This window comes from Mesorhizobium sp. BR1-1-4, assembly GCF_020165375.1.
GTDB lineage: Bacteria > Pseudomonadota > Alphaproteobacteria > Rhizobiales > Rhizobiaceae > Mesorhizobium > Mesorhizobium australicum.
In genome coordinates this window covers 398,525-491,122 of record NZ_JAIUIB010000005.1, presented here as the reverse complement: position 1 = coordinate 491,122, position 92,598 = coordinate 398,525, and the positions used below count along the sequence as shown (strand labels likewise).

The window sequence follows — 92,598 nt, the reverse complement described above, 5'->3', positions numbered from 1 at the left end:
GCCTTCGGCCGCCCCGACTTTGAGAGATTGGATCGACGTCTAGAGCATGATGCCGAAAAGTGTGAAACGGTTTTCGGACGACATGCTCTATCTCTTGATTTAGAGACGGATTCAGATTTCAGGTCGACTCGACCTGAAATCATCCGGCTCTAGCGCGATACGAAGCAGTTGCCGCCCGCGGTCTTGTAGCTGGTGCACAAATTGATCGCATCGTTGCGCGACTGAGCCGGAACGCGCACGCGGTAGAACGTGCCCTTGCCGGCGATCTCGGCCTTGACGATGTTGGCCGTGCGGCCGGAGAGCACGCTGCCGTAGCGGCGCTGCAGGTCCTGGTAGGTCGACTGGGCACTCTCTACCGTCGGCTGAGAAGCGATCTGCATCGACCACGAACCGCTGCCGGTCGCGGTCGAGGCGGGATCGATGGAAGCGACCTGATCTGGCTTGACCTCGCCGACCACGTCGACCGGCTGGTCGGACGGACGCTGCGGCGCGATCGCAACCTTGGCCGGCGTGTTGGCCGACTGCGCCTTGGCTTCAGCCTTGGCAGGCTTGGCCGCGGGCTTCAGAGCCGGCTCATCGTCGGCCTGCGCGGCGGCGGGCGCCACGGTGCCAGTCTGGTCGGTGCCAGTCTGGCCGGCACCGGTCTGGGCGGTACCGGTCTGGTCGGCGCCAGTCTGGTCGGCGCCAGTCTGGTCGGCCCCGGTCTGGTCGGTATTGGCCTGCGCGGCAGGCGCCACATGCTGTGGTGCCGGATCGGTCGGCTCCGCCGCGGCGACCTGGGGTGCGGCCGGTGCCGGATCCTCACGCGCCACCAGCGAGCCGTCGGACTTGACCACCATGGTCCTGACCTTGCGCGGCGCAACGGCAACGACATCGTTGCTGGTGCCCTTGTCGGCTTCCTGCAGGACCTGCGCGATGCGATCCTCCGACTTCGGCGTGGGCGCCGCTATGTTGGCGGGGGCCGCACCAGCGGTCGAGACGTCGCCTGCGCCATCCGTGCCGGCGGCGGCGTTCTGGTCGGGAGAAAGATCGACGGCGCGGGCCGGGTCCTTCGCCTGCACGTCCACCGGCTCCTCGGCGTTGGTGACGAGCTTCTGCTGGACCGGCTCGGCCGGCTTCGCGCCCTTGACCACCGCGTCATAGACCTTGTTGTCCTGGTTCGGCACCACGGTGCCGCCCGGATTTTCCGGCTTGATCTTGATCGGTGAATTATCGGCCTTGACGATCACCGGAGCCTCACTGCCGCCCTTGCCGCCGAAAGACAGCGCAAAGGCGCCAAGGCCGCCCGCGACCGCCACGGCACCGACAATCGCCGCGATGAAGAGGCCGCGCCGGCCGGACGACCGGGCGGCTTCCCGCTCGCCGAGACCCGGAACCGACATCGCTTCGTCCAGTTCGGGATCGTAGTCGAGTTCATCGACGGTGAAATCGTCCGCCTGCGAGATCGGCTGGCTGCCGGGCAGATCATCGAAGCCTTCAGCAGCATCGGCATAGGTCGAGGCCGCCGCCGCGCGGGCAGGCATTTCCGCCGGCCGTGCCGCATAGGTCCGCGCTTCCGGCTGATAGGCCGGCCTGGATTCTTCGTATCCCGGATTGACCGCCTCATATTCCGGAGTGACCGCGTCATATCCCGGATTGGCCGCGCCGTATCCCGGATTGAACCCGGCATTGTAGGATTCATCCGCATAGGCGGCGCTGCTGGCAGAAGCAGGCGCGACCTCCACCGAATTCATTTCAGTCAGAAGGCTGGCGAATTCGGCGTCGAGATCGTCATAACCGGATGCTACCGGCTCATCGTCCTCGAAATGCAACTCTGGAATGTCGAGATCGTCGGCCAGCGCCACGACGCGCTCCGGCACATCGACCGTCTCGACATCGGGCATCTCTTCATAACGCGAGGACTGCTGCGCCTGCGGTGCCGATGGAGCCACGTAGGGAGCGGCTGCAACCGGCTCGGCCGGCCGGTAGGACGGCACGGCGGCCGTTTCCGGTGCTGCCGTCCAGGCCGCCATCGAGGCGGCAGGCTGCGCGGCAAATGCCGGCTGTTGGGGAACCGGTGTCACGCGGCTCCACGAACGGGCCGGCTCCGACGGCGCGGAGCGTTCCGCCAGCCAATCGAGCGAATCGGCTTGATCCTGCGGGGAAGCTGTTTCCTCACGCGGGTCGATACCCTCGGCCCGGGTGGCGTCGATGGCGCCATTGTCGAAATTGACCTCGCCCTGTTCAGCGGTCTCCGAGCCGAAATCATGGTCCTGAAGCTCGTCGAGCAGCAGGTCGTCGAGGTCGACGTCGGCGGCCTGGTCGGAACCGGACTGATGCACATCCTGGGACGCTGCTTCATCGAGATCCCAGTCGAGATCACCAACAAGATCGACAGGTTCCTCCGCGGCCTTTGCAGTCGAGACGAGTGGCGGCTGAACAGGCGCGGCGGCCGGCTGGGGCACGACCGGCTGAGCCATGGCCGGCTCCCTGGCCGACGGCAGCGTGCGCGCGGTCATGGCGCCAAGAAGCGCGTTCAACTCGTCTTCGAGGCTTCGTTCGTCCGTGATGGGCGCCTGCACTGGGGGCGCGATGGCTGCCGCCATCGGCTGCGCGGGAGCCGCGGCAATTTCGGCGGCTGGCTCTTCGGCGGGCTCGGCAAACGCCTCGTCCAAATCCAGGTCGAAAGCGTCATCCGAAATGGCTTCAGCGCCTGGAACCTCGTCCTTCGTGCCGATGACATCGGCAAGCAACTCATGTGCTCGCGGCTCCTCAAAAGCTTCTGGCTCATCGGCCTGAACGTCAAAATCCACGTCGACATCGGCCATGGCATCGTCGAACTGACCAACGAAATCCTCGCCGGAGATCGACTGGGTCTCATCCGCGGTGGCAGGCGCCGGCTCTGGATATTCGGCAGCAGCCACTTGGCGCTGATCCGCCGAATGGTCGTCGAGCATCAGCTCGTCCTCGAGCGAGATCGCAACGGCATCGTCGAATTCTTGATCGGAAGCCGGCTCGGCCGCTGCCGCCACTTCTGCAACCGGCGATTCAACGGCATACGGGGGCTCGGCGGCCTCGTCCCCGATATGGAAATCCCGGTCGAGGGAAGCTGCAAGCTCGTCTTCCATCGGCAGATCGTCGTCGAAGGCCGAAACGTCTTCGAGCGAGCTGGCCACGGTCTTGTCGAAATCGATGTCGACGGCAGGCTCGACGGACGGCACAGCTTCCGCGGCGCCGGCATGGCTGGCGGCCACCGTCCGGTCATCGAGCTCAGCCATGTCCAGGTGAAAATCGTCATCAAGCGACAGCGCGAGATCGTCATCCGACACATCGATTGCCACCGGCTCGAATGCCGGCTCATGAGCCTCGACAAGCGGGGCGGCGACGCTATCGGCAGCGTCGAATTCGCCCATCAGTTCCTTCTCGAGATCGATGTCGAAATCGCCCTCTCCCGCAGCCTGATCGGCGACCTTGGCTTTCGGCTCGGCCGGCGCCTGCGGCTTGACCGGCTGGCGGGGGTCGAATCCCATGATCCTGGTCAGCTCCGCGAACGGATCATCGGCGGCGATGTCGTTGTTGTCGGCTACTCTCAGCTGGGTTCTGTCTGCCATTATTGTTCCCGAACTCGCACTCATTCGGACGCCATGGACGTCGCGCAGGGTTGGCCCTTACCAGCGCAATGTGGGCAAAAGGTGACAGGTTTTTTAGTCAAACCTAACGCATTTCGGTGGGCGCGGCGGCCCCGATCAACGTCAGGCCGGACGTCAGAACATCCGAAACAGCCTGCACCAGCCCTAGTCTGGCATGCGTCAATTGTCGGTCGTTAACCTTAACAAAACGTAAGTCCGGATTATCCGTACCCCGGTTCCAGTGTCCATGGAAACTGGAAGCCAGATCATAAAGATAAAATGCCAGCCGATGCGGCTCGAGCGCAAGAGCGGCGGACTCGATCAGGCGCGGATATTCCGCAAGCTTCCTGATCAAGCCGATTTCCCCTTCGTCGGTCAACGACGTTGACGCTGCCGCCAGGCTGTTGCGGTCGAAATTCGCCTCGCCCAATTGTTCGCTCGCCTGCCGGAACACCGAATGGCAGCGCGCCGAGGCATACTGCACGTAAAACACCGGATTGTCCTTGGACTGTTCGGTCACCTTGGCGAAGTCGAAATCGAGCGGCGCATCGTTCTTGCGATAAAGCATCATGAAGCGGATCGGATCGCGTCCGACTTCTTCCACCACCTCGCGCAGCGTCACGAAGTCACCGGACCGCTTCGACATCCGCACCGGCTCGCCATCGCGAAACAGCTTCACGAGATTGCACAGCAGAACGGTGAGCTTGACGTCGTCGCCGGCAATGGCCCGCGCCAGGGCTTCCAGGCGCTTGACGTAGCCGCCATGGTCGGCGCCGAGAACATAGATCAGGTCGACGAAGCCGCGGTCGACCTTGTCCTTGAGATAAGCTACGTCGGCCGCGAAATAGGTGAACGAGCCGTCGGACTTGACCAGCGCCCGATCCATGTCGTCGCCGACGGCGGTCGACCGGAACAGCGTCTGTTCGCGGTCTTCCCAGTCGTCCGGCTTCTCGCCCTTGGGCGGCGGCAGCTTGCCCTTGTAGATATGGCCCTTCAGCGTCAGGTCGTTGATCGCCGAGCGGATCTTCCTGGCATTGTCGGCATGCAGCGTGCGTTCGGAGAAGAACACGTCGTGATGCACGTTGAGCAGTGCAAGGTCCTCGCGGATCATCACCATCATCGCATCTATGGTGCGATCCTTGACGATGGCCAATGCCTCGTCATCAGGCATCTGCAGCAAGGAACGGCCAAACTCCCTGACCAGAGCCTCGCCGACGGAGACCAGATAGTCGCCGGGATAAAGTCCTGCCGGAATCTCACCAATATCGTCGCCAAGCGCCTCGCGATAGCGCAACATCGCCGAGCGCCCGAGCACGTCGATCTGCGACCCGGCGTCGTTGATTACATATTCCTTGGTCACGTCGTAACCGGCGAACGCCATCAGGTTGGCGAGCGCATCCCCGACGACGGCGCCCCGGCAATGGCCGACATGCATCGGCCCGGTCGGATTGGCCGAGACATATTCGACATTGGTTTTGCGGCCGGCGCCGATCGTCGAGCGGCCGTAGTTGGGACCCTCGCCCAAAAGCGCCGACAGATGCGCCTGCCAGAAACCGTCCTGGAGCCTGAGATTGACGAAGCCGGGACCGGCGACCTCGGCGGCGGCGACATCCTGGTCGGCCCGCAGGGCGTCCGCCAATCTCTCGGCCAGCGCGCGCGGGTTCTGTCCGGTTGGCTTGGCCAGCACCATCGCCGCATTGGTCGCGAGATCGCCATGGCTGGCGTCGCGCGGCGGCTCGACGGCGATGCGCGACAGATCAGGCGAAACGCCGTCCTGGTCCTTCAGGTCTAGCGCTTCGACAGCCTTTGTGACTCGCGCGGTGAAATCGGCGAAGATGTTCATGGTGTATGCTCGGTGGCTTTATGACGAATCCGGCCCTTTGGCCGGCAAATCGAGCCCGCCCTAGCTCAAATCCGGGGTGCGGTCAAACAAACGCCTGTGTTCCTTGAGCGCGTAGGTGTCGGTCATGCCGGCCAGGAAATCGGCGACGCTGCGCGCTTTAATGCGATCCTCGGCGCGGTCCAGCCCTTCGCGCCAGCCGTCCGGCATGGCGCGCGGGTCGGCAAAATAGACGTCGAACAGGTCCCGGACGATCTGCTCGGCGTCCGCACGCACCCGCATGACCTCCTCGTGCCGGTAGAGGTGCTTGTAGAGGAAGGCCTTCAGTTCCTTCTCGGCTTCCGCCATCTCGATCGAAAATGTTACCATCGTTTCGCCCGCCGCCCTGACCGCGTCAGCGCTCAGCGGCCTGATCCGCTCCAGATTGGCGGTGGTCGACTTGATCACATCCTCGACCATGGCCGTGATCTGGCGCCGCATCAATTCGTGGCCGGTGCGCACGTCATCAAGCCTGGGATAGCGCTCGCGCACAGCTTTCAGGATCGTTCCAGGCAGCGAAACGGCCTTCAGCATGTCAAGCGCCAGCAGCCCTGACCTCAGCCCATCATCGATATCATGCGTGTTGTAGGCAATGTCGTCGGCAATCGCCGCGCACTGCGCTTCGATGCCGGCGAACCGGTCGAGCTCGAGATCCTGTAGTTGCGAGTAGTCGCGGATCGCCTGCGGTACCGGCCCTTTCAGGCCCTGGCCGCTACTGTCGGTGAGCGGACCATTGTGCTTGACCAGGCCTTCCAGCGTCTCCCAGCTCAAATTGAGCCCGTCGAATTCAGCGTAGCGCGCCTCCAGCCTGGTCACGATGCGCAGCGATTGTGCGTTGTGGTCGAAGCCGCCCCACGCCGCCATCTTTTCATTCAGCGCGTCCTCGCCCGTGTGGCCAAAAGGCGTGTGGCCGAAATCATGCACCAGCGCCACCGCTTCGGCGAGATCCTCGTCGCCGCGCAGCGCCCGCGCCAAGGCACGTGCGATCTGCGCCACCTCGATCGAATGGGTCAGCCTTGTGCGGTAGTGGTCGCCTTCGTGCGCGATGAAGACCTGCGTCTTGTGCTTAAGCCGCCGAAACGCCGTCGAATGGATGATCCGGTCGCGGTCACGCTGGAACGGCGTGCGGGTCGGACTTTCCACCTCGTCGAACAGCCGGCCGCGCGAACGTGCGGGATCCGTGGCGTAGGCCGCGCGCGGCCGATAGCCAAAACCGATGTCGCCAAGCTCATTTGTCATGGCTGATGCTGCCGCAGTTGACTTGCCCCGTCGCGCTTCATACCTATCATGTGAAACCGAAAGCAAGGTGACGCCCATGGGCGCGGATGCCAAGACTGCCATGAAAGTCGATATGACCGAGGCCGCGGCCAAGCGGATCGCCAGGATTGTTTCGGCCGAAGCCGGCAAGACGGCGCTGCGTGTGTCCGTCGAAGGTGGCGGCTGCTCCGGCTTTTCCTACAAATTCGATCTGGTCGACACACGCAATGACGACGACGTCGCCATCGAGAAGGATGGCGCCACGGTGCTGATCGACGATCTGTCGCTGGTCTATATGGGTGGCTCGGTGATCGATTTCGTCGACGATCTGATGGGACAGTCGTTCCAGATCAGGAACCCGAATGCGGTCGCCTCCTGCGGCTGCGGCACCAGCTTCTCCATCTAGGACCGAGATGCCCGCTACTGGCGCGGTTCGTCAGGTTGCGCTCTCCGCCGGTCGCGACCTCGACGCGACGCTGGTCTTTTGGCGCGACGTCCTCGGCATGAGCATTCATGCCCGCTACGATCCGCCCGGCATCGCCTTCATCATGGCAGGCGATGTCAGGCTGCTGTTCACCGACGGCATCCCGGCCGGCACCCTCTATCTCGACATGTCAGGCCTCGAAGCCTTCCACGCCGAGGCCAAGGCAGCCGGCATTCCCTTCACCGCGCCGCCGGCGCTCGTCCATCGCGACACCGAGGGCCAGTTCGGCCCGGCGGGGGAAAGCGAATGGATGGCCTTTATAAAGGACCCGGCAGGCAATACGATCGGACTCGTTGAACGCCGTCCACCGCAGCAACAATGAGACCGTCATGAAAATCGTCACCTGGAACATCAACGGCGTGCGCGCCCGCATCGGCAACCTGACCCATTGGCTGACCGAGAGCGCGCCCGACATCGTCTGCCTGCAGGAGATCAAGACGGTCGACGAGCAGTTCCCGCGCGCCGAGATCGAGGCGCTTGGCTATAATGTCGAAACCCATGGCCAGAAGGGCTTCAACGGTGTCGCCCTGCTGTCGAAGCTTCCTTTCGACGAGGTCATCAGGGGCCTGCCGGGCGACGACATCGACGAGCAGGCCCGTTTCATCGAGGGTGTTTTTTCCACCGACAAGGGCGCGCTTCGTGTCGCCTCGCTCTATCTGCCCAACGGCAACCCGATCGATGACGAGAAGAAGTTCCCCTACAAGCTGTCGTGGATGGCGCGGCTGGAGCGGTGGGCGCAGGAGCGCCTGAGGCTGGAAGAGGCGCTGGTGCTGGCCGGCGACTACAATGTCATCCCCGAGCCCATCGACGCGCGGTTTCCGGAGAACTGGCTGGGCGACGCGCTGTTCCAGCCGCGGACGCGGCAGGCCTTCCGCCGGCTGCTGAACCTCGGCTTCACCGAAGCGGTGCGCGCGGTCACCGATGCGCCTGATACCTACACGTTCTGGGATTATCAGGCCGGCGCCTGGCAGAAGAACAACGGCATCCGCATCGACCATCTGCTGTTGTCGCCGGAAGCCGCAAACCGGTTCTCATCGGCTTCGATCGAAAAACATGTGCGCGCCTGGGAAAAACCGTCCGATCACGTCCCGGTAGCGATCAACCTCGCGCTGCAGCCGGCCGGATCATATCGCCACATTCCGACGCATGATGGGAGATCATCATGGCGGCCGGGGTTCCCATGACCATTCGATTTGCTCTTTGTCCGATCGGCTTGGCACTCGCCACGGCCGCGATCGTGCCGGCCTTCGCCGCGCAGGAATGTCTTGCCAATGGAAAATCCTATCCGGTCGGCCAGGTCGCCTGCCTGACGGTCGCCGATCAGAGTCATTTGGCTCGCTGCGACATGGTGCTCAACAACACATCGTGGACAAAGGTCGGCGATAGCTGCCCCGCAAACACGATGGCGCCGCACCTGCACGTCACGCCGATCTCCACACCCGCGCCAAGCATGGTGCCGACCGAACCAACCGAAAACTGATTTTCTGGTTCCTCGAAAGAACCTTACTGATCGACGTTGCTGCCCTTGGTCAGGATATCGTCGGCCAGTGAGATCGCGGTGCGACGGTCGGCTTCGCCGGCAGCGGCGAAGGCCTCTTCCTGCATGCCGCGAATCCAGGGCTGATCGGCCGGGGAAGCACGCTCGAGGGCCGCTGTCATCATCGCCAGACCGCGCACGACCTTGCCGCTCTGGAACAACAGATGGCCAAGCGTCGCCTGCGCGCCGGCATGGCCCTTCTCGGCGGCGAGTTGGAACCAGCGCCCGGCCTGCTTGACGCTGGCTTTCACGCCGCCTTCGCCCTTCAGGAACATCTGCCCCATCTCGAACTGGGCGTTCGGATTGCGGTAATTGGCGGCGGCGCGCATGTAATATTCCTGCGCCGCCACCTCGTTCTCGCTGACCGGGCTGCCGGGAATGCCCTTGCGCAGATAGTCGCCCAGCGCCACCAGCGCGTCGGAGACGTAGCTTTCTTCCGGAGAGCCGGGCTCGACGTCCTGATCGACGATCTCCGAGAAGAACTTGAATGCCTCATAATCGTCGCGGGCCACGCCGTCGCCTTCGGCATACATGCGCGCAAGTTTCCAGGTGGCGCCGATCTGGCCGTTTTCGGCGGCGTATTTATAGGCCTCGGCCGCCTGTTCCTTGTGGCCGTTCTTGTAGGCGGAGAAGCCGAACTGGAACACCGCCCAGGGACTCGACTGCGGCTTCACGCCGGTCTTGTCGTCGAACACCTTGTCGTCGAAAGCCATGGCCTGGCCCACGGCGCCAAAGATCGCAACCGCGACCAGTGCCGGAAGGACAGATGACCTCAGCAACTCTGGTGTTGACTTCAACAACTCAGATATCCGCATAGCAGTGTGTTTCTTTCGCACCGCCCGGATGGGTGACCGCGCCATCCCTGGCGGACCCTACCGTCTGTGCGTATTTCCATATCGCGCCCGACTGATAGTCGGTCGTACGTGCCTTCCATGTCTTCGCCCGAGCCGCCAGCTCGCTATCGGACAGCGCCACCTCGATCGTGCCCTTCACCGCGTCGATCGTGATCACGTCGCCATCCCTGACGAGACCGATCGGACCACCAACCGCAGCTTCCGGCCCGACATGGCCGATGCAGAAGCCGCGTGTCGCGCCCGAGAAGCGACCGTCCGTGATCAGTGCCACCTTGCCGCCCATGCCCTGGCCGTAGAGTGCCGCCGTCGTCGACAGCATCTCGCGCATGCCAGGACCGCCGCGCGGTCCCTCATAGCGGATGACCAGAACCTCGCCTTCCCGGTAGTTGCGATGCGTCACCGCTTCGAAACATTCCTCTTCCGAATCGAAGCAGCGCGCCGGGCCGGAGAATTTCAACTCCGCCATGCCCGCGACCTTCACGATCGCGCCTTCGGGGGCAAGGTTTCCCTTCAAGCCCACGACACCGCCGGTTTGGGTAATAGGTCTGTCGGCCGGGCGGACCACATCCTGGTGTTCATTCCAGGCAACGTGCTCCATATTTTCGGCCAAAGTGCGGCCAGTGACCGTCAGGCAATCGCCATGCAGATAGCCATGGTCGAGCAGCGTCTTCATCAGCAGCGGAATGCCGCCAGCCTCGAACATGTCCTTGGCGACATATTTGCCGCCCGGCTTGAGATCGGCGATGTAAGGCGTCTTCTCGAAGATGCGCGCCACGTCGAACAGGTCGAATTTCAGTCCGGCCTCATGCGCGATCGCCGGCAGGTGCAGTGCCGCATTGGTCGAGCCACCGGTGGCCGAGACCACGGTCGCCGCGTTTTCCAGCGCCTTCAGCGTGACGATGTCGCGCGGGCGGATGTTTTTGGCGATGAGCTCCATGATTTTTTCGCCGGAAGCGAAATTGAAGCGGTCGCGCATTTCGTAGGGCGCGGGCGCGCCGCAGGAATAGGGTAGCGCGAGGCCGATCGCCTCCGCGACGGTGGCCATCGTGTTGGCGGTGAACTGGGCGCCGCAGGAGCCGGCCGAGGGACAGGCGGCCTGCTCGATTTCGAGCAGCTCGGCATCGCCGATCGTGCCGACCGAGTGCTGCCCGACAGCCTCGAACACATCCTGCACGGTGATTTGGCGGCCGCGATAGCTGCCGGGCAGGATCGAGCCGCCATAGATGAAAATCGACGGCACATTGAGCCGCACCATGGCCATCATCATGCCGGGCAGCGACTTGTCGCAGCCGGCGAGACCGACCAGCGCGTCGTAGCAATGGCCGCGCATGGTGAGCTCGACCGAATCGGCGATGACCTCGCGCGACACCAGCGACGACTTCATGCCCTGGTGGCCCATGGCGATGCCGTCGGTGACGGTGATGGTGCAGAATTCGCGCGGCGTGCCGTTGGCGGCGGCCACGCCCTTCTTGACCACCTGCGCCTGGCGCATCAGCGAAATGTTGCAGGGTGCCGCTTCGTTCCAGCAGGAGGCGACGCCGACCAGCGGCTGCGCGATCTCGGCCGCCGAGAGGCCCATAGCATAGAGATAGGACCGGTGCGGCGCACGCGCCGGACCGACAGTCACATGGCGGCTAGGGAGCTTAGCCTTTGAGATGACCTTGGCGTCCATTCTCTTCCTTGCCGCGGGCGGTGCGGCCCGCCCCATCGCCGAGCCTTTTGGCGCGTGTCCCGAGACAAGATCGAGGTGCGCCGGGTTTATGGCGGGAAATGGGCAATTTCCTCGACCTGACTTCCAGCGCAGGGGTTGTTCAGGAAGTGTTGCCAAAACGTCACAATTGGACGAGGCGGCCCCAGTGGGGATTATATGCAACGAAGCTTGAATGATGGGCGTATCGGCGATGCCGGTGCCAACAAAAAAGGCCGGGCAATGCCCCGGCCTTCCATTGTAATTTCAAAAGCTTAGAACTTGATCTTGAGGCCGCCAGAAAGCGCCGTGACCAGATCGTTACCGAAGTCGTAGCTGGCATCGGTACCGGCCACGTACCCGTTTTCATCGGTAAGCGTACCGGAGTGGCCGCTGGTCAGCACGCCAATCGCGCCAGCCAGACGAAGTTCGATATTGGGGCGGGGCGTGTAAGCGACGCCGCCACCCAATGTCCAGGTGTCAGTCTGTGAGCCGTAGCCATGTGAGGTACCGCGATCCCAGGTAAGCTGGCCGGCGGCGCTCCATTGATCGTTGAATTTGTGACCGATGCCGCCCGAAACGGTCCAGCCGTCACGATACATCAGATCGAGAGAAGTCCACCTGACCGGCTGCGGAGAGGTCGTTGTACAAGCAGCAATCCCTCTCGTGGCCTGCGAGCAGATCGGAATGCTCTGTAAAACACTCCAGTTGACCCACTTGATCGAGCCGAAGGCAAGCCAGTCAGGAGCGATGCCCGACTGTAGCTTAAATTCCACGGAATCCGGCATCGAAGCTTCACCGTAGATCGGAATAATCGGACCACCGACATGAGTCAGATCAAGGGTGCCCGCAATGTTATCCAGCCTCACCTGGGAATTATAGACGAGGCTAGCCCGCAACGCGATCTCAGGAATTTCGTAGGCCAGCCCCGCTCGCCAGCCCCAACCGCTGCTCGTCAGGTCGACGCGACCGGTACCGGAGAAATTCGGCAGAAACGGCGTCACAAGGTCTTCCTTGAAACCATAGACTTCCTGGTAAAACACACCGCCAATGAAGCGGACTTGGCCCTTGCCAGCATCCATTTTATAGGAGCAGGTGCCCGCGTAATTGTTGCTTTTGATTTCAGTTTCCATGTTGGACTGCGCGCCAACCCATTGGCCAGGGGCCGTGTGCGCCCCCCAAGGCTGCGAGTAGTCGAACATGCAGTCGACCCCCGGCACGACCTGGGCCTTAACGCCGATGCGCGGCACCCAGTAATTCTCGCTATCGTTGGCAGTGGTCGAGCCTACGACGGTACCGTTGAGCGGATCCGTATCCTTTGCGTTCTTGAGCTTGCGATCCGGCATCACATAGGTCGTTTCCGCTTCCGTTGCGAACGGCGCCGGATCGAACAGAAGATCGATATCATATCCGCCACGCTCAATGCCGCCGGCATGCGCCGAACTCATCGCCGCACCCACCAAAGCCAGCGAAAAGCATCCTGCTCCCAGCAGTGCTTTCAGACGCGAATTGTTCATGGATGTCCTCCCCGAATAACTAGTGCATCAAGCTAGAACCAATTCAGGTTAACGGTGCAACAACGAATTGATGGGCGTACATGTACATGTTCCCGCAACGTATTTTGGACAAAATGCGAGCGGATGCCGCGGCGCCAAAAAAGGGCCTTTGGCGAGGTTTGCCTTTCCCAAAAAAGGAAAAAAACGGCCAGAAAGGCCCAAAAAAAGCCGATTTAAGGGGTCTTCGGCCCCATTGTTACATTATGGCAACAATGGGGCAAAAACTTCCGTTTACGTCAACATTAACGCAACGGAATGCCGATTTTCGAGGCAAAAGACTACCCATTTTAGAGGGTGCTAAAGTCTCGCGAATCTGCCTTTCAGCCGGCGTCACGAACCCTGGTCAACGCCACCGAAAGCTTGTCCTGCGCGGCGCGATATTCGACGAGCTTTTCCCGCTCGCCTTCGACGATCTCGGCCGGCGCGCTGGCGACGAACTTCTCGTTCGACAGTTTCTTGTGCAGGCGCGCGATTTCCTCGGTGACCTTGGCCAGTTCCTTCTGCAGCCGCGCGGCCTCCGCGGCGAGGTCGATCAGGCTGCCCAGCGGCAGGCAGATCGTCGCCTCGTTGAGCACGATCTGTGCCGACCCCTTGGGTGCCGCATCGGCGAGCGAGATGTCGCCGACACGCGCCAGCCGTTTGATCGCTGACTCCTCGCGAACCAGCCGCTCGCGCGTCACATCGTTGGCGCCGACGACCACCAGTGGTGCAATGGCTGCCGGCGGCACGTTCATCTCCGAGCGCACCGAGCGGATGCCGGAGACGAGATCGACCAGCCAGTTGATGTCGCCAGCCGCTTCATGGTCCTCGAAATCCGGCGACGGCCATGCGGCATGGCACAGCAGCGAGCCCCGCTCCCTGCCCTCGCCCGCCGTCTGCGCCCAGAGCTCCTCGGTCATGAACGGCATCATCGGATGCAGGAGCTTGTAGATCTCGTCGAGCACGAAGGCGACGCAGGCGCGGCTTTCGGCCTTGGCGGCCTCGTCCGAGCCCATGAACACCGGCTTCAACAGTTCCAGATACCAGTCGCAGAACAGGTTCCAGACGAAGCGGTAGGCGGCTCCAGCCGCCTCGTTGAAGCGATACGAGGTGATGCCGTCGGTGACCTCGCGCGCGGCGCGTGTCAGTTCGGTCAGGATCCAGCGGTTGACCGCCAGCTTGGCGTCGTTCAGCCAGAAATCGTCATTGCGCGCGACTTCGTTCATCTCGGCGAAACGCGTCGCGTTCCACAGCTTGGTGCCGAAATTGCGGTAGCCGGCGATACGCGCCGGATCGAGCTTAACATCGCGCCCTTGGGCAGCCATCACCGTTAGGGTGAAACGCAGCGCATCGGCGCCATATTCGTCGATCAGGTCGAGCGGATCGATGACGTTGCCTTTCGACTTCGACATCTTGGCGCCGTTCTTGTCGCGCACCAGCGCATGCATATAAACGGTGTGGAACGGCTCCTCGCCCATGAAGTGGAGGCCCATCATCATCATGCGGGCGACCCAGAAGAAGATAAGATCGAAGCCGGTCACCAGCACGTCGGTCTGATAATAAGTCTTCAGCTCCGGCGTCTGCTCCGGCCAGCCCAGCGTCGAGAAAGGCCACAGCGCCGACGAGAACCAGGTGTCGAGCACATCCTCGTCGCGGGTCAGGATCTCGCCCGGCTTGAAGTTCTCGAGCTTGTCCTCGACCCAGGCCTTCCATGGCCCTTCCAGCGCCAGATAATATTCGATGGCGGCGCTCAGCGCCTCTTCCTCGGTCTTCTCGACGAAGACACGCCCATCTGGCCCGTACCAGGCCGGAATCTGGTGACCCCACCAGAGCTGGCGCGAAATACACCAGGGTTCGATATTCTCCATCCACTGGAAGTAGGTCTTGTCCCAGCTGTTGGGGATTATTTTGGTGCGCCCCTCGCGCACCGAGGCGATCGCCGGCTTGGCGAGTTCCGCCGCGTTGGCGTACCACTGCTCGGTCAGGAACGGTTCGATCGGCACGCCGCCGCGGTCGCCATGCGGCACCGCATGGCGGTGCGGCTCGACCTTGTCGAGGAAGCCGCCGGCCTCCATCAGCTCGACGATCTTCTTGCGCGCAACGAAACGGTCGAGGCCGTCGAGCTCGTCCCAGACGGCCTGGCGCTCCGGCGTCACCTCGACGCCGGCGAGGAAGTCCTCATTATCCCTGAGCTTGATGGCCGCTTCGACGGTCAGGATGTTGATCGCCGGCAGCTTGTGGCGCTTGCCGACCTCGAAGTCGTTGAAATCATGCGCCGGCGTGATCTTGACCGCTCCGGACCCCTTTTCCGGATCGGAATACTCGTCGGCCACGACAGGGATCTTGCGCCCGACGATCGGCAGGACGACATTCTTGCCGACGAGATGCCGGAACCGGTCGTCCTCTGGATTCACCGCGACAGCCGTGTCGCCCAGCATTGTCTCGGGACGAGTCGTCGCCACGATAACGAAGGTTTTTGGATTCTCGGGATCGAACGTCACGCCTTCGACCGGATAGCGGAAATGCCAGAGGTTGCCGTTGACCTCCTGCTGCTCGACCTCGAGATCGGAGATCGCGGTCAACAGTTTCGGGTCCCAGTTCACAAGGCGCTTGTCCTTGTAGATCAGCCCTTCCTTGTAGAGCGTGACGAAGACTTCGAGCACGGCCTTGGAGAGGCCCTCGTCCATGGTGAAGCGTTCGCGCGACCAGTCGGCGGAAGCGCCGAGACGTTTCAGCTGGTTGAAGATCGCGCCGCCCGATTCGGCCTTCCACTCCCACACTTTCTCGATGAATTCCTCGCGGGTGAGATCGCGGCGGTGGATCTGCTTTTCCATCAGCTGCCGCTCGACCACCATCTGCGTGGCGATGCCGGCATGGTCCATGCCGGGCTGCCACAAGACGTTCTTGCCACGCATGCGCTCGAAGCGGACCAGAATGTCCTGCAGCGTGTTGTTGAGCGCATGGCCCATATGCAGCGAGCCGGTGACGTTGGGCGGCGGAATGACGATGATGAAGGCCTCGGCCCCCTCCTCCGCCCCAGCGCCGGCGCGAAACGCGTCGGCTTCCTCCCACACCTTGGCGATCTTCGGCTCGACGGTTTTTGCGTCGTAGGTCTTTTCAAGCATGGGAAAACGGTCCGCGCTGTCGGGAATTTTGCTGGTTCGGTGTAAATCGGAAGGTCTTGGCCAAGTCAACCGCGAGGGATGTCCTGAGGCTTCACAAGCAGATAGGCGTCGGCCTATTCATTTCAACGGACGGGCCGTGGGCGTCTTGACGCCAATGGATCGCTGGACCCAGACCCCGGGGCTCGCGCACCTTCATTGTCAGCGACTCCGACGGCAACCTGCTCGCCTTCGCCAGTTCGGCAACCAGTGACTGATCCAACCACAACGAGAAACGCCGCCTCGGCGGCGGCGTTTCTCGGGATGCTAGCCTGGACGTTATTGCGCTCCGCGTGCCACGCGCTCGATCTCTTCGCGCACCAGCCTTTCGACCAGCGTCGGCAGATTGTTGTCCAGCCAATCCTGCAGCATCGGACGCAGCATTTCTTCGGCCATCTCGTCGAATGTCTTCTTGCTGCGGCTGGCAAAGGCGTCGGACAGTTCGCCGAAGGCGGCCGCGACCTGGCGGCCGGTATGTTCGGAAAGAATCGCGGGACGCACCGCCGGCGTTTCGTTCGCCGCCGCGTGCGCCTCAGCCGTACCCGTTGGAGCATCGCTTGAAGGAGCCCGGTCGATCGCAGGTTCCGCCACCACTGGTTTGCTTGCCGAAACCTCCGGCTCTGCCGCTGGCTTGCGGACGCTCCGGTCCGGCATCGCCTTGGCTTGCTCGCCAACCGCCGCGATCTCGCGCCGCCAATCGGCGACGATGGCTTCACTTGTCGCAACCTCCGCGGGAGCCGCTGGCGCGTCGGCGGCAGGCTCGGCGGCAACCCGGGCGCTGACCTCGGCCAGGGTCATCGGCGTCCTGCCCGGAGCCGGATCGGCACGCGGCGGCGCATCCATGCGCGCAATCGCCGGCTGCGCCTGGATTGTTTCGGTCACAGCGACCGGCTTCCTGACCTCGGGAGCGGCATGCAATTCGGCGCGAAACGCATCGATGTCGGCGGCTGCCACAGCGCTCGGTGGCGGCTCCAGGTCCTGCTGCAATTCGTCGGCCTCGCCGGGCTGCTTGCGGCCATTGTCGCTGTCTTCGATGATCCTCCTGATGGAAGCCAGTATCTCTTCCATGGAAGGTTCGCGCTGTGCGCTGCTTGCCGTTGCCATCGTCACATCCGCCGCCCTTGTGACCCGTTGCAGATTTTCCGCTCCGGCAAAAGCCGGATTCGAATCATGGCGACAGCGTAACCGACGGATCGCCGCACGAGAATCCCCAATCTGGGGACATGTGGGATTTCAACAGATTAGAGCAAATCCGCCAAAGCCGTGTGACGGTCCCGTCAGCTACCGACCAAGGGAGAACGATGGTCCAACGGTGTCGATCGAATCCTAGCCAGAAAACGCCGATCGAGCGAACGGCCTAGCGGCCGTCCGGCGTGCGCAGGCCGATCCACTTGTCCTTGACGGCATTATAGTGCTCTTCGGGCCTGTACTTCGTCACCTGCAGCGCAAGCCGGTCGACAGACAGGCGGCCAATCGCCTGAAGGATGGCATAGCTCGCCACGACAACGTCGTGTTCGGAATTGGCCTGGTTAATCTTGGCGGTAATCACGGTGGCCTGCGCATTGAGTACGTCAAGCGTGGTGCGCTGGCCGACATTGCGTTCCTCAATGACGCCGTTCAGCGCCAATTGTGCGGCGTCGATAACCTGCCTGTTGGCGGATACGCTTTGCTGCGCGGCGGTGTATTGCGACCATGCGGTGGCGATGGCCTGGCGCACCTGGTCGCGGGTAACGTCGACCTGGATGCGTGCTTGCCCCAGCGATTCCTTGTTCTGCCGCACGACCGCCGACGTCCGGCCGCCGGAGTAGATTGGAATGGTCAGCGTCGCGCCGATATTGGCCGAGGTCGAATTGCCGTTGGAACCGGTGATGTCGGGAATGGACTTGCGGTAATCTTCCGAAACGCCGGCCGAAGCCGACAGCTGCGGCAACAGCGCGCCTTCAGCCGATTTGACTGAAAACGCTGCGGCGTCGACCAGATGCTGAGTGGCAAGGATGGCCGGGTGTTCGGCCGAGCCGACGGCGATCGCCGCGTCGAGGCTCGACGGCAGCAACCGGCCCAATGGCGAAGCGGGCCTGAGCTTGCCAGGCTCGTCGCCGACGACCTGGTGATAGGTCGCAGCGCTGGCCAGCGCCTGTGCGCGGGCCGCGCTCAGCGATGCCACCGCGGACGCTCGTGAGGCATCGGCCTGCGCGACATCGGTGCGCGTGCCTTCGCCGACTTCGAAGCGCGAGCGCGCGGCGCGCGCCTGCTCGCTCAGGAACTGCAGGTTCTGCTCGGTCAGCACCGCGATCTGCCGGTCGCGAATCACGTCCATATAGGCCATGGCCGCGTTGAACAGCGTGTTTTCCTCGGTATTGCGCAGGCTTTCCACCGACGCCTTGACCTGGGATTCGGCGGCCGCGACATTATTCCTCGTCTGAAACCCGTCGAACAGCGATTGATTGATCTGAATGCCGTAGCTGCCGCTTGTCAGTTTCGAACTGCCGCCGCCATTTGCCCGGCGCGTGTTCGTATAGTCGATGTTGGCTGAACCTGTAACCGTCGGCCGCCAGCCCGACTTGGCGATGGCCACACTCTCGTCGGTGACACGCACGCCGGCGCGCGATGCATTCAGCGTGGAATTGTACTGATAGGCTTTTGAAAGCGCGCCGGTGATGGTTTCAGCCGAAGCAGCCAGTGGGGATAGCGCGGTCGCCGAAACAAGGACGGCGGTGAAAAGTGACTTGCGTACTGACGGCACGGTGTATCCCTCATTCGTTTTCCATGGGAACCGCGCCGCGCCGGCTTCTCCTTCCAGAGCAGGCGGCGTGGCGTGTTTATGTTCCCTGTCGCTCAGCCCAAAGTGCCCCCAGTCTGGGATCAGCAACGATCGTTCAAATGCAAGCGACCATGACAAGGTCTTTGCTGCAAGGCAAATCATTCAGAATTCGAAAGCATGCTCACGTTCGAACCCGGGTAGTGGCTTAATTGCCGCATTAAACGCCCTTCTCCCGCTTACAACCCCCCCGGCTTTGACAAAAAGTCGCGCCACGCCTGAATTGCCCTGGCCTTCGACCGCCACCAGGCGGCCGCCTTCGGCGAGCTGGTCGAGCAGCGCCGACGGCACTTTACTGACACTGCCGCCGATGAAGATGACCTCGTAAGGCGCCTTCGCGGCATGGCCTTGCGCCAGGGCGCCCTGAACCACGGTCACATTGCCGCAGCCAAGCCCGGACAGGGTCGACGCGGCGGTTTGCGCCAGTGCCGAATCGCTTTCGAGCGCCACGACGGATCTCGCCAGGCGCGACAGGATGGCCGAGGCATAACCGGTGCCGCAACCGACATCGAGCGCCGAGTCGGTCGGGTTGATCTCGGCCAGTTGCATCAGCTTGGCCAGTGGCGAAGCTTCCATCAGGTAACGCGGGCCATCGGCGCTGTCGGCGATGCGGATGTCCTCGTCGATATAGGCCAGATCGCGCTGGCGATCGCCGACGAAGACCTCGCGCGGCACCGAAAGCATCGCGTCGAGCAGCGGCGCGCTGGTCACGTCGGTGGTGCGAACCTGACCATCGACCATCTTGACGCGAAGTTCGGAAAAATCAGCGCTCATGCTCCAACCAATCTGCTTGCCGCGCCAGAATCGCGGTTCATTTCGACCGGAACTTCAGGCTCCGGCGCTGACGCGCTGGAGCCCGGGTATTGGAGGCCTCGCCCGGAATCGAACCGGGGTGCAAGGATTTGCAGTCCTCTGCGTAACCACTCCGCCACGAGGCCTCATTGCTCCCGGCGTTCCACCCGGTTCCAATAGGTTGCGGCGAAAATGCCGTCAAGCGGCCACACGCATTCCAAAACGGTTTCCTTGCGCCGGCTCCGCGCCCTGTTAGATCGCCGTCGGAGCCGCCCACTCACATTGGCAATCCGTTAAGCATGGCAAATGATCGAGCGAAACTCCGCGCACCGGCTTGCGTTGAGAAACAGGGAGGACTGCATCATGGCCCTGGCCAAACCGAAGGACGAAACGCACGAAACCGAAAGCGTGCCGCTGCTGGGATGCGAGGAATTGGTGCGCTATGCCATCGACTGCCTGAGAATAGAAGGCACCGGCAGGCTTTCACCCCGCGACCGGGCGCGCCTGGCCTCGGCTTCAGCCGTCCTGAAGGAGATCAGCGAAGATCTGAAAGCAGGCCAGCAACCGGCTTCAGAGGAATCCGGCACCGACACGGAGAGACGGCGCGACGATTGATTCTCGTTGAAGGCGACCGCCGTGCGACATGCATCGGTACCGGCCGCTCAATTCGGCCGGCGTCGCCGCTCCCACCAGACGACCAGGCGGCGCCGGTGGCGGCGCACCATGGCAATTTCGTAGGAGAGCACCAGCAATCCGAGCGGCACCATCCAGAAGCCGAGGATCGGCAAGAACCCGAGAATGCCGCCAAGGGTCAATAGCACGCCGATCGTGATTCTGAGGCCGCGCGACCGCGGCATGGTGAATTCACGCCCGAACACCGAGATCTTTCTTGCGGGTATCGGGTTTTCGTCCGCTGCCGTCATCGTGAAGAACCGCCTGTGTTAGGGCTCGGCAATCTCATTTTACGAAAGCCGCGACCGCCCTTTCGGTTCCGCGCTCGTCGCCAAGACGGCTAATATGAGGGTGGGCAAGGCCGATTGCGAGAAACGCCTGAGCGAAAAAGTCTCGGAAAAATGCGAAATGCTTCTTTGCAAAGCCGAAACGGGTTTGCTATAGGCTGCGCCACTTGCTCAAAGAGCCTCCGTTCCCCGGTAGCTCAGTGGTAGAGCAACCGGCTGTTAACCGGTTGGTCGCTGGTTCGAATCCGGCCCGGGGAGCCAATTTCTCAAAAGACCTCTCTGCCTGCCATCGTCGGCACCACGCGACATAGTGGGTTCGCCGTGGCTGTGACCCGTCCTGCTAACCCGTATGGGACTGCGGGCAGCGACACCTCTAGGCAGTGCCGCTGCCGTTGTCGCAGCTAGGCGGCCACCCCACCGCGGCCAGATTTGGTGCCGCTCATCCAAGGCACCGGAGCAAGCGGCTCCTGCAGCATCTTGACGGATCTCGCGAACCCAGCGACGGCATCGCGCGCGACCGAGAGTGGTATCTGGCCATCGTAAGCACGCTGGCAAGCCCGGAAGGCCGTTTCGAAAATCGGGCCTCGACGCTCCCGCGGCCACTCATCCAGGAAATCGAATGCATCCTCAAGGCTTCCTATTTCTTGGATGAACTGGCCATCCTTGACCAGCACCGGTCGATCGAACGTCCTGTCGCCCATATAGTCCTCCATTCGGTTGAGGGTGTTCGTTTGCTTCAGCTTTTCACGCGACGGCATGCTCAGGCTCCGCGAACATGCCGCCATCCCCACACCTGGGTGGGACACCGGCATATGCCGGAACCGGCGGCGGATCATCGTCGTCGTCATCTCGCCAGGGGTACCGCAGCCAGTTGCGCCTGGTTTTGTTGCGACGCTGGTCTGAGGACGGACTGCGATCAAACGGTGCCCTGGCCGTCGGCTTGCGCGCAATCTCGTCCAGGGTGTGGAGCGCACGAAGAATCTCGCTGACCTGCGCCATCGCACCGTTGTCCAATTGACGCAGGGTTGGATTGTCAGGAACCGCATGGGCGTCCGAGGCCCAGAAGGCGAGCAAAGCCCTCTTCTCGCCGATCGTCATGTTCTCGTTCAGGACGTCCTCGGGCGTACGCAGCGCAGCGAATTCCGCTGCGTAATCCGTCGGTTTGGATTCATGAAAACTGTAAGCTTGGGATCTCATCTCCGTTCTCCGCGATCTGTGCCTCCCGGCCGAGCCGGGAGGCGGACCACAGACTGAGGTTTCCTGTATCAGGCCACCTTGCGTTGCGGCTCGGCATCCACATCTATGGACTGCTTGTTGCCGCCATCCTGAAGCGGAACCGCTGCGGCGTTGGAACCGATCTCGATGCGCCGGGGCTTGAGTTCCTCGGGCACTTCGCGGACCAGGTCCACCGACAGCAGGCCATTATGAATATTGGCCGCCTTGACCTTGACGTGGTCTGCAAGTTTGAACACCTGCTTGAAGTTACCTATCGCCAGGCCCCGGTGGAGGATCTCCCGATGTTGCTGATCGGGCTTTCTCTGTCCGATGACGGACAATTCAGGGCCGTTCTGCACAAGTTCCACTTCGTCGAGACCGAAGCCGGCGACGGCCATCGTGATACGATAGTCGTTGTCGCCATTCTTCTCGATGTTGTAGGGCGGCCAGTCGGAGCGCACGCTGTTTTCGAGCATGTCGAAGAGCCGGTCGAAGCCGACCGTGGTGCGGTAAAGAGGCGAATAATCAAAGCTTCTCATAGCCATATCCTCCGTGAAGCAACATGGTTTACGGGTCGCCGCAGCGTCGCCGCGACGCAGTATGTCGAGCCGAAGCCTCGACGGAAAACGATCTGGGAATCATGATTTTTTTGTTCAAGAGGTCGCCCGAAATTTTTTTGAAGCAGCACCATGGCCGTTCATGACCGGGCATGCATCAGACCTTGCAGGACAGCCTTCCGGTTGGAAGCGGGTGAGGAACATGGCCCGGGTGGTGGATCAACCGCCCGTGCAAATGCACGCCAGGTTCGGCCTCTGGTCACGAGCGGCCTTGCACGCTGCCGCCGCCGCGCGATAGATGCGTCGGTCAAGGGAGGACATCATGCGGAAAATCCTGGCATCGGTATTGCTGCTCACGGCAGCATCGTTCGCGACCGGCGCTCATGCGCTGGACAGCAGCGGAACCCCAGTCGTCGTGACGCCACTCGCATCACGTACCACCACTGCATCCGGGCAGCCGATCACGCTGCCGCGGAAGAACGTGCAGGTGCTGGTCTCGACCTATGACATCGCGCCCGGCGCGACCTTGCCGGTCCATCGCCATCCCTTCCCGCGCTACGCCTATGTCCAGGCCGGAACGCTGAAGGTCACGAATGTCGAAACCGGCAACAGCAACACCTACAAGACTGGCGATTTCATCATCGAAATGATCGGGCAGTGGCACCAGGCCACCAACATTGGCGACGGGCCGGTCAAGCTCCTGGTGATCGATCAGGTCGAGGAAGGCGCCAAGAATACCGAATTGCGACAGTAGCCACCAGGTTGCATAGGTGCTCCCGGCGGGGCGGGAAGGCAATGCGCCGCCCGCCCCTCGCCTCGTGGACCCAGCCCCCCATGTGAACCCGGCGCTCAGCCCCAGGCGCCAACCGGCTGCCGGGTCGTCGCGTTCAGCCTATTGAAGGCGTTGATCAGGGCGATCTGGATGACCAGTGCGGCAAGGGCCTTCTCGTCATAATGCCGGGCCGCCTCCTCCCAGATATCGTCCGGCACCGCGTCCGGTCGGTCGGCGAGCCTTGTGCCGGCTTCTGCCAGCGCCAATGCCGCGCGTTCGGCGTCGGTGAAATAAGGCGTTTCCCTCCAGGCAGCGAGGGCAAAGATGCGCTCTTCCTTCTCGCCGGCTTTCTTGAGCTCGCGCGCGTGCATGTCGACGCAGACGCTGCAGCTGTTGATCTGACTGGCGCGCAGATGCACGAGCTTGCGTGTCACATAGGGCAGGTCCGCTGCCTCGGTCGACTTGTCCAGCGCCAGAAACGCCTGCAGGGCGCCTGGGATGAGCATCACCGGGCTCTTGATTCTCGCTTGCATGTGTCTTCTCCTTTTGAACTGTTCTCCGGGCGTGCTTTCCCGGCCCGGACGCCTCGCATCCAGGGTTTCGACTTGATGGAACTGTTAGCTGCCTGCCGGGTGTCAGGCCTGTTTTGAGGTAACCTGTTCGAGCCGTTCGAGAATGCGCGGCCAGCCGCTTCCCATGCCGATATAGCCACGCTCGTCGGCGGGCCGAAATCCCGACTGCTCCATTCGCACCCGGGTCGCCATCCCCTCGGGTGTCAGTAACCACGTCACCACGGTTTTCAACCCGCTGTCCGATTCCGTCCCATCGCCCCAGCTATAAGCCAGCAGCCGCGGCGCCTCGACTTTCAGCACCATGCAGTTCGTCACCCCGGACCACCCGGGAACTGGTGTCGCACGGAATGTGAAGCGATGCCCCTCTTGGGCAGCGAAATCATTCTGCATGAGCCATTCGCCGACGAGTGCCGGCACGGTCAGTGCTCGCCATATCTTTTCCGCCGAATATGGAATCAGCCTTTCGACGACGATCGATTTGGTTTCCGTGCCTTGCTCCTCTCGTTGCTGTCGTGGTGCCACGCGCAAAATCATAACCCATCAGCTATGTATAACCCATAACCCTGCAGTTATGTGACTGTCAAGAATGGAATCTGCCGTCTGGTCCAAGTGGCGGCGTAGCGTTCACGCTTCCGCGCCAGGCGCCCGGGTGCTAGGGCTTGCGCAACACCATGGATTGGATCGCCCCTTGACCCCAAAAATTCGCCCGCCGCTTATAGAAATCTGTGTCGAAGGCATTGATGGCCTGCTCGCCGCGCAGGCCGCCGGCGCCGACCGGATCGAACTCTGCGCCAGCCTTGTCGAAGGCGGCACCACGCCGAGCCTCGGCACCGTGCGCGCCGCTCTCGACCAGGCGACCGTGCCCTTTCATGTCATGGTGCGGCCGCGCGGCGGGGATTTTCTCTACAGCGAGACCGAATACCGCTCGATGCTTGCCGACGTCGCCGCGCTTCGCGAACTCGGCGTGCCCGGCGTGGTGTTCGGCTGCCTGAACGCCGACGGCGCCATCGACGAGCAGCGCATGCGCGAATTGACAGAGGCGGCGGGCCCCTTGAACGTCACCTGCCACCGCGCCTTCGATATGACTCGCGATCCGGCCGAAGCCCTGGAAGCGCTGATCCGCTGCAGGGTTGGCCGCGTGCTGACCAGCGGCCAGCGCGACACGGCGATCGAAGGCCTGGCATTGCTGCAAGAGCTGGTCCGGCTGGCCGGCGAGCGCATCATCATCCTCGGTTGCGGCGGGCTCGATCTCGGCAATATCGCCGAGGTGCGCGCAAGGACTGGCCTGGCCGAAATGCACTTCGCCGCCCTCAAGGACGTGTCGAGCGCCATGCGCTACCGCAATCCGAAGGTCGGCATGGGCGGCTCCGATCTCGACCGCGAATATCGCAACACGCTGACCGATACAGCGCTGGTGGCGGCGACAATCGCGGCGGCCAAGGCATGACCTCGCCCATTGACCGCATTGCGCAGGCCGACGAAGCGGCAATACTGGCGCTCAACAACGAGCACGCCGCCGAATTGTCGTGGCTTGAAGCCGAACGGCTGTCGTTCCTGCTCGCCGAGGCCTTTTACGCGCGCCGCATCGGCGATCTCGAAGCCTTCATCATGACCTTCGACCAGGATGCCAACTACGACAGCCCGAACTTCGTCTGGTTTCGCGAGCGTTACATCAGCTTCATCTATGTCGACCGCGTCGTCGTGGCGGCGCACGCAAGAGGCCGCGGCCATGCTCGCCGGCTCTATCGGGACCTGTTCGACCATGCGCGGAGCGCCGGTCACGCGCTGGTCACCTGCGAGGTCAACACCGACCCGCCCAACCCCGCCTCGGATGCCTTCCACGCCGCACTCGGCTTCGCCGAAGTCGGCGACGCGGTGATCCACGGCGGCAAGAAAGCGGTGCGCTATTACGTCAGGCAGATCGCCACCTGATCGGTGGCACCCGCCGACTCACCTGGACGTTGCCCCAACCCGGAGACAGCTAAGCGCTATTTGGCGAAAAGGACCTCGCCGTCGTGCGGCTATCGTCTGGCGACTATCAAACCATCGGGCAGCTCACCAATTGCGGTTGAGCCATTCGCGTGCTGGGCGCTCGATCAGGTAGTAGCTGCAGAGCGCGCAGGCAAAAACCCCGGCCAGCATCGGCCATGGATTGCTGCCCTGCTCGTAGACGAATTTGTAGAAGGGCTGCTGCCACAGATAGAGCGAATATGACCATACACCCAGCATCGTCATCGGCAGGGACGACAGCCATCCGGACAAGAACCGCGTGCTGAAATCCAGCGCGTTGACGGCGATCGCCAGCAATGGCACCGCGGCCAGGTAGTGGATCGGTGTCGGCACCGAGTCCATGAACAGGCAAACCGCGCCGACGGCCGCCGCAACGGCGACATAAGGCCCCTTCAGCAAGGTCGGCAGCTTGCCGTCCGCTTTGAGCAGGCAGATCGCGGCCGACAGCAGGATCGAGGCGATGTGCACGTCGGTGCGCCAGTACGTGGTCTCATAATCCATGTGCAGGAACCAGTAGGAAACCGCGCCATTGACCATGGCCACCAGAGCCAGGACCAGCAGCAGCGGGATGACACGGCTGCGGCTGGCAACGACCGCGCTGATCGCCGCCAGGATGATATAGGCATGTTCTTCGATGCAGAGCGACCAGATGTGGTCGAGCGCGCCGGCCCGATTCAGGAGAATTCCGGCATAGTTGTAGGTGAAGGTCAGCGCCGTCAGGGCCGCCTTCCATTTGAAGGCGATGAACGTGCCTGAGAGCGCGATCATGGCGACGATGACAAAGACCAGAAGCGCCGGATAGATGCGCGAGAACCGGCGTTTGAAAAATTTCTTCAGCGGATAGCGTTCGATGAACAGGATTTCGGCCATCAGCCGGCCGCTCAGCACGAAGAAGAATTCGACGCCCAGCACGCCCAGATTGATCCCGGGAACGGGAAAAAAATGCCCAATCAGCACGAGCGCGATCGACAGACCGCGCCAGCCATCGAGATAGGCCAGTCTTGTCCTGGCCGGTCGCTCGACGATCGCTCGGGGCGGAGCCAGATGGGTCGCGGAAATTTCGGACATGCCGATCCCTTCGCATTGTAATGCGAAAGGCACGGCTATTCCCGAACCCGGCTCGCATTCCCGCCCTGATCTATACTGCAGCGCAATATAAGTTTGTGCAAGTGCGAGATTGCCGCCGATGCATGTCCCCCGCAGCATGGGCCGGAATTGCTTCAAGCAAGGATGGGGACGTGGCCGACGGGAACTAGGCCTACGGTCGCCGGGAATGAAAACGGGCCGTGACAGCCCGTTCCCCCGTCCGTAATCGATCTTGCGTCAGGCGTTGGCTGCCGCCACCGCGCGCTTGGCCATGACTGTGATCAGGTTGGCACGGTAGTCTGATGAAGCGTGAATGTCGCTCATCAGGTTCTTCGCCGGAACTTTCACACCATTGAGCGAAGCGACATCGAAGCTCTTGGCAAGTGCTGCCTCGATCTCCTTCGAGCGGAAGACGCCGTCGTCGCCGGCGCCGGTGACGGCAACACTGACGCCGTCCTTGCCCTTGGCCACGAACACGCCGACGATCGCGTAGCGCGAGGCCGGATTGCGGAATTTTTCGTACGCAGCCTTCGCCGGTGCCGTAAAGGAGACCGCCGTGACGATCTCGCCGTCCTTCAAGGAGGTTTCGAACAACCCCTTGAAGAACTTGTCGGCTGACATCTCGCGCCTGTTGGTGATGATGGTGGCGCCGAGCGCCAGAAGTGCTGCCGGATAGTCCGCCGCCGGATCGTTATTGGCGATCGAACCGCCGATCGTGCCCTTGTGGCGTACCGCCGGATCGCCGATCAGCGACGCCAGATGGCCAAGTGCCGGGCAGGCCTTGCGCAGCTTCTCGTCATTGGCGACGTCGAAATGCGTGGTGGCAGCGCCGATCGTGACCGTCTTGCCCGACACCTTGACCCCCTGCAGTTCCTTGATGCGGGACAGGTCGACCAGATCGGATGGCGCCGCCAGCCGCGTCTTCATGGCGGGGATCAAGGTCATGCCGCCGGAAAGCAGCTTGGCGTCGCCGCTCTTCACGAGCTTGGCGGCTTCAGTGACCGAGGCGGCACGGTGATAGTTGACTGCGTACATGGGATCCTCCCCCTAAGTGGTTAGTCAGCAGTGAGTAGTCAGTAGGGAGTAGGGAATGGCCGCTGCCGGAGGTGGCCCGCTGCCCTATCCGCAACTCACTACTTCCCTAGTCACTCATTTCGCCGCGCGGATCGCGGCCCACACGGTGGACGGTGTGGCCGGCATGGCGATATCGACGATGCCGATGGCGTCGGTGATGGCATTGATCACTGCCGGCGGTGAGCCGATGGCACCGGCCTCGCCGCAGCCCTTGATCCCGAGCGGGTTGCTCGGACATGGCGTGTTCGACGTCGAGACCTTGAACGACGGCAGGTCGCCGGCACGTGGCATGGTGTAGTCCATGTAGCTTGCCGTCAGCAGTTGCCCGCTGGCGTCGTAGTGAGCGCCTTCCAGCAGCGCCTGGCCGATGCCCTGGGCGATGCCGCCATGCACCTGGCCTTCGACGATCATCGGATTGATGATGTTGCCGAAATCGTCCGCAGCCACGAACTGGACGATCTCGGTCGTTCCGGTTTCCGGATCGATCTCGACCTCGCAGATATAGCAGCCCGCCGGGAAGGTGAAGTTCGCGGGATCGTAGAACGCCGTTTCCTTCAGGCCTGGCTCCATGCCGGCCGGCAAATTGTGCGCGGTATAGGCGGCCAAAGCCACCTGGAACCACGGCAGGCTCTTGTCGGTGCCGGCGACCTTGACCTCGCCGTTCTCGATGACGATGTCGCCCTCGTCGGCTTCGAGCAGGTGGGCGGCGATCTTCTTGGCCTTGGCCTCGACCTTGTCGAGCGCCTTGGCAATCGCCGACATTCCGACCGCGCCCGAGCGCGAGCCGTAGGTGCCCATGCCCATCTGCACCTTGTCGGTGTCACCGTGGACGATCGACACCGAATCGATTGGCACCCCGAAACGCTGGTTGACCAGTTGCGCAAAGGTCGTCTCGTGCCCCTGCCCATGGCTGTGCGAGCCGGTCAGCACCTCGATCGTGCCGACGGCGTTGACCCTTACCTCAGCGGATTCCCACAGGCCGACGCCGGCGCCGAGCGAGCCGACCGCCGCCGACGGCGCGATGCCGCAGGCCTCGATGTAGCAGCTCATGCCGATGCCGCGCAGCTTGCCATTCCTGACCGAATCCGCCTTGCGCCTGGCAAAGCCGGTATAGTCGGCGGTCTTCATCGCCGCATCGAGCGAAGCGCCATAGTCCCCGGCGTCATAGTTCATGATCACCGGTGTCTGGTGCGGAAACGTGGTGATGAAATTCTTGCGCCTAAGGTCTGCCGGCGAGACGCCGAGCTCGCGTGCCGCCGCTTCCATGGTGCGTTCCAGAAGATAGGTGGCTTCCGGCCGCCCTGCCCCGCGATAGGCATCGACGGGTGCCGTGTTAGTATAGACAGTGCGCACATTGGCGTGGATGGCCGGGATGTCATATTGGCCCGACAGCAGCGTTGCATAGAGATAGGTTGGCACGCAGGACGAGAACAGCGACATATAGGCGCCGAGATTGGCGATCGTATCGACCTTGAAGCCGGTAATCCTGTTGTTCTTGTCGAATGCCATTTCCACCGTCGAGACGTGGTCGCGGCCATGCGCGTCGGTGAGGAAGCTCTCGGTGCGATCGGCGACCCATTTCACCGGCACGCCGGTCTTCTTGGAGGCCCACAGGCAGACGATCTCTTCCGGGTAGATATAGATCTTGGAACCAAAGCCGCCGCCGACATCCGGCGCGATCACGCGCAGCTTGTTTTCGGGCGCGACATTGTAGAAGGCGCTCATCACCAGCCGCGCGACATGCGGGTTTTGCGATGTCGTCCAGCAGGTGTAATGATCCTCGGCCTTGTCGTAATGGCCAAGTGCGGCGCGCGGCTCCATGGCGTTCGGCACCAACCGGTTGTTGACGATCTTCATGCGGGTGACATGCGCCGCCGCCCCGATGGCGGCGTCCGTGGCCTTGGCATCGCCGATCTCCCAGTCGAAGATCAGGTTGTTCTCGGCCTCGGCATGGACCTGCGGCGCACCCTTTTCGAGTGCCTTTGTTGCGTCGACGACCGCCTTCAATTCCTTGTAGGTGATCTCGACCGCCTCGGCCGCATCGCGTGCCTGGCCCTTGGTTTCCGCCACCACCACCACGACCGCATCGCCGACATAACGGACCTTGTCGACTGCCAGCGGCGACCATGCGCCCATCTTCATGGGCGTGCCGTCCTTGGAATGGATCATCCAGCCGCAGATGAGGTTGCCGATGCCGTCGGCCTTGAGTTCCTTGCCGGTCAAGACGCCGATGACGCCCGGCATGCCTTGAGCCGCTTTCACGTCGATCTTCTTGATCTGCGCATGGGCGTGCGGGCTGCGCACGAAGGCCGCATGCTTCATGCCGGGCACCACCATGTCGTCGACATAGCGGCCGGCGCCGGTGATAAACCTTTTGTCTTCCTTGCGCGCGACCCGAGCGCCGACACCTTCGATACCCATGCAGAGATTTCCTCCCAAAAAATGAATAGGAAGTAGTGAGCAGTGAGGACAGCCGCCGGTTCAGACCGATTACTGACTACCGACTACTCCACTCCTCTTTTCCCTCACGCCGCCTGCTTCGCCTTGCCCCTGGCCCCCTTCGACATCGTCGTCGATGCGGCGAGGATGGCTTTCACGATGTTGTGGTAACCTGTGCAGCGGCAGATATTGCCTTCGAGTTCTGCCCGCACCGTGGCCTCGTCGAGGCCTTCGGGGTGGCGGTTGATCATGTCGGTCGCGGCCATGATCATGCCCGGCGTGCAAAAGCCGCATTGCAGACCATGATGTTCCTTGAAGGCTGCCTGGACGGGATGCAGGTCGGCGCCGTTGGCCAGGCCTTCGATCGTAATCACGCTCGACCCCGAGGCCTGGACCGCGAGCATGGTGCAGGACTTCACCGCCTTGCCATCGACATGGACGACGCAGGCGCCGCATTGCGAAGTGTCGCAACCGACATGAGTGCCGGTCAGGCCGAGGTTCTCCCGCAGGAAATGGACGAGCAGCGTTCGATCCTCGACGGCACCGCCGACCCGCTTGCCGTTCACCATCAACGAAACGTCCGACATAGCCCCTCCCTGGGTGTCAACCTTGGTCTTACGCTGCCGACGCGCCGCTGGCACTTCGGCCACGTGCTAGTCGTACACCGCACAACGCACAAAAAACAGCACGACGGAAAAGGCGGATCATTGTACTTTCGGTCATGGCCAGGGCACCAAAGTGCATTCCTCCGGCCCCATTGCCAAAACGCCTTCTGGCGGCAACAATGCCCTCGTCGCCCGCGCGCCAGAAGCACTTGAAAAGCCGCGCACAAGAAGGCGTCGGAGGAAATGCGGGAGGACCGCCGCTGACAAGTTCACGGACGCGCTACGCATGCGGCTTGTCGGCGCTGACCACGGACCAGCCCGACCCGGATGTCTTCGCACGAGCGGTAGCCGCCGAGGCCGCCGCCATCAATGCCGGCTTTGCCCTCGTGTTCTTTTCCCAGAGCCTGATCGAGGCCGGCGCCCTGTCACGGGCACTCTCGGCCCACGCGCCGTGTCTCCACCATGCTGGCTGTTCCACCGCCGGCGAGATCACGCCGCAGGGGCTCGAGGAAGGCCATATGCTGGCGATGCTGCTGCCCTCGGCGTCCTTCACGGCGGTCAGCACGATGATCGACAATCTGTCGACATCGGGCATGGACAGGATCACCGAAGAGGTCGAGGCCCTGCGGCGCACGCTGCGCGCCCGGCTCGGCGGCGAGCAGACCAGCAACACCTTCGCGCTCTGCTTCATCGACGGGCTGTCCTATGCCGAGGAAGCGGTGAGTTCGGCCATCCACTGGGGTCTCGACGACATACCGCTCCTCGGCGGCTCGGCTGGCGACGATTTGAAATTCGAGACGACGCGTCTGATCTCGAACGGCAGGGTCACCTCCGACAGCGCCATCATCGTGCTGGTCGCCACGGAAATTCCGTTCCACGTCTTCAAGACCGACAATTTCGTTCCCACCGACGAAAAGCTGGTGGTGACCGCGTCCGACCCGGATCACCGCGTCGTGCGGGAATTCAACGCCACCAATGCGGCGGAGGAATATGCCGCTTCGGTCGGGATCCTCCCACAGACCTTGACACCGTTGAGCTTCGCCTCGCATCCAGTGGTGGTGAAGGTGGGCGGAGAATATTACTGCCGCTCGATCCAGAAGATGCACGCGGATGGCTCGCTGTCGTTCTTCTGCGCCATCGACGACGGTGTCGTGCTGTCGATCGCCCAGCCCAAGGACATGGTGGACGCGACACGAGCGGCATTGCGCGAGGTCGAGGAAAGGCTGGGCGGCATCGATATGATCCTTGGCTTCGACTGCGTGCTGCGCCGGCTGGATGCGCGCAACCGCCAGGTCTTTCGTGACATTTCGGAACTCTACCGGATCAACAATGTCATCGGCTTCGGCACCTATGGCGAACAATACCGGTCGATGCACCTCAACCAGACTTTCACCGGCATCGCTTTCGGCGACCGCCAGGCGGCTGAATAGGGCGGCGCAACAGCATGCCGCTCAGGAACATAAACGATCTCGACAGGCTGAAGAAGATCAACGCCGCCCTGGTCAGCCGCGTCGAGCGCTCGATGGACCAGCAAGGCAATGCCTTTTCGCTGTTCCAGACGGCGATCTCGTTGGAAAGCCGGGTGCGTACGCGCACCGAGGAACTGCATTCGACGTTGCGGCGGCTGGAGCAGTCGAACATCGATCTCAGCGCCGCCAAGGAAAACGCCGAACAGGCGAACCTGTCCAAGACACGGTTTCTGGCTGCGGCCAGCCACGACGTGCTGCAGCCGCTGAACGCCGCCCATCTCTCCGTCTCAGCCCTTGCCGAGGTGCAGACCAGCGAAGAGGGAAAGAAGCTCGTGCGGCAGGTCGAGCGCTCGCTGGAAACGATGGAAGACCTGCTGCGCACCTTGCTCGACATCTCCAAGCTCGACGCCGGCGTGGTTCAGCCCGACATTGGCGACGTCAGCCTGGAGGCGCTGTTCTCGTCGCTGCGCTCGGATTTCCAGCCTGTGGCGGAATTGAAGGCGCTGTCGCTGAAATTCCGGCCGGTCAATGCCGTGGTCCGCTCGGACAGGACGCTGCTGCGCCGCATCCTGCAGAACATCCTTTCCAACGCGCTGGGCTATACGCGCTCGGGCGGCGTCCTTGTCGGCACACGCCATCGCGGCGACACCATCCGCATCGATGTCGCCGACACGGGCTGCGGCATCCCCGAGGATCAGCGCGAAGCGGTGTTCGAGGAGTTCCATCGCGGCACCTTGCCGGCTACCGCCGAACTCGACGGCGGCGGTCTTGGGCTGGGGCTCGCCATCGTGCGCCGCATGGCCGGCGCGCTCGGCCATCCCGTCACGTTTTCATCCAGGGTCGGCCGCGGTACCATCTTCCACATCGATGTCCCCGTCGGCCTCGGCGCGCCGGCCGACGCCATCGCCAGCGCCGCCAGCATGGAGCGGCCGCGCGGCTACGGCCTGTTCGGCACCAAGGTGCTGCTGGTCGAAAACGACGCCGAAGTGCTGGAAGCCATGACCTTCCTGCTCGAACGCTGGCAGTGCCTGGTACGCGCGGCGACCTCCACCGCCGATGCGCTGGACATGCTTGGCGACACCGACTGGCTGCCCGACATCGTCATTGCCGACCAGCATCTCGACGGCGGCGATCTAGGCACCGCCACCATATCGGAGGTCCGCGACTATCTCGGCCGCGCCGTGCCGGCGCTGATCGTCACCGCCGACAGCTCCGAAGCCGTGGCCAAGGCAGCACGGGCCGGCGGCATCGAACTGATGCGCAAGCCGGTGAAGCCGGCGCAGCTAAGGGCACTGCTGGCGCATCTGCTGGCATAGCGGGAGGGTTGGTTCAAAACCCTACCTGATCCCGGAACAGCTCGGCGCTGTCCAGCTTCGACACCTCGATCACCGCTTGCGTGCGGCTATACACATTGAGCTTGCGCAGGATCTCCGACACATGCGCCTTCACCGTGGTCTCGCCGACCTGCAGCTCGTAGGCGATCTGCTTGTTGAGCAGGCCCTGGCGCAGCATCTGCAGCACGCGCAATTGCTGCGGCGTCAGCTTGGAAAGCCGCTGCACCATATCGGCGCGATCGGTGCTGTCCGCGCCCGGCGGCAGGCCCTCATAGGTTTCAGGCACATAGATCGCGCCGTCCATCACCGAGCGAATGGCGGCGGCGAGATCGCTCTTGCGCGCCGATTTCGGAATGAAGCCGGCAGCGCCGTAGGACAAGGCCTCGGAAATGATGCGAGGCTCCTCATAACCCGACACGATCACCACTGGCAGGCGCGGATAGCGGGTCCTGAGCTGCAACAACCCCTCGAAGCCGTGCACGTCGGGCATGCTGAGGTCCAGAAGCGCAAGGTCGAAAGGCTTTGCGTCGGCCAGCAAGTCCAGCGCCTCGGCGATCGAGCGCGCTTCGACTGTGTCGACCTCGGGATAAGCCATTTGAACGGCGCTGTGCAGCGCCTCGCGAAACAGCGGATGATCGTCGATGATAAGGAACCGGACGCGATCGGTAGGGGCTGTCATAGGGCTCGTTCCGGTTTACCGGGCACACCATAGTCTCCTGACCATGGCCGGATTATTGGCAAATAGTCTATCGCCGTCGAACAGGTTTCATCGCTGCAAAAAAATGATCGGAAGCCTGAATTCCTTATACAGCCTAGGCGAAGCCCATGCTTTATCAAAAGCGACGCCTTGCCCGCCCCTGGAAATCGGCCGAATGTGCCGCCGACTCCCCGCCAAACGCAGAGACCGCCATGACCGCCTTTGTCCTTCCCGCCCCGCCAACGCCTTCCGTCGCCATTGCGGGTTCCGGCGAACGCTTTGCCGTGCGGCGCATTTTCTGCGTCGGCCGCAACTATGCGGCACATGCGCGCGAGTTCGGCAATGACGATCGCGATCCGCCTTTCTTCTTCACCAAGCCGGCCGACGCGGTGGTCGATTCCGGTACTGATATCCCCTACCCGCCGCTGACGGAAAACCTCCACTTCGAGATCGAACTGGTGGTGGCGATCGGCACCTCAGGCTTTCGCATTTCCCGCGACAAAGCGCTGGACCATGTCTGGGGCTATGGCGTCGGCATCGATCTCACCCGCCGAGATCTCCAGGATGTCGCCAAGAAGGCGGCGCGGCCCTGGGACTGGTCGAAGGCCTTCGACCGTTCCGCGCCCTGCGGCCCGCTGGTCGCCGCACGGAAATCCGGGCACCCGGCCAAGGGACGCATCTGGCTCGCCGTCGACGGCGCGGTGAAACAGGATGCCGACCTCGCCGAACTGATCTGGCCGGTATCGGACATCGTCTCGATCTGCAGCGAAGGCGTGGAATTGCAGGCTGGCGACCTGATCTTCACCGGCACGCCCGCCGGTGTCGGCGCGATCAAGCCGGGTGAAACGATATCAGGCGGTGTCGACGGCATCGGCACGATCGAACTGACCATCGGCCAGCGGAAGTGACGCATGAGCGACATTGTCCTGCACAACTACTTCCGCTCCTCCACCTCGCACCGGGTGCGGATTGCCCTGGAGATGAAAGGGGTGGGCTATGACTACATCCCGCATCACCTGCGCCATGGCGAGCATCTGGAGGCGGCCTATCTCGCGGTCAATCCGCAGGGGCTGGTGCCGGCACTGATCTGGAGCGACGGCATGCTCCTGACGCAATCGCTGGCGATCATCGAGTTTCTCGACGAGACCATACCTGAACCCCCGCTATTGCCGAAGGATCCGCCGAGCCGGGCACGAGTGAGAATGCTGGCGCAGATGATCGCCTGCGACATCCACCCGGTGAACAATCTGCGCGTGCTGACTTCGCTGCGCACCCTGTTCGGCGCCGGCGACCAGGATGTCGCCAACTGGTTCCGGCATTGGGTCAATGAAGGATTTGGACCGCTCGAAAAATTGCTCACCGCGTCGCCCGAAACCGGCACATTCTGCCATGGCGAGGCGGCGGGGCTGGCCGACATCTGCCTTGCCGCGCAAGTCACCAGCAACGCCCGCTTTGGCGTCGACATGACGCCCTACCCGACAATCGCGCGCATCAGCGCCGCCTGCATGACGCTACCCGCCTTCCAGAAAGCCGCGCCACAGAACCAGATTGACGCCGAGTAAGATCTCACCGGCCAACGCGCAGTGTCAGCGCCCAGAACAATAACGCCATCAAGCCGATGCTCGCCCCCAGCAACGAGACCCCGCTCCAGCCGGCCGCGGCATAGGCCATGGTCGAGGCGAGCGAGCCGAGCGCACTGCCGACCGAATAGAAGATCATGTAGCCGCCGACCAGCCGGCTGCGCGCATCCGGCCGGCGGGCGAAAATCAGGCTCTGGTTGGCAACGTGGACGGCCTGGATTGCCAGATCCAGCATGACGATGCCGGCGACAAGCAACCATAGCGACGTGCCCATGAAGGCGATCGGCAGCCAGGCCGCGGTCATCATAAGCAGGCTGAGGCCAGTGACCAGTTGACCATGCCCGCGATCGACAAGGCCGCCTGTCCATCGCGCCCCCAGCGCGCCGGCGACACCGGCAAGGCCGAACAGCCCGATCGCAGTGTGCGACAGTGAAAACGGCGGCGCGCTGAGCGGCAGCACCAGCGGTGCCCACAGCACGTTGAAGCTGGCGAAGATCAATAAGGCGAGCACCGCGCGCACGCGCAGCAGCGGTTCCCGCACGAACAGCAGCATCATCAAGCCCAACAGCCTAATGTAGGATGTGCGCGGCCGCTCTGCCTCGTGGCGCGGCAGGATGGTGTGGAGAACAACCGCCATGACAAGTGTAAGTCCTGCCGAGACAAGATACACCCAGCGCCAGCCGGCGAGATCGGCGACGACGCCGGCAACAAAGCGGGCAAGCAGAATGCCTGTTATGACGCCGCTGGTGACGGTGCCGACCGCCCGCCCCCGTTGCGACGGCGCGGCGAGGTCCGCCGCGTAGGCAACCAGCACCTGCACCATGACGGCAAGCAGCCCCACAGCCGCGAGGCTCGCCAGTAGCATCGCCGCGTTCGGCGCGAGTCCAACGGCTATCAGCGCCACGGCCGAAAGGATCGCCTGGCCGGCAATCAGCTTGCGGCGGTCGAACAGATCGCCCAGCGGCACGATGAAGAACAGGCCAAGAGCATAGCCAACCTGCGTGACCGTCACCACGATGCCGATCGAGGCCCGCGCGATGGCAAAATCATGCGCCATGGCGTCGAGCAGCGGATGGGCGAAATAGACATTGGCGACGCTCAGGCCACAGGCGATGGCGAAGACCAGCGCGGTCATTCCGGACAATCCCGGTGATGATTCTGGCGTAACCTGCCCCGGCTCTTCGCGCTGCTCCACCTTCGTTGGCGCGCCGTTCACCACCTGTATATTCATGCTGCTCTCCACAAAAGGTTTCAAATTGAAACCACTTGTGGAATAAACAGAACAGTTTTATCTTGCAACCGAAATGAAGAAGCTGGACCAACGAAAGCCATGGTGAAACGAACGAGCCACCAGAGTGCGGATTGCCTGATCGCGCGACCGTTGGATGCGATCGGCGACTGGTGGTCGCTTCTCATCGTGCGCGACGCGTTCGACGGGCTGCGACGCTTCGGCGAGTTCCAAAAGAGCCTCGGCGTTGCCAAGAACATCCTGTCGGCGCGGCTCCGAAATCTGGTTACGCACGGCATCCTCGAAACCGTCCCGGCCCCCGACGGCAGCGCGCATCATGAATATGTGCTGACGCAAAAAGGACGCGGCCTGTTCTACGTGCTGGTCGCCTTGCGGCAGTGGGGCGAGACCTATTTCTCCGGTCCGGGCGAGCCCTACACCTTCATGGTCGACACGGAGAGTGGCCGGCCGATAAGGCGTCTTGAAGTGCACGCAGAAGACGGCCGCCTGCTTGCCCCCGGTGACACCCGGCTTGCCGATTTCCGCAACCAGGAAAACGGCTGACCGCAGGGTCCGCAGGCTGGCCAGCCTGGCGGAATCGATTTCCGCTTGACCGAACAGGGAATCGGCTATCGTTTCCCGCAGTGAGTGTCGTCTCAAGGGTGGAATGAACGATGAAAGCCGTCGTCTTCGAGAAATTCGGCGAAGCGCCGACGATCCAGACCGTGCCAGACCCCAAGCCGGCGGCCGATGGCGTCGTCATCAAGGTCGAGGCGACCGGGCTTTGCCGCAGCGACTGGCACGGCTGGATGGGCCACGACGCCGATATCCGCCTGCCGCATGTGCCGGGCCACGAACTGGCCGGCGTCGTGGTTGCCGCCGGCAAGCACGTCACCCGCTGGAAGGCGGGCGAACGCGTCACCGTGCCGTTTGCCGTCGGCTGCGGCCACTGCTTCGAATGCACATCAGGCAATCACCAGGTCTGCGAACACCAGTCCCAGCCTGGCTTCAACACCTGGGGCTCATTCGCCGAATATGTCGCTATCGAACACGCCGATACCAATCTCGTGCGCCTGCCCGACGAAATGGAATTCGCCACCGCCGCCAGCCTCGGCTGCCGCTTCGTCACATCGTTCCGCGCCATTGTCGATCAGGGCCGGGTAAAGCCCGGCGAATGGGTGGCGGTGCATGGCTGCGGCGGCGTCGGCCTGTCGGCAATCATGATCGCCAGTTCGATGGGCGCCAACGTCATCGCCATCGACCTCACCGAGGAAAAGCTGGACTTCGCCAAACAGATCGGCGCCGTGGCGACCATCAACGCTTCGACGACGCCGAACGTCGTCAAGGCCGTCAAGCAGATCACCAATGGTGGCGCTCACATGTCGATGGACGCGCTCGGCCATCCGACGACGTCCTTCAACTCGATCGCCAACCTGCGCCGGCGCGGCCGTCACGTGCAGGTCGGCTTGATGCTGGGCGAACACGCCCGCCCGCAGGTGCCGATGGACAAGGTGATCGCCTTCGAACTCGAAATCCTCGGCAGTCACGGCATGCAGGCCTATCGCTACCCCGCGATGATGGAGATGATCCGCCACGGCAAGCTCAAACCCGAACTGCTGGTCGGCAAGAAAATCAGCCTCGACGAAGCGCCAGCAGCCTTGATGGCGATGGGCGGCTTCGAGGGTATCGGCATTGGGGTGGTGACGAAGTTCTCGTGAGGGTAGGCATCGCTATGCAGCCGCACGACGCGGCAAATCCTGCTTGGCAAACTTCTTCGCGCCGAAAACGCAAAGCACCACGCCAAGCGTGACGACGATCATCATCGGGCTGACCTGTTCATGCAGCAGCGTCGCCGCCAGTGCGAGCCCGAAGAACGGTTGCAGAAGCTGCAACTGCCCCACCGCCGCAATGCCGCCTTGCGCCAGGCCTCGATACCAGAACACGAAGCCGATCAGCATGCTGAACAGCGAGACATAGCCAAGGCCAATCCAGGCATTGGAGCCTACGCTGGCGAAGGATAGCGGCAGGGTCGCAAAGGTCAGCACCAGCATGACCGGCAGGGACAGCACCAGCGCCCAGCAGATCACTTGCCAGCCCCCGAGCTTGCGCGACAGCGCGGCACCCTCGGCGTAGCCAAGGCCGCAGGCGACGATGGCCGCAAGCATCAGTCCATCGCCGACCGGCGAAGCCGTCACGCCTTGCGCAAGCGCGAAGCCCGCCACCAGCGCACTGCCCAGGCATGAGAACAGCCAGAAGGCCGGCCGAGGCCGTTCGCCGCCGCGCAGCACGCCGAAGATCGCGGTCGCCAGCGGCAGCAGGCCGACGAAGATGATGGAGTGGGCCGAGGTGACATGCTTCAGCGCCAATGCCGTCAGCAAGGGAAAGCCGACGACCACGCCAAGCGCAACGATGACGAGCGACAGCAAGTCATGACGCCCGGGGCGCTTCTCGCGGAACACAAGCAGCAGCGCGAGACCGAGCAGGCCGGCAATGACCGCGCGGGCCGACGTCAGGAATATCGGGTCGAGATCCATCACCGCCACGCGCGTCGCCGGCAACGAACCGCTGAAAATCAGCACGCCGATAAATCCGCTCACCCAGCCGCTCGCCGTCTTGTCCATCGCAGGCTCCGTTTGTTTCGCTCCTCTATGGGGCCCGCGGCTATGGCGCCACCAGAGACAATGCAGTACAATTCGATAAAACTGTCATGGTTTTCTGGAAGGTACAGATGGACGAAGCAGTGAGGCTCGACAGCGGCGGAACTCTCGTCGAAGGGGTCATGGCCGCCATCCGGCAGCGGATTGCCGCGCGCAGCCTGACGCCTGGAGCAAGGTTGCCCTCGATCCGCGCTTTCGCCAAATCCATGCAGGTGTCGAAATCCACCGTGGTCGAGGCCTACGAACGGCTTGCCGCCGAAGGCGCGATCCGTTCGCGGCCCGGTTCCGGTTTCTATGCCGCCGGGTCGCTGGCACCGCTGTCGCTCGCCGAGATCGGTCCCCGGCTCGACCGTGCCGTCGATCCGCTCTGGGTCTCGCGCCAGTCCCTGGAGGCTGGCGACGAGGTCCTGAAACCCGGCTGCGGCTGGTTGCCGGCTTCATGGATGCCACAGGCCGGGCTGCGCCGGGCATTGCGCACTGTCGCGCGTGCCGACGATGTCGCGCTCGCAGATTACGGCACGCCGCTCGGGCTGCCGCCGCTGCGGCAATTGCTGGCGCGGCGCATGGCCGGGCACGGCATCGAAGCCTTCCCCGACCAGATCATGCTGACGGAATCGTGCACCCAGGCCATCGACCTGCTCTGCCGGTTCCTGATCGAGCCGGGCGACACCGTGTTGGTCGACGATCCCTGCTACTTCAATTTCCATGCTCTGCTGCGCGCCCACCGCGCCAAGGTCGTCAGCGTGCCCTACACGCCATCGGGGCCGGACATCGAGCTGTTCGCCCAGGCGCTGGCCGAACACCGGCCGCGCCTCTACATCACCAACTCGGCCATCCATAACCCGACCGGCGCGATCCTGTCTCCGGTGACGGCCCATCGTTTGCTCAAACTGGCCGACCAGTCGGATCTGACCATCGTCGAGGATGATATCTTCGCCGATTTCGAGCACATTCCCGCCCCAAGGCTAGCGGCGTTCGACGGCCTTAGTCGCGTCGTCCAGATCGGCAGTTTCTCCAAGACGCTGTCGGCGTCGGTCCGCTGCGGTTTCATCGCCGCGCCCCGTGACTGGATCGAGGGGCTGACCGACCTCAAGATCGCCACGACGTTCGGCGGCGGACGGCTGGCGGCCGAACTTGTGCTGACGCTGCTGAAAGACGGCAGCTACCGAAAGCACATGGATTTGCTGCGCGCCCGCCTTTCGCGGGCCATGGGCGAGACCAGCGCCCGGCTGAAGGCGATCGGCATTACGCCCTGGATCGAGCAGCCGGCTGGGCTGTTCCTGTGGTGCACCCTGCCGGAAGGCGTGGACGCGGCCGAAATCGCCCGCAGTGCGCTCGCCGACAACATCGTGCTGGCGCCCGGCAATGCGTTCAGCCTGTCGCAGTCCGCCAGCCGCTTCCTGCGCTTCAACGTCGCCCAGTGCGCGGACGAGCGGATTTTCAAGGCGCTCGAAACGGCGATGACTCGCTGATATGGGAACCACCAAGTCAGCAGACAAATAAGCCGCGACAACACCTCGTTGTTGCGGCCTTCTGCCCCATCAAATCAGACCATCCATGAAACGGCAGAACGCCGCCAAATCTCACCATTTGCGCGGATGCTCAATCATGCCTTTTCCGAAATGCCATACCCAGATCTGGGCCTATTCCTTGCCGCACAAGAACAGCTGAAGGAAATGACGCAAGGAGCCTGGCGGGCGCCGTTCAGGCCCCTGCCCGTTTGCGGCGCTCGTAGAGCATGACGAGTGTTTCAGCCATCAGCGCCGGCTTTTCCTCGCCTTCGATCTCGACCGTGTTGGCTGCCTTCATCAGATACTGGCCCGGGCCTTTGTCGTCCATGGAAAGCAGCGTCGTGCGCAGGCGAATGCGTGCGCCGACCTTGACCGGCGCCAGGAAACGCACCTTGTCGAAACCATAGTTGAAGGCGGCCTGCGTATTCTCGGGCACGATACCCATTTCAAGGGCCAGCGCGCCGATGATCGACAGTGTCAGATAGCCATGCGCGATCGTGGTGCGGAACGGGCTTTGCCGCCGCGCCCGTTCAGGATCGACGTGGATCCATTGATGGTCGCCCGTGCATTCGGCGAACTGGTTGATACGGTTCTGGTCGACCGTGGTCCATTCCGAGACGCCGAGCTCCTGTCCGGACATCGTTCTCAGCTGCTCGTAGGTTGGCGGCGTTTTAGGCCGTACTTCCGTCATGCCTGCTTTCCCGATCGCTTCCAAAGCTTCCGGACCACGAACCGGCGGCCTCTGTCAATTCGTCCCTCGCAAATCCGTTCCGGCGGATTCGCGCTCACTCGTGCCACGTCTTGCCATGCGATGGCAGGCGAATTGGGACTTTTTCGACCTTTCAGACTGCCGGGAGCTTATGGCGTGGCGCTAATGCAACTGTGCGAAAGGTTACGGAATCGGGAACGGGGTGTGCCCGGCCGAGAGCGGAACGACAGCCCATGAGAACCTACTTCTGCCCGTAACCGGCGCGGACCTCCTCCATCGCCTCCTTGATGCGTGCGCGCAGGATGTCGATCGATTCGGTGCCTGATTTCCTGGCTAGCTCAGCCACTTCACCGGCGTTCTTGAGCGCCGCCTCAAAGGATTTTCTGGCAAACTCGGTCTGCTTGGCCATCAACTCCTGCGGATTGCCCGGTGCGCGGTAGCTCTGCGCCATGTCGGCGATCTCGCGCAGCGTGTCCTGCAGCATTTCGCGTTGCCTAGACAACAGCGAGGACGTCCCAGCCGCCCCGGCACGCGCGGATTTCTCCAAAGCTTCGAGATTCTTGCGGTGATGCGCAAGAATCGCTTCGACATCCACATTCGGCACCTTCAGGTCACGGCCGAACCTGCCGAACATTTCCATGAAAGAATCGGATTCCGATTGTCTGGCCATGATTGTCATCTCCCCTTTGCCGCGATCGCGGACGCCCTCATCGAGGAGAATAGCACTCGAACGTCTCGTGTCCATTTCGAACACGGGCCTAGGCGATCGCTAGGGATCAATTGACCGGGAGCAGCAGCTCGATCGTGTAAAGCACGATGCCCGCCAGCCCACCGATGATCATGCCGTTGAAGCGGATATATTGCAGGTCCCTGCCAATGTTCATCTCGATCAGGCGTGTCAGTTGGGCAAGGTCCCAGCGCTTGACCTGGTCGGCGATGAATTTCGACACACCGCTCTTCTGGCTTTCGACGAAGGAGGCCAGCGCCACCACGAATCCTTGGTTCATGTCGGCCCGGATCTGCGCGTCTCCGGCAAGATGGCGGCCGACTTCGACAAACATGTTGGCCAGATGCTCCCTGATCAACGAATTCGGCGCCTTGGCGTCCTGCTCGATGAACAGGCTGAGGCTCTCCCACATGTCGCCGGCCAGCGCCCTGATTTCGGGTCTGGCGAGGAAGTCGCGCTTCATTTTCTCCGCTCGCCTGGCATATTGCTTGGACGTGCGCAGCCGCTCGACGAAACTTTGCGCGAAACGGTCGAATTCGGCGCGCATCGGGTGATCGGGATCGGCACGCACCTCGTCCAGCAAGGAGCCAGCCGAAGCGACGATCTTCTTCAGGAGATAGGCGTCGGCTCGGAACAGGTTGAACAGCGACGGGAGTTCCTCGCGGATCTTGTCGCGCATCGTCGCCAGCGCCTGTTCGTCGTTGAGAAACCGGCCGATGACCTTGATGAACTCGTCGAACAGCTTCTGGTGGCGGCGGTCGTCGGTGAGCGCCGACAGAAGTTCGGCCGCAAGTGGCGCCAGCGGCACCTTTTCGATCTGTTCGAGCATGCGGCTGGTGACGAAGCCGCGCAGACCGGATTGTTCGACGGCGGCAAGCGTCTGCGGCACCAGCCGCACGACGAAGCGCGACAGGCCGGCGGCGCGTTCGGCATCGGCCAGCCAGTCGGCCACGAGCGCCGAAAAATCGACCTCGGCGAGTTTTTCACGCACCGGTTCCGGCGCCAGGAAATTGGCCTCGATGAAACGGCCGAGATTGTCGGCGATACGGTCCTGGTTTTCCGGGATGATAGCGGTGTGCGGGATGGGCAACCCGAGCGGCCGTTTGAACAGCGCCACCACCGCGTACCAATCGGCAAGGCCGCCGATCGTTGCCGCCTCGGCGAAGGCGGCGACGAAGCCGAGCCATGGATAGTTGCTCTGGAAGGACTTGGCCAAGGCAAAGACCACCACGCAGAGTGCCAATGCCGCCGTGGCTACGAACTTTGTCCGCCGCAACGCGGAAAGCTTGGCGCCCGCGTCGGCATCGAACCGCACTGGCGCCAGGGATTGGTCCGATTGAGCCATGCCGCTCCTCGTCTATTAGGCCTATCTAGTGCCGCGGCCGCCGGAATGCCCGTGGCAGCCGGTTTGTCTGTCCCGGCTTTTGCCCGGCGGCGCACATAAAGTTGACGAGTTTATTCATCTATGATGCCCGGCTAGTCTGGAATTATTCCAAGCTATAGGCCATATTCCGCCGAGACCAGTGCAGCGATCCGGATTCCGGACGAGGGCCGCGCCAGCAAAGTTTAGAATCTGGCGTGGTTGCATCATATCAGCGCCGAGTGAGGACAAGATGCGGCTTACGCGCCAAACCAACTATGCCATGCGCATTCTGATGTATTGCGCCGCCAACAGTGACCGGTTGAGCCGCATCCCGGAGATCGCGGCCGCCTATTCGGTGTCGGAACTGTTCCTGTTCAAAATCCTGCAGCCTCTGGTCGAGAATGGCATGGTCGAGACTGTGCGCGGCCGGAACGGAGGGGTACGGCTCGGCCGTGCCGCCGAATCGATAAGCCTGTTCGACGTTGTGCGCGTGACCGAGGAAAGTTTTGCCATGGCGGAGTGCTTCGAGAACGATGCCGCCGAATGCCCGCTGGTCGACAGCTGCGCGCTGAACTCCGCATTGCGCGAAGCGCTCAACGCCTTCTTCGCCGTGCTTGCCCGCTACACGATCGCCGACCTCGTGGCGGCAAGGCCAAATGTACGCGCCCTGCTCGGCATCGACATGCTGATGGAGCGCCGCGCCCCAGCGGCCTGATCCCTGCCGCATCGTGCAGTGTCGGCTGAATATCAGCTGACCGACGATTGCGGGAGCACGAACGGCATGTTGCCGGCCGGCAGCACGCCGACCTTGAGCCGGCAATCGAACACCTTCTCGATCAGGTCGTCACTCAGCACGTCGCGGGGCAAGCCGCTGGCGGCCAGCCGGCCGCGATGCATCACGAAGATGCGGTCAGCGTACATGGCCGTCAGATTGAGGTCGTGCAGGATCGCTACCACGCCCCCGCCCCTTCTGGCGAAGTCGCGGGCGATGTTCATGATGATCAGCTGGTGCTTGATGTCGAGGCTGGACACCGGCTCGTCAAGGAACAGATAGCGCGGCTTGCCGTCGAGCACCGGCGCCCAGACCTGGCACAGCACGCGCGCAAGCTGGACACGCTGCTGCTCGCCACCGGAAAGCTCCTGATAGAAGCGGCCGGCAAAGCCGTCGAGATCGACCCGCGCCAGCGCCCGTTCCGGCAGGCGTCCGTCCTCGCCCGGCAGCGCGCCCGAACGGCCACCGACCAGGCCAAGCCTGACGACCTCCCGCACAGTGAAAGGAAACGACAGTGTCGTCGCCTGCGGCAACACAGCCCGCTGGACGGCGACCTCCACCGGCTTCATCGCTGCGAGGTCGCGGCCGTTGAGGACGACACTCCCGGTATAGCCGAGGTCCCCCGACAATGCCCTCAGGAAGGTCGTCTTGCCCGAACCATTGGGGCCGACGATTGCCGCCACCTCGCCCGGCCGCGCATCGAAATCGACACCGGCAACAATTCTCTTGCCGGCGATATCGACCGAAACATTCCTCGCCTCGATCATTCCAGCCTCACAAATCGATCACGCCGCGCCTGCGCAGCAATATCCACAGGAAGAACGGCGCGCCTGATATTGCGGTGACGATGCCGATCGGCAGCTCGGCCGGCGCCACGATGGTGCGGGCGACCGCATCGGCAAGCAGCAACGAGGAGGCGCCGAGCAGCCCCGAGGCCGGCAGCAGGTAACGATTGTCGGGTCCGATCAGCAGTCGCAGCAGATGCGGCACGACGATGCCGACGAAGCCGATGCCGCCGCTGACGGCGACGGAGGCGCCGACCGCCGCCGAAACGCCGATGATGGCAGTGTATTTCAGCCGCTGCACCGGAATGCCGAGATGGCCGGCGGTCGCTTCGCCCAGCGCCAGCGCGTTAAGGCCGCGGGCCAGGAACGGCATCGCCGCCAGTGCCAGGACGATTATGGGTCCTACGGAAGCGATCTTGGCCCATGTCGCACCGCCGAGCGATCCCAGTGACCAGAAGGTCAGGTCGCGCAGCTGGCGATCGTCGGCCATGAATATGAGGATTCCGGTCAGCGCCATGGCAAGTGCCGCCAGGGCTATGCCCGCGAGCAGCATGGTGGCGACCGAGGTTTGTCCACGTCGCGTGGCGACCTGATAGAGCGCCAATGTGGTGACGAGACCGCCGACGAACGCCGCAAGCGGCAGCGCCAGCGTTCCGAGCAAGGCGGTCACCGGCGCCAGCGCGGTCCCGCCAAGAACGATGATGATCACCGCGCCAAGGCTGGACCCTGCGGAAACGCCGATAAGTCCGGGGTCGGCGAGCGGATTGCGGAACAGTCCTTGCATGACGGCGCCACAAACCGCGAGCGCCGCACCCACCAACATGCCGAGGATGACGCGTGGCATGCGGATGTCATGGACGATCAAGCTGTCGCGGGCGTTGAGCGCCGCATCGCCGGGGACGGAGCCAAAGAGCCAATCCCTGAAGACGGTCACGGCGGATGCATCCGATGCGCCGGATGTGAGCGAAAGCAAGATGGCGATCGCCAAGCCCAGGCACAGCAGAAGGATGACGGCACGGGCGCGGCCGGAACGATCCCCGTCGGATGCCCTAATCGCCTTCGCCGGACCTGCGATCGACTGGTCGGCCATGATGCTCAGTCCGTGACCTGTGCGCCATAAAGCGAAACGGCGAGATCATGGATCGCGTCGGCCGTGCGCGGCCCGAAGCCGAGTAGATAGGCGCCATCGATGCGGATCAGCTTGCGCGCCGTTCCGGCCGGCGTTGAGGCGATGGATGGATTGCCGAACACTTCGTCGTCCGAGACCGGCGGCCCGGCATTGCTCATCATCAGGATCACGTCCGGCCTTGCGGTGATGATCGCTTCGTCCGCCATTTGCTTGTAGCCGGAAAAGCCTTCCACCGCATTGACCCCGCCCGCCAGCTTGACCATGCCGTCGGCCGCGGTTTCGCTGCCGGCCGCCAGGATCTTGCCACCCTGGGTCGAGAGAATGAACAGCACGCGCCTGCGCTCCTTGATCGAGGCTGTCCGTTTTTCGGCGGCTGTGAGTTTCGCATCGAGGTCCTTGGCCAGCACCTCGGCCTTTGCCTCGGCCCCGAGCGCCTTGCCGACAATGCGGACCTTCTGGAGGATGCCTTCGCGGTTGTACTGCTCGGGAACGTCGATGAACGGAATGCTCGTCTTCTTCAGCACGTCGACGGCTTCCCTGGGGCCGCTGCCGTGCAATGCCAGTATGCCCGTCGGATTGACCGACAAGACGCCTTCCGGCGACAGCTGGCGCATATAACCGACATCAGGCAGGTCGAGCGCGGCCTTTGGATAGAGGCTGGTGGAATCGCGCGCCACCAAATGTCTCTCCTCGCCCAGCGCATAGACGATCTCGGTGATGGAGCCGCCAATAGCGGCGATCTTCGAAGGATCGGCGAACACCGAAACGCCTTCGGTGGCGCCGGCTGGTTGCAGCGCGGCGAAAGCCATGGAAAGGCCGATTGCATAACCGACCATCGATCCGCGCAGGGCGGACGGTCTCGAAACAAAACGCATCACACTTTCCTCAGGCTGCCGTCGGGTTCGGAATGCGCGGCAGGTGCTCGGCCAGAAAACGCCAGTCGTCGCGCTCGCCTTCGCCTTCATGGCGCTTGCCGAAGAACTGGATGATCATGTCGCCATTGGCGGCATAGACCTCGAGCGATGTGACATGGCCGTCCTTGGTCGGCTTGCGCACCGCCCAGACTTCATGGATGTGGTCGGTGCGCAGGTGCAGGTGGAAGGTCTCGTCGAGCACGTTGATCCACGGCCCCATGGGCTTGATCGATTTGATCGGACCGGAGTGGATCTGGATGCAGCCGCGGTTGCCAACGAAGCACATAATCGGCATCTCGCTTTCGGCGGCGTGATGGAACATGGCGCGCACCGCGTCGTTGTCGAGCAGCCAGGCGTAGTCCTGGCCAACCATGCGCACCGCCTGGCGGCGGCTGAGCTTCAGCGTCTTCAGCATGCCGAAGAACTGGTGCACGTCCGTCAGCCGGCTCCAGCGGTCACGCAGGTCATCCGGGCTCGCCCTCGATGCCCCGGCCTCGCTTTCCTCATCGAGAACCGGCCCCGAAATGTCGATCGTCGGCTCCTGGTTCCGCGATTCCAGCGAGGCGACCAGTTTCTGGTAGGCATGGAGGCTGGAGGCCGGGCGCAGATGCACCTTGTGCACCGCGTCGCCGGCCGCATCGAAGAACTGCAGGCTGCGGCGGATATCGTCGCCGTCGCGCTTCTCCACGGCAAAGCCATGCGCCCAGATTTTCGGAAAAATGCGCAGGTCGATGTTCTCGCCGAGCACCATGGCATTGTGATTGCCGGTGACGACCTTGTCATAGACGCCGATCTTCTCGTGTACGGCGCTTTCGTTGCGGGTCAGCGCCATAACCTCGCCAACGGCCTCGATACCGGTCAGAAGGTCGTTGACGCGGGGTTCGACGCGGACGATGCCGTCGCCGCAATGGGCGGCCACCAGCTCGGCCTCCGAAATACCGAGCTGGGCGGCCAGGTCACGCTCGCGCGCTTTCGGATTGTCGGTCCGGGCCCGCCGGATTTCATGCGGAGCGGGTTTTACGCGCTGGTCCATGTCTTTACCCCTGATGCCTTGTCTTACTTGTTGAGAATGAGCTTGCCCTGGCGGGTGATCTTCAGCCGGTAAAGCGCGCCATGATGCTCGATTCCGATTTCGTGCTCGCCCTGGAACAGCGTGTTGCTGGACAGCGTCCGCACCGCCAGCGAGACCCGATCGAAACGGGTGGAGGTATCGTCGGAACGGCGGACGCGATAGCGAAACTCGTTGGGATTGTGCGTGTTCATCTGGGTCGATCCCTTTCCTGTGCCGGGCATCTGGCTAGGCGTTGCGAATTGCCGATTCATTTCTTGACTTGAATAATCATGTTTACTAGTCAGTGCAATACCGGACTAAATGAGTCAACATTTAAGATGCCGGATACGATCAAAATGCCAGCAAGCCCCGGGCCAGCCAGCATGGAACCTGGGATTTGGAGTTGGGGCATGGGGTTGATAAGTTGGGAACGGCGCGGCCGGTCGGCGGCGAACGGTGCGGCGGCTTTGCTCGCAAGCGTGGCGACGATCGCTCTATCCGCGCCATCGGCGCACGCGCAACCTGCGACGCAGGCGGCGAGCGAGCAGACAGATCAATCGAAGAAGACTGACCAGCAAAAGGCAGCCCCCGCGGTCGCTACGTTGCTCGACAGGATCCTGGTGCTCAGCCGCACCGGCGAAACGGCGATACAGTCGCTGGCCTCTGCCAGCCATGTCGACCAGGAACAGCTCGATCGCCGCATGGCGACAACGCCGAACGAGATGCTTTTCGGTGTGCCTGGCGTCGCTGCGCAGGCCGACGCCAGGCGCGTCAGCACCAGCATCAACATCCGCGGCCTGCAGGATTTCGGCCGCGTCGCGGTGATCGTCGATGGCGCGCGCCAGAATTTCCAGCGTTCCGACCACGGCACCCAGTCGACCTTCTACATCGATCCCGAGCTCGTCAAATCCGTCGACGTGATCCGTGGTCCCGTCGCCAACACCTATGGCTCGGGCGCTATTGGCGGCGTCGTCTTCTTCGATACCAAGGATGCGGTCGATTTCCTGAAGCCCGACGAGACCTGGGCCGGATCCGTCACCGGACGCTACGAGAGCAACGGCAAGGGCTGGACCACCAGCGCCACCGGTGCCTATCGCATCAATGAGAACTGGGACGTGTTGGGCAACATCGTTTACCGCGACTACGACAACTACAAGGACGGCGACGGCGACACCGTCAACGGCACCGGCTTCGACGTGCAGAGCGGCCTGTTCAAGACGACCATCCGGCCAACCGAGAACAGTGAGCTCAAGCTCGGCTGGGTCGGTTCGAGCGACGGCTGGGACGAGACCAGCGGCGGCGTGCCGGTCAACGATGTCGACCTGAAGTCGAACACCTTCACGGCCCGCTACAACATCACGGACGAAGACAAGAGCTGGCTCGATCTCCACATCAACACGTCCTACAACAAGACCAATCTCGACCTGACCAGTCTCGCGCCGCAGAATCGCTTCGATCCGGTGACCGGTCTTCCCGTGGTGCTGCCGGCAGGATCACTGTCGACATTCGATGTCGGCACGACCGGCATCGATATCTGGAACACGTCACGGTTCGAAACGAACGGCATCGCGCATGAACTGACCTATGGCGGCGATTGGGTCGGCGACAACGTCAAGACGGGTGGCGCGGCCGGGGGCGACAGTTTCTACACGCCGTCGGGCAAGCGCAACGTGTCCGGCGCCTATGTCCAGGACAAGCTCACCTGGGACTGGCTCGAAGTCATCGCTGGCCTGCGCTACGACAGCTACAGCCTGAAGGATGACACGCACGATATTTCCGGACACAGGCTATCCCCGCGCGTCACGGTCGGTGTCTCGCCGTTCGAGAGCGCCGGGCTTGCCGGCCTGCAATTCTACGGCACTTATGCGGAAGGCTACCGCTCGCCCTCGATCACGGAAACGCTGATCAGCGGCAATCATCCAGCCGGCGTCAGCTTCCCGTTCCTGCCCAATCCAAATCTGCGGCCTGAAACCGGCAAGACGACCGAGTTCGGCGTCAACTACAAGCAGAACGACATCTTCGAACCGGGCGACGCCTTGCGCCTGAAAGCAGCCTATTTCAACAACGATGTCGACGACTATATCGACGGCGTAACGCTGTCGCCGTTCGCTCCAGGCAGCGGCTGCCCCTTCGGCCCCGGAATCCCGATCTGCTTCCAGTACCAAAATTTCGCCAAGGCCAAGATCAACGGTTTCGAGCTGGAAGGCGTCTATGACGCGGCATGGGGCTATGCCGGCTTCTCGGCCTCGATCACGGATGGCCACACCGTTTCCTACAAGGGTGTGGAAGCCGACCTCGCCACTATTCCCTCCTCTCAGGTCACCGCTCAGCTTGGCCTGCGTTTCCTTGAGGACAAGCTGACCGTCGGCGGTGAGGTGCAGTATAACGGCAAGCCGAAGGGCAATGCCGTTGCGACGGACTACACACTGGTCAATGCCTTCGCCAGCTATCAGGCGACCGACAATCTGAAAGTCGATTTCCGCGCCGACAATCTGTTCGACGTCAAATACGCCAATCCGCTGAACGGCAGCACCACGGTTGCGGTCTACGAACCCGGTATCACGCTGAAGCTAGCGGCAACCATGCGCTTTGGAGGCTGACCATGACGCCCTTGACGGCATCCCTTCGTTTGCTGACCTCGACGCTGGCGATGTCGCTGACGACAATTCCGGCGTGGGCTGAGCAGTCCGCGCCGGTCCTGACCCTCGAACTCAATGCCGCGCAGCCTTCCGGCAAGGGCTGCCGGCTGACCTTCCTGGTCAGCAACAATCTCGGCGCCGACCTGACCAAGGCGGCGTTCGAGATCGCTCTGTTCAACAAGGCCGGCATCGTCGACCGGCTGACCGTGCTCGACTTCAAGGACCTGCCGCACGGCAAGACCAAGGTGACACGCTTTGACCTGGCCGGCACCGACTGCACCAAGGTCAGCCGCGTGCTGGTCAACAGCGGAACGGATTGCGCTGGCACGGGCGTCGAACCAACTGCCTGCATGCGCAAGCTGAAGACGGACACCAGGACCGGCATCGCTTTCGGCGTCTGAAGTGGGACCGCATAAGAAAAGACCGTGGCAGGGCCGCTGGCCGGCTTCGATTGCTTACCGGTTGAGGCAGCCGATCTTGATTTGACAAGTCTGCGCGTATCGCTGCAATTTCGCGCCCGCGACATGCAGGAAATCAATCCACTCCCCGACGCTGGCAGCGAGTTGGCAATAGCGCCGGCAGAGCGACTTGCCCAGGCACGACCGCAAGCCAGCAACGGCAAGTGGCAGGCTGCGATCGCCATCTCCTGCCTGCTCCATGCCGGCGTGGCGGCGGCTTTTCTGATCTCGTCCGCCGGCAAGTTCGATTCCAGGGAGGCAGAGCAGTCGGAAGGCGGCGATCACAAAGGTGACAAGGTCGCCGGCAGTGCATTGGACAAGGACCCGGCGGCAATGAATGTCACGCTGGTGCCGCCCCCGCCGACGGCCAAGCCTCATCCGGCAAAGGCGGCCAGACCGGCGCCGACCGCACCTTCACAGCCCGCGCAGGAACCGGTGACACACGCTCCCGAGCCTGCCCGTGACGCCGCGAAGCAGGCTTCGGAGCCCTCGGCGGAACCGGTCAAACAGCCCGTGGCCACGCCGGACATACTGGTGGCGGCAACCCCGCGCCCGGATGACCAGAGCGTGGCTGCCAGGACAGAAACGCCGGCACAGCCGAACGCCCAGGCCGGAACCACCGAAATTCCTGTCACCGTTCCGGACCAACCGCCGATCCCCGTTGCAAGGCCAACTCCGGCGGCTGCCCCTGCCACTGCTGGAGCAGCGAATGAACGGAGCGGCACGGCCGATGGCCAGGACCGGCTGGCGGAAGCGGCCAGCAAGGGCAAAAGGCAAAAAGACCAAGGCAGCGCCGCGGAAGACAGCTACCGCGGCAACGTCTTTCGAAAACTCGGCAGCGTCAATCGTACTCTCCCGCCTTCGCTGCAACTGGCCGCGCGTAACAATGCGGTTGTGGCATTCGCCATAGGCAGGAAGGGCGACATAGACCAGTTGCGCATTCTGGAAAGCTCAGGATCGCCGACTTTCGACGAGGCCGCGCTTGGCATCGTGCGCAAGGCCGCTCCCTTCCCTCCAATTCCGTCACAGGCATCGAACCCGAGCTTGGAGTTCGAGGTCGGGATCGGCCCGTTTTGACTAGGCCCGGAACAAGCGGTGCGGCGCAACCATCAACATCCGCATGAAAGGGACCCCATGTACATCGCCATGAACCGCTTCAAGGTCCAGACCGGCTCGGAGGGCAACTTCGAAGCCATGTGGAAGAACCGCGACTCCAGCCTGGCCAAGATGAAGGGTTTTCGCGAATTCCACCTGCTGCGCGGCCCGGTCAACGAGACCGAGGGCTACACGCTGTTCGCGTCGCACACGGCGTGGGCAAGTCACGATGATTTCGTCGCCTGGACCAAGTCGGAGAACTTCCGCGCCGCCCACCGGAATGTCGGCACGACGAAAGTCCACTATCTCGGCCACCCGCAATTCGAGGGCTTTTCCGTCGTCGAGGGCGCGTAGATGCCGACCTATGCGGCGGCCAAGAGGCTGGCATTGCCACCCGCGGCGGTCGTGTCGACGCAGACCGCCCGCTCATGCGCATAAGCCGCCGGATAAAGCACCTCGCTGACCAGCGGGACGATCGGCCCGCTGCGCTCGGCGATGACCTTGCGCACGATGCGCGCCGCCTCGGGCGTGCCTGAAAAAGCAACCACATCGACGCGCAGCGAGCGCGCCTCGACAGGATCGGGGCGGCCGTCGATGGCCGCCAGCGGCAGGCCTTTGCCGGTCAATGCCGAGAGCGCCGCCGGTGCACCCGGCGCAACAGCCAGCACCGCATTGCCGGCGGCGAGCGCCTGGATGGTCTGCGCCAGCAGCGTGTCGCCGTCCGGCCCCAAGCACAGCACCCGGCCGCGCGGCGACAGCGACAGCGTGTTGGCCTCGCCGGTCGGCCCGGGCAGATCGACCTGGCCGAAATCAATGCTGGCGGCGGCACCGATCGCGGCCGCGCCCTTGCCGCGAAGATGCTTCCTGAGGATGGCGACCCGGTCCGGCCGCGTCGACCAGCCGCCGAGAGCGGGATCGGGCAGATTGTCGGCCAGTTCGGTCGCCGTCACCTTATGGCCTTCGCCGACTTCCGTGCCCGCTTCAGGCCCTTTGCGGAAACGCCTGAGATAGTGCGGCCCGCCGGCCTTTGGCCCGGTGCCGGACAGGCCCTCGCCCCCAAATGGCTGCGAACCGACGACAGCGCCGATCTGGTTGCGGTTGACATAGATGTTGCCGGCATGGATGCCGTCGACGAAATGCTGCACCCGGCCTTCGATGCGGGTGTGCAGGCCGAAGGTCAGGCCGTAGCCCTTGCGGTTGATGGCGGCGATGACGCTGTCGATCTGGTCGGCGTCGAAGGTCGCGACGTGCAGCACCGGCCCGAATACTTCGCGCTCCATCTCCTCGATGCCCTTGACCCGGAAGACATGCGGCGCGACGAAGCGGCCATCCTTGGGCGCATCAAGTTTAGCGATCAGCCGGCCCTGCAGGCCCATCGTCGTGCAATAATCGCGGATCGAACTTTGCGCGTCATCGTCGATCACCGGACCGACATCGGTCGAAATCCGCCAGGGATCGCCGACGTTGAGCGCCTCCATGGCGCCTTTCAGCATCTCCAGCATCTTCTTCTCGACGTCTTTCTGGACATAGAGCACGCGCAACGCCGAGCAGCGCTGGCCGGCACTCTGGAAGGCCGACGCGAGGATGTCACGCACCGCCTGCTCGGGAAGTGCCGTGGAATCGACGATCATGGCATTGAGGCCGCCGGTCTCGGCGATCAGCATGGCGTCCGGCGCCGCGGTCTCGGCCAATTGCTTTTCGATCAGCTTGGCGACCTCGGTCGAGCCGGTGAAGCAGACGCCGGCAATACGCGGGTCCGCTGTCAGCGGACCACCGACCGACGGGCCGTCCCCGGGCAGGAGTTGGATGACGTCTTCCGGCACGCCGGCCTCGCGCAGCATCTCGACGGCGCGGAAGGCGATCAGCGGGGTCTGCTCGGCTGGCTTGGCGATCACTGAATTGCCAGTGACAAGTGCTGCCGCGATCTGGCCGGTGAAGATGGCGAGCGGGAAATTCCACGGCGAGATGCAGACGATGGCGCCGCGCGCTTGCGTGCCCGTTTCGGCGTTCGCCGCCTCGGTGGCGTAATAGCGCAGGAAGTCGACCGCCTCGCGCACTTCGGCGACGCCGTCGGCCAGCGATTTGCCGGCCTCGCGCGTGGCGAGCGCGAAGAACTCGACGGCATTGGCCTCGTAAAGATCGGCGGCACGGTTGAGGATAGCGGCACGCTCGGCGACCGGGCGTTTTGCCCACGCCGGCTGCGCCTCGACAGCGATGCGCACGGCGGTTGCGACCTGCTTGGCGGCAGCCTCGTGAACCGTGCCGACCACCTCGGAAGGCTTTGCCGGATTGAGGATCGGGCGCTGCTTGCCGTAGCCGGCGGCGCGCGTGATCGGCTTGGCGTGCCAGCGATCGGGACCCGCAAATGCCGCTCTGGCCTGCTCGATCGCCGCCAGCGTCACCGTGTCGGTGATGTCGAATCCCTTCGAGTTGCGGCGCCCGATCCCAAAGATCTGGGAAGGCCGGGCAATCGCCGGATTGGCGGCGGGACCCTGGCTTTCAACCGTTTCCAGCGGATCGCGTGCGATATCCTCCGGCTCGACCTCCTCGTCGGTCAATTGGTGCACGAAGGAGGAGTTGGCGCCGTTTTCCAGGAGCCGGCGGACCAGATAGGCCAGCAGGTCCGAATGCGCGCCGACCGGCGCATAGATACGGCAACGCGTGCCTTCGGCCTTGCGCACCGTTTCGTGCAAAGCCTCGCCCATGCCATGCAGGCGCTGGAATTCGAAGGTGTCGCGACTGTCAGCCATCGACAGGATGGCGGCGACGGTGTGCGCGTTATGGGTGGCGAACTGCGGATAGATGCGGTCGGTCATGCCAAGCAGCTTTTTCGCGCAAGCCATGTAGGAGACGTCGGTGTTGGCCTTGCGCGTGAACACGGGATAACCGGCAAGCCCGAGTGTCTGCGCCCGCTTGATCTCCGTGTCCCAATAGGCACCCTTGACCAGCCGGACCATGATGTTGCGATTATGCTTGTTGGCCAGGGCATAGAGCCAATCGATGGTGAAAGCCGCGCGCGGACCATAGGCCTGCACGACGACGCCAAAGCCGTTCCAGCCGGCGAGTTCCGGCTCGGCCAGCACCCGCTCGATCACGTCGAGCGACAGGTCGAGACGATCCGCCTCCTCGGCGTCGATGTTGAGCCCCATCCGCGAATGCCGTGCGGCCAGGGCCAGCGACAACAGCCGCTCGGCCATCACAGGCAGCATCTCTTCCTTTTGCGCTTCTTCGTAGCGTGGATGCAGTGCCGAAAGCTTGACGGAGATGCCATGGTTCTGGCGGATATCTGGCCCGTTCGAGCCAGCATCGAGCGAGGAAATGGCGTCGGCATAGGCCTTGTGATAGCGCAGCGCGTCCGCCTCGGTGCGGGCCGCCTCGCCCAGCATGTCGAAGGAGTAGAGATAACCCTTCTGTGTCATCGGCCGGCCGCGCTTGACGGCTTCCGCGATCGTGCGGCCAAGCACGAACTGCTCGCCCATCTCGCGCATGGCGGCGGCCACTGCCTTGCGGATGACCGGTTCGCCCAGCCGGCGTACCATCGAGCGCAGCGTGCCTTCGATACCGCCCTCACCTTCCTCGAGCACGCGGCCGGTCAGCATCAGCGCCCAGGTCGAGGCGTTGACGAAGATCGAACTCGAACCGCCCGAATGCGCCGACCAGTCGTGCGGCGCGATCTTATCGGCGATGAGATCGTCCATCGTCTCTGTGTCGGGTACGCGCAGCAGCGCCTCGGCCAGGCACATCAGCGCCACGCCTTCCTTGGTGGAGAGGCCGTAGGCCGAGAGGAAGATTTCCATCAGCCGGGGATCGGACGAACCGCGCACCGCCCGCACCAGGTCGGCCGCACGCGCCGAGATCGCCTTACGGTCTCCGGCCGAAAGCCCGGCCGCCTCGGCTAATCGCTTAACCGCTGCGTCTTCGTCGGGCAAATAATTGGCGCGGATCTGCTGGCGGATGGCGTCGAGCGGCATGGCGGTCCTATGAGCAAGCACAAGGGAACGGGCCGGCGGTCACCGGACCGAATGGCGCAAGCTAGCACAAGTGCCAGATTTCAGGCGGTCTGAAAAAATCGACAGGGCAGCTCAATTGATCTATCATGTTGCCGAAAAATTGCTCATTCGGGCTGCAGTTTCGATGACAGAAGATCAATTGGACCGCATCGACAGGAACATCCTGTCGGCACTGGCCGGCAATGGCCGGCTTTCCATGTCGGAACTGGCGGTCAAGGTCGGCCTGTCGAAGACACCGGTGCAGGCGCGGGTGAAGCGGCTGGAGAAGGACGGCTATATCAGGGGATACCAGGCGATCATCGACCGCGAACGCATGGGCGAAGGCCATGTCGCCTTCGTGCAGGTGAAATTATCGGACACCCGATCCGCCGCGCTCGATGCCTTCAACCGCTCCGTACAAGCCGTGCCGGAAATCGAGCAGTGCCACATGATGGCGTCGAGCTTCGACTATCTCCTTAAGGTCCGCACGAAGGACATCGCCGCCTATCGCCGCGTGCTCGGTGAGCGCATCTCCGCCCTGCCCCACGTCGCCCAGACCTCGACCTTCGTGGCGATGGAGACGGTCAAGGACAGGTAACCTATTCCGATAGCGTCTTCAGGAACGCCACCAGTGCGGCGCGCTCGCGGTCCGAGAGCTCCAGCGGGTGAATTTCAGAACTGCCCTCGACGCTTGGCGCAGCCTTGGCATAGTGAGCGACGACCTCGTCGAGCGATGAAAACTGCCCGGCGTGCATGTAAGGCGGCCGCGTCGCCGCACCGCGCAGCGACGGCGTCTTGTAGGCGCGCACAAGTTCCGGCGCATCCTTGACCATGAAGCGCAGCTCGCCGCAGGCACTGGCCTCGCCATCGCGATAGGCTCCGAAGCAGTTGAACGGGTCGGCCTCGACCTGGGCCACCGCATCGACGCGCCCACGATCTGCCGGCAGGCCGGCAGCAGGCGGTACACCCGTGTTGTGAAAACCGTTGTCGCTGAAGCGCGGGCCGTTGTGGCAGCTCACGCAATTGGCCTTGCCGACGAACAGTTTCAACCCAAGGATTTCCTCCGTGGAAAAGACGGCATCGCCTTTCGGCTCGGCGCCTGTCGCAAGGTCCAGCGCAAAGCGGTCGAAGCGTGTCGGTGCCGGCTCGATCGAGCGTTCGAAAGCGGCGATCGCCTTGCCGATATTGGCATAGACGCCGTTGATTGCGTCGCGCTGCGCATCGCTCATCGCGTTCCAGGCGGTTTTTTCGGCATCGCTTCCAAGCGGGCTCGCATTTGGCGGAATGCTGGACAAATCAGGCAATGGCCCGAAGATGCGCTCATAGCGTTCGCCGAAACGCGCCTTCATGTAATGCGCGTAGGCAGCACGGTTTCCCGCCTGTTCCAACGGGTTTTCGAGCGGTGTCAGCGCCTGCGCCCACAGGCTGTCGCGTCGCCCGTCCCAGAAGAACCAGGGGTCGCGCGCCACGCCGGCCAGCGGCATGGTGCGCCGGTTGGTGTGGCCGACTCCGACCGCCTGCGGCAGGTCGTCCTGGAACTGCCGGTCGATCTTGTGGCAGGTCGAGCAGGACACCGCACCGTCGCGGCTCATCCCGACGTCGAAGAACAGCGTCGAGCCGAACGCCGCCGCGGCCGGCTCATCGGCGAAGCGGTTGGTGGTATCAGGCTTCAGCGCCGGCAGCGTATTCAGCGCGAGCGATGCAATCGTCTTCTTCTCGGCATCGGAAAAATCCGGCTTGCCGCAACCGGCAAGGATGGCTGCCACCGTCAGTGCCAAAAAGCAGAAAAAGCGCCTCATCGACCGCTCACAGCACCACGTTGAACAGCACAGTGTCGGAGCCCGCGCCGGACGATATGGCGAAACGCAGTTGCCACCAGCCGCTCATGGTGAATTTCACCCCTTCGATGCGGTAGCGTCCCTCGCCTAGATAGTCGGTCGCCTGCGGGCTGGTCGGCAGACCGTGATTGTGTTGCGGCATGCCACCGGAGATGGCAATCGCGGCTCGCTCCACCGAGGCCCCCGTCTTTGTCTTCAGCGTCAGAAGCCAGGATTCCAGTTCGCCCTGCCGCACGACGCCCCGTTCCGGCACGAAACTCGCTACGTACAACCCGTTGTCGGTTTTTTTCGTCCGCGAGACATCCGGGCCGGCGGGCTGTGCCGAATGCGGCGCGGTCAGATAAACGGCCGCGAGAACGCCGACCAGCAAAGCAGCCAGACCAAGACCTGCCAGGAGATAACGCCATAACGATGCCAAACCGGTTCCTCTTTCGCAGATAACGTCCTGCCGGGCGGATCGCATCCCGCCAGCCTGTGGGAAAACGCTGTGGCGGAAAAAAGCCTGCTTGCCAAGCATGGCGCTGCGTTCGGCAAAAAGCTACAGCACCGAAAGCACTGGAGGATTGCAGATGGTGGGAAACGGCGTCGCCTCGATCGGCGAATGCATGCTGGAACTGTCGGGCCAGACCGGGCCGAACTGGCGCATGGGCTTTGCCGGCGACACGTTCAACACGCTGTGGGCGCTGCATGCCCTAAGCGCTGACCGGCCGGCAACCTATGTCTCGGCCTTCGGCGACGACCCTTTCTCGCAGGGCCAGATCGACTTCTTAGCCGAAAACGGCATCGGCATCGGCTCCAGTCCGGTCATACCGGGCGCGCGCCCCGGCCTCTATGCCATCGCGCTGACCGGCGCCGAGCGCTCCTTCACCTACTGGCGCGGCGACGCCGCCGCCAGGCAGCTCGCCTCGGACCCGGCGGCACTGGCGAAAAACCTGGAAAATCAGGCGCTTGTGTACTTCTCCGGAATCACTTTGGCAATTCTCGATGAGGCCGCGCGCCAGACGCTGCTGGCCGCAGTGGCAAAGGCGCGCGCGGCGGGCTCGCTGATTGCCTTCGATCCCAACTATCGGCCGCGGCTCTGGCGTAACCGCGAGGACGCGCAAGCAGCGATTGCCCGGGCGCTTGCGGTTACCGACATCGCGCTGCCGACGTTCCCGGACGAGCAGATGCTGTTCGGCGATGACACACCGCAGGCGACCGCCGAGCGCCTCGGGCAATTGGTCAAGGAGGTCGTGGTCAAGAACGGCGAGGCACCGGCGTTGATTGGCAAGGGTGGAGCGCTGCGGGAGGTCGCCGCAATCCACGTGCCTGCGCCCGTGGACACGACCGGTGCCGGCGATTCCTTCAACGGCGGCTATCTCGCCGCACGGCTTGGCGGGATTGCCCCGGCGGACGCTGTCCAGCGTGCGCACCGCGTCGCCGCCGCCGTCGTGCAGGTCCGCGGCGCATTGGCGCCGTTCGAGACGCTACGGGCGGCGTTCGGCCAGTCCTGAAAAAGTCAGCCCTGCCGGAACCGATATTCCGTCACGTGGTGGTAGATCGCGCCAGGCCATAGCGTCGCCTGCGGGAAATACGGCCGGTTCGGCGCGTCGGGCCATATCTGCGGCTCCAGACAGAAGCCGCTGAAGGCCTTGTAACCCCGCCCTTCCAGGCCGGTGCGTGGCGTCACATATTGCCCGGTATAAAGCTGGACGCCGGGCTCGGTGGTCCAGACTTCCATCTCGATGCCGGAACTCGCCCCTTGCACCCAAGCTGCCTGCTTGAGCGGACCGCGCGCCGCGGCCAGGCAGAAATTCTGGTCGTAGGGTAACTGTTCGCCCTCGGTCTCCATGCGCAGCGGCCGCGCCTGGCGAAAATCGAAGGGCGTGCCGTCGACCGGCTTGACCACGCCGGTCGGGATCATGTCGCCGTCGACAGGCAGATAGGCGCCGGCGTTCAGCATCATCCTATGGTCGAGAATGTCGCCGGCACCGCCATCGTCGAGGTTAAAATAGGAATGCTGGGTGAGATTGCACGGCGTCGGCTCCTCGCAGGTCGCCGTCAGTTCGACGCTGAGCGTGCCGGGAATTTTCAGCCGGTAGGTGCAGGTAACGTCGAGCGCTCCGGGAAAGCCCATCGCGCCATCGGGATCATGCAGCGTCAGCGTGACGAAGTCCCTGCCATGCAGCGAAACCGTCCATGGCCGGTGGGAATAGCCTTGCGAGCCGCCATGCAGCGTATGCTTGTCCAGGAAGTTGCGCTCGGTCTGATAGCGGTTGCCGCCAATTGTGAAACGAGCGTCGCCGATGCGGTTGGCGTAGCGCCCAACCACCGCCCCGAAGAAGGCAGTATCTGTCTCATACGCTTCCAGAGTGCTGTAGCCGAGAACCAGCGGCGCGTCATGCCCGGCCAGGCGCAGGTCCTGGACGATGGCGCCGAGCCCGATGATGTTGGCGGTGAGGCCGCCGCCCCTGATCGTGAAGCGGCGGACCGGTTCGCCTGCCTGCGTCGTGCCGAAAACCTCGCCGTCCTTCATCATCATGCCCGCAAACGTCAGTGGATCCAAAGGACTTCGGCTGGTTCTTCAGCCTCGAGGCAGGTGTACGAGCCTGCCTCCGGACTAGCCTATCAGAGGCCGAGGCCGCCGATGCACACATATTTGGTATCGAGGTAATCCTCGATGCCCTGATGTCCGCCTTCCTTGCCAAGTCCGGATTCCTTGACGCCCCCGAACGGTGCTTCAGGTGTGGTGATCAGCCCTTCATTGACGCCAACCATGCCGTATTTCAGGCCTTCCATGACCCGGAAGGCGCGGCCGAGATCGCCGGTGTAGAAGTAGCAGGCAAGGCCGAACTCCGTGTCGTTGGCGAGCGCCACGGCCTCTTCCTCGGTCTCGAACTTGAACACGGGTGCGACCGGCCCAAAAATCTCTTCCTTCATAAAGCGCATTTTCGGCGTCGCGTTGGCGATGACCGTCGGCTGGAAGAACGAACCGCCGAGCGCGTGGCGCTTGCCCCCGGCGACGACCTTGCCGCCCTTGGCCGTGGCGTCGGCGATCAGCTCCTCGACCTTCTCGACCGCCTTCTCGTCGATTAGCGGCCCCTGCTGGACGCCCTCTTCCAGGCCGGAACCAACCTTCAGCCCGTTGCTGGCCGCGGCGAGTTTCTCGACGAACTTGTCATAGACGCCGGCCTGGACCAGGAAGCGGTTAGTGCAGACGCAGGTCTGGCCGGAATTGCGATATTTGGCGGTGATCGCGCCGGCCACGGCACGCTCGATATCGGCGTCGTCGAAAACGATGAACGGCGCGTTGCCGCCGAGTTCCATCGATACCTTCTTGACGGTCACCGACGATTTCTGGATCAGGATCTTGCCGACCTCGGTCGAGCCGGTGAAGGTGATCTTCTTGACCAGCGGATTGGCGCAAATCTCGTCGCCGATCTCGCCGGCGGCGCCGGTCAGGATGTTGACGACGCCCTTGGGAAAGCCGACTTCCTCGGCAAGCGCCCCCCAGGCAAGGCCGGAATACGGCGTCTGCGAGGCCGGCTTGACGACAGCGGTGCAGCCCGCGGCAAGTGCGGGACCGAGCTTGCGGGCCAGCATCGAGGAGGGGAAATTCCACGGCGTGATGGCGGCGATGACACCGACTGGTTCTTTCGTCACCAGGATGCGGCGGTCCGCCCATGGCGAGGGCACGACATCGCCATAAGTGCGGCGGCCTTCTTCGGCGAACCACAGGATGTAGGCGGCAGCCGAACCGATCTCGCCCTTGGATTCGAACAGCGACTTGCCCTGCTCGATGGTGAGCAGTTCGGCCAGCACGTCCTGATTGTCCATCATCGCGTCATGAAGCTTGCGCAGCAGCTTCGAGCGCTCGAGCGCGGTCGTCTTGCGCCAGGTTTTGAAAGCTTCATCGGCGGCCTCGATGGCGCGGCGAGTTTCTGCCTTGCCCGACTTCGGTACGGTGCCGATCTTGAGGCCTGTAGCCGGATTGTTCACATCGACCGTCTGGCCGCTGTCGGCCTGCACCCATTCGCCGTTGATGAGATTGGCCTGCCGCATGAAATGGCTGGTTTTCTGAAGCATGGTCTGGCCTCCGTTCGGCGCTCACGGGCCGCTATCTGGATGTCTTCGGTAAAGCGCAGGCAGGGCCGCGCGCTGGAGCCATTGCTCTTAACCTAGGGAAAGCCCCGCAAGCAATCGCAAGATGGCATATAGGGGTTGGACCAGCACAAGACGAGAGCGCGTTGGCGTACGGCGTCGCCAACCTTATCCGAAAACATGCAGGACAACCGTCAGCCAGAAAGCGGTGGTGATCGCCGCGCAGGCCGTGGCGATGGTCATCTGGTTCGATGCCAGCGCCTGACCGGTGTTGAACTGCACCGCGATGAGATAGGAATTGATGCCGGAGGGCAGCGCCGCCACCACAACCGCCACCTTGGCGGTCAGGGGCGGCAGGCCGAGCAGCCAGACGAAGGCAAGAACCAGTGCCGGCATCAGGAACAGTTTGAGCGCCGAAAGCGCCAGCGCCGGCCGGACATTGCCTGATATCCCGAAGCGGCGCAGGCTGAGCCCCATGGCAAACAGCGCCACCGGCCCGGCCGTATCGGCCAATGCATCCACCAGGCGCATGGCGAGACCAGGCAGCGGCACGCCGCTGAGCCGCCATGCCAAGCCCAGGACAATGCCGATGATCAGCGGATTCATGAACAGCCGCCTGAGGAAACTTCTGATAACGCGCAAGGGATGCACGTGTTCGCCGCTGCCGCGCCCGAACATCTCGAACAGCACGATCGAAGCCATCATCATGATCGGCAGATGCACCGAGACCAGCAGCGACAGCACTTCGAAGCCGCTCGGACCGAATATGCCAAGGATGAAGGGAGCGCCGAGCAGCACGACGTTGGAGTAGGCAGACGACACCCCGCCGACGACCCCGGCGCGCGCATCGCGACCGAAGATCCGCGTGGTGACGACATGGCCGGCGGCCCAGGTGATCGCCACGGCGGTGAAATAGGCCCCCCATAGCGGCCATGGCGCCACGCCATGAAAATCGGCATTGACCATGGTCTGGAACAGGAGCAGCGGCATTGCCACCGAGACCGCGAAGTCGGATATCCCCTCGCCGCTCGCCGGTCTCAAATAGCCCGTGAGCCCGGCGAGATAGCCGAGCGCGACAAGACTGAAGACGAACAGGACGGTTTCGGTAAGCGGAGACATTTTTCAGGGATAGGCGAGCCACGGTCGCTGCGCAATCGCACCCGGTCATGCTGCTCGATGCCTGCCGCACCAATCCGTTTCCTGCCGATGCCATGGGTGCGGCGTGCGCCAACCCACTCGGCCGAGCCGATCGGAACTGGCGGGCTGGAACCGCAAGGCCAATGCGAGCCTCGGCACGGTGATCGGCTTCGCCGCGGAACCGACCGTTCGGCGATGTATGGCGTCGCTGGTGAAAACAGCCCTACGCGGCGGCTCTGCCGCATCATCTCGCGGCGATGAAGAAGTACCGAGTTCCGCTCGGTGATCGATCTGGTGAAGCAGCAGCTCGCTAAAAGGTGAGGCGCGAGACGTGGCTGACGCCCGGCTTGTCTTTGTGCCTGCTTTCCAATCCTTATATGCGAATGGTTGGAGCCCGACACGGGAGCATGGAAGGGTGGCGATGATCCGGTTAGCCTTGGCGTTGTTCCTGCTTGTCGTCCCCGCCGCCGCGCACGCGACGGACGCCGGCTGGGCGCTGCTGCGCGATGGCGGCCATGTCGTGCTGCTGCGCCACGCTATGGTCACCGGCACCACCGACCCGGCCAATTTCGACATCGGCAATTGCGCCACCCAGGTCAATCTGTCGGCGCGCGGCAAGCAGCAGGCAAGCAAGATCGGCGCCCTGTTTGCCGCCCGCGCGGCTCCCATCGAGCGCATTTTGTCCAGCCGCTATTGCCGCTGCCTCGACACCGCGCGCACCGCTTTCGAAGCCGAGCCGGAGCTGTTCGCACCGCTCGATCTCCTGAAGGGTGACGATGCGCAGAAAGCAGCGCAGATCGCCGCCATCATGAAGGAAATCCGCGCCTATTCCGGCTCCGACAATCTGGTCCTGGTCACCCATCTCGAAAACATCGTGGCGCTGACCGGCGTGTCGCCGCGCGAAGGCGAAGCAGTGGTGGTCGAGCCGCAAGGCGACGGCTTGCGCGTACTCGGCCGCGTCACCTTCTGAGACAACTGCTCCCGAACGCGGGCGCGGCAATGAGTGTTGCCGAAATGCCACCGCCGAAAGAAGCCGCGAATTCGACACGACAATGTCGCTTGCGACAACCCGTCGCAGGGGCTATAGGCGCGCTCCCGGTCACGAAAACCGAAGCGAGCACAACGGTTGGAGCTTTCGTCTCCGCCCGTGCAGACGGCTTTGCCGCCCTGTATACGGCGCCGCTTTGGGGATTGGGATCGCGGATGTAGCTCAACTGGGAGAGCGCCGGACATAATCCGGAGGTTGTGGGTTCGAGTCCCGTCGTCTGCACCACGGATAGCTCAGTTGGTAGAGCATCAGACTCATAATCTGATTGTCGAAGGTTCGATTCCTTCTCCATTGGCTCGATAAGCCAGCACCCTGCCAGGTGTTATCTGAAACGGTCCGGGGACTGGAATGCTGAAGACGTGACGGACGGCCGAGGCCTTCGGGCCAGAACGTATCGAAAAGTCCGATGCCATCGGCTCGCGGCCAGGCTCGCGGTGATGGTCAAGGCGCAGTGTCGCCGGCAAGGGAGGCTCGCCTCCGGCGCCCGCTTCGCTGCCCCGCGATCCGCTCCCGCAGGCCCGCCGCGCATCGATGCCACCAGTCCCCGGATCATTCGTGTCCGGAATTGGAAGTGAAACGAGAAACGAAGGGAAGATCGACGCATGACGTGACGCCTCGCATGGGGCCATGCCCGACAGGAGTAAGACAATGACTATTCTCGATACAGTTCTTGGGCGCGAGCGCGTCCTCGTTAGGGAAAACGAACGTGCCCTCACTCTCTACAAGGGGGAGATCAAGGCTGTCCTGCTGCCGGGTGAGCACTGGCTCGCCAACCGCAACCAGAGCCTTGAGGTGTCCCGGCACGATCTGAAGAGCCCGGAATTCGTTTCGGCGTACGAGAAGGCGTTGTTCGACAAGCTCCCGGACGTGGCCGCGCGTCATTTCACCGTCGTGCGCACCGGGCGCACGGAAGTTGCCGTCATCGAGCGTGACGGCAACCTGCATTCCGTGCAGGCCCCCGACCGTAAGCTGGTACTGTGGACCGATGCCGGACCGTGGAAGGTGACGGTGATCGACACCTCGGCCGATCTTGCCATCGATCCGGCTGTCATGCGCCGGCTCGGCCAGGCCCGGAAGGCGGAATTGATGTCCGTTCACCCGGTTGTCGACGGCCAGGCCGGGCTGCTGTTCATCGACGGTGTCCTTGTGCGGACGCTTGCCGCTGGCGTGCACGGCTTCTGGAACGTCGGACGGATGGTGCAGATCAAGGTCGTCGACCTCAAGCGCCAGCCGCTCGATGTCGCCGGGCAGGAAGTGCTGACCAGGGATCGCGTCACGATCCGCGTCAACATCGCGGCCGAATACCGGGTCATCGATCCGGTCAAGGCGGTGAGCGCGGTGAAGGACTTCTCCGAGGCCCTCTACCGCGCCCTGCAGTACGCGTTCCGCAAGACGCTGGGCGCGCTCACGCTCGACCAGATCCTCGAGAAGAAGGTGACGGTCGACGAGGAAGCGGCGGCCAAGGTCCGTGCCGACATGGCCGAGATCGGAGTCGAGGTCAGCGATATCTCGCTCAAGGATGTCATCCTGCCGGGTGAGATGCGCGAGATCCTCAACCATGTGGTTTCGGCCGAAAAGCAGGCCGAGGCCAACGTCATCCGCCGCCGCGAGGAGACGAACGCCACGCGTTCCCTGCTCAACACGGCCAAGGTGATGGCGGAGAACCCGGTGATGCTGCGGCTGAAGGAGCTCGAGGCTCTGGAAACCATCGCCGGCAAGGTCGAGCGACTGACCGTCCACAACGGAACGGGCGGGCTGCTGAACGACCTTGTCAAGCTCCGCGACAGCTGAGCTTACGTAGCGTCAACGGAAGGGCCGCCGGGGCGACCGGCGGCCCTTCTTGCGTTTCCTGGGCATCCTACCCATCTGCGCCCGGCTTAACAGGCCTTTTCCTGCCGGGAAAAACCGATTAGACAGCGCCCAAACGAATGCGGACAGATTCCGCCCGCAAAGAAGGAAAAGCCCCTTGTCTACAACGTTCGACAAAGTCGCCAAGATCATTGCCGACACCAGCGAGATCGATATCGACACCATCACGCCCGAGAGCCACACCATTGACGATCTCGGCATCGACAGCCTCGACTTCCTGGACATCGTGTTCGCCATCGACAAGGAATTCGGCATCAAGGTGCCGCTGGAAAAGTGGACCCAGGAAGTCAATGACGGCAAGGCTTCGACCGACGATTACTTCGTCATGAAGAACCTGTGCGCCAAGATCGACGCGCTGGTTGCCGCCAAGACCGCCTGAGGTCATCAGGGCGCGTGACTTGACGCGCTCCGTCACCTGACCCACAAAGCCGCTCATGAGCAGCCCCCACGACGTCGTCATCACAGGTATCGGCCTTGTTTCCTCGCTGGGGGAAGGTCCTGACGCCCATTGGCAAAAGCTGGCGCAACCGGGCCGGGAGCCGGTGCTCGAGGCCGGGCGCTTCGCGCCCTACACGGTTCATCCACTGCCCGAGATCGACTGGAACCTGCAGATCGCCAAGCGCGGCGATCAGCGGCAGATGGAGACATGGCAGAGGCTCGGCACCTATGCGGCGGGCCTCGCGCTCGACGACGCCGGCATCAAGGGCAATGACGAACTCTGCACCACCATGGACATGGTTGTGGCGGCCGGCGGCGGCGAGCGCGACGAAGCGGTCGACGCCGACATTCTAGCCGCTTCGGAAAACCGCAACGACCGCGGCGTGCTGCTCAACGAGAAGCTGACCACCGAATTGCGACCGACGCTTTTCCTGGCGCAGCTTTCCAATCTGCTCGCCGGCAACATCTCCATCGTCCACAAGGTGACCGGCTCGTCCAGGACCTTCATGGGCGAGGAAGGCGCTGGCGTCGCCGCCGTCGAGACGGCAGCCGCGCGCATTCGCTCCGGCCAGTCGACGCACATCCTGGTCGGCGGCGCCTTCCAGACGGAACATTCCGACATGCTGCTCGGCTACGAGCTGGCCGGTTACCTGCATCGCGGCCCGTGGAAGCCCGTCTGGCAAAGGCAGGGCGCCGAGGGCGGCGGCGTGGTCTCAGGTTCCGGCGGTGCCTTCCTGGTGCTTGAGCAGCGCGAACACGCGGCAAGCCGCGGACGCAAGATCTACGCTGAACTCGGCCCCGTCGTCTCCGGCCGCGCCAGGCGCGCGCGCGGAGAACTCGACGCCGAGATCGCTCTCCTGCTCAAACAGGCGCTGCTGCCGAACGGCAAGCTGCTCGCCATGTCGGGAGCATCGGGCGCGCATGCGGCAACATCGGCCGAAAAGGCGGCGCTCGACGCCAATCCGGCGATATCGGCGCGCGGTTTTACAACGTTGACCGGGCACATGAAGGAAGCGCAGTTTCCCTTCGCCGTAGCGCTGGCGGCACTCGCGGTCGACCGCAAGGCCGCCTACCCTGTCTTTGACGCCACGGCCGAAAAGCCGTTTGAAGGCATTCCCGCGAGCGTCCTTGCAACGGCGATCGGCTATCACCAATTCGAGGGCGTGGCGCTGGTCAACGCCGCTTGAGGCGGCGTCTGGCGAACGCACTGCAGAGATAAGAGGGCTCCCGGATGGCCAATTTCAGAGATCACATGGGCAGGCCCGTCGTTGCCGTTACCGGTATCGGGGTGGTGACCTCGCTCGGCGTCGGCAAATCAGACAATTGGGGCGCGCTGACCTCGGGCAAGTCGGGCATCCACCCGATCACCCGCTTCCCGGTCGATCACCTCAACACACGGATCTCCGGCATGGTCGATTTTCTGCCGTCGAGTTCCAGGGGGGCAAGCCTTCTCACCTATGAACTGGCGGAAACCGCGGCTCAGGAGGCTGTTGGCGAAGCCGGCCTGAATTCCGGCGATTTCGGAGGCCCTCTCTTCCTCGCCTCGCCGCCGGTCGAACTCGACTGGCACGATCGCTTTTCGCTCTACAATTCCGACAAGCAGGATTCCGGCGCCGAAAGGCTGCTGCGCGTGGCGCGCGGCCTGAAGGAACTCGATCTCTTCGAAACCACCCAGTTCGGCTCGATCGCCGACCGGCTCGCCAACCGGTTCGGCACGCGTGGCCTGCCGATCACGCTCTCGACGGCTTGCGCCTCCGGCGCCACCGCCATCCAGCTCGGCGTCGAGGCGATCCGCCGTGGCGAATGCGACCGGGCGCTGTCGATCGGCGCCGACGGCTCGGCGACCGCCGAGGCGCTGATCCGCTTCTCGCTGCTGTCGGCTCTCTCCACCCACAACGACAATCCGGAAAAGGCTTCCAAGCCGTTTTCCAAGGACCGTGACGGCTTCGTGTTGGCCGAGGGATCCGGCGCTCTGGTGCTGGAATCGCTGGAGGCGGCGCTTGCCCGTGGGGCCGCCGTTCTCGGCATCCTCAGCGGCTGTGGCGAAAAGGCCGACGATTTCCATCGCACGCGCTCCAAGCCGGATGGATCGCCGGCGATTGCCGCTGTCCGGGCCGCACTTGCGGATGCGGGTCTCGGCGAAGACGAGATCGACTATGTCAACGCACACGGCACCTCGACGCCGGAAAACGACAAGATGGAGCACCTGTCGCTGTCGACGGTGTTTGGCGAGCGCATCGGCTCGATGCCGATCTCGTCCAACAAGTCGATGATCGGCCACACGCTGTCGGCGGCGGGCGCGGTCGAAGCGGCGTTTTCGCTGATGACGATGCGCGAAAGCGTCATTCCTCCGACCATCAACTATGACAATCCTGACCCGGCGATCGTGCTCGACGTCGTGCCGAACAAGAAGCGCGATGCGCAGGTTCGCTCCGTTCTGTCGAACTCCTTCGGCTTTGGCGGCCAGAACACTTGCCTTGTCATGGCGCGGGAACCGGTCTAAGCGAGCCCTTTCCGCTTAACAGAACCGACAGGCTCCATGCGCGCACTGCAACTTATCGAGGACCGCCGCCTTGAAACGGTGGACCTGCCACCCCCGCCGCCTCCCGCGCTTGGCGAAGTGACGCTGCGCATCAAGGCGGTGGCGCTGAACCACATCGACGTCTGGGGCTGGCGCGGCATGGCCTTCGCCAAGCGCAAGCTGCCGCTGGTCGTGGGTGCCGAGGCCTCCGGCGAGGTAGAGGCGGTCGGTCCCGGCGTTTCCAGCCTGCTGCCCGGACAATTGGTATCGATCTACGGCGCGCGCACCTGCGGCCTCTGTCGTGCCTGCCGCGAAGGCCGCGACAATCTGTGCGAGCATGTTTCGGGCGTTCACGGCTTCCATCTCGACGGTTTCGCGCAGGAGAAGATCAACCTGCCGGCGCGCCTGCTGGTCCCCGCCCCGCCCGGTGTAACCGATATCGGGGCTGCCGTGGCGCCCGTTACCTTCGGCACCGTCGAGCACATGCTGTTCGACAATGCCAGGCTGCAGCCCGGTGAGACGATCCTCGTCCATGCCGGCGGATCCGGCATCGGCTCGGCGGCCATCCAGCTGGCCAAGCGGATGGGCTGCACGATCATCACCACGGTCGGCTCGAACGACAAGATCGACAAGGCCAAGGCGCTCGGCGCCGACCATGTCATCAACTACCGCGACGATCGTTTCGAGGGCGTCGTGCGCAAGCTGACGAAGAAGAAAGGCGTCGACGTGGTGTTCGAGCATGTGGGCACCGACACCTTTGCCGGTTCGATGCTGTGCCTGAAGCGCGGCGGTCGCCTTGTGACCTGCGGTTCGACCTCCGGCGTGTCGACGCAGATCAACCTGATGCAGCTCTTCCAGCAGCAGTTGAAACTGCTCGGATCCTTCGGTTGCCGGATGGAGAACATGGCCAACGCCATGCAGAAGATGGCCGCTGGACAGGTCGCTCCGGTGATCGACACCGAGGTCGGCTTCGACGATATCGATGCCGCGCTGAAGCGCATGGAAGGCCGCGACGTTTTCGGCAAGATCATCCTGCGCGTCGCCTAGAGTCGGATGATTTCAGGTCGAATTGACCTGAAATCTGAATCCGCCTCTAAATCAAGGAATAGAGCATGATGTCATCCGAAAACCGCTTCACACTTTTCGGCATCATGCTCTAGAGCCTCGATTTCCGTGCTCAAGAAGCTTCGCCGCGATCTGAAATTTCGCTATGGCAGACAATTGCGCCAGGTGAATTACTGGTTTGTTGCGCGTCTCGCGATGGTCATCATGTCGCTGCTGCGCCTGCTGCCGGTCGACAGCGCGCTGAATTTTGCCGACCGCACCGCACGCCTCATCGGTCCAAGGGTCGGACGCCACCAGGTCGCCCTCGACAATCTGCGCAAGGCCTATCCGGAAAAGAGCGAGGACGAAATCCGGGCCATCGCCTCCGACATGTGGGGCAACATGGCCCGCCTTGCCGCTGAATACATCTTCCTCGACGCCCTGTTCGACTATGATCCAGCGGCCGGAAAGTCCGGCCGTATCGAGGTCAAGGGAACAGAGCATTTCGTGGAGATCGCGGCCGAGAAGCAGCCGCACATCGTCTTCACCGGCCATCTCGGCAATTTCGAGCTGCTGCCGGTGGCGGCCGCGACCTTCGGCATGAACATCACGGCGCTGTTTCGGCCGCCCAACAACCCCTACCTCGCCGACTACATCCTTTCGACAAGGCGATCGACCATGGGAGGCTTGCTGCCTTCGATGGCCGGTGCCTCGTTCGCGCTGGCGGGGGTGTTGGAGAATGGCGGCAATATCGGCGTTCTCGTCGACCAGAAATTCTCCAACGGCCTGGACACGACCTTCTTCGGCCGTCCCTGCCAGAGCAACCGCGTGCTCGGCACCCTTGCCCGCCACTATGACTGCGACGTCTATCCGGCGCGTTGTATCAGGTTGCCGGGCAACCGCTTCCGGCTCGAGATCGAGGACAAGCTGGTCCTGCCGCGCACCGCCGACGGCAGCGTCGATGTCCACGCCACCACCCAGATGCTGAATGACGTCGTCGAGCGCTGGGTCCGAGAGGATCCAGGCCAATGGATGTGGTTCCACAAAAGGTGGGAGATCAGCAAGTGGCGGCGAAAAAACCGCACCAAGCCGGCTCCCGTCTCAAACAACTGAACAAGCCGCTGGCGGGAACGTGCGTTCCTCCGCCAGCAAGCAAAGTATCAACAAATCGCCAATTGCCTAATTGGTGACGACAATGCGCGTATTGCCGAAGCCCACTTCGCGGACCATCGAATAGAAGGCCGCGGCATTGGCCGTATGCAGCCTTACGCAGCCATGCGAAGCCGGACGGCCGAGCTGCCTGACGGCGCCCGATCCATGGATGGCATAGCCGCCACGGAAGAACACCGAGTACGGCATCGGCGACATGTCGTACTTGCGCGAATACCACATCCGCGCCGTGCGCTGCGGCCGGTAGGTGCCGCGCGGCGTGAAATAGCCCGGACGGGCGGTCGAGACAGCCCACCGATAGACAGAATCGCCATAACGAACCGTCATTGTCTGCGACGACACGTCGATGTTCGCCACCAATGTGGCCGCCTGACTTGCGGCCGATGCGCCAAACAGCGCGACGACCAATACTGCTGCCTTGAGAAATGACATTTTCATGCGATCAAACCCCTTTGATTGCCCTTGCCTGCTCGCCATCACGTTGTTTTTCACCTTTTTAATGGCGGTGAACAGATAACACACCGTCTTTGACCAATTCGCCAATCCAAAGCAGTGAATTTGAACGATTTCCCGCGATAGTTGCCACAACGACACGTTGCACGGGTTTGATCGACGGGCTTGCAAAACCACTGGGATCGCTGCTCAACTCGCGGCATGAACGGGCGACTCCTCAAGGCAATCGACATCAGGCGCGACGAGTTGGTGGCGCTGACCGCCGACCTGATCCGCTTTCCGACCATAAATCCACCCGGTGAAGCCTACGGGCCATGCGCCCACTATATCGGTGCGCGGCTAAGGAAGAGCGGCTTCGAGACCGAGTTCATCCGCGCCGACGGCACGCCCGGCGACACCGATCGCTATCCGCGCATCAATGTCGTTGCGCGGTTTGATGGACGGTCACCTGGTGCCTGCGTCCATTTCAATTCGCATATCGACGTTGTCGAAGCCGGCGAGGGCTGGACCGTCGATCCGTTCGCCGGCATCGTCGGGGATGGCAAGGTCTATGGACGCGGCGCCTGCGACATGAAGGGCGGCCTCGCCGCATCCATCATCGCTGTCGAAGCCTTTTTGGAAGTCTTTCCCGATTTTCCCGGCGCCATCGAGATCTCGGGAACGGTCGATGAGGAATCCGGCGGCTTCGGCGGCGTCGCCCATCTGGCCGGGCTCGGCTATTTCTCGAAACCCAGGGTCGATCACGTCATCATTCCCGAGCCTCTCAACAAGGACCGCATCTGCCTCGGCCATCGCGGCGTCTGGTGGGCGGAGATCGAGACCAAGGGTGAAATCGCGCACGGCTCGATGCCGTTTCTCGGCGACAATGCGGTGCGCCATATGGGCGCGGTGCTGCAGGCATTCGAGGGCGAACTGTTCCCGGCACTCGACCTCAAGGTCACGCGCATGCCGGTGGTGCCGGAAGGCGCCAGGCGCTCGACCATGAACATCAATTCCATTCATGGCGGCCAGACCGAGGATTTCCGCCCTGGCCTGCCCTCCCCCAACGTGCCCGATTCCTGCCGTCTGACCATCGACCGCCGCTTCCTTCTCGAGGAGGATCTGGCCACGGTCAAAGCCGAAGTGACCGGCATTCTCGACCGGCTGAAGCGCGAGCGCAAAAAATTCGACTACGAGATCCGCGATCTGATGGAAGTACCGCCGCTGATGACCGAGCGCGACGCGCCCGTCGTCAAGGCGGTGGCGCAAGGCATTCATGCGATCTTCGACCGCGAGCCCGACTACGTCATTTCGCCCGGCACCTACGACCAGAAGCACATCGCCCGCATCGGGCATATCTACGACTGCGTCGCCTATGGCCCGGGCATTCTCGACCTCGCCCATCGGCCGGACGAGTGGGTTGGCATATCGGACATGGTGGAATCGGCCAAGGTGATGGCGATCGGGCTCAACGTGCTGCTGCGCGGCACGGCCACGGGATAACCCCTGCATCGCGATAAGCTTCGGCCCGCCGACAGGGCTGGCACGACAAAAACATTCCCAGCCATCCTGCCTGGCAGCACGAAACGCAATTTACTCCCACGCGAAATCACGCTTCTATCGCCCGGCTTGAGCACGTGTCCTGAACGCATGGGGAGTTGCACGATGAGATTGTGGAAAACCATTCTGGCCGCCGCGGTTCTCGCATTGGCCGCAGGAACCTCCGCCTTTGCGGCCCGAACCGACCTGGTCATCGGCATTCCGCTCGAACCGCCGCATCTCGACCCAACCGCTGGTGCCGCGGCGGCGATCAAGGAAGTGCTCTACGCCAATGTCTTCGAGGGCCTGACCCGGATCGGACCCAATGGCGAAGTGCTGCCGGATCTGGCGGAAAGCTGGACCATTTCCGATGACGGCAAGGTCTACACCTTCAAGCTGCACACCGGCGTCAAATTCCACGACGGCGCCGATTTCAGCGCCGATGACGTGAAATTCTCGCTCGACCGTGCCCGCGCCGACAATTCGGTCAACGCGCAGAAGGGCCTGTTCGCGGCCATCGACAAGGTCGATGTCATCGATCCGGCGACGGTGAACGTCACGCTGAAAAACCCGCAAGGATCCTTCCTTTACAATATGGGCTGGGGCGACGCGGTGATGGTGTCGCCGAAATCCGCCGCCACCAACAAGGAAAACCCGGTTGGCACCGGCCCGTTCAAGTTCCAGAACTGGGCCAAGGGATCATCGATCACGCTGGTCAAATCTGGCCATTACTGGGGCGCTCCGGTGTTCCTCGACAAGGTCGAGTTCCGCATCGTGCCCGATGCCGCGGCCTATGTGCCGGCCCTTTTGTCCGGCGACATCCAGGCCTTCCCCTTCTTCGATCCCGACAGCCTCGCACAGGTCAAGGACGATCCGCGTTTCAAGGTGGTGATCGGTTCGACCGAAGGCGAGACCATCCTCTCGATCAACAACAAGAAGCTACCTTTCGACAAGCTGCAGGTCAGGCAGGCGATCTCCTACGCGCTCGACCGCAAGGCGATCATCGACGGCGCCTCAGCCGGCCTTGGCCTGCCGATCGGCTCGCATATGTCGCCGGCGAACAAGGACTATGTCGACCTCACCGGCCTCTATCCACACAATGTCGACAAGGCCAAGGAACTGCTGAAAGAAGCCGGGCTGGAGAACGGCTTCAAGGCAACGCTGAAACTGCCGCCGCCCAGCTATGCACGGCTCGGTGGCGAGATCATCGCCTCGCAACTTCGCGATGTCGGCATCAACCTGGAGATTATCCCGGTCGAATGGGCGCAGTGGCTGGACCAGGTGTTCACCAAGAAGGATTACGACCTGACCATCGTCTCCCACACCGAGCCCAACGACATCGATATCTATGCGCGCAAGGACTATTACTTCAACTACGACAATCCGACCTTCGACAAGGTGATCGCCGACCTCAACCTCACCTCCGACGAGGCCAAGCGCAAGGAACTGCTTGGCGAGGCCCAGAAGATCCTGGCCGACGACGCCGTGGTCGGCTTCCTCTACGAATTGCCCAAGGTCGGTGTCTGGGACGCCAAGCTGCAAGGCCTGTGGGAAAATGCGCCGATCCAGGCCAATGACCTGACCAAGGTGAAGTGGAGCGAGTGAGATTCGTGGTGCGCGCGCCACTCCCTCGCCTTCCATGAGCGCCTACCTCCTCAAGCGCCTCGCCGTCGCTTTAGCCACGCTGGTGCTTGCCTCGATGGTGGTGTTCTCCGTGCTGGAGATCCTCCCCGGCGATCCGGCGCGGCTGATGCTGGGCATGAACGCCAGTGCCGACCAAGTGGAACTCTTGCGCAACCAGATGGGCCTCAACGCGCCGATCGTACTGCGCTATCTGCACTGGGCCGGCGGCTTGCTCACCCTCGATTTCGGCCGCTCCTATACCTACTCGGTCCCGGTCATCGATCTCGTGCGTGAACGGCTGGCCGTCTCGCTGCCGCTGGCGCTGATCGCGCTCGCGCTCTCCACCTTGATCGCCATTCCGGTCGGCCTGTTTTCGGCCAGCCGGCGCGGACGGGCCGGCGATACGATTTCAATGGGCGTCGCGCAGCTTGGCGTTGCCGTGCCCAATTTCTGGTTCGCGCTGATGCTGATCTATGTCTTCGCCGTCTGGCTGCGTCTGGTCCCGGCCGGTGGTTTTCCTGGTTGGGGCGCCGGCGCCTGGCCGGCACTGAAATCGCTGCTGTTGCCGGCGGTGGCGCTTGCCTTGCCGCAAGCGGCGATCCTGGCGCGCGTCACCCGCTCGGCGCTGATCGAGGTGCTCAACGAGGATTACATCCGCACCGCCCGCGCCAAGGGCCTGCCCTATCGAGCCGTGCTGTGGCGGCACGCGCTACGCAACGCCATGATCCCGGTGCTGACCATCCTTGGCCTGCAGTTCGCCTTCCTGCTCGCCGGCACCATCATCATCGAAAATGTCTTCTATTTGCCCGGACTCGGCCGGCTGGTGTTCCAGGCGATCACCCAGCGCGACCTGATCGTCGTCGAGAGCGTCGTCATGCTGCTGGTCGCCGCCGTCATTGCCGTCAACCTCGTCGTCGACCTTTCCTATGCGGTGGTCGATCCCCGCCTGAGGACCCGGCAATGACGCTGCGCATCGACATCCCCGACGAGACGTTCCGCGGCATCCTGGCCAAGGCGTTTGGGAACACCGCTTTCGTTACCGGTTTCGTCATCACCGTGCTGATCCTGGCGATGGCTGTCGTCTCCTATGTCTGGACACCCTTCGATGTGACGAGGCTCGTCATAGCGGACAAGACGCAAGGTCCCTCGCTGGCGCACTGGTTCGGCACCGACCATTTCGGCCGCGATATCCTGTCGATGATCATGGTTGGCGCCCGCAACTCGATCGCCGTGGCGCTGGTCGCCGTCGGGATCGGCATGGGTGTCGGCGTGCCGCTTGGCGCCTTCGCCGCCGCGCGCGGCGGCCTCGCCGACGAGGCGCTGATGCGCATCAACGACCTCGTCTTCGCGTTCCCCGCGCTGCTGTCGGCCATCATGATAACAGCCATCTTCGGGCCGGGCGCCGTCAACGCGATCATAGCCATCGGTATCTTCAACATTCCGGTGTTCGCCCGCGTCGCCCGCGCCGGTGCGCTGGCCGTCTGGCCGCGCGAATTCATCCTCGCCGCGCGCGCCGCCGGCAAGAGCAGCACGCAGATATCGATCGAACACGTGCTGCCCAACATCGCCACGCTGCTCCTCGTGCAGGGCACAATCCAGTTCGCGCTGGGCATCCTGGCCGAAGCTGGGCTTTCCTATCTCGGCCTCGGCGCTCAGCCCCCAATGCCGAGCTGGGGCCGCATGCTGTTCGACGCCCAGACGCGCATGGTGGTGGCGCCGTGGATGGCGATCTTCCCCGGCATGGCGATCGTCGTCACCGTGCTCGGCCTGAATCTTCTGGGCGACGGCATCGCCGACATTCTCGACCCGAAGTCGCGGCGGCAGCGATGAGCCTGCTCGAAGTCGATAATCTGTCGCTGGTCATCGGCGACACACAGATCCTGAAAGACATGGAGCTCTCCGTCGCGCCCGGCGAAGTGATGGGGCTGGTCGGCGAATCCGGCTCCGGCAAATCGATGACCGCGCTGACGGTGATGCGGCTCCTGCCCCATGCCGCACGCGCCACCGGGCGCATTACATTCGACGGCATCGATATTCTCGGCGCGACCGAGGACCAGATGTGTGCCTTGCGCGGCGACGACATCGGCATGGTTTTCCAGGAGCCGATGACGGCGCTCAATCCGGTCAAGACGATCGGCGAACAAGTCGCCGAAGGCATACGCTGGCACACCAGGGCAAGCCGTGCCGACGCCGAGGAGCGGGCGCGAAAAATGCTCGACCGCGTCGGCCTGCCCGAAGCGAAATTCCCGCTGTCGCGCTATCCGCACGAATTGTCGGGCGGCCAGCGCCAGCGCGTCGTCATCGCCATCGCCTGCGCGCTGAAGCCGAAGCTGCTGATCGCCGACGAGCCGACGACGGCGCTCGACGTGGTGCTGCAGGCACAGATCCTCGACCTCCTGCGCGATCTCGTGGCGGAGAACCGCATGGGTCTGCTGCTGGTCTCGCATGATCTCGCTGTCGTAACGGAGATGGCCGACCGCATCACCATCCTGCGCCATGGCGAGGTGATGGACGCCGGCGACACGGCGCGTACGCTCTCGGAACAGTTCCATCCCTATACGCGCCAGCTGGCGCAGGCCTCGATGCATGTTCCGGCGCGCGCCAAGCCTCATCGTGTCGGGATGGACCAACCCTTGCTGCAGGTTGAGGGCGTCAGCCGCGACTACCCCGGCCGCCGCATCGCGCTGTTCAGGCGCGCGCCCGACATACGTGCGGTCGACGATGTCTCCCTGTCGATGGCGCCGGGCCAGTCGGTGGCGCTGGTCGGCCGCTCCGGCTGCGGCAAGTCGACCCTTGCCCGCATGATCCTGGCGTTGGACCGGCCGAGTTCGGGCGTGATCCGCTTTCGCGGCGAACCCATCACCGGCAGGAGCGAGGCCGAGCTGAAGCCGGCCAGGCGCGATATGCAGGTTGTCTTCCAGGACCCCTACGGCTCCTTCGATCCGCGCCAGAAGGTCGAAAAACTGGTCGCCGAACCCCTGCATGTCCTGGAGAAAAAACCGACGCGCGCCGAGCGCCGCGAGATGGTGGCGCATGCGCTGCACGAGGTCGGCCTCGACGAACGCGACATGCACAAATATCCGCACGAATTTTCCGGCGGCCAGCGCCAACGCCTGTCGATCGCCCGCGCCATCATCACGCGCCCCAGGCTTGTCGTCGCCGACGAGCCGGTCTCGGCGCTCGATGTTTCGATTCGTGCACAGATCCTGGACCTCTTCGCCGGACTCAACCGGAAACTCGGCATCGCCTATCTCTTCATCACTCATGACCTGGCCGTCGCCCGCGCCATCACGGATGAGGTGCTTGTCATGCATGACGGCAAGATCGTCGAGCGCGGCAGGACGAGCGAAGTGCTCGATCAGCCACAATCAGAGGCGGCCAAGGCGCTTGTCGCTGCGGCGCCGGATCTGCGCCGGGCGATCGCGAAACGGATGCAGGAACAAGGGTGAGTTGCCGATCCGCCCGCTACTCTTCCGGCTTCACCACATCGACCGGGCTGATGTCGAGCAAATCGAGCGTGCGGCGCAACAGGCGCACCTCGGTCTCGGCCAGTTGCGAATCCGCCTTGGCGATTTCCGCCATGTGCTGCGCCAATTGCTTGCGCCGCCCGACGTCGAGGTCGCGAAACAGCGCGATCGCCTGCGAGCCGTTGGTCTCGTAGCCGAATTCGTTGAGATATTCGATGACCGCGTCGATGCTGGTTTCCGGAATGCCGAAAGCATCCTTGCAGATGCGCCGGAAGGCGATCATCTCGCTCTCGCTCACGGTGCCATCGGCCAGGATCATCCGGAACAGCATCAGCAGTTCCGCCGACAGGACGGGATCGTCCGCGACCTTGCGCACGCCCGGGTCGCCGTCGAAGATCGAGCGTATCTGGTCCAGCAATGCGAATGCCATGAACGGCCCCTTTCCGATTCCTCGTCAACAGAATTAGCGCGGAATCGGCCTTGCGCAAACGGGGTGGCCGTGGTCGAACGCGCGCTGCAGCCGACGGACATCTCGACATATCAGATGATCGACCTCACCGCCCAGACCATCGCCATGCTCGCTTTCGCCGCCTTTGCCGCGGGCTTTGTCGATTCGATTGCCGGCGGCGGCGGGCTGATCACCATTCCGGCGCTGCTGCTCGCCGGTTTTTCGCCGGTCGAGGCGCTTGGAACCAACAAGCTGCAAGGCATGTTCGGCTCCGGGTCGGCGACGATCCACTACGCCTCGAAAGGCCATGTCGACCTGCGCCGGCAGTTGCCATCGGCGCTGCTTGCCCTCGCCGGCGGCGCCATCGGCGCACTGCTGGCCACGGTCGTGCCCGGCGACCTGTTACGCGCGGCCCTGCCGCTGGTGCTGATTGCCATTGCGCTCTACTTCGCGCTCAAGCCCAACATGAACGATGTCGACCGGGCCGAGCGCCTGTCGCCCTTCCTGTTCGGCGTGACCGTGGTGCCGGCCATCGGGTTCTATGATGGCGTATTCGGGCCGGGCGCCGGTTCCTTCTACATGCTGGCCTTCGTGACGCTCGCCGGCTACGGCGTGCTCAAGGCAACGGCGCACACCAAACTGCTCAATTTCGCCTCCAACATCGGCGGCTTCATCATCTTTGCCGCTGTCGGCGTCATCTCATGGAAGATTGGCCTGATGATGGGCGTCGCCCAGTTCCTCGGCGCCCGCGTTGGCGCGAGCTTGGCCATGCGTATCGGCGCCAAGCTGATCAAGCCGCTGCTGGTCATTGTCTGCGTGGCTCTGGCGGTGAAGCTGCTGGCCGATCCGGCCAACCCGTTGCGTGTCATGATTGGTCTGTGATCACGCGCCTGTTACAGTGCTGATGTTCGAATCATGTTGGAGGAGCCAGACATGAATGTCAGCGCGCCTACCCAGATTGTTTTCATCATCTCCGTTGTCATCGCCATCATCGGCATTCTTGCCGCGCTTGGCGTCCTTGCGTTCATTCCGATCGCATCGGTGTGGATTGTTCTTATCGCCTACATCGTGCTGGCCGCCGGCTGCCTGATGCGCGGCGCCTGACAAGTTTCCCTCGACAAGCGGGGACTGAGAGTGCCCGGCCAAGCCGGGCGTTTTTGATTCTACGGGCTCTGCTAGATTCGCTTGGCGGAAGGATGGGCAATGCCAATCGAGATGTCTGGTCGTTCGGCACGTACTGGCCGAAGGCCAGCGAGAAGGCCCGACCTTCAACGCGCCAGCGAAAAAATCGCGTCGCAGTCGAGATGGGTCTCCAGCTCGGCCGCGACTTCGTCCAGCGCCCGCTCGACTTCGGCACGATAGTCGAGGCCACCGCCCTTGATGCCTAGGCTTTCGAGGAATTTCCCGCGAAAGCCGTCGGCGCCGAACAGGCCATGCATGTAAGTGCCGATCACCTTGCCGTCCGCCGAGATCGCGCCATCCTCGGCGCCATTGATGATCGCCGACGGGCGCCTGGTGTCCGGACCCGTGGTGCGGCCGAGGTGGATTTCGTAGCCTTCGAGCGGCAGATCGAACGGTACCGAGCGGGCGGTGACATTGCGCACAGTCTTTTCCGGCTCCATCACCGTCTCGACATCGAGCAGGCCGAGCCCCTCGGCTTCCGTGACGGAACCTTCGATGCCGTCGGGATCGCGTACCATGCGGCCGAGCATCTGGAACCCGCCGCAGATGCCGACGACATGGCCGCCGCGCTTGCGGTGCGCCGCAAGATCCCGATCCCAACCATTCTCGCGAAACTTCAGGAGATCGCCGATCGTCGACTTGGAGCCGGGAATGACCACCAGCCCGGCATCGGCCGGCAGCTTCTTTCCCGGCGGCACGAACACCACTTCGACCTGCGGTTCGGCCTTGAGCGGGTCGAGATCGTCGAAATTCGCAATGCGGCCAAGCATCGGCACCGCCACCTTGAGCGCGCGCGCCTCGCCGGATGCCAGCCGCTCCAGCACCACGGAATCTTCCGAGGGTAGCCGTGCCGCGGCCTTCAGCCACGGCACGACGCCGAAACAGCGCCAGTCGGTGAACTTCTCGATCGCCTTGATGCCGTCATCGAACAGCGAGACATCGCCCCGGAACTTGTTGATGAGATAGCCGACGATCATGCGCCGGTCTTCTTCCGGCAGGATCAGATGCGTGCCCGCGACCGAGGCGATGACGCCACCGCGATCGATGTCGCCGACCAGCACCACCGGCACATCGGCGCGCGTGGCAAAGCCCATATTGGCGATATCGCGGCTGCGGAGGTTGATTTCGGCCGGCGAGCCGGCGCCCTCCACGATGACGAGGTCGGCGCCCTCGCCGACCTTGCCCCAGGACTCCAGCACTGCATCCATCAGCCGGCCCTTCAGCGCCTGGTAGTCGCGCGCCCGCGCCTCGCCGAACACCTTGCCCTGGACGATGACCTGCGCGCCGACATCGGTCTGCGGCTTGAGCAGCACCGGGTTCATATGCACCGATGGCGGCACGCCGCAGGCGATCGCCTGCAGCCATTGCGCGCGGCCGATCTCGCCGCCACCATGGTTGTTGTCGCCGGGGATATCGGCGACGGCGGCGTTGTTCGACATGTTCTGCGGCTTGAATGGCCGCACCTTCAGGCCACGCTTTTTCGCGGCGCGGCAAAGACCTGCGACCAGCACCGTCTTGCCGACATCCGACCCTGTGCCTTGCAGCATGATTGCCCTGGCCATCAGCCTCTGACCTGCGTCGCGGTGCCGGTGATCGTGGATTTTTGCGCCAACGGCCCGCCGCGCCAGATATAGAGCGCCAGCAGCGGCTCCTTGCCCGTTCGCATGGCATGGTTGACGTTGGAGGCATGGTGGACGACCTCGCCGGCCTCCCGCCTGCGAAAACCGCTTTCGCCCATGCGCCATTCCGTACCGCCAGTCAGCGGAATATAGATTTCCTCGGCGACGTGATGATGGTCGGGGTAGACGATCCCGGGTCCAAGAATCAGCAGCCCGGCGGCAGCCTCTTCGTTGACGAAGTGCCCACGCGTGCCGAAGATTTCCAGCCAGCCGTAATTGTCGATGAAGGCCCTGCCGAAATCAGCCTCGGTGTAGGTCTGTCCCCAATGCAGTTCGTTGCGCTGCTCGGCCAGCAATCGCACCAGCGGCCTCGCATCCGGCGGTGCCAGTCCGGCCGCGCGATCAAGATGGCGCAGGCAGCCAAGCGCATGCGGCTCCAACTTTCGGGCCGGCATGTCCCAACCTATGCGTGCCACGGCGTCGCGCACCAGAGCGTCATCGACGGAAGCGAGATAGGCGTGGAACTTTTCCAGCAGCTTATCGAATTTTGTCGTCACATCTTGCTCCGGGCATGCATTGGTGCACAGCCGCTCCGCGATAGGTCGGGTTGCGCGGCGGCATCATTGGTCTAGATTGATGCGCGCGCAAAGCCAAAAACGACAGGCCAGCTAGCTAGCTGGCCAGCCTACAGGGAGCACGCCATGGACGCCGCGGTCGATGCGAGCACCAGCCAGTTCGAACTCAATGAGGAACAGCGTGCCATCCAGGAGATGGCGCGGGCCTTCGCCGCCGATCGCGTGGCGCCCGATGCGCTCGACTGGGACCGCAGGCGACATTTCCCCGCCGATGTGATCCGCGAGACGGGGCCGCTCGGCCTCGGCGGCATCTATATCAGGGACGATGTCGGCGGTTCCGCGCTCGGCCGGCTCGACGCCGTACTGATCTTCGAGGCGCTGTCGCACGCCGACCCGGCCTTTTCCTCCTTCATCTCGATCCACAACATGGTGGCCTCGATGATCGACCGGTTCGGCAATGATGAGCAGCGCCAGCGCTTCCTGCCGAAGCTCACCTCCATGGAATGGCTGGCGAGCTATTGCCTGACCGAGCCTGGCTCGGGTTCGGATGCGGCGGCGCTGAAGACGCGCGCGGTGAAAAGCGGCGGCGATTACATCCTCAACGGCGCCAAGCAGTTCATCTCCGGCGCCGGCGACAGCGATGTCTATGCCGTCATGGTGCGCACCGGCGCCGACGGCCCGAAAGGCATCTCCACCATCGTCGTGCCCAAGGATGCGCCCGGCCTCTCCTTCGGCGCCAATGAGCACAAGATGGGCTGGCACATGCAGTCGACCCGCCAGGTCATCTTCGAGGATTGCAAGGTGCCGGCGGAGAACCTCTTGTCGGGCGAAGGCGCCGGCTTCGGCATCGCCATGGCCGGGCTCGACGGCGGCCGGCTGAACATCGCCGCCTGTTCGCTGGGCGGCGCCCAGTCGGCGCTCGACAAGGCGCTGTCCTATACCGCCGAGCGCAAGGCATTCGGCTCGAAGATCAACCAGTTCCAGGCGCTGCAGTTCAGGCTGGCCGACATGGAGACAGAGTTGCAGGCGGCGCGCATCTTTCTCTATGCGGCGGCCTCCAAACTCGACCGCAAGGCGCCGGACGCCGGCAAATGGTCGGCAATGGCCAAGCGCTTCGTCACCGACACCGGCTTCAACGTCGCCAACGACGCGCTGCAACTGCTGGGCGGCTACGGCTACCTGCATGATTACGGCATCGAGAAGCTGGTGCGCGATCTCAGGGTGCACCAGATCCTCGAAGGCACCAACGAAATCATGCGCGTCATCATCGCGCGCGCCCTGATCGGCCGCTGACGCCAGCAAACTCCGGGAGAGAGACTATGACGACGATCGCCTTCATCGGCCTCGGCAATATGGGCAATCCGATGGCCGCAAACCTGGTCAAGGCTGGGCATGCCGTGCACGGTTTCGACCTGATGCCGGAAAACCTCGCGGTCGCGCGCGAACATGGCGTCGTCGTTATGGCCAATGCGCTCGCGGCGGTGAAGGATGCCGACGTGGTCATCACCATGCTGCCGGCCGGCAAGCACGTGCTGTCGGTCTATGGGGACATTGCTCCCAAGGCCAGGAACGGCGCGCTGTTCATCGATTCCTCGACGATCGACGTCGAATCGGCGCGCAAGGCGCATTCGATCGCAGCAAAGCACGGCCTGCTGTCCATCGACGCGCCGGTTTCGGGCGGCACCGGTGGTGCCACGGCCGGTACATTGACCTTCATGGCTGGGGGAGCCGACGATGCTTTCTCGGCCGCCGAGCCGATCCTGAAGCCGATGGCCGGCCGCATCGTCCATTGCGGCGGTGACGGCGCCGGACAGGCGGCGAAGATCTGCAACAACATGATCCTCGGCATTTCGATGATCGGCGTCGCCGAGGCGTTCGTGCTGGCGGAAAAACTCGGCCTGTCGCATCAGGCGCTGTTCGACGTCGCCTCGACCTCGTCGGGCCAGTGCTGGTCGCTGACCACCTATTGCCCCGTGCCTGGCCCGGTTCCCACTTCGCCCGCCAACAGGGATTACAAGCCCGGATTTGCGGCGGCTCTTATGCTGAAAGACCTGAAATTGTCGCAGGAAGCAGCGCTTGGCGCGGGCGCGGTGACACCGCTTGGCGCAGAAGCGGCGCAGCTCTATGCCCTTTTCAACGCCCAGGGCCATGGCGGCGCCGATTTCTCCGGCATAATAAATTTTCTGCGCGGCAACTCGGCGTAAGCAGCGGATTTGGTTTAGTTTTTTTCGGGTTCTTCCGGACCAAGGGCCGCAAATTTAGATTTGCTTAAGCTCTCGATAACTCCGCGGTAACGATGTCCCTATAAAACAGATTGCGAGGCGGACATATCGCATCCGCCCGGCGCTCCGGATCAGGTCTCGCGTACCGGAGCCCGTAAGTTTCGCAAGTGTCTTCGTAGCGAAACGCCATGCGTATCTGGCAAAGCCGCGTTCCCGATGGGGCGCGGTTTTTGCGTTCCGACCCCTTTATTACCGACGATCCGTCTATATGCCGATCGCCGCACCCGGGATCGGCACATGGTCTTCATTGGTCAGCACGATCGGTGCATCGACGCCGTCGACGCGGACCACGAGCAGGCGCGTACTCCATGTGCCGGCATTGCGAACCAGATGGGAATATACGGTGCCCTTGCCCTTGGCGCCGTGGACGGGAATGCTGAACTGGGCGTCGCCCGCGCCATTCGCATTGACGTTGAGATGACCGCCGACCCAGAAATTGTCGGCCAAATCGTCGCCGATGGCGGCCGTGACCCGACCATCGGCGCGGACGGCGTCCATGGTCATGCGGTAGGCGTCGCTGCCTTTGAGCACGAAAGGGATGCTGCCGACCATCGTCGCACAACCGCCGATACTGACCACCCATACGGCAAGGCCGGCAATCGCCCAATTGCGCTGCGTCTTGCGGAACTGCTCGGCGTCGCGCCAAGCCCGGTTTTGCCAAGCCCAGCGGCTGCCGCGCGCGCCAAGCACGAAGATCATGATGAGGTTGACGACCGGGATCAGCGCCAGCAGCGCGATGAAGGTGCTGTTGCCGATGCCCCAAATCCAGTTGAGGAAGAAGGCGCCCCAGTTCCAGCGATCGAGTTCGGCTGGAATTTCAGCCGGTTGGTTGAGCGGTTGTCCGGCCATGTTGTTCCCCATCGGCGTGTATGCCGATTGGTTCTAGCGCAAGACTTCGACGATGCGCAAAAAAGTTCCGGGGCTTCCGCCTCAACCCTTTGTGGAAAGGCGGCGAAAATTTGCCCTCACCGCGCGGCCGGCCGGCTTCAGCGCTGCGCTGATCGACCGTTCGGCCGCGACGCCGTTGAACAGCGACGGCGTTCGACCCGAGAGAACCTCCGGCCAGAAACGTGACGCCGATTGCAGGAGAGACATTTGCGCCGCAAGCGCGCCCTCGGCCATGGCGACGGTCTTCTCGCTGACAGCCATTGCCGTCTCCGCGCTCCAGGGCTCGCCGCTTCGCGCCTCCATGGCCATCAGCGGCAGCCGCATCATCACCACCAGCGGCGCCAGCATCAGGTCCGCGCCAAGGCTGGCCGCCTCTTGCACGCGTCGGCTTTTGCCGGTCTTTCTCATGTGGGCAATCCCCTGTCGCGGCCGGATCGGCCGCCCCTTACATTACGCGCCGAAGGCGAAATTCGTTCCCGCTCATAGCGCATATTTCCGGGATTGGGCGTTTCTTCGCAAAAACGCCCAATCGAGGTTTGCTCCTATCGCTTGCGCAGGTCCGCCTGTGCCAGGTCGAGCGCCTTGCCGATGCGCTCGCAAGCCATGTCGATCGTATCGCGGGTCCAGATCAGCGGCGGCGACAGGATCATCGTGTCGCCGGTGGCGCGCAGCATCATGCCGTTGGCGATCGCGTGGTCGCGCACCGTCACCGCGGCACTCCCCGACGGCAGGAAGCGCTCCTTCGTCGCCTTGTCCTTGACGATCTCGATCGCGCCCATCAGGCCGATCGAGCGCACCTCGCCGACCAGGTCATGCCCGGCAATACGCTCCTGCAACGCGCTAGCGAAATAAGGTCCGGTGTCGTTCCTGACACGGTCGACCAGCCCTTCCCTCTCGATGATCTCCAGGTTCTTCAAGGCCACGGCGCAAGCCACTGGATGCCCCGAATAGGTGTAGCCATGGTTGAACTCGCCGCCCTTCTCGACCAGCGTCGAGGCAATGCGGTCGCCAACCAGCAGCGCCGAAAGAGGCTGATAGCCCGAGGTCAGCGCCTTGGCCGTGGTGATGGTGTCCGCTTCGATGCCGAAGGTCTGCGCCGCGAACCACTCACCTGTGCGGCCATAGCCGGTAATGACCTCGTCCAGCATCAAAAGCACATCGTATTTGCGGCAGATGCGCTGCACTTCGGGCCAGTAGCTCGCCGGCGGTATCTTGACGCCGCCCGCGCCCATCACCGGCTCGCCGATGAAGGCCGCGACCTTGTCGGCACCGGCCTCGAGGATGGCATCCTCGACGGACTTTGCCGCGCGCAGGCCGAAATCGTGGTCGCTTTCGCCCGGCAGAGCCAGCTCGTAGGCATAGGGCATCATCACATGGACGATGTTGGGCACCGCACCGTTGAGCTGCTTGTGCATGGCATCCATGCCGCCGAGCGAAGTGCCGGCAATGGTCGAGCCGTGATAGGCCATCTTGCGCGAAATGACGCGGTTCTTCTCCGGCTTACCCTCAAGCACCCAGTAATGGCGCACCAGGCGCAAGGCGGTGTCGTTGGCCTCCGATCCGGACGAGCCGTAAAACACCTGATTCACGTTGCGTGGTGCGATCTCGGCCAGCTTCTTCGACAACAGCACCGGCGTCGGCGTCGAGCATTTGAAGAAGGAATTGTAGTAAGGCAGTTCCTTCATCTGTGCATAGGCGGCCTCGGCCAGCTCGTCGCGGCCATAGCCGATATTGACGCACCACAGGCCGGCCATGCCGTCCAGCAGTTCCGTCCCTTCGGAATCGTAGATGAACGGGCCATTGGCGCGGGTGATGACGCGGGCGCCTGCCTCACGCAGCTCCTTATGATCGGTGAAGGGATGCAGGTGATGCGCGGCGTCGATCTGCTGAAGCTGCTTCAGCGAATAATTCTGATAGGTCATTGATCTGGTCTTTCCTCTGAAATCATTCCGGCGGTGCCGGGGCGAATTCGTCAGAGGACGGCAGGCGGCGAATAGCCGATGCGGGCGCACAGCCGCAAAAGCTCGGCGCGCAGCGTGCGTGACGACGGTGTCACCGCGACCCGGAATGCGCGAGCTGATAGTCTAGCGAGAGCCATGAAGGTACCTTAGAGCAAAGGGCGGTCGAGGTGAACCACCCTTTGCTCAGGGGTGCCATGGAATGAGGTCAGGCTTTTCCGCCCAGTGCCCGCTGCAGGAAGACATACTTCATCGCCGTCTGCGCCGCCTGCGGTCGGCGGTCGCCGCGCCCGCCATGTCCGCCTTCGGTCTCCTCGAAGAACAGCGTCTTGCCGTGTCCTGCCTCCTGCAGGCGGGCCGCCATCTTGCGCGCATGGCCGGGGTGAACCCGGTCGTCGGCGGTCGAGGTCGTCAAGAGCACCGGCGGATAGGCGACATCGGCCTTGACATGTTGATAGGGCGAATAGGCGGAAAGCCACTTGGCGTCTTCCGGCTTCGACGGATCGCCATATTCGGCCATCCACGAAGCGCCCGGCGGCAATTCGGTGTAGCGCAGCATGTCGAGCAGCGGCACCTCGATGATGACGGCGCCGAAAAGCTCGGGATGCTGCGTCAGGGAAGCGCCGGTCAGCAGGCCGCCATTGGAGCCGCCCTGGATGCCGAGCGATTGAGCCGTTGCTATGCCGCGTTCGACGACGTCCTGCGCCACTGCCGCGAAATCATCAAACCCGTTCTGGCGCTTGCCTTTCAGCGCCGCCTGGTGCCAGGCCGGTCCGAACTCGCCGCCGCCGCGAATGCAGGCCTGCACATAGGCATTGCCTTTCTCCAGCCACAGCCTGCCGCGCACGCCGGCATAGCCGGGCAACAGCGGCACTTCGAAACCGCCATAGCCGTAGAGTAGCGTCGGCACCGGACCGTTCTGGTCGCGCCGCCTGACGACGAAATAAGGGATCATCGTGCCGTCCTTCGAGCGCGCCTCGAACTGCTCCGAGATCAGCGGCGAGGCATCGAAGCGGGCCGGCTGCGATTTCACGGTCGCCAGCGTCTCGCCATTGTCATCGGACCAGATGATCGAGCTTGGCGTCAGGAAATCGGTGAAGGAAAAGGAGACGGTGGAGCCGAAATGCTCGGCATGGCTGATGCCGACAGTGCCGTTTTCAGGCAGCGCGATGGGTTTCAGCGACCAGGCGCCGCGCTCGCGCTCGCAGACGAGAACCTTGCCGCGCACATTGTCCATCAAGCTGATGAACAGGCGGTCCTGCGTTCTTGCGAGCCCGGCAATGGAAACCCGATGCGCCGGCGCCAACAAGGTTTCGATGGCGCCAAAACCGCCGGTTTCGATCCAATGCGCGAAGTCGAAGGAGTAAAGCCCGTCCGGCTGGCATGCGGTGCCGTCCGGCGCCGTCCATGGCGTGCGCACCCCGAACACCAGTTGATCCCTAAAGAGCGAGGTGTCGGTGACGTCGTCGGGCAGCGGGATGCGGCGGTTCTCGCCCGAAGGCAGGCGCAGGAAACTGTGCGATGCGAAGAAGTTGAGTGTCCGCGCCAGAAACAGGTGACGCTTCTCGCCGTCGAACTCGACACCAGCGCCAACGGCAAGATCCTCGATCTCTGCCTCGAAGATCGGGGTCGCCTCTTCCAGCCTGGTGCCGCGCTTCCAGAGCTTGACCACGCGCGGATAGCCGGATTCTGTCTTGTCGGCCTCTTCGAAAGCGGCCGAGATGATGACCGTATCCTCGTCCAGCCAGCCGAAGCCCGATTTCGACGCCGGCGCCTGAAAACCGCCTTCCACGAAGGACTTGGCCGCGATGTCGAACTCGCGCATCGCGCTGGCGTCACCGCCATCGGGCGACATCGAGACCAGGCAGCGGTTGAAATCGGGGTAGAGCCTGACGGCGCCGCCGAACACCCATTTTATCCCCTCCCTGGCAGCCAGCTGGTCGAAGTCGATGATTGTCTCCCAGTCGGGCTTGTCGGTCTTGTAGGAAGCGACTGTCGTGCGGCGCCACAGGCCGAGCGCATTGGTCTTGTCCTGCCAGAAATTGTAGACATGACCGGCGATCGCCGCGCCAACCGCGATATTGTCCTCGGCCGTCATCAGGTCGAGCGCCGTCTGGAACGACGCCTGATAGGATGGATCGCCCTGCAATTCCGCCACCGTGACCTCGTTCTGGCGATGCACCCAGTCGAGCGATTCCTTGCTTGTCCTGTCCTCCAGCCAGAGGAACGGATCGCCGGTCTTCTGAAAGGGCTGGGCTCTGGTTGTCGAAGCGGTCATGCAGGTCTCCGGGATTTTGAACGGCTTCGCCTACATTGCGTTGGCGGCGCTGACATTCAAGGTGCGATACGGCCTTTCGCGGCCCTTGCGGCGTTGCTTCACCGCACCCGCCGACGGATAATCGTCGCCAACGCAAGCGCGGCGCAGATCGCGCCGAGCGTCAACGGCAGGCCGCTCGCACCGGTCACATCCATTATGCCGCCCGCTAGCGGCGGGACGACAATGCCGCCGACACCCCACATCAGGGAGAATGCCGCATTGCCGGCAACCAGCACCGAACCGGTGAAGCGCTCGCCAAGTTCGATGATGGACATCGTGTAGATGCCGTAGGACACAGCTCCCCAGACGAAGACGCAAGGCCAGATCAGCGGCGTGTCGATCAGCATCGGCAAAAGCACGCAGCCAAACAGCGTCAGCAGGACGCAGTTGAAGCGCACGAGACGGGCCGTCAGCCGCTCGGCCAGCAGGCCAAGCGGAACCTGCATGGCGATGTTGCCGGCGATCATGACCGACAGCAGCGCCGACATGCGTGCCTCCGCGATGCCATGATGCGTGCCGTAGACGGGCAGCAGCGCCAGCACCGCCTGCTCGAAGCCGGCGGCCACGACCACCGCCGACAGGAGCAGCCAGGCGAAAGGCATGAAACCCATTACCGAAACCTGGTGCCCGGCCTCGTCCACCCTGGGCAGGCGCCTGACCACCAACGCCAGACAGAAGCCGCAAAGCACGAAGGCGCCAATGCCGACGAGGAACGGGGGCCAGCCCTGCGTGCCGACGGCGAGCAGGCAGAGCGGGCCGGCGGCGAAGCCGGCCGAAATGATCGTCGAATAGAGGCCCATTATGCGGCCGCGCCGGGCCGGCGGCGCCAGGGCGATCACCCAGATTTCGCTGAGCACATAGAGCGGGTTGGTCACGGCGCCGATCAGCAAGCGCAGCGGAAACCAAAGATAGACGTTCTGCGTCCAGCCGATCAGCGCCAGCACGACAGCCGAAAGCGCTGCGCAAATGAGGGCCGTGCGCCCTGCTCCGAACCGCCTCGCCAGCGCTGGAATAATTGGCGACGAGACGATGAACCCGATCGGCGTCATCGCCGCCGACAGGCCGATCATCGCGGGCGAGACACCCTGGCGCTGCAGGATGAAGCTCAGCAGCGGATAGGACAGGCCCTGCGCGATGGCGAAAACGGACACGGTCGCGATCACACCGGTGATCGCCGCCCATTGCATCGTCTCGTCGCTTCTCATGTCCACCAGGTCCATGATCCATAAATGCTGTCGCGGTTGCAGACTTATCGGTTCGGCCCGGCGGCGGTAAGCCCCGCGGCCCGGACGGATGCCCGGCTCCAGCCAAACCCTGTCAGGAGCCTCCGCGGCTGGCCGATCTGTAGAGCGCGAAGGCGACCAGCAAAGCGTCGAGGCCAATGATCACGGTTGGCAAACCCACCGGCCCGATCGCCTGCATCAGCAGGCCCGCGCCCGGCGGACCAACGATACCGCCGACACCCCATAGCAAGGCGAACGCCGCATTGCCGGTGACCAGCAGCGAACCTCTGAAGCGGCTGCCGAGTTCGACCAGCGCCATCGTATAGACACCGTAGCCCACCGCGCCCATCACCAGAAGCACGCCCCAGATCAGCGGTGTGGTAATCAGCAGCGGGAGCAGAACAGCGCAAACGGTCGTCGCCACTGCGCAGGCCAGGATCATCGGTCGGCCACCGAAGCGTTCGGCGAGCAGGCCGAGCGGGATCTGCAGAAGGATGTTGCCCAGCGACAGCGACATCAACAGCGCGGCGAGCACCGCCTCGGGCAAGCCATAGCCGGCCCCAAACACAGGAACCAGGGCATAGGTGCTTTGCTGGACGGCGGCCGAGACCAGCACCGCCAGCAGCAGCGCCGGCGCCAACCGGGCAAAACCGACAAAGCTGCCGGCAGGCTGGCCGTCATCTTCGAAACCGGCGAGCTTCGAGGAGACAAGGCGCAAAATGACGGCGCAAAGCACAAACCCGCCAATGCCGACACTGAAAGGTGCCCAGCCCTCGATGCCGACAAAGGTCAGCGTAAACGGACCTGCGGCATAGCCGGCGCCCATCAGTGTGTTGAACACGCCCATCACTCGCCCGCGCCGAGACGGCGGCGCCAGCGAGAGCGCCCAGAC

Annotated in this window: 85 protein-coding genes and 4 tRNA genes (1 of these 89 running past the window's edge); 41 read left to right on the top strand and 48 right to left on the bottom strand. The window is 63.3% G+C overall.

Features of this window, described 5'->3' with window-relative positions; translation table 11 throughout:
• Positions 1-149: 149 nt before the first annotated feature.
• The 3 genes from LB571_RS14100 to LB571_RS14090 form a co-directional block, all read right to left on the bottom strand.
• Positions 150-3,590 carry an SPOR domain-containing protein gene (locus LB571_RS14100; RefSeq protein WP_224595200.1) on the bottom strand — a complete coding sequence of 1,147 codons (3,441 nt, stop codon included), beginning with the start codon at positions 3,588-3,590 and terminating at the stop codon, positions 150-152.
• Between the two features lie 103 nt (positions 3,591-3,693).
• Positions 3,694-5,451 (bottom strand): arginine--tRNA ligase, encoded by a 1,758-nt coding sequence (gene argS / locus LB571_RS14095; protein ID WP_140616070.1) that lies wholly within the window; start codon positions 5,449-5,451, stop codon positions 3,694-3,696.
• A 60-nt stretch (positions 5,452-5,511) separates the two neighbouring features.
• Positions 5,512-6,726, bottom strand: a complete 1,215-nt coding sequence (locus LB571_RS14090) for a deoxyguanosinetriphosphate triphosphohydrolase (protein WP_140616068.1) — start codon at positions 6,724-6,726, stop codon at positions 5,512-5,514.
• A gap of 76 nt (positions 6,727-6,802) precedes the next feature.
• Between LB571_RS14090 and erpA the strand changes: the two genes are divergently transcribed.
• From erpA to LB571_RS14070, 4 genes are read left to right on the top strand one after another with little or no spacing between them, the layout of a single operon-like run.
• Positions 6,803-7,150 carry an iron-sulfur cluster insertion protein ErpA gene (gene erpA / locus LB571_RS14085; protein ID WP_140616066.1) on the top strand — a complete coding sequence of 116 codons (348 nt, stop codon included), beginning with the start codon at positions 6,803-6,805 and terminating at the stop codon, positions 7,148-7,150.
• A gap of 7 nt (positions 7,151-7,157) precedes the next feature.
• Complete coding sequence (locus LB571_RS14080; protein ID WP_224595197.1) at positions 7,158-7,550, top strand: VOC family protein; 393 nt, start codon at positions 7,158-7,160, stop codon at positions 7,548-7,550.
• A 7-nt stretch (positions 7,551-7,557) separates the two neighbouring features.
• Complete coding sequence (gene xth, locus LB571_RS14075; protein WP_224595194.1) at positions 7,558-8,412, top strand: exodeoxyribonuclease III; 855 nt, start codon at positions 7,558-7,560, stop codon at positions 8,410-8,412.
• Positions 8,391-8,708 carry a hypothetical protein gene (locus tag LB571_RS14070; RefSeq protein ID WP_015317523.1) on the top strand — a complete coding sequence of 106 codons (318 nt, stop codon included), beginning with the start codon at positions 8,391-8,393 and terminating at the stop codon, positions 8,706-8,708. The genes xth and LB571_RS14070 overlap by 22 nt, the downstream gene beginning before the upstream one ends.
• 23 nt (positions 8,709-8,731) lie before the next feature.
• Here LB571_RS14070 and LB571_RS14065 read toward each other — a convergent pair whose 3' ends face one another.
• The 8 genes from LB571_RS14065 to LB571_RS14030 form a co-directional block, all read right to left on the bottom strand.
• The gene (locus LB571_RS14065; RefSeq protein WP_140616060.1) at positions 8,732-9,580 is read right to left on the bottom strand and encodes a tetratricopeptide repeat protein; all 849 of its coding nucleotides are present in this window, start codon (positions 9,578-9,580) and stop codon (positions 8,732-8,734) included.
• The gene (gene ilvD, locus LB571_RS14060; RefSeq protein ID WP_140616058.1) at positions 9,567-11,291 is read right to left on the bottom strand and encodes a dihydroxy-acid dehydratase; all 1,725 of its coding nucleotides are present in this window, start codon (positions 11,289-11,291) and stop codon (positions 9,567-9,569) included. The genes LB571_RS14065 and ilvD overlap by 14 nt, the downstream gene beginning before the upstream one ends.
• 290 nt (positions 11,292-11,581) lie before the next feature.
• Entirely contained in the window at positions 11,582-12,823 is a 1,242-nt protein-coding gene (locus LB571_RS14055) for an OmpP1/FadL family transporter (RefSeq protein ID WP_224595191.1), read from the bottom strand.
• Between the two features lie 359 nt (positions 12,824-13,182).
• A complete protein-coding gene (locus tag LB571_RS14050; RefSeq protein WP_224595187.1) occupies positions 13,183-15,966 on the bottom strand; it encodes a valine--tRNA ligase in 2,784 nt (927 codons plus the stop codon).
• 315 nt (positions 15,967-16,281) lie between these two features.
• On the bottom strand, positions 16,282-17,106 hold the full coding sequence (locus tag LB571_RS14045; RefSeq protein ID WP_224595181.1) for a PopZ family protein: 825 nt from the start codon (positions 17,104-17,106) through the stop codon (positions 16,282-16,284).
• Positions 17,107-17,359: 253 nt separating this feature from the next.
• Positions 17,360-18,745 carry a TolC family outer membrane protein gene (locus tag LB571_RS14040; RefSeq protein WP_015317517.1) on the bottom strand — a complete coding sequence of 462 codons (1,386 nt, stop codon included), beginning with the start codon at positions 18,743-18,745 and terminating at the stop codon, positions 17,360-17,362.
• Positions 18,746-18,925: 180 nt separating this feature from the next.
• Positions 18,926-19,594: a protein-L-isoaspartate O-methyltransferase family protein gene (locus LB571_RS14035; RefSeq protein ID WP_224595179.1), complete on the bottom strand. Its 669-nt coding sequence runs from the start codon at positions 19,592-19,594 to the stop codon at positions 18,926-18,928.
• Between the two features lie 90 nt (positions 19,595-19,684).
• A tRNA-Cys gene (locus tag LB571_RS14030) sits at positions 19,685-19,758 on the bottom strand.
• Between the two features lie 217 nt (positions 19,759-19,975).
• On the opposite strand from LB571_RS14030, the gene LB571_RS14025 reads away from it, so the two are divergent.
• Positions 19,976-20,227 carry a hypothetical protein gene (locus LB571_RS14025; RefSeq protein WP_224595177.1) on the top strand — a complete coding sequence of 84 codons (252 nt, stop codon included), beginning with the start codon at positions 19,976-19,978 and terminating at the stop codon, positions 20,225-20,227.
• A gap of 47 nt (positions 20,228-20,274) precedes the next feature.
• Here the strand turns inward: LB571_RS14025 and LB571_RS14020 are convergent, their stop codons facing one another.
• Positions 20,275-20,535 carry a hypothetical protein gene (locus LB571_RS14020; RefSeq protein ID WP_140723737.1) on the bottom strand — a complete coding sequence of 87 codons (261 nt, stop codon included), beginning with the start codon at positions 20,533-20,535 and terminating at the stop codon, positions 20,275-20,277.
• Between the two features lie 222 nt (positions 20,536-20,757).
• Between LB571_RS14020 and LB571_RS14015 the strand changes: the two genes are divergently transcribed.
• Positions 20,758-20,832: transfer RNA gene (locus LB571_RS14015), tRNA-Asn, on the top strand.
• Between the two features lie 140 nt (positions 20,833-20,972).
• Here LB571_RS14015 and LB571_RS14010 read toward each other — a convergent pair.
• The 3 genes from LB571_RS14010 to LB571_RS14000 form a co-directional block, all read right to left on the bottom strand.
• Positions 20,973-21,272: a DUF982 domain-containing protein gene (locus LB571_RS14010; RefSeq protein ID WP_224595217.1), complete on the bottom strand. Its 300-nt coding sequence runs from the start codon at positions 21,270-21,272 to the stop codon at positions 20,973-20,975.
• Between the two features lie 43 nt (positions 21,273-21,315).
• The gene (locus LB571_RS14005; protein WP_140616047.1) at positions 21,316-21,768 is read right to left on the bottom strand and encodes a hypothetical protein; all 453 of its coding nucleotides are present in this window, start codon (positions 21,766-21,768) and stop codon (positions 21,316-21,318) included.
• Between the two features lie 68 nt (positions 21,769-21,836).
• On the bottom strand, positions 21,837-22,325 hold the full coding sequence (locus LB571_RS14000; protein ID WP_140616045.1) for an Hsp20 family protein: 489 nt from the start codon (positions 22,323-22,325) through the stop codon (positions 21,837-21,839).
• A gap of 340 nt (positions 22,326-22,665) precedes the next feature.
• On the opposite strand from LB571_RS14000, the gene LB571_RS13995 reads away from it, so the two are divergent.
• A complete protein-coding gene (locus LB571_RS13995; RefSeq protein WP_015317510.1) occupies positions 22,666-23,097 on the top strand; it encodes a cupin domain-containing protein in 432 nt (143 codons plus the stop codon).
• Positions 23,098-23,192: 95 nt separating this feature from the next.
• On the opposite strand, the gene LB571_RS13990 is transcribed toward LB571_RS13995, so the two are convergent.
• Positions 23,193-23,648: a carboxymuconolactone decarboxylase family protein gene (locus tag LB571_RS13990; protein WP_015317509.1), complete on the bottom strand. Its 456-nt coding sequence runs from the start codon at positions 23,646-23,648 to the stop codon at positions 23,193-23,195.
• Positions 23,649-23,750: 102 nt separating this feature from the next.
• The gene (locus LB571_RS13985) at positions 23,751-24,209 is read right to left on the bottom strand and encodes an SRPBCC family protein (RefSeq protein WP_224595175.1); all 459 of its coding nucleotides are present in this window, start codon (positions 24,207-24,209) and stop codon (positions 23,751-23,753) included.
• Positions 24,210-24,375: 166 nt separating this feature from the next.
• On the opposite strand from LB571_RS13985, the gene LB571_RS13980 reads away from it, so the two are divergent.
• Together LB571_RS13980 and LB571_RS13975 are read left to right on the top strand one after the other, a co-directional pair.
• Complete coding sequence (locus LB571_RS13980; protein WP_181172938.1) at positions 24,376-25,134, top strand: copper homeostasis protein CutC; 759 nt, start codon at positions 24,376-24,378, stop codon at positions 25,132-25,134.
• Positions 25,131-25,619, top strand: a complete 489-nt coding sequence (locus LB571_RS13975) for a GNAT family N-acetyltransferase (RefSeq protein ID WP_140821971.1) — start codon at positions 25,131-25,133, stop codon at positions 25,617-25,619. The genes LB571_RS13980 and LB571_RS13975 overlap by 4 nt, the downstream gene beginning before the upstream one ends.
• Positions 25,620-25,742: 123 nt before the next feature.
• Here the strand turns inward: LB571_RS13975 and LB571_RS13970 are convergent, their stop codons facing one another.
• The 4 genes from LB571_RS13970 to LB571_RS13955 form a co-directional block, all read right to left on the bottom strand.
• On the bottom strand, positions 25,743-26,765 hold the full coding sequence (locus tag LB571_RS13970) for an acyltransferase family protein (protein WP_224595172.1): 1,023 nt from the start codon (positions 26,763-26,765) through the stop codon (positions 25,743-25,745).
• A gap of 255 nt (positions 26,766-27,020) precedes the next feature.
• Positions 27,021-27,818, bottom strand: coding sequence for an FAD binding domain-containing protein (locus LB571_RS13965; protein ID WP_224595168.1), 798 nt, complete (start codon positions 27,816-27,818; stop codon positions 27,021-27,023).
• Positions 27,819-27,932: 114 nt separating this feature from the next.
• Complete coding sequence (locus tag LB571_RS13960) at positions 27,933-30,278, bottom strand: xanthine dehydrogenase family protein molybdopterin-binding subunit (protein WP_140616038.1); 2,346 nt, start codon at positions 30,276-30,278, stop codon at positions 27,933-27,935.
• 104 nt (positions 30,279-30,382) lie between these two features.
• Complete coding sequence (locus tag LB571_RS13955) at positions 30,383-30,883, bottom strand: (2Fe-2S)-binding protein (RefSeq protein ID WP_224595165.1); 501 nt, start codon at positions 30,881-30,883, stop codon at positions 30,383-30,385.
• Positions 30,884-31,194: 311 nt separating this feature from the next.
• On the opposite strand from LB571_RS13955, the gene LB571_RS13950 reads away from it, so the two are divergent.
• Positions 31,195-32,331 carry an FIST signal transduction protein gene (locus LB571_RS13950; protein WP_041163431.1) on the top strand — a complete coding sequence of 379 codons (1,137 nt, stop codon included), beginning with the start codon at positions 31,195-31,197 and terminating at the stop codon, positions 32,329-32,331.
• Between the two features lie 14 nt (positions 32,332-32,345).
• Positions 32,346-33,686, top strand: coding sequence for a hybrid sensor histidine kinase/response regulator (locus LB571_RS13945; RefSeq protein ID WP_140714914.1), 1,341 nt, complete (start codon positions 32,346-32,348; stop codon positions 33,684-33,686).
• A gap of 13 nt (positions 33,687-33,699) precedes the next feature.
• Here LB571_RS13945 and LB571_RS13940 read toward each other — a convergent pair whose 3' ends face one another.
• Positions 33,700-34,383 carry a response regulator gene (locus tag LB571_RS13940; protein WP_015317499.1) on the bottom strand — a complete coding sequence of 228 codons (684 nt, stop codon included), beginning with the start codon at positions 34,381-34,383 and terminating at the stop codon, positions 33,700-33,702.
• Positions 34,384-34,613: 230 nt separating this feature from the next.
• Here LB571_RS13940 and LB571_RS13935 point away from each other — a divergent pair, with 230 nt between their 5' ends.
• The gene (locus LB571_RS13935) at positions 34,614-35,309 is read left to right on the top strand and encodes a fumarylacetoacetate hydrolase family protein (protein ID WP_224595162.1); all 696 of its coding nucleotides are present in this window, start codon (positions 34,614-34,616) and stop codon (positions 35,307-35,309) included.
• Positions 35,310-35,312: 3 nt separating this feature from the next.
• Positions 35,313-35,963, top strand: a complete 651-nt coding sequence (maiA, locus tag LB571_RS13930; RefSeq protein ID WP_224595160.1) for a maleylacetoacetate isomerase — start codon at positions 35,313-35,315, stop codon at positions 35,961-35,963.
• 4 nt (positions 35,964-35,967) lie between these two features.
• Here maiA and LB571_RS13925 read toward each other — a convergent pair whose 3' ends face one another.
• Complete coding sequence (locus LB571_RS13925) at positions 35,968-37,212, bottom strand: MFS transporter (protein WP_224595150.1); 1,245 nt, start codon at positions 37,210-37,212, stop codon at positions 35,968-35,970.
• A 99-nt stretch (positions 37,213-37,311) separates the two neighbouring features.
• Here LB571_RS13925 and LB571_RS13920 point away from each other — a divergent pair, with 99 nt between their 5' ends.
• Positions 37,312-37,773, top strand: coding sequence for a winged helix-turn-helix transcriptional regulator (locus LB571_RS13920; protein WP_140873594.1), 462 nt, complete (start codon positions 37,312-37,314; stop codon positions 37,771-37,773).
• Positions 37,774-37,883: 110 nt separating this feature from the next.
• Entirely contained in the window at positions 37,884-38,927 is a 1,044-nt protein-coding gene (locus LB571_RS13915) for a zinc-dependent alcohol dehydrogenase family protein (protein WP_015317494.1), read from the top strand.
• Positions 38,928-38,939: 12 nt separating this feature from the next.
• On the opposite strand, the gene LB571_RS13910 is transcribed toward LB571_RS13915, so the two are convergent.
• The gene (locus LB571_RS13910; protein ID WP_140873593.1) at positions 38,940-39,830 is read right to left on the bottom strand and encodes a DMT family transporter; all 891 of its coding nucleotides are present in this window, start codon (positions 39,828-39,830) and stop codon (positions 38,940-38,942) included.
• A 107-nt stretch (positions 39,831-39,937) separates the two neighbouring features.
• On the opposite strand from LB571_RS13910, the gene LB571_RS13905 reads away from it, so the two are divergent.
• Entirely contained in the window at positions 39,938-41,338 is a 1,401-nt protein-coding gene (locus LB571_RS13905; RefSeq protein WP_140616030.1) for a PLP-dependent aminotransferase family protein, read from the top strand.
• A gap of 232 nt (positions 41,339-41,570) precedes the next feature.
• Here the strand turns inward: LB571_RS13905 and LB571_RS13900 are convergent, their stop codons facing one another.
• The 3 genes from LB571_RS13900 to LB571_RS13890 all read right to left on the bottom strand — a co-directional run bounded on the left by LB571_RS13900 (position 41,571) and on the right by LB571_RS13890 (position 44,158).
• On the bottom strand, positions 41,571-42,068 hold the full coding sequence (locus LB571_RS13900; protein ID WP_140616028.1) for a MaoC family dehydratase: 498 nt from the start codon (positions 42,066-42,068) through the stop codon (positions 41,571-41,573).
• Between the two features lie 259 nt (positions 42,069-42,327).
• Positions 42,328-42,756 (bottom strand): phasin family protein, encoded by a 429-nt coding sequence (locus tag LB571_RS13895; protein WP_140616026.1) that lies wholly within the window; start codon positions 42,754-42,756, stop codon positions 42,328-42,330.
• Between the two features lie 106 nt (positions 42,757-42,862).
• Complete coding sequence (locus LB571_RS13890) at positions 42,863-44,158, bottom strand: DUF445 domain-containing protein (RefSeq protein ID WP_224595147.1); 1,296 nt, start codon at positions 44,156-44,158, stop codon at positions 42,863-42,865.
• Between the two features lie 268 nt (positions 44,159-44,426).
• On the opposite strand from LB571_RS13890, the gene rirA reads away from it, so the two are divergent.
• Positions 44,427-44,891: an iron-responsive transcriptional regulator RirA gene (rirA, locus tag LB571_RS13885; protein WP_224595144.1), complete on the top strand. Its 465-nt coding sequence runs from the start codon at positions 44,427-44,429 to the stop codon at positions 44,889-44,891.
• A gap of 32 nt (positions 44,892-44,923) precedes the next feature.
• Here the strand turns inward: rirA and LB571_RS13880 are convergent, their stop codons facing one another.
• The 5 genes from LB571_RS13880 to hemP are packed head-to-tail and all read right to left on the bottom strand — an operon-like array spanning position 44,924 to position 49,039.
• Positions 44,924-45,715, bottom strand: coding sequence for a heme ABC transporter ATP-binding protein (locus LB571_RS13880; RefSeq protein ID WP_140661088.1), 792 nt, complete (start codon positions 45,713-45,715; stop codon positions 44,924-44,926).
• Positions 45,716-45,722: 7 nt separating this feature from the next.
• A complete protein-coding gene (locus LB571_RS13875) occupies positions 45,723-46,823 on the bottom strand; it encodes a FecCD family ABC transporter permease (protein WP_224595128.1) in 1,101 nt (366 codons plus the stop codon).
• 5 nt (positions 46,824-46,828) lie between these two features.
• A complete protein-coding gene (locus tag LB571_RS13870; RefSeq protein ID WP_224595126.1) occupies positions 46,829-47,737 on the bottom strand; it encodes a hemin ABC transporter substrate-binding protein in 909 nt (302 codons plus the stop codon).
• A gap of 10 nt (positions 47,738-47,747) precedes the next feature.
• Positions 47,748-48,809: a hemin-degrading factor gene (locus tag LB571_RS13865; RefSeq protein ID WP_224595122.1), complete on the bottom strand. Its 1,062-nt coding sequence runs from the start codon at positions 48,807-48,809 to the stop codon at positions 47,748-47,750.
• 23 nt (positions 48,810-48,832) lie between these two features.
• Positions 48,833-49,039: a hemin uptake protein HemP gene (gene hemP, locus LB571_RS13860; protein ID WP_015317483.1), complete on the bottom strand. Its 207-nt coding sequence runs from the start codon at positions 49,037-49,039 to the stop codon at positions 48,833-48,835.
• A gap of 198 nt (positions 49,040-49,237) precedes the next feature.
• On the opposite strand from hemP, the gene LB571_RS13855 reads away from it, so the two are divergent.
• The 4 genes from LB571_RS13855 (at position 49,238) to LB571_RS13840 (ending at position 53,373) form a co-directional block, all read left to right on the top strand.
• Positions 49,238-51,427, top strand: coding sequence for a TonB-dependent hemoglobin/transferrin/lactoferrin family receptor (locus LB571_RS13855; protein WP_224595119.1), 2,190 nt, complete (start codon positions 49,238-49,240; stop codon positions 51,425-51,427).
• A gap of 2 nt (positions 51,428-51,429) precedes the next feature.
• Positions 51,430-51,867, top strand: a complete 438-nt coding sequence (locus tag LB571_RS13850) for a hypothetical protein (protein WP_015317481.1) — start codon at positions 51,430-51,432, stop codon at positions 51,865-51,867.
• Between the two features lie 81 nt (positions 51,868-51,948).
• Complete coding sequence (locus LB571_RS13845) at positions 51,949-53,001, top strand: energy transducer TonB (RefSeq protein WP_224595117.1); 1,053 nt, start codon at positions 51,949-51,951, stop codon at positions 52,999-53,001.
• A gap of 57 nt (positions 53,002-53,058) precedes the next feature.
• A complete protein-coding gene (locus LB571_RS13840; protein WP_224595114.1) occupies positions 53,059-53,373 on the top strand; it encodes an antibiotic biosynthesis monooxygenase family protein in 315 nt (104 codons plus the stop codon).
• Between the two features lie 8 nt (positions 53,374-53,381).
• On the opposite strand, the gene putA is transcribed toward LB571_RS13840, so the two are convergent.
• Complete coding sequence (gene putA / locus LB571_RS13835) at positions 53,382-56,990, bottom strand: bifunctional proline dehydrogenase/L-glutamate gamma-semialdehyde dehydrogenase PutA (protein ID WP_224595111.1); 3,609 nt, start codon at positions 56,988-56,990, stop codon at positions 53,382-53,384.
• A 163-nt stretch (positions 56,991-57,153) separates the two neighbouring features.
• On the opposite strand from putA, the gene LB571_RS13830 reads away from it, so the two are divergent.
• Positions 57,154-57,606: an Lrp/AsnC family transcriptional regulator gene (locus tag LB571_RS13830; RefSeq protein ID WP_015317477.1), complete on the top strand. Its 453-nt coding sequence runs from the start codon at positions 57,154-57,156 to the stop codon at positions 57,604-57,606.
• Position 57,607: 1 nt separating this feature from the next.
• Here LB571_RS13830 and LB571_RS13825 read toward each other — a convergent pair whose 3' ends face one another.
• The gene (locus tag LB571_RS13825) at positions 57,608-58,807 is read right to left on the bottom strand and encodes a cytochrome-c peroxidase (protein WP_224595107.1); all 1,200 of its coding nucleotides are present in this window, start codon (positions 58,805-58,807) and stop codon (positions 57,608-57,610) included.
• Positions 58,808-58,814: 7 nt separating this feature from the next.
• Positions 58,815-59,264 carry a FixH family protein gene (locus LB571_RS13820; protein WP_041163818.1) on the bottom strand — a complete coding sequence of 150 codons (450 nt, stop codon included), beginning with the start codon at positions 59,262-59,264 and terminating at the stop codon, positions 58,815-58,817.
• Between the two features lie 151 nt (positions 59,265-59,415).
• Here LB571_RS13820 and LB571_RS13815 point away from each other — a divergent pair, with 151 nt between their 5' ends.
• Entirely contained in the window at positions 59,416-60,339 is a 924-nt protein-coding gene (locus LB571_RS13815; protein WP_140714892.1) for a sugar kinase, read from the top strand.
• A 5-nt stretch (positions 60,340-60,344) separates the two neighbouring features.
• On the opposite strand, the gene LB571_RS13810 is transcribed toward LB571_RS13815, so the two are convergent.
• The 3 genes from LB571_RS13810 to LB571_RS13800 all read right to left on the bottom strand — a co-directional run bounded on the left by LB571_RS13810 (position 60,345) and on the right by LB571_RS13800 (position 64,045).
• Positions 60,345-61,367, bottom strand: a complete 1,023-nt coding sequence (locus tag LB571_RS13810) for an aldose epimerase family protein (protein WP_140616499.1) — start codon at positions 61,365-61,367, stop codon at positions 60,345-60,347.
• An 86-nt stretch (positions 61,368-61,453) separates the two neighbouring features.
• Positions 61,454-62,911 carry an NAD-dependent succinate-semialdehyde dehydrogenase gene (locus LB571_RS13805; RefSeq protein WP_140661079.1) on the bottom strand — a complete coding sequence of 486 codons (1,458 nt, stop codon included), beginning with the start codon at positions 62,909-62,911 and terminating at the stop codon, positions 61,454-61,456.
• A 183-nt stretch (positions 62,912-63,094) separates the two neighbouring features.
• The gene (locus LB571_RS13800; protein ID WP_224595102.1) at positions 63,095-64,045 is read right to left on the bottom strand and encodes an AEC family transporter; all 951 of its coding nucleotides are present in this window, start codon (positions 64,043-64,045) and stop codon (positions 63,095-63,097) included.
• Between the two features lie 439 nt (positions 64,046-64,484).
• Here LB571_RS13800 and LB571_RS13795 point away from each other — a divergent pair, with 439 nt between their 5' ends.
• The 9 genes from LB571_RS13795 to LB571_RS13755 all read left to right on the top strand — a co-directional run bounded on the left by LB571_RS13795 (position 64,485) and on the right by LB571_RS13755 (position 72,096).
• Complete coding sequence (locus LB571_RS13795; protein WP_015317470.1) at positions 64,485-65,033, top strand: histidine phosphatase family protein; 549 nt, start codon at positions 64,485-64,487, stop codon at positions 65,031-65,033.
• Between the two features lie 229 nt (positions 65,034-65,262).
• A tRNA-Tyr gene (locus LB571_RS13790) sits at positions 65,263-65,336 on the top strand.
• 1 nt (position 65,337) lies between these two features.
• A tRNA-Met gene (locus tag LB571_RS13785) sits at positions 65,338-65,402 on the top strand.
• A 357-nt stretch (positions 65,403-65,759) separates the two neighbouring features.
• A complete protein-coding gene (locus LB571_RS13780; protein ID WP_224595099.1) occupies positions 65,760-66,902 on the top strand; it encodes a slipin family protein in 1,143 nt (380 codons plus the stop codon).
• A 175-nt stretch (positions 66,903-67,077) separates the two neighbouring features.
• Complete coding sequence (locus LB571_RS13775; RefSeq protein ID WP_010909964.1) at positions 67,078-67,359, top strand: acyl carrier protein; 282 nt, start codon at positions 67,078-67,080, stop codon at positions 67,357-67,359.
• A 55-nt stretch (positions 67,360-67,414) separates the two neighbouring features.
• Positions 67,415-68,605 (top strand): beta-ketoacyl-ACP synthase, encoded by a 1,191-nt coding sequence (locus LB571_RS13770; protein ID WP_015317468.1) that lies wholly within the window; start codon positions 67,415-67,417, stop codon positions 68,603-68,605.
• Between the two features lie 44 nt (positions 68,606-68,649).
• Positions 68,650-69,921 (top strand): beta-ketoacyl-ACP synthase, encoded by a 1,272-nt coding sequence (locus LB571_RS13765; protein WP_140822012.1) that lies wholly within the window; start codon positions 68,650-68,652, stop codon positions 69,919-69,921.
• Positions 69,922-69,957: 36 nt separating this feature from the next.
• On the top strand, positions 69,958-70,986 hold the full coding sequence (locus tag LB571_RS13760; RefSeq protein WP_224523101.1) for a zinc-binding dehydrogenase: 1,029 nt from the start codon (positions 69,958-69,960) through the stop codon (positions 70,984-70,986).
• A gap of 126 nt (positions 70,987-71,112) precedes the next feature.
• A complete protein-coding gene (locus LB571_RS13755) occupies positions 71,113-72,096 on the top strand; it encodes a lipid A biosynthesis lauroyl acyltransferase (RefSeq protein ID WP_224595095.1) in 984 nt (327 codons plus the stop codon).
• A gap of 66 nt (positions 72,097-72,162) precedes the next feature.
• Here the strand turns inward: LB571_RS13755 and LB571_RS13750 are convergent, their stop codons facing one another.
• Positions 72,163-72,591, bottom strand: a complete 429-nt coding sequence (locus LB571_RS13750) for a L,D-transpeptidase (RefSeq protein ID WP_224595213.1) — start codon at positions 72,589-72,591, stop codon at positions 72,163-72,165.
• A gap of 216 nt (positions 72,592-72,807) precedes the next feature.
• On the opposite strand from LB571_RS13750, the gene LB571_RS13745 reads away from it, so the two are divergent.
• From LB571_RS13745 to LB571_RS13725, 5 genes are all read left to right on the top strand, one after another.
• The gene (locus tag LB571_RS13745; RefSeq protein ID WP_224595093.1) at positions 72,808-74,088 is read left to right on the top strand and encodes an acetylornithine deacetylase/succinyl-diaminopimelate desuccinylase family protein; all 1,281 of its coding nucleotides are present in this window, start codon (positions 72,808-72,810) and stop codon (positions 74,086-74,088) included.
• A gap of 162 nt (positions 74,089-74,250) precedes the next feature.
• Positions 74,251-75,729, top strand: coding sequence for an ABC transporter substrate-binding protein (locus LB571_RS13740; protein ID WP_224595092.1), 1,479 nt, complete (start codon positions 74,251-74,253; stop codon positions 75,727-75,729).
• Between the two features lie 34 nt (positions 75,730-75,763).
• Complete coding sequence (locus tag LB571_RS13735) at positions 75,764-76,711, top strand: ABC transporter permease (protein ID WP_140714876.1); 948 nt, start codon at positions 75,764-75,766, stop codon at positions 76,709-76,711.
• Positions 76,708-77,577 carry an ABC transporter permease gene (locus LB571_RS13730; protein ID WP_140615978.1) on the top strand — a complete coding sequence of 290 codons (870 nt, stop codon included), beginning with the start codon at positions 76,708-76,710 and terminating at the stop codon, positions 77,575-77,577. The genes LB571_RS13735 and LB571_RS13730 overlap by 4 nt, the downstream gene beginning before the upstream one ends.
• A complete protein-coding gene (locus LB571_RS13725; protein ID WP_224595091.1) occupies positions 77,574-79,196 on the top strand; it encodes an ABC transporter ATP-binding protein in 1,623 nt (540 codons plus the stop codon). Before LB571_RS13730 ends, LB571_RS13725 begins: the two co-directional genes overlap by 4 nt.
• A 16-nt stretch (positions 79,197-79,212) precedes the next feature.
• On the opposite strand, the gene LB571_RS13720 is transcribed toward LB571_RS13725, so the two are convergent.
• Positions 79,213-79,644 carry a TerB family tellurite resistance protein gene (locus LB571_RS13720; protein ID WP_015317458.1) on the bottom strand — a complete coding sequence of 144 codons (432 nt, stop codon included), beginning with the start codon at positions 79,642-79,644 and terminating at the stop codon, positions 79,213-79,215.
• Positions 79,645-79,758: 114 nt separating this feature from the next.
• Here LB571_RS13720 and LB571_RS13715 point away from each other — a divergent pair, with 114 nt between their 5' ends.
• Positions 79,759-80,544: a TSUP family transporter gene (locus LB571_RS13715; protein ID WP_140724190.1), complete on the top strand. Its 786-nt coding sequence runs from the start codon at positions 79,759-79,761 to the stop codon at positions 80,542-80,544.
• 51 nt (positions 80,545-80,595) lie between these two features.
• Positions 80,596-80,766 (top strand): hypothetical protein, encoded by a 171-nt coding sequence (locus LB571_RS13710; RefSeq protein WP_224595090.1) that lies wholly within the window; start codon positions 80,596-80,598, stop codon positions 80,764-80,766.
• A gap of 164 nt (positions 80,767-80,930) precedes the next feature.
• Here the strand turns inward: LB571_RS13710 and LB571_RS13705 are convergent, their stop codons facing one another.
• Positions 80,931-82,406 carry a cobyric acid synthase gene (locus LB571_RS13705; RefSeq protein ID WP_224595089.1) on the bottom strand — a complete coding sequence of 492 codons (1,476 nt, stop codon included), beginning with the start codon at positions 82,404-82,406 and terminating at the stop codon, positions 80,931-80,933.
• Positions 82,406-83,020 (bottom strand): dimethylsulfonioproprionate lyase family protein, encoded by a 615-nt coding sequence (locus LB571_RS13700; RefSeq protein WP_224595088.1) that lies wholly within the window; start codon positions 83,018-83,020, stop codon positions 82,406-82,408. Before LB571_RS13700 ends, LB571_RS13705 begins: the two co-directional genes overlap by 1 nt.
• A 144-nt stretch (positions 83,021-83,164) precedes the next feature.
• Between LB571_RS13700 and LB571_RS13695 the strand changes: the two genes are divergently transcribed.
• Both LB571_RS13695 and mmsB read left to right on the top strand, forming a co-directional pair.
• Positions 83,165-84,331 carry an isobutyryl-CoA dehydrogenase gene (locus LB571_RS13695; RefSeq protein WP_224595087.1) on the top strand — a complete coding sequence of 389 codons (1,167 nt, stop codon included), beginning with the start codon at positions 83,165-83,167 and terminating at the stop codon, positions 84,329-84,331.
• Between the two features lie 26 nt (positions 84,332-84,357).
• Complete coding sequence (gene mmsB, locus LB571_RS13690) at positions 84,358-85,242, top strand: 3-hydroxyisobutyrate dehydrogenase (protein ID WP_140615966.1); 885 nt, start codon at positions 84,358-84,360, stop codon at positions 85,240-85,242.
• Between the two features lie 282 nt (positions 85,243-85,524).
• Here mmsB and LB571_RS13685 read toward each other — a convergent pair whose 3' ends face one another.
• The 6 genes from LB571_RS13685 to LB571_RS13660 form a co-directional block, all read right to left on the bottom strand.
• The gene (locus LB571_RS13685) at positions 85,525-86,169 is read right to left on the bottom strand and encodes a cytochrome c oxidase assembly factor Coa1 family protein (RefSeq protein WP_224595086.1); all 645 of its coding nucleotides are present in this window, start codon (positions 86,167-86,169) and stop codon (positions 85,525-85,527) included.
• An 81-nt stretch (positions 86,170-86,250) separates the two neighbouring features.
• A complete protein-coding gene (locus tag LB571_RS13680) occupies positions 86,251-86,616 on the bottom strand; it encodes a hypothetical protein (protein WP_224595072.1) in 366 nt (121 codons plus the stop codon).
• A gap of 134 nt (positions 86,617-86,750) precedes the next feature.
• A complete protein-coding gene (locus LB571_RS13675; protein WP_015317449.1) occupies positions 86,751-88,130 on the bottom strand; it encodes an aspartate aminotransferase family protein in 1,380 nt (459 codons plus the stop codon).
• Positions 88,131-88,374: 244 nt separating this feature from the next.
• Positions 88,375-90,444: a prolyl oligopeptidase family serine peptidase gene (locus LB571_RS13670; protein ID WP_224595070.1), complete on the bottom strand. Its 2,070-nt coding sequence runs from the start codon at positions 90,442-90,444 to the stop codon at positions 88,375-88,377.
• 98 nt (positions 90,445-90,542) lie between these two features.
• On the bottom strand, positions 90,543-91,703 hold the full coding sequence (locus tag LB571_RS13665) for an MFS transporter (RefSeq protein ID WP_224595067.1): 1,161 nt from the start codon (positions 91,701-91,703) through the stop codon (positions 90,543-90,545).
• 97 nt (positions 91,704-91,800) lie between these two features.
• On the bottom strand, positions 91,801-92,598 hold the 3' portion of the coding sequence (locus tag LB571_RS13660) for an MFS transporter (protein WP_224595064.1). The gene runs 378 nt beyond the window's last position; the window shows 798 of its 1,176 coding nt (coding positions 379-1,176); the start codon falls outside the window, past its right edge; it ends in the stop codon at positions 91,801-91,803.

Coding starts and splice junctions, on each gene's coding strand:
- LB571_RS13890 (WP_224595147.1), bottom strand. CDS start 44,158: ATGGCTCAATCGGACCAATCCCTGGCGCCAGTGCGGTTCGATGCCGAC.
- LB571_RS13920 (WP_140873594.1), top strand. CDS start 37,312: ATGGTGAAACGAACGAGCCACCAGAGTGCGGATTGCCTGATCGCGCGA.
- LB571_RS13960 (WP_140616038.1), bottom strand. CDS start 30,278: ATGGGTATCGAAGGTGTCGGCGCTCGGGTCGCGCGCAAGGAAGACAAA.
- LB571_RS13840 (WP_224595114.1), top strand. CDS start 53,059: ATGTACATCGCCATGAACCGCTTCAAGGTCCAGACCGGCTCGGAGGGC.
- LB571_RS13675 (WP_015317449.1), bottom strand. CDS start 88,130: ATGACCTATCAGAATTATTCGCTGAAGCAGCTTCAGCAGATCGACGCC.
- LB571_RS13875 (WP_224595128.1), bottom strand. CDS start 46,823: ATGGCCGACCAGTCGATCGCAGGTCCGGCGAAGGCGATTAGGGCATCC.
- LB571_RS13795 (WP_015317470.1), top strand. CDS start 64,485: ATGATCCGGTTAGCCTTGGCGTTGTTCCTGCTTGTCGTCCCCGCCGCC.
- LB571_RS13665 (WP_224595067.1), bottom strand. CDS start 91,703: ATGGACCTGGTGGACATGAGAAGCGACGAGACGATGCAATGGGCGGCG.
- LB571_RS13855 (WP_224595119.1), top strand. CDS start 49,238: ATGGGGTTGATAAGTTGGGAACGGCGCGGCCGGTCGGCGGCGAACGGT.
- LB571_RS13730 (WP_140615978.1), top strand. CDS start 76,708: ATGACGCTGCGCATCGACATCCCCGACGAGACGTTCCGCGGCATCCTG.
- LB571_RS13830 (WP_015317477.1), top strand. CDS start 57,154: ATGACAGAAGATCAATTGGACCGCATCGACAGGAACATCCTGTCGGCA.
- LB571_RS13725 (WP_224595091.1), top strand. CDS start 77,574: ATGAGCCTGCTCGAAGTCGATAATCTGTCGCTGGTCATCGGCGACACA.
- LB571_RS14000 (WP_140616045.1), bottom strand. CDS start 22,325: ATGAGAAGCTTTGATTATTCGCCTCTTTACCGCACCACGGTCGGCTTC.
- LB571_RS14025 (WP_224595177.1), top strand. CDS start 19,976: ATGGCCCTGGCCAAACCGAAGGACGAAACGCACGAAACCGAAAGCGTG.
- LB571_RS13965 (WP_224595168.1), bottom strand. CDS start 27,818: ATGTACGCAGTCAACTATCACCGTGCCGCCTCGGTCACTGAAGCCGCC.
- LB571_RS14035 (WP_224595179.1), bottom strand. CDS start 19,594: ATGAGCGCTGATTTTTCCGAACTTCGCGTCAAGATGGTCGATGGTCAG.
- hemP (WP_015317483.1), bottom strand. CDS start 49,039: ATGAACACGCACAATCCCAACGAGTTTCGCTATCGCGTCCGCCGTTCC.
- LB571_RS13970 (WP_224595172.1), bottom strand. CDS start 26,765: ATGTCCGAAATTTCCGCGACCCATCTGGCTCCGCCCCGAGCGATCGTC.
- putA (WP_224595111.1), bottom strand. CDS start 56,990: ATGCCGCTCGACGCCATCCGCCAGCAGATCCGCGCCAATTATTTGCCC.
- LB571_RS13945 (WP_140714914.1), top strand. CDS start 32,346: ATGCCGCTCAGGAACATAAACGATCTCGACAGGCTGAAGAAGATCAAC.
- LB571_RS14065 (WP_140616060.1), bottom strand. CDS start 9,580: ATGCGGATATCTGAGTTGTTGAAGTCAACACCAGAGTTGCTGAGGTCA.
- rirA (WP_224595144.1), top strand. CDS start 44,427: ATGCGGCTTACGCGCCAAACCAACTATGCCATGCGCATTCTGATGTAT.
- LB571_RS13825 (WP_224595107.1), bottom strand. CDS start 58,807: ATGAGGCGCTTTTTCTGCTTTTTGGCACTGACGGTGGCAGCCATCCTT.
- LB571_RS13850 (WP_015317481.1), top strand. CDS start 51,430: ATGACGCCCTTGACGGCATCCCTTCGTTTGCTGACCTCGACGCTGGCG.
- LB571_RS13715 (WP_140724190.1), top strand. CDS start 79,759: ATGATCGACCTCACCGCCCAGACCATCGCCATGCTCGCTTTCGCCGCC.
- LB571_RS14050 (WP_224595187.1), bottom strand. CDS start 15,966: ATGCTTGAAAAGACCTACGACGCAAAAACCGTCGAGCCGAAGATCGCC.
- LB571_RS13765 (WP_140822012.1), top strand. CDS start 68,650: ATGGCCAATTTCAGAGATCACATGGGCAGGCCCGTCGTTGCCGTTACC.
- LB571_RS13935 (WP_224595162.1), top strand. CDS start 34,614: ATGACCGCCTTTGTCCTTCCCGCCCCGCCAACGCCTTCCGTCGCCATT.
- LB571_RS14100 (WP_224595200.1), bottom strand. CDS start 3,590: ATGGCAGACAGAACCCAGCTGAGAGTAGCCGACAACAACGACATCGCC.
- LB571_RS13915 (WP_015317494.1), top strand. CDS start 37,884: ATGAAAGCCGTCGTCTTCGAGAAATTCGGCGAAGCGCCGACGATCCAG.
- LB571_RS13810 (WP_140616499.1), bottom strand. CDS start 61,367: ATGATGATGAAGGACGGCGAGGTTTTCGGCACGACGCAGGCAGGCGAA.
- LB571_RS14070 (WP_015317523.1), top strand. CDS start 8,391: ATGGCGGCCGGGGTTCCCATGACCATTCGATTTGCTCTTTGTCCGATC.
- LB571_RS13760 (WP_224523101.1), top strand. CDS start 69,958: ATGCGCGCACTGCAACTTATCGAGGACCGCCGCCTTGAAACGGTGGAC.
- LB571_RS13710 (WP_224595090.1), top strand. CDS start 80,596: ATGAATGTCAGCGCGCCTACCCAGATTGTTTTCATCATCTCCGTTGTC.
- LB571_RS13925 (WP_224595150.1), bottom strand. CDS start 37,212: ATGAATATACAGGTGGTGAACGGCGCGCCAACGAAGGTGGAGCAGCGC.
- LB571_RS13800 (WP_224595102.1), bottom strand. CDS start 64,045: ATGTCTCCGCTTACCGAAACCGTCCTGTTCGTCTTCAGTCTTGTCGCG.
- LB571_RS13900 (WP_140616028.1), bottom strand. CDS start 42,068: ATGACGGAAGTACGGCCTAAAACGCCGCCAACCTACGAGCAGCTGAGA.
- argS (WP_140616070.1), bottom strand. CDS start 5,451: ATGAACATCTTCGCCGATTTCACCGCGCGAGTCACAAAGGCTGTCGAA.
- LB571_RS13895 (WP_140616026.1), bottom strand. CDS start 42,756: ATGGCCAGACAATCGGAATCCGATTCTTTCATGGAAATGTTCGGCAGG.
- maiA (WP_224595160.1), top strand. CDS start 35,313: ATGAGCGACATTGTCCTGCACAACTACTTCCGCTCCTCCACCTCGCAC.
- LB571_RS13990 (WP_015317509.1), bottom strand. CDS start 23,648: ATGCAAGCGAGAATCAAGAGCCCGGTGATGCTCATCCCAGGCGCCCTG.
- erpA (WP_140616066.1), top strand. CDS start 6,803: ATGGGCGCGGATGCCAAGACTGCCATGAAAGTCGATATGACCGAGGCC.
- LB571_RS13780 (WP_224595099.1), top strand. CDS start 65,760: ATGACTATTCTCGATACAGTTCTTGGGCGCGAGCGCGTCCTCGTTAGG.
- LB571_RS13745 (WP_224595093.1), top strand. CDS start 72,808: ATGAACGGGCGACTCCTCAAGGCAATCGACATCAGGCGCGACGAGTTG.
- LB571_RS13955 (WP_224595165.1), bottom strand. CDS start 30,883: ATGTCGGACGTTTCGTTGATGGTGAACGGCAAGCGGGTCGGCGGTGCC.
- LB571_RS13695 (WP_224595087.1), top strand. CDS start 83,165: ATGGACGCCGCGGTCGATGCGAGCACCAGCCAGTTCGAACTCAATGAG.
- LB571_RS13815 (WP_140714892.1), top strand. CDS start 59,416: ATGGTGGGAAACGGCGTCGCCTCGATCGGCGAATGCATGCTGGAACTG.
- LB571_RS14010 (WP_224595217.1), bottom strand. CDS start 21,272: ATGGGCGACAGGACGTTCGATCGACCGGTGCTGGTCAAGGATGGCCAG.
- LB571_RS13870 (WP_224595126.1), bottom strand. CDS start 47,737: ATGCGTTTTGTTTCGAGACCGTCCGCCCTGCGCGGATCGATGGTCGGT.
- LB571_RS13975 (WP_140821971.1), top strand. CDS start 25,131: ATGACCTCGCCCATTGACCGCATTGCGCAGGCCGACGAAGCGGCAATA.
- LB571_RS13770 (WP_015317468.1), top strand. CDS start 67,415: ATGAGCAGCCCCCACGACGTCGTCATCACAGGTATCGGCCTTGTTTCC.
- LB571_RS13905 (WP_140616030.1), top strand. CDS start 39,938: ATGGACGAAGCAGTGAGGCTCGACAGCGGCGGAACTCTCGTCGAAGGG.
- LB571_RS13705 (WP_224595089.1), bottom strand. CDS start 82,406: ATGGCCAGGGCAATCATGCTGCAAGGCACAGGGTCGGATGTCGGCAAG.
- LB571_RS14005 (WP_140616047.1), bottom strand. CDS start 21,768: ATGAGATCCCAAGCTTACAGTTTTCATGAATCCAAACCGACGGATTAC.
- mmsB (WP_140615966.1), top strand. CDS start 84,358: ATGACGACGATCGCCTTCATCGGCCTCGGCAATATGGGCAATCCGATG.
- LB571_RS13735 (WP_140714876.1), top strand. CDS start 75,764: ATGAGCGCCTACCTCCTCAAGCGCCTCGCCGTCGCTTTAGCCACGCTG.
- LB571_RS14080 (WP_224595197.1), top strand. CDS start 7,158: ATGCCCGCTACTGGCGCGGTTCGTCAGGTTGCGCTCTCCGCCGGTCGC.
- LB571_RS13740 (WP_224595092.1), top strand. CDS start 74,251: ATGAGATTGTGGAAAACCATTCTGGCCGCCGCGGTTCTCGCATTGGCC.
- LB571_RS13685 (WP_224595086.1), bottom strand. CDS start 86,169: ATGGCCGGACAACCGCTCAACCAACCGGCTGAAATTCCAGCCGAACTC.
- LB571_RS13680 (WP_224595072.1), bottom strand. CDS start 86,616: ATGAGAAAGACCGGCAAAAGCCGACGCGTGCAAGAGGCGGCCAGCCTT.
- LB571_RS14020 (WP_140723737.1), bottom strand. CDS start 20,535: ATGACGGCAGCGGACGAAAACCCGATACCCGCAAGAAAGATCTCGGTG.
- LB571_RS13805 (WP_140661079.1), bottom strand. CDS start 62,911: ATGCTTCAGAAAACCAGCCATTTCATGCGGCAGGCCAATCTCATCAAC.
- LB571_RS14090 (WP_140616068.1), bottom strand. CDS start 6,726: ATGACAAATGAGCTTGGCGACATCGGTTTTGGCTATCGGCCGCGCGCG.
- LB571_RS13940 (WP_015317499.1), bottom strand. CDS start 34,383: ATGACAGCCCCTACCGATCGCGTCCGGTTCCTTATCATCGACGATCAT.
- LB571_RS13670 (WP_224595070.1), bottom strand. CDS start 90,444: ATGACCGCTTCGACAACCAGAGCCCAGCCCTTTCAGAAGACCGGCGAT.
- ilvD (WP_140616058.1), bottom strand. CDS start 11,291: ATGGACGCCAAGGTCATCTCAAAGGCTAAGCTCCCTAGCCGCCATGTG.
- LB571_RS13720 (WP_015317458.1), bottom strand. CDS start 79,644: ATGGCATTCGCATTGCTGGACCAGATACGCTCGATCTTCGACGGCGAC.
- xth (WP_224595194.1), top strand. CDS start 7,558: ATGAAAATCGTCACCTGGAACATCAACGGCGTGCGCGCCCGCATCGGC.
- LB571_RS14055 (WP_224595191.1), bottom strand. CDS start 12,823: ATGAACAATTCGCGTCTGAAAGCACTGCTGGGAGCAGGATGCTTTTCG.
- LB571_RS13995 (WP_015317510.1), top strand. CDS start 22,666: ATGCGGAAAATCCTGGCATCGGTATTGCTGCTCACGGCAGCATCGTTC.
- LB571_RS14045 (WP_224595181.1), bottom strand. CDS start 17,106: ATGGCAACGGCAAGCAGCGCACAGCGCGAACCTTCCATGGAAGAGATA.
- LB571_RS13865 (WP_224595122.1), bottom strand. CDS start 48,809: ATGGACCAGCGCGTAAAACCCGCTCCGCATGAAATCCGGCGGGCCCGG.
- LB571_RS13880 (WP_140661088.1), bottom strand. CDS start 45,715: ATGATCGAGGCGAGGAATGTTTCGGTCGATATCGCCGGCAAGAGAATT.
- LB571_RS13750 (WP_224595213.1), bottom strand. CDS start 72,591: ATGAAAATGTCATTTCTCAAGGCAGCAGTATTGGTCGTCGCGCTGTTT.
- LB571_RS13910 (WP_140873593.1), bottom strand. CDS start 39,830: ATGGACAAGACGGCGAGCGGCTGGGTGAGCGGATTTATCGGCGTGCTG.